Annotated in this window: 105 protein-coding genes, 1 tRNA gene, 1 rRNA gene and 1 riboswitch (1 of these 108 running past the window's edge); of the genes, 48 read left to right on the top strand and 59 right to left on the bottom strand. The window is 64.4% G+C overall.

Features of this window, described 5'->3' with window-relative positions; genetic code table 11:
• The 8 genes from ASH04_RS25830 to ASH04_RS25795 form a co-directional block, all read right to left on the bottom strand.
• On the bottom strand, positions 1-52 hold the start of the coding sequence (locus ASH04_RS25830; RefSeq protein WP_032366181.1) for an urease accessory protein UreD. Its footprint begins 608 nt before the window's first position; only the first 52 of its 660 coding nucleotides appear in the window; the start codon lies at positions 50-52; the stop codon falls past the left edge of the window.
• 3 nt (positions 53-55) lie between these two features.
• On the bottom strand, positions 56-760 hold the full coding sequence (ureG, locus tag ASH04_RS25825; protein WP_032370566.1) for an urease accessory protein UreG: 705 nt from the start codon (positions 758-760) through the stop codon (positions 56-58).
• Between the two features lie 61 nt (positions 761-821).
• The gene (locus ASH04_RS25820; RefSeq protein WP_052073775.1) at positions 822-1,511 is read right to left on the bottom strand and encodes an urease accessory protein UreF; all 690 of its coding nucleotides are present in this window, start codon (positions 1,509-1,511) and stop codon (positions 822-824) included.
• Complete coding sequence (locus ASH04_RS25815; RefSeq protein WP_027497140.1) at positions 1,511-3,232, bottom strand: urease subunit alpha; 1,722 nt, start codon at positions 3,230-3,232, stop codon at positions 1,511-1,513. Before ASH04_RS25815 ends, ASH04_RS25820 begins: the two co-directional genes overlap by 1 nt.
• Positions 3,232-3,864 (bottom strand): urease subunit gamma, encoded by a 633-nt coding sequence (locus tag ASH04_RS25810; RefSeq protein WP_048320343.1) that lies wholly within the window; start codon positions 3,862-3,864, stop codon positions 3,232-3,234. Before ASH04_RS25810 ends, ASH04_RS25815 begins: the two co-directional genes overlap by 1 nt.
• A 50-nt stretch (positions 3,865-3,914) precedes the next feature.
• On the bottom strand, positions 3,915-5,186 hold the full coding sequence (locus ASH04_RS25805; RefSeq protein ID WP_051365386.1) for a DUF6986 family protein: 1,272 nt from the start codon (positions 5,184-5,186) through the stop codon (positions 3,915-3,917).
• 5 nt (positions 5,187-5,191) lie between these two features.
• Positions 5,192-5,653 carry a PaaI family thioesterase gene (locus ASH04_RS25800; RefSeq protein WP_027497142.1) on the bottom strand — a complete coding sequence of 154 codons (462 nt, stop codon included), beginning with the start codon at positions 5,651-5,653 and terminating at the stop codon, positions 5,192-5,194.
• A 222-nt stretch (positions 5,654-5,875) separates the two neighbouring features.
• Positions 5,876-6,598 (bottom strand): hypothetical protein, encoded by a 723-nt coding sequence (locus ASH04_RS25795; RefSeq protein WP_228139410.1) that lies wholly within the window; start codon positions 6,596-6,598, stop codon positions 5,876-5,878.
• Positions 6,599-6,820: 222 nt separating this feature from the next.
• Between ASH04_RS25795 and ASH04_RS25790 the strand changes: the two genes are divergently transcribed.
• Genes ASH04_RS25790 through ASH04_RS25780 form a run of 3 tightly spaced genes read left to right on the top strand, consistent with a single transcriptional unit; the run spans position 6,821 to position 10,262 of the window.
• Positions 6,821-8,296, top strand: a complete 1,476-nt coding sequence (locus tag ASH04_RS25790) for an iron chelate uptake ABC transporter family permease subunit (protein WP_080732069.1) — start codon at positions 6,821-6,823, stop codon at positions 8,294-8,296.
• A 47-nt stretch (positions 8,297-8,343) separates the two neighbouring features.
• Positions 8,344-9,396 carry an iron chelate uptake ABC transporter family permease subunit gene (locus tag ASH04_RS25785; RefSeq protein ID WP_200937369.1) on the top strand — a complete coding sequence of 351 codons (1,053 nt, stop codon included), beginning with the start codon at positions 8,344-8,346 and terminating at the stop codon, positions 9,394-9,396.
• Positions 9,393-10,262, top strand: a complete 870-nt coding sequence (locus ASH04_RS25780; protein ID WP_027497146.1) for an ABC transporter ATP-binding protein — start codon at positions 9,393-9,395, stop codon at positions 10,260-10,262. The genes ASH04_RS25785 and ASH04_RS25780 overlap by 4 nt, the downstream gene beginning before the upstream one ends.
• A gap of 9 nt (positions 10,263-10,271) precedes the next feature.
• Here the strand turns inward: ASH04_RS25780 and ASH04_RS25775 are convergent, their stop codons facing one another.
• Both ASH04_RS25775 and ASH04_RS25770 read right to left on the bottom strand, forming a co-directional pair.
• Entirely contained in the window at positions 10,272-12,794 is a 2,523-nt protein-coding gene (locus ASH04_RS25775) for a bifunctional lysylphosphatidylglycerol flippase/synthetase MprF (RefSeq protein WP_094694608.1), read from the bottom strand.
• A gap of 101 nt (positions 12,795-12,895) precedes the next feature.
• A complete protein-coding gene (locus ASH04_RS25770) occupies positions 12,896-14,197 on the bottom strand; it encodes an alpha/beta hydrolase (protein ID WP_057474955.1) in 1,302 nt (433 codons plus the stop codon).
• A gap of 194 nt (positions 14,198-14,391) precedes the next feature.
• On the opposite strand from ASH04_RS25770, the gene ASH04_RS25765 reads away from it, so the two are divergent.
• The 4 genes from ASH04_RS25765 (at position 14,392) to gndA (ending at position 19,437) form a co-directional block, all read left to right on the top strand.
• Positions 14,392-14,808, top strand: a complete 417-nt coding sequence (locus tag ASH04_RS25765; RefSeq protein WP_032366177.1) for a BlaI/MecI/CopY family transcriptional regulator — start codon at positions 14,392-14,394, stop codon at positions 14,806-14,808.
• A gap of 23 nt (positions 14,809-14,831) precedes the next feature.
• Positions 14,832-15,788 (top strand): M56 family metallopeptidase, encoded by a 957-nt coding sequence (locus ASH04_RS25760; RefSeq protein ID WP_027497150.1) that lies wholly within the window; start codon positions 14,832-14,834, stop codon positions 15,786-15,788.
• Positions 15,789-16,068: 280 nt separating this feature from the next.
• Positions 16,069-17,832 carry a DEAD/DEAH box helicase gene (locus ASH04_RS25755; protein WP_032370571.1) on the top strand — a complete coding sequence of 588 codons (1,764 nt, stop codon included), beginning with the start codon at positions 16,069-16,071 and terminating at the stop codon, positions 17,830-17,832.
• Positions 17,833-17,985: 153 nt separating this feature from the next.
• Positions 17,986-19,437, top strand: coding sequence for an NADP-dependent phosphogluconate dehydrogenase (gene gndA, locus ASH04_RS25750; RefSeq protein WP_057474954.1), 1,452 nt, complete (start codon positions 17,986-17,988; stop codon positions 19,435-19,437).
• 71 nt (positions 19,438-19,508) lie between these two features.
• On the opposite strand, the gene ASH04_RS25745 is transcribed toward gndA, so the two are convergent.
• Positions 19,509-20,036, bottom strand: coding sequence for a DUF4262 domain-containing protein (locus ASH04_RS25745; RefSeq protein ID WP_057474953.1), 528 nt, complete (start codon positions 20,034-20,036; stop codon positions 19,509-19,511).
• An 87-nt stretch (positions 20,037-20,123) separates the two neighbouring features.
• Between ASH04_RS25745 and ASH04_RS25740 the strand changes: the two genes are divergently transcribed.
• The 9 genes from ASH04_RS25740 to ASH04_RS25695 all read left to right on the top strand — a co-directional run bounded on the left by ASH04_RS25740 (position 20,124) and on the right by ASH04_RS25695 (position 32,650).
• Positions 20,124-21,452, top strand: a complete 1,329-nt coding sequence (locus ASH04_RS25740) for a DEAD/DEAH box helicase (RefSeq protein WP_057474952.1) — start codon at positions 20,124-20,126, stop codon at positions 21,450-21,452.
• Positions 21,449-22,348, top strand: coding sequence for a DMT family transporter (locus tag ASH04_RS25735; RefSeq protein WP_032372395.1), 900 nt, complete (start codon positions 21,449-21,451; stop codon positions 22,346-22,348). Before ASH04_RS25740 ends, ASH04_RS25735 begins: the two co-directional genes overlap by 4 nt.
• 11 nt (positions 22,349-22,359) lie before the next feature.
• Positions 22,360-23,796, top strand: a complete 1,437-nt coding sequence (locus ASH04_RS25730) for a GuaB1 family IMP dehydrogenase-related protein (RefSeq protein ID WP_027497156.1) — start codon at positions 22,360-22,362, stop codon at positions 23,794-23,796.
• Positions 23,797-24,127: 331 nt separating this feature from the next.
• Positions 24,128-25,507: a hemolysin family protein gene (locus tag ASH04_RS25720; protein ID WP_032387405.1), complete on the top strand. Its 1,380-nt coding sequence runs from the start codon at positions 24,128-24,130 to the stop codon at positions 25,505-25,507.
• Positions 25,500-26,621: a hemolysin family protein gene (locus tag ASH04_RS25715; RefSeq protein ID WP_027497159.1), complete on the top strand. Its 1,122-nt coding sequence runs from the start codon at positions 25,500-25,502 to the stop codon at positions 26,619-26,621. The genes ASH04_RS25720 and ASH04_RS25715 overlap by 8 nt, the downstream gene beginning before the upstream one ends.
• Entirely contained in the window at positions 26,622-27,536 is a 915-nt protein-coding gene (locus ASH04_RS25710) for a hypothetical protein (RefSeq protein WP_057474950.1), read from the top strand. It abuts the gene before it with no gap.
• Between the two features lie 64 nt (positions 27,537-27,600).
• Entirely contained in the window at positions 27,601-29,775 is a 2,175-nt protein-coding gene (locus ASH04_RS25705) for a malate synthase G (protein WP_057474989.1), read from the top strand.
• A 67-nt stretch (positions 29,776-29,842) separates the two neighbouring features.
• On the top strand, positions 29,843-31,507 hold the full coding sequence (locus tag ASH04_RS25700; protein ID WP_235580101.1) for a substrate-binding and VWA domain-containing protein: 1,665 nt from the start codon (positions 29,843-29,845) through the stop codon (positions 31,505-31,507).
• Between the two features lie 3 nt (positions 31,508-31,510).
• Positions 31,511-32,650, top strand: a complete 1,140-nt coding sequence (locus ASH04_RS25695; protein ID WP_057474949.1) for a metallophosphoesterase — start codon at positions 31,511-31,513, stop codon at positions 32,648-32,650.
• A 31-nt stretch (positions 32,651-32,681) separates the two neighbouring features.
• Here the strand turns inward: ASH04_RS25695 and gcvP are convergent, their stop codons facing one another.
• From gcvP to idi, 12 genes are all read right to left on the bottom strand, one after another.
• Positions 32,682-35,522 carry an aminomethyl-transferring glycine dehydrogenase gene (gcvP, locus tag ASH04_RS25690; protein WP_032400830.1) on the bottom strand — a complete coding sequence of 947 codons (2,841 nt, stop codon included), beginning with the start codon at positions 35,520-35,522 and terminating at the stop codon, positions 32,682-32,684.
• A gap of 205 nt (positions 35,523-35,727) precedes the next feature.
• Positions 35,728-35,825, bottom strand: a riboswitch (glycine riboswitch).
• A 12-nt stretch (positions 35,826-35,837) separates the two neighbouring features.
• Positions 35,838-36,377 carry a MerR family transcriptional regulator gene (locus ASH04_RS25685; protein WP_157226114.1) on the bottom strand — a complete coding sequence of 180 codons (540 nt, stop codon included), beginning with the start codon at positions 36,375-36,377 and terminating at the stop codon, positions 35,838-35,840.
• 413 nt (positions 36,378-36,790) lie between these two features.
• Positions 36,791-37,264 carry a bifunctional nuclease family protein gene (locus ASH04_RS25680; RefSeq protein ID WP_027497166.1) on the bottom strand — a complete coding sequence of 158 codons (474 nt, stop codon included), beginning with the start codon at positions 37,262-37,264 and terminating at the stop codon, positions 36,791-36,793.
• Positions 37,265-37,361: 97 nt separating this feature from the next.
• A complete protein-coding gene (ftsR, locus tag ASH04_RS25675; protein ID WP_027497167.1) occupies positions 37,362-38,099 on the bottom strand; it encodes a transcriptional regulator FtsR in 738 nt (245 codons plus the stop codon).
• Entirely contained in the window at positions 38,096-38,593 is a 498-nt protein-coding gene (gene garA / locus ASH04_RS25670) for a glycogen accumulation regulator GarA (RefSeq protein WP_027497168.1), read from the bottom strand. Before garA ends, ftsR begins: the two co-directional genes overlap by 4 nt.
• Before the next feature lie 229 nt (positions 38,594-38,822).
• Entirely contained in the window at positions 38,823-39,227 is a 405-nt protein-coding gene (gene gcvH / locus ASH04_RS25665) for a glycine cleavage system protein GcvH (protein ID WP_027497169.1), read from the bottom strand.
• A 40-nt stretch (positions 39,228-39,267) separates the two neighbouring features.
• Positions 39,268-39,999, bottom strand: a complete 732-nt coding sequence (locus ASH04_RS25660; protein WP_027497170.1) for a DUF881 domain-containing protein — start codon at positions 39,997-39,999, stop codon at positions 39,268-39,270.
• A 3-nt stretch (positions 40,000-40,002) separates the two neighbouring features.
• The gene (locus ASH04_RS25655) at positions 40,003-40,326 is read right to left on the bottom strand and encodes a DUF1290 domain-containing protein (protein ID WP_442971289.1); all 324 of its coding nucleotides are present in this window, start codon (positions 40,324-40,326) and stop codon (positions 40,003-40,005) included.
• 113 nt (positions 40,327-40,439) lie between these two features.
• Positions 40,440-41,237: a DUF881 domain-containing protein gene (locus tag ASH04_RS25650; protein WP_235580100.1), complete on the bottom strand. Its 798-nt coding sequence runs from the start codon at positions 41,235-41,237 to the stop codon at positions 40,440-40,442.
• 59 nt (positions 41,238-41,296) lie between these two features.
• Positions 41,297-41,902, bottom strand: a complete 606-nt coding sequence (locus ASH04_RS25645) for a CDP-alcohol phosphatidyltransferase family protein (RefSeq protein ID WP_057474948.1) — start codon at positions 41,900-41,902, stop codon at positions 41,297-41,299.
• A gap of 67 nt (positions 41,903-41,969) precedes the next feature.
• Positions 41,970-42,596 (bottom strand): NUDIX hydrolase, encoded by a 627-nt coding sequence (locus ASH04_RS25640; protein ID WP_032370581.1) that lies wholly within the window; start codon positions 42,594-42,596, stop codon positions 41,970-41,972.
• Positions 42,597-42,620: 24 nt separating this feature from the next.
• Entirely contained in the window at positions 42,621-43,229 is a 609-nt protein-coding gene (idi, locus tag ASH04_RS25635) for an isopentenyl-diphosphate Delta-isomerase (RefSeq protein WP_032366164.1), read from the bottom strand.
• A 44-nt stretch (positions 43,230-43,273) separates the two neighbouring features.
• Here idi and ASH04_RS27055 point away from each other — a divergent pair, with 44 nt between their 5' ends.
• The 3 genes from ASH04_RS27055 (at position 43,274) to ASH04_RS25625 (ending at position 45,053) form a co-directional block, all read left to right on the top strand.
• Positions 43,274-43,435, top strand: a complete 162-nt coding sequence (locus ASH04_RS27055) for a hypothetical protein (RefSeq protein WP_167328012.1) — start codon at positions 43,274-43,276, stop codon at positions 43,433-43,435.
• A gap of 104 nt (positions 43,436-43,539) precedes the next feature.
• The gene (locus ASH04_RS25630) at positions 43,540-43,794 is read left to right on the top strand and encodes a hypothetical protein (protein ID WP_027497175.1); all 255 of its coding nucleotides are present in this window, start codon (positions 43,540-43,542) and stop codon (positions 43,792-43,794) included.
• The gene (locus ASH04_RS25625; RefSeq protein ID WP_057474947.1) at positions 43,791-45,053 is read left to right on the top strand and encodes a cupin domain-containing protein; all 1,263 of its coding nucleotides are present in this window, start codon (positions 43,791-43,793) and stop codon (positions 45,051-45,053) included. Before ASH04_RS25630 ends, ASH04_RS25625 begins: the two co-directional genes overlap by 4 nt.
• Positions 45,054-45,068: 15 nt before the next feature.
• On the opposite strand, the gene ASH04_RS25620 is transcribed toward ASH04_RS25625, so the two are convergent.
• Both ASH04_RS25620 and ASH04_RS25615 read right to left on the bottom strand, forming a co-directional pair.
• Entirely contained in the window at positions 45,069-45,830 is a 762-nt protein-coding gene (locus ASH04_RS25620) for an SDR family NAD(P)-dependent oxidoreductase (protein ID WP_027497177.1), read from the bottom strand.
• 34 nt (positions 45,831-45,864) lie between these two features.
• On the bottom strand, positions 45,865-47,661 hold the full coding sequence (locus ASH04_RS25615; RefSeq protein WP_057474946.1) for an acyl-CoA dehydrogenase: 1,797 nt from the start codon (positions 47,659-47,661) through the stop codon (positions 45,865-45,867).
• Positions 47,662-47,993: 332 nt separating this feature from the next.
• Between ASH04_RS25615 and car the strand changes: the two genes are divergently transcribed.
• Both car and ASH04_RS25605 read left to right on the top strand, forming a co-directional pair.
• On the top strand, positions 47,994-51,539 hold the full coding sequence (car, locus tag ASH04_RS25610; protein WP_082519433.1) for a carboxylic acid reductase: 3,546 nt from the start codon (positions 47,994-47,996) through the stop codon (positions 51,537-51,539).
• 72 nt (positions 51,540-51,611) lie between these two features.
• Entirely contained in the window at positions 51,612-51,908 is a 297-nt protein-coding gene (locus ASH04_RS25605; protein ID WP_032366161.1) for a DUF503 domain-containing protein, read from the top strand.
• Positions 51,909-51,949: 41 nt separating this feature from the next.
• Here ASH04_RS25605 and ASH04_RS25600 read toward each other — a convergent pair whose 3' ends face one another.
• Positions 51,950-52,513, bottom strand: coding sequence for a dihydrofolate reductase family protein (locus tag ASH04_RS25600; protein ID WP_057474985.1), 564 nt, complete (start codon positions 52,511-52,513; stop codon positions 51,950-51,952).
• Between the two features lie 102 nt (positions 52,514-52,615).
• On the opposite strand from ASH04_RS25600, the gene ASH04_RS25595 reads away from it, so the two are divergent.
• From ASH04_RS25595 to ASH04_RS25580, 4 genes are all read left to right on the top strand, one after another.
• On the top strand, positions 52,616-52,918 hold the full coding sequence (locus ASH04_RS25595) for a hypothetical protein (RefSeq protein ID WP_032370584.1): 303 nt from the start codon (positions 52,616-52,618) through the stop codon (positions 52,916-52,918).
• A gap of 48 nt (positions 52,919-52,966) precedes the next feature.
• Entirely contained in the window at positions 52,967-53,395 is a 429-nt protein-coding gene (locus ASH04_RS25590) for a hypothetical protein (protein ID WP_027497183.1), read from the top strand.
• On the top strand, positions 53,392-53,703 hold the full coding sequence (locus ASH04_RS25585) for a transcriptional regulator (RefSeq protein WP_032370585.1): 312 nt from the start codon (positions 53,392-53,394) through the stop codon (positions 53,701-53,703). The genes ASH04_RS25590 and ASH04_RS25585 overlap by 4 nt, the downstream gene beginning before the upstream one ends.
• Before the next feature lie 88 nt (positions 53,704-53,791).
• Complete coding sequence (locus ASH04_RS25580; protein WP_057474944.1) at positions 53,792-54,211, top strand: VOC family protein; 420 nt, start codon at positions 53,792-53,794, stop codon at positions 54,209-54,211.
• Positions 54,212-54,235: 24 nt separating this feature from the next.
• On the opposite strand, the gene ASH04_RS25575 is transcribed toward ASH04_RS25580, so the two are convergent.
• The 3 genes from ASH04_RS25575 to ASH04_RS25565 form a co-directional block, all read right to left on the bottom strand.
• Positions 54,236-55,507, bottom strand: coding sequence for an MFS transporter (locus ASH04_RS25575; RefSeq protein ID WP_057474984.1), 1,272 nt, complete (start codon positions 55,505-55,507; stop codon positions 54,236-54,238).
• Positions 55,508-55,520: 13 nt separating this feature from the next.
• Positions 55,521-56,153 (bottom strand): GyrI-like domain-containing protein, encoded by a 633-nt coding sequence (locus ASH04_RS25570; RefSeq protein ID WP_032391386.1) that lies wholly within the window; start codon positions 56,151-56,153, stop codon positions 55,521-55,523.
• Positions 56,154-56,272: 119 nt separating this feature from the next.
• Positions 56,273-57,490: an EAL domain-containing protein gene (locus tag ASH04_RS25565; protein WP_057474943.1), complete on the bottom strand. Its 1,218-nt coding sequence runs from the start codon at positions 57,488-57,490 to the stop codon at positions 56,273-56,275.
• Between the two features lie 169 nt (positions 57,491-57,659).
• Here ASH04_RS25565 and ASH04_RS27470 point away from each other — a divergent pair, with 169 nt between their 5' ends.
• The 4 genes from ASH04_RS27470 to ASH04_RS25545 all read left to right on the top strand — a co-directional run bounded on the left by ASH04_RS27470 (position 57,660) and on the right by ASH04_RS25545 (position 63,680).
• Positions 57,660-59,000, top strand: coding sequence for a serine/threonine-protein kinase (locus ASH04_RS27470; RefSeq protein WP_057474942.1), 1,341 nt, complete (start codon positions 57,660-57,662; stop codon positions 58,998-59,000).
• A gap of 31 nt (positions 59,001-59,031) precedes the next feature.
• Positions 59,032-60,375 (top strand): flavin monoamine oxidase family protein, encoded by a 1,344-nt coding sequence (locus ASH04_RS25555; protein WP_057474941.1) that lies wholly within the window; start codon positions 59,032-59,034, stop codon positions 60,373-60,375.
• A gap of 157 nt (positions 60,376-60,532) precedes the next feature.
• Positions 60,533-62,596 (top strand): AMP-binding protein, encoded by a 2,064-nt coding sequence (locus ASH04_RS25550; RefSeq protein WP_057474940.1) that lies wholly within the window; start codon positions 60,533-60,535, stop codon positions 62,594-62,596.
• A gap of 415 nt (positions 62,597-63,011) precedes the next feature.
• On the top strand, positions 63,012-63,680 hold the full coding sequence (locus ASH04_RS25545) for a response regulator (RefSeq protein ID WP_032366150.1): 669 nt from the start codon (positions 63,012-63,014) through the stop codon (positions 63,678-63,680).
• Positions 63,681-63,687: 7 nt separating this feature from the next.
• On the opposite strand, the gene ASH04_RS25540 is transcribed toward ASH04_RS25545, so the two are convergent.
• The gene (locus tag ASH04_RS25540) at positions 63,688-64,056 is read right to left on the bottom strand and encodes a LytR/AlgR family response regulator transcription factor (protein WP_230591966.1); all 369 of its coding nucleotides are present in this window, start codon (positions 64,054-64,056) and stop codon (positions 63,688-63,690) included.
• Between the two features lie 75 nt (positions 64,057-64,131).
• Here ASH04_RS25540 and ASH04_RS25535 point away from each other — a divergent pair, with 75 nt between their 5' ends.
• From ASH04_RS25535 to ASH04_RS25500, 8 genes are all read left to right on the top strand, one after another.
• Complete coding sequence (locus tag ASH04_RS25535; RefSeq protein WP_082519438.1) at positions 64,132-65,952, top strand: sensor histidine kinase; 1,821 nt, start codon at positions 64,132-64,134, stop codon at positions 65,950-65,952.
• Positions 65,953-66,069: 117 nt separating this feature from the next.
• Entirely contained in the window at positions 66,070-66,891 is an 822-nt protein-coding gene (locus tag ASH04_RS25530; protein ID WP_057474939.1) for an alpha/beta fold hydrolase, read from the top strand.
• A gap of 40 nt (positions 66,892-66,931) precedes the next feature.
• Complete coding sequence (locus ASH04_RS25525; protein WP_057474938.1) at positions 66,932-67,765, top strand: NmrA family NAD(P)-binding protein; 834 nt, start codon at positions 66,932-66,934, stop codon at positions 67,763-67,765.
• Positions 67,726-69,381 (top strand): MFS transporter, encoded by a 1,656-nt coding sequence (locus tag ASH04_RS25520; protein WP_082519432.1) that lies wholly within the window; start codon positions 67,726-67,728, stop codon positions 69,379-69,381. Before ASH04_RS25525 ends, ASH04_RS25520 begins: the two co-directional genes overlap by 40 nt.
• Positions 69,381-69,761, top strand: a complete 381-nt coding sequence (locus ASH04_RS25515) for a VOC family protein (protein ID WP_052060882.1) — start codon at positions 69,381-69,383, stop codon at positions 69,759-69,761. Before ASH04_RS25520 ends, ASH04_RS25515 begins: the two co-directional genes overlap by 1 nt.
• 47 nt (positions 69,762-69,808) lie before the next feature.
• The gene (locus ASH04_RS25510) at positions 69,809-70,627 is read left to right on the top strand and encodes an Fpg/Nei family DNA glycosylase (protein WP_057474936.1); all 819 of its coding nucleotides are present in this window, start codon (positions 69,809-69,811) and stop codon (positions 70,625-70,627) included.
• Between the two features lie 246 nt (positions 70,628-70,873).
• Entirely contained in the window at positions 70,874-72,637 is a 1,764-nt protein-coding gene (locus ASH04_RS25505; protein ID WP_052053292.1) for a DEAD/DEAH box helicase, read from the top strand.
• Positions 72,637-73,209, top strand: coding sequence for a hypothetical protein (locus ASH04_RS25500; protein WP_057474935.1), 573 nt, complete (start codon positions 72,637-72,639; stop codon positions 73,207-73,209). Before ASH04_RS25505 ends, ASH04_RS25500 begins: the two co-directional genes overlap by 1 nt.
• A 16-nt stretch (positions 73,210-73,225) precedes the next feature.
• Here ASH04_RS25500 and ASH04_RS25495 read toward each other — a convergent pair whose 3' ends face one another.
• A complete protein-coding gene (locus tag ASH04_RS25495) occupies positions 73,226-73,690 on the bottom strand; it encodes an SRPBCC family protein (protein WP_027497200.1) in 465 nt (154 codons plus the stop codon).
• Positions 73,691-73,821: 131 nt separating this feature from the next.
• Here ASH04_RS25495 and ASH04_RS25490 point away from each other — a divergent pair, with 131 nt between their 5' ends.
• The gene (locus ASH04_RS25490; protein WP_156394667.1) at positions 73,822-74,052 is read left to right on the top strand and encodes a hypothetical protein; all 231 of its coding nucleotides are present in this window, start codon (positions 73,822-73,824) and stop codon (positions 74,050-74,052) included.
• A gap of 284 nt (positions 74,053-74,336) precedes the next feature.
• Here ASH04_RS25490 and ASH04_RS25485 read toward each other — a convergent pair whose 3' ends face one another.
• Entirely contained in the window at positions 74,337-74,759 is a 423-nt protein-coding gene (locus ASH04_RS25485; protein ID WP_057474933.1) for a hypothetical protein, read from the bottom strand.
• A gap of 702 nt (positions 74,760-75,461) precedes the next feature.
• Between ASH04_RS25485 and ASH04_RS25480 the strand changes: the two genes are divergently transcribed.
• The 4 genes from ASH04_RS25480 to ASH04_RS27395 all read left to right on the top strand — a co-directional run bounded on the left by ASH04_RS25480 (position 75,462) and on the right by ASH04_RS27395 (position 78,518).
• Positions 75,462-76,346, top strand: a complete 885-nt coding sequence (locus ASH04_RS25480) for a PD40 domain-containing protein (protein WP_057474932.1) — start codon at positions 75,462-75,464, stop codon at positions 76,344-76,346.
• Between the two features lie 331 nt (positions 76,347-76,677).
• On the top strand, positions 76,678-77,079 hold the full coding sequence (locus ASH04_RS25475; RefSeq protein ID WP_057474982.1) for an ester cyclase: 402 nt from the start codon (positions 76,678-76,680) through the stop codon (positions 77,077-77,079).
• Between the two features lie 251 nt (positions 77,080-77,330).
• Positions 77,331-77,726, top strand: a complete 396-nt coding sequence (locus ASH04_RS25470; RefSeq protein ID WP_155290164.1) for a hypothetical protein — start codon at positions 77,331-77,333, stop codon at positions 77,724-77,726.
• Between the two features lie 159 nt (positions 77,727-77,885).
• Entirely contained in the window at positions 77,886-78,518 is a 633-nt protein-coding gene (locus ASH04_RS27395) for a hypothetical protein (RefSeq protein ID WP_143544810.1), read from the top strand.
• 43 nt (positions 78,519-78,561) lie between these two features.
• Here ASH04_RS27395 and ASH04_RS25460 read toward each other — a convergent pair whose 3' ends face one another.
• Positions 78,562-79,077 carry a hypothetical protein gene (locus tag ASH04_RS25460; RefSeq protein WP_032366131.1) on the bottom strand — a complete coding sequence of 172 codons (516 nt, stop codon included), beginning with the start codon at positions 79,075-79,077 and terminating at the stop codon, positions 78,562-78,564.
• A 636-nt stretch (positions 79,078-79,713) separates the two neighbouring features.
• Positions 79,714-79,908, bottom strand: coding sequence for a hypothetical protein (locus ASH04_RS27390; RefSeq protein ID WP_032366129.1), 195 nt, complete (start codon positions 79,906-79,908; stop codon positions 79,714-79,716).
• 159 nt (positions 79,909-80,067) lie between these two features.
• Here ASH04_RS27390 and ASH04_RS25445 point away from each other — a divergent pair, with 159 nt between their 5' ends.
• On the top strand, positions 80,068-80,472 hold the full coding sequence (locus ASH04_RS25445; protein ID WP_230591215.1) for a hypothetical protein: 405 nt from the start codon (positions 80,068-80,070) through the stop codon (positions 80,470-80,472).
• A 33-nt stretch (positions 80,473-80,505) separates the two neighbouring features.
• On the opposite strand, the gene ASH04_RS25440 is transcribed toward ASH04_RS25445, so the two are convergent.
• The 5 genes from ASH04_RS25440 to ASH04_RS25420 are packed head-to-tail and all read right to left on the bottom strand — an operon-like array spanning position 80,506 to position 90,236.
• Entirely contained in the window at positions 80,506-82,431 is a 1,926-nt protein-coding gene (locus tag ASH04_RS25440; RefSeq protein WP_057474931.1) for a hypothetical protein, read from the bottom strand.
• The gene (locus tag ASH04_RS25435) at positions 82,428-83,615 is read right to left on the bottom strand and encodes a VWA domain-containing protein (protein WP_057474930.1); all 1,188 of its coding nucleotides are present in this window, start codon (positions 83,613-83,615) and stop codon (positions 82,428-82,430) included. Before ASH04_RS25435 ends, ASH04_RS25440 begins: the two co-directional genes overlap by 4 nt.
• Positions 83,612-85,804 (bottom strand): DUF5682 family protein, encoded by a 2,193-nt coding sequence (locus ASH04_RS25430; protein WP_145916617.1) that lies wholly within the window; start codon positions 85,802-85,804, stop codon positions 83,612-83,614. The genes ASH04_RS25435 and ASH04_RS25430 overlap by 4 nt, the downstream gene beginning before the upstream one ends.
• Before the next feature lie 2 nt (positions 85,805-85,806).
• A complete protein-coding gene (locus ASH04_RS25425) occupies positions 85,807-86,889 on the bottom strand; it encodes an AAA family ATPase (RefSeq protein WP_032384291.1) in 1,083 nt (360 codons plus the stop codon).
• Entirely contained in the window at positions 86,886-90,236 is a 3,351-nt protein-coding gene (locus ASH04_RS25420) for a DUF4132 domain-containing protein (protein WP_057474929.1), read from the bottom strand. The genes ASH04_RS25425 and ASH04_RS25420 overlap by 4 nt, the downstream gene beginning before the upstream one ends.
• Before the next feature lie 636 nt (positions 90,237-90,872).
• Between ASH04_RS25420 and ASH04_RS26840 the strand changes: the two genes are divergently transcribed.
• The 4 genes from ASH04_RS26840 to ASH04_RS25395 all read left to right on the top strand — a co-directional run bounded on the left by ASH04_RS26840 (position 90,873) and on the right by ASH04_RS25395 (position 95,239).
• Entirely contained in the window at positions 90,873-91,097 is a 225-nt protein-coding gene (locus ASH04_RS26840) for a hypothetical protein (RefSeq protein ID WP_162247567.1), read from the top strand.
• Positions 91,098-91,601: 504 nt separating this feature from the next.
• Positions 91,602-92,912 carry a hypothetical protein gene (locus ASH04_RS25405; RefSeq protein ID WP_032384289.1) on the top strand — a complete coding sequence of 437 codons (1,311 nt, stop codon included), beginning with the start codon at positions 91,602-91,604 and terminating at the stop codon, positions 92,910-92,912.
• Positions 92,909-93,943, top strand: a complete 1,035-nt coding sequence (locus ASH04_RS25400; RefSeq protein ID WP_057474928.1) for a hypothetical protein — start codon at positions 92,909-92,911, stop codon at positions 93,941-93,943. The genes ASH04_RS25405 and ASH04_RS25400 overlap by 4 nt, the downstream gene beginning before the upstream one ends.
• 177 nt (positions 93,944-94,120) lie before the next feature.
• Positions 94,121-95,239: a hypothetical protein gene (locus ASH04_RS25395; RefSeq protein ID WP_057474927.1), complete on the top strand. Its 1,119-nt coding sequence runs from the start codon at positions 94,121-94,123 to the stop codon at positions 95,237-95,239.
• 48 nt (positions 95,240-95,287) lie between these two features.
• On the opposite strand, the gene ASH04_RS25390 is transcribed toward ASH04_RS25395, so the two are convergent.
• On the bottom strand, positions 95,288-95,998 hold the full coding sequence (locus tag ASH04_RS25390) for a MerR family transcriptional regulator (protein WP_048320286.1): 711 nt from the start codon (positions 95,996-95,998) through the stop codon (positions 95,288-95,290).
• A gap of 86 nt (positions 95,999-96,084) precedes the next feature.
• Between ASH04_RS25390 and ASH04_RS25385 the strand changes: the two genes are divergently transcribed.
• On the top strand, positions 96,085-97,248 hold the full coding sequence (locus tag ASH04_RS25385; RefSeq protein WP_057474981.1) for an erythromycin esterase family protein: 1,164 nt from the start codon (positions 96,085-96,087) through the stop codon (positions 97,246-97,248).
• Between the two features lie 394 nt (positions 97,249-97,642).
• Here ASH04_RS25385 and ASH04_RS25380 read toward each other — a convergent pair.
• From ASH04_RS25380 to rrf, 19 genes are all read right to left on the bottom strand, one after another.
• Positions 97,643-97,716, bottom strand: a tRNA-Pro gene (locus tag ASH04_RS25380).
• A gap of 85 nt (positions 97,717-97,801) precedes the next feature.
• The gene (gene der / locus ASH04_RS25375) at positions 97,802-99,250 is read right to left on the bottom strand and encodes a ribosome biogenesis GTPase Der (RefSeq protein ID WP_027497207.1); all 1,449 of its coding nucleotides are present in this window, start codon (positions 99,248-99,250) and stop codon (positions 97,802-97,804) included.
• On the bottom strand, positions 99,247-99,930 hold the full coding sequence (cmk, locus tag ASH04_RS25370) for a (d)CMP kinase (protein WP_032384284.1): 684 nt from the start codon (positions 99,928-99,930) through the stop codon (positions 99,247-99,249). The genes der and cmk overlap by 4 nt, the downstream gene beginning before the upstream one ends.
• Positions 99,930-101,126, bottom strand: a complete 1,197-nt coding sequence (locus ASH04_RS26345) for a pseudouridine synthase (RefSeq protein WP_082519430.1) — start codon at positions 101,124-101,126, stop codon at positions 99,930-99,932. The genes cmk and ASH04_RS26345 overlap by 1 nt, the downstream gene beginning before the upstream one ends.
• A 12-nt stretch (positions 101,127-101,138) precedes the next feature.
• The gene (gene scpB / locus ASH04_RS25360) at positions 101,139-101,822 is read right to left on the bottom strand and encodes an SMC-Scp complex subunit ScpB (protein WP_057474926.1); all 684 of its coding nucleotides are present in this window, start codon (positions 101,820-101,822) and stop codon (positions 101,139-101,141) included.
• Positions 101,819-102,649 (bottom strand): segregation and condensation protein A, encoded by an 831-nt coding sequence (locus ASH04_RS25355; RefSeq protein ID WP_162247570.1) that lies wholly within the window; start codon positions 102,647-102,649, stop codon positions 101,819-101,821. Before ASH04_RS25355 ends, scpB begins: the two co-directional genes overlap by 4 nt.
• Before the next feature lie 2 nt (positions 102,650-102,651).
• Positions 102,652-103,617, bottom strand: coding sequence for a ParA family protein (locus ASH04_RS25350; RefSeq protein WP_048320374.1), 966 nt, complete (start codon positions 103,615-103,617; stop codon positions 102,652-102,654).
• Positions 103,618-103,781: 164 nt separating this feature from the next.
• Positions 103,782-104,696, bottom strand: coding sequence for a site-specific tyrosine recombinase XerD (xerD, locus tag ASH04_RS25345; RefSeq protein ID WP_027497213.1), 915 nt, complete (start codon positions 104,694-104,696; stop codon positions 103,782-103,784).
• A gap of 5 nt (positions 104,697-104,701) precedes the next feature.
• Positions 104,702-105,337 carry an NUDIX domain-containing protein gene (locus ASH04_RS25340; protein WP_057474924.1) on the bottom strand — a complete coding sequence of 212 codons (636 nt, stop codon included), beginning with the start codon at positions 105,335-105,337 and terminating at the stop codon, positions 104,702-104,704.
• On the bottom strand, positions 105,334-107,067 hold the full coding sequence (locus tag ASH04_RS25335) for a CTP synthase (RefSeq protein WP_027497215.1): 1,734 nt from the start codon (positions 107,065-107,067) through the stop codon (positions 105,334-105,336). The genes ASH04_RS25340 and ASH04_RS25335 overlap by 4 nt, the downstream gene beginning before the upstream one ends.
• Before the next feature lie 155 nt (positions 107,068-107,222).
• Positions 107,223-108,170: a copper transporter gene (locus tag ASH04_RS25330; RefSeq protein ID WP_057474923.1), complete on the bottom strand. Its 948-nt coding sequence runs from the start codon at positions 108,168-108,170 to the stop codon at positions 107,223-107,225.
• Positions 108,167-109,351 carry a putative cytokinetic ring protein SteA gene (gene steA / locus ASH04_RS25325; protein ID WP_032366203.1) on the bottom strand — a complete coding sequence of 395 codons (1,185 nt, stop codon included), beginning with the start codon at positions 109,349-109,351 and terminating at the stop codon, positions 108,167-108,169. The genes ASH04_RS25330 and steA overlap by 4 nt, the downstream gene beginning before the upstream one ends.
• Positions 109,352-109,435: 84 nt before the next feature.
• A complete protein-coding gene (recN, locus tag ASH04_RS25320) occupies positions 109,436-111,205 on the bottom strand; it encodes a DNA repair protein RecN (protein ID WP_057474979.1) in 1,770 nt (589 codons plus the stop codon).
• 2 nt (positions 111,206-111,207) lie between these two features.
• Entirely contained in the window at positions 111,208-112,173 is a 966-nt protein-coding gene (locus tag ASH04_RS25315; RefSeq protein ID WP_027497219.1) for an NAD kinase, read from the bottom strand.
• The gene (locus ASH04_RS25310) at positions 112,170-112,997 is read right to left on the bottom strand and encodes a TlyA family RNA methyltransferase (RefSeq protein ID WP_032408218.1); all 828 of its coding nucleotides are present in this window, start codon (positions 112,995-112,997) and stop codon (positions 112,170-112,172) included. Before ASH04_RS25310 ends, ASH04_RS25315 begins: the two co-directional genes overlap by 4 nt.
• 1 nt (position 112,998) lies before the next feature.
• On the bottom strand, positions 112,999-113,241 hold the full coding sequence (locus tag ASH04_RS25305) for a hypothetical protein (protein WP_032408217.1): 243 nt from the start codon (positions 113,239-113,241) through the stop codon (positions 112,999-113,001).
• A gap of 64 nt (positions 113,242-113,305) precedes the next feature.
• Positions 113,306-114,295 (bottom strand): HAD-IIA family hydrolase, encoded by a 990-nt coding sequence (locus ASH04_RS25300; RefSeq protein ID WP_057474922.1) that lies wholly within the window; start codon positions 114,293-114,295, stop codon positions 113,306-113,308.
• Positions 114,292-115,173 carry a tetratricopeptide repeat protein gene (locus ASH04_RS26340; RefSeq protein WP_080729252.1) on the bottom strand — a complete coding sequence of 294 codons (882 nt, stop codon included), beginning with the start codon at positions 115,171-115,173 and terminating at the stop codon, positions 114,292-114,294. Before ASH04_RS26340 ends, ASH04_RS25300 begins: the two co-directional genes overlap by 4 nt.
• A gap of 74 nt (positions 115,174-115,247) precedes the next feature.
• Positions 115,248-115,343: ribosomal RNA gene (gene rrf, locus ASH04_RS25290) — 5S ribosomal RNA — on the bottom strand; the annotation flags it as partial.

Genomic DNA, 115,343 nt, shown 5'->3' with positions numbered 1-115,343 from the left:
TGATGCGGGGACTGCGTCGACGACTCGCGTCGATGCGGAGCTCGGTGTGCATCGTTCAGTGCGCGTGGTCGTGTGCGTCGGCGTCGGCGATGACCTTCAATTGCTCACGCACCCAGCCGAGCACCGTCGTTGCTGCGGGATCGTCCGTGAGAGAGATCAGGGCCGTGGGACGACCCTCGCGCACCTGCGCGGCGTCGCGCTCCATGACACCCAGATCCGCACCGACGTACGGCGCGAGATCGGTCTTGTTGACGACGAGCAGGTCGGAGAACGTCACGCCGGGACCACCCTTACGAGGCACCTTGTCTCCTCCCGCGACGTCGACGACAAAAATCTGGACGTCGATCAAACCGGACGAAAACGTGGCGGTGAGATTGTCGCCGCCGGACTCCACCAGAATCAGGTCGAGAGGGGGGTTGTTCTCGATCAGGTCGTCGATCGCGTCGAGATTGGCGGTGATGTCGTCGCGTATCGCGGTATGCGGACAGCCGCCTGTCTGCACGGCCGTGATGCGCTCGTCCGGCAACACTGCGTGCCGCCGCAAGAAGTCGGCATCCTCGGTGGTGTAGATGTCGTTGGTGAGCACGGCCAGAGACAGCTCGTCGCGGAGCTGGCGGCACAAGGCGGCCACCAAGGCGGTCTTGCCCGACCCGACGGGTCCGCCGATTCCCACACGCAAAGCATCGCCTGCGACCCGTGTGCGCTTGGGTCGGTCCAACCCGTGGTCGTGGGGCTCACCGTCGATCAGGTGCGGGGGCATGACATCTCCTTCGGTCGAGAAAACGGTACTGCGGTCGAGAACCGTGTCAGCGGTCGTGAATTCAGGATACGAACAATGGGCGATCGCGGACGGCGTGGGCTTCCGCGAACATGTCCAGCAGCGGATCGGACAGCTCCATCAGAACCGGAAGCGATGCGCACGCGGCGTCGGCCACTTCATCGCAGAAGTCCCCCAACCGAATGGTGCACGAGGCAACCTCGGCGGGGTCGAGCGCAAGCAGACGTTGCGCCGCGATCGCCGAGCCGGTCATGGTGATGTACACCTGCACAGCCGCGGTGTCGGCGACGGACAGCTCGGCTGCGAGTCCCACGTGCCCGGCCGCGACGGCCAGATGCGGCCGCCGGCCGATGGACTGCCAATCATGATGCGGCCATGCTGATTTGGCCAACCTGAGCAGCCCCCGACCCTGAGCTCGCGACGCAGCTCGCACTGCCGGCGACGGCGTCCGGGCATCGCACTCGGCGTCGGCCGCATCCGTATCCAACGAGCCGAGAACAACCGCACCCGCGATGGATGCCGCCGTGGCTCCCGACGTCCGAATTCGTCGACGCAGAAATGCTTCGAGGGTATCGATGTCGCGCACGAAACCTGATGCGATCGCTTCTTCGACTCCCCCGGAATGGACGTGCCCACCGGTGGGAAGTCGCGAATCTGCAAGCGAGAGAAGGGTTGTGACCTGTCGACGTGCAGCGTACGACGACGCAGTCGACGAGAGGGATCCTAGGGCCATCAGAAGAGGAAATACCGTTGCGCCATCGGCAATTCGGACGCCGGTTGTTCCTTCCATACCTCGCCGTCGATACGCACGGTGAAGGTGTCCGGATCGACTTCGATCTCCGGAAGCGAATCGTTGAGCGGCATATCGGCTTTCCTGATCCCGCGCACGTTCGCAACCGGAACGAGACGGCGATCGCACGCGAGGCGATCGGCCAGACCGTCCTCGATCGCTTGTGGCGCAACGAAATGCAGCGACGTCGCAGCGGCTGCCTTGGGTGACGCTCCGAACATCGGCCGCGGCAGCTCGGGTTGCGGCGTAGGAATGGATGCATTGGCGTCGCCCATCGCGGCCCACGCGATCATGCCGCCCTTGATGACCATGTGCGGACGCACACCGAAGAAGGCCGGATCCCACAACACCAGATCGGCGAGCTTGCCCGTTTCGATCGACCCGATCTCCGCATCGAGACCGTGGGCCACGGCCGGACAGATCGTGTACTTCGCGACGTATCGCCTGACCCGATTGTTGTCGGCACCGTTGTCCCCGGGCAGGTATCCGCGCCGCGCCTTCATGACGTGAGCTGTCTGCCAGGTTCGCAGCACCACCTCACCGATACGTCCCATGGCCTGGGCGTCGCTGCCGATCATCGAGATCGCTCCCATGTCGTGCAGCAAGTCCTCGGCCGCGATGGTCGACGGCCGAATGCGGCTCTCGGCGAACGCCAGATCCTCCGGAATGCTCGGACTGAGGTGATGGCACACCATCAACATGTCGAGATGCTCGTCCAACGTGTTCACGGTGTGCGGACGCGTCGGATTGGTCGAGCTGGGCAGCACGTGTGCTTGCGCGGCAACGGTGATGATGTCGGGAGCGTGTCCGCCGCCTGCACCTTCGGTGTGATAAGCGTGTATTCCACGGCCGTTGATCGCAGCGAGGGTGGTCTCGACGAATCCGGCCTCGTTGAGGGTGTCGGAGTGAAGAGCCGCTTGAACTCCCGCCTCGTCGCACACTCGCAGGCACGCGTCGATCGCGGCGGGAGTCGACCCCCAATCCTCGTGCAACTTGAATCCCGAAGCGCCGCCGCGCAACTGCTCCCACATCGAATCGGGATTGACCGTGTTGCCTTTGCCGAGCAGCACGATGTTCATCGGCCAGTCGTCGAGAGATTCGAGCATCCTGGACAGATGCCAGGCACCCGGGGTGACGGTGGTTGCCTTGCTCCCTTCGGCGGGCCCGGTACCACCCGCGATCACCGTGGTGATGCCGCCGCCCAGGGCTTCTTCCTTGATCTGCGGGCAGATGAGGTGCACATGGCAATCGATGCCGCCGGCCGTGACGATCTTTCCGTTGCCCGCGATGATCTCGGTCGATGGTCCGATCACGAGATCCGGATGAACGCCGGTCATGGTGTCGGGATTGCCGGCCTTTCCGAGCGCAACGATCCGACCGTCGCGAATACCGAGGTCTGCCTTGATGATTCCCCAGTAATCGACGACGACCACTCCGGTGATGACGGTATCCGGGGCACCGTCTGCCCGGGTGGCACGTGACTGGCCCATCGACTCACGGATCACTTTGCCGCCGCCGAACACCGCTTCCTCGCCGGCCTTGCCCGGACCACCACTTCTGTCCTCGGTGATCTCGATCAGAAGGTCGGTGTCGGCCAACCGAATCCGATCACCCGTCGTGGGGCCGAACAACTGGGCGTATCGACTGCGACTCATACGCGCCATCAGCTGTCCAACTTTCCTGGAGGTGTCATGCTCAAGCCGTATACCTCGCGGGTCCCACCGAGGGGCACGAGTTGCACCGTCTGCTCGATGCCCGGCTCGAAGCGCACGGCAGTGCCGGCCGGAATATCGAGCCGACACCCGTAGGCGCGATCGCGATCGAACTGCAGGGCGGCGTTCGCTTGAGGAAGATGCACGTGACTTCCCACCTGCACCGGTCGATCGCCGCCGTTCACCACCGTCAAGGTGATCGATTCGGCGCCATCGTTGATCTCGATATCTCCTGCGACGGTGAAGATCTCACCCGGAACCAGATGGCCGTCTCCGCGCTCGGGCGAGATCGGCTCGTGCACAGTGATCAGCTTCGTTCCGTCGGGAAACGTCGCTTCCACCATCACCTCGGGAAGCAGTTCGGGCACACCACTCAGTACGTCGTCGGCCGTGAGCACTTCCCGGCCCGACGCCATCAGCTCGGCCACGGACTTTCCGTCACGAGCACCCTCGAGGAGGTGATCGGTGATGACCGCGATCGCCTCGGGGTGATTGAGTTTCAGGCCGCGAGCACGGCGCCGCCGCGCGAGTTCGGCGGCGTAGCTGACGAGCAGTCGATCCTGCTCGTGCGGAGACAACCGCATGTAGGTTCTCCGTCCGATCGGTGATGATGCTCGGCAATTCTGACACGCAGTCAGCCCAAGGGCACGGTGACCGACCGATCGAGCAGACCCCGCAGGACATTTCGGTCGACAGAAGGGGCCACGTCCTGCAGTTCGGTGACCCCGAACGCGCCCGCGTCCAGGCCGCGTACCAATACGCCCGCGAGAGCCTGCGCCGTCGCCGGCTCGTCCATCACATCTCCGCCGCGACGATCGAGGTAGTTGCCCAGCCGAGCTGCGGCGACGGGCATCGCGTGACGAAAGAACTCGAACGTGGCCAACCACCGCGTCACCAGATGACCGGGGTGCATGTCCCACCCCTGGTAGAAGCCCCGCTCGAGGGATCTGGTCACCAGATCGAAGTGGCGCCGCGCCGACGCTGCCACTTGTTCGGAGCTACCGGTCGGAACCACCTGGGTGGACCCGTCGCACACCCACACGCCTGTCTGCGCTGCCGCAACCAACATGACGTTCTTGGCATGGTCTGCCACCGGATGAGCCAGAGATTGCTGCGCCGACGTGATTCCACACGCCGCGCTGTAGTCGTAGGTGCCGTAGTGGAGCGACGTGCAGCGACCATCCGCGCGGGCTATCGCACGCGCCAACGTCGTCGTACCGTCGGCACCGATCACGGCCTGTGGGCTTTCGATCTGCAACTCGAAACGGAGTGCCCGATCGGGAAGACCGTGAGCCCGCTCGAGTTCTTCGCACAACGCGACCACGGCCGAAACCTGCTCGACCGCGCGGAGTTTGGGCACTGTGAACACGAACCCGTCGGGCACTCCCCCGGCCCCGTCCAGGACGAGTTCCAGGGTTCGAATGCCACGCCGACGCTCATGAGCGGCAAGGCCTTTCGCACGGATGCCCAGCCACGACGGGCCCGCCGTGTCGCGTGCCAGCGCAGCCAACGCTGCACCTGCTGCCGCGGCGTGACGATCCTCGACGGCGTCGGAGCGCCACCCGTAGCCGTCCTCGAAATCGAACCTGAGGTCCTGGATCGGTGCTGCGTTCAGCCGGTCCCGTACCACCGGTAGAGCATCGGTGGTGCCGAGGCCGGCGAAGACCTCGGGATGCGCATCGAGCAGGCCGAGGGCTGCGGTTCCCCATGCGGCCGGGATGTTCTCGGACGCCTCGGAGGCCGGGACGTAGACAGTGTGGGAGGGCTGCCCGCCTATTCGGTCTCCCGGATAGTGCTGCGCCAGATCGGCATCGATGGGCTCGAAGAGTGCTTCGATGCGGGCGAACGCGTCGTCGTTCAGCGCACCGCCGGCGGAAGGGGGAACGACATCGTCGTGTCCGGTCATGGGCTTCACTGTCCCAGACGTGCTGTGTTTTCGATATTCGCCAGCCGCACTTTGCCCTGTGCCACCAGGCGGCCGCCCTCGTCGGAGATGTCGACCTGCCAGAGTTGTTGGGTGCGGCCTCGATGGATCGGATGTCCGTGCGCGGCAAGAGAGCCCGAGCGCGTTGCTCGCAGGAAGTCCGTGCTGTTGTTCACCCCGACGACATGACCGCGCGAACCGAACCAGGCCGATCCACCGATGCTGGCAACCGATTCCACCACGGCGCACAGAACACCACCGTGCATGATCCCGGCCGGCTGGTGCAGTTGCGGGGTGACATCCCACTCTGCGCGAACGACGTCGCCGGTCACTTCTCGGTAGGTCAGTCCGACCACGCCGTCGAATCCGCGTCCGCAGAGTTCGGTCAACTGTTCCGGGGTGAGGGTCTCGAAGGGGCTCGCTTCGGTGGTGCCGTTCGAATCGGTCATTGCTCCGCTTCCGGTCGCGTACTGAGAATGTTCGCCGACTGCAGTCGACCCATGACCAGAAATACACGACACTCCGCCCGAGAAAATCGGTGGGCCTCTCGTTCGAGTCGAACGAGAGGCCCACCGTGGCAAGGACCGGGAGACACTGCAGCCCTCAGGTCTCCGGCGCGGTCCGTTGGTATGAAATTAGCATAGGCATACCTCAGTTCCGACGCAAGACCTTCATGACGCGCGTAGCCGCTGCCGGCCCGGGACTCCGACTCGCGATCGCACGGGCGCGCCGGCAGCGACCATCGCGTCGAGCAGTAACTGGCCGCGCCGCGTTCCGGCGGAGGGGCCGGTCCCGGCCAAGATCGGGACGTACGTCGACGCACCGAGGATCGCGTCACCCACCAGCGCCCAGAAAACGCGAGCATCCAGAGGAGCCCGCTCACTGATCGCGCGATAGACAGACCCGAGAGACGTCAGGCACCGATGCGCGGTCCAGACGAGAAGAGCCTGTTCGCAGGGCAACGTCACGGTTCCGGGCTCGCCCGCAGCCGGATCCTCCGGCAGCACTCGCAAGATGGGCGACGCAACACCCGCCCAATCGATTCCCCCGTCGCTGTCCATATGGATCCACAAGTTCTCGATGCCCGGATCCCAGGCACGCGCTTCGAGCACGAGCAGTGCTGCAACCCGCCCGACCACCGCATGAATCAGCGCAGTCGCCACCTGCACCGCCGCAGCGTGCGGTACTTCGAGATCCTCGAGCGAACGGCGGTACATCTGCTCGACGCGACCGTCGTCGAGGCCGACCGACAGCTGCCACCAACGCCGCTTGCCCTCGTCGGCCATGGCGGCCACCGCGTACATCCTCGGATAGTCGGGATTGAGCGCGCGCAGAGTGGAACACGACTCGGCCAACAGCGCGTGCCCACCGGATCGGTCCGAGAATCGGTGCACATCGGCCCAGCCCGTGAATGCCGCAGTTGCAACTGACACCTGAACGCTCCTTCTGTTCGTGATCGGTGAACTCGCCCCACCGTCGACCAATGGATGTAGGTTAGCCTAACCAGATACGGCTGCCGAGTCAGGCACCGCTACCCTTACCTCGTGTCGCACGGCGAGCAAGGGTTCCGTAACCTAAACCGTGTCCCTTCGATCCAGCGAGGAGTCACGACCCCAGTGACCACAGCTCCGCTACTCGGCCCTCACGGCTCGCGTCGCTCGCCCGACGAGCGATACGGGACCGAGGACGTGCCCACCGGGCCCGCACCGTGGAGTACACGCATCGCAGCCGCGGGGATCGACGCGCTGATCGTGCTCGTGCCGTTGTTCATCGGGTGGTCGATCGTCGACGCCCTTCGCGACGACAACGGCGGTGGCCAGGCCGACCGTGTCGTGTTCGGAGCCATTTCTCTCTCGGTGGCCGTCGCCTTGTTCGTCTGGAACCGCGGCTACCGCGATGGCAACGAGGGGCAGAGCACAGGTAGACGGTGGATGAGTCTGACGCTCCGCGACACCGACACCACCGGCCCGGTCGGTGTCCGTCGAGCTCTCCGTCGCCAGTTCGGTCTCGGCCGGTCCACTTCGGAGGTCGTGCGCGAGAAGACAGCTGCAGCGGATGATTTCGAGCCCATTCCCAAGGATGGTTCGGTTGCCGCCATTCGCCGACGCAGATTGCTCGGCCTGGCAGTGCTGGTCGTCGCTCTGGCCGCCGGCATCTTTGCGAGCATCGCCATCGGTGCCCGACCACTGACGTTCGCCGAGATCGCCCATGCATTGATCGATTCGAACGGCACGGACACCGACATCATCGTGCGGACCTTGCGGGTCCCCCGAACGGTGCTGGCGTTGGTGGTCGGCATCGCGCTCGGTATCGCAGGTGCCCTCATCCAGGGACATACGCGCAACCCGCTGGCCGATGCCAGCTTGCTCGGCCTCAATTCCGGGGCTGCGTTCTTCGTCGTCATGGCCATCTACCTGTTCCGGTTCACCTCTCCGAGCCAGTACCTGTGGTTCGCGTTCGCGGGTTCGGCAGTGGCGAGCGTCGTGGTGTTCGGTCTGTCGTCCATCGGGTCGGGCAGATCGAGTCCGATCAACCTCGCCCTGGCGGGCGCGGGTGTCGCGTTCTTCCTCTCCGCGATGACGAATGCCGTCGTGTTGCTCGACCAAACGAGCCTCGACGGCTACCGCTTCTGGGTGGTGGGATCGGTCGCCGGTCGGGGGCTCGACGTGCTGTGGCAGGTTCTCCCCTTCCTGATTCTCGGTGTGCTGATCGCACTCGCCAGCACCCCGGGCCTGAACGTCATGAGCCTGGGCGAGGACGTAGCGCGATCCCTCGGAACCAACATCGCGGTCACCCGAACCGTCGGAATCCTGGCCATCACTCTGCTGACCGGAGCGGCAACGGCCGCGTGCGGGCCCATTGCCTTCGTCGGCCTCGTCGTTCCGCACATCGCCCGAGCGGTGACCGGACCCGACTACCGCTGGCTCGTGCCCTACGCGGGCCTCATGGGCGGCGTGATGCTGATGATCGCCGACGTCATCGGACGCGTCGTGGTGCGCCCGGGCGAGTTGCAGGTGGGCATCGTCCTCGCACTCTTCGGCGCGCCGTTCTTCATCGCACTGGTACGCCGTAGAAAGTTGGCGAGCCTGTGACCGCCGAGATCCGGTCCCCCGAACCCTCCACGGCCGGTCCCGGCACCGTGCCCGCACGGCCCGCCGTTCGCCTGGGGCGGGTGTCCCTTGTCCGCCGTCCACTGATGGTCGTCACCACCGTCCTCGTGGCTGCCGCCTTGATTCTGGTCATGTGTGTCAACATCGGCCGCGGCGACTTTCCGCTGTCGATCCCCCAGGTGCTCGACGTCCTGCTCGGCGGCGGAAGGCGGATCGAACGGTTCATCGTCATGGACCTGCGCCTGCCCCGGTCGTTGACGGGCTTGCTCGTCGGAGCGGCCCTGGGAATTTCCGGTGCGATCACGCAATCCATCTCTCGAAACGCACTCGCCAGTCCCGATATTCTCGGCATCACCGCCGGTGCCAGTGCTGCAGCCGTCGCGCTGATCGTCCTGGGCGGCGGCGGTACCTTCAGCGGTCTGCTCGCCACCCTCGGGCTGCCACTGGCAGCGCTGATCGGCGGAGTACTCACCGCAATAGCGATCTACTCACTCGCCTGGCGGAAAGGCGTCGACGGCTTTCGCTTCATTCTGGTGGGAATCGCCGTCAACGCCATGCTCACGGCCGTCATCGGGTGGTTGCTGATCAGCGCCGACATCAACGACGTGTCGCGCGCGCAGGTCTGGCTCAACGGTTCTCTCAACGGAGCCAACTGGTCGACGGTGTGGCCGGTCGCAGTCGCCGTCGTCATCGTCGGGGGCGCAACCATCGTGTCGACGTTCACGCTGGGAGCACTGCGTCTGGGTGACGACAATGCACGATCGCTCGGAGTGCGGTTGCAGCACAGCCAGGCCGTGATGTTGCTCGCCGCCGTCGCACTCGCTGCCGTTGCCACAGCTGCGGCCGGACCGATCGCGTTCGTCGCACTGGCAGCCCCGCAGATCGCGGTACGGCTCCTTCGAACCCCGGGACCGCCGATCATCGCCTCGGCATTGCTGGGCGGACTGCTGGTAGTGGCGAGTGATCTCATCGCGCGGACGATCCTGCCGGTGGAACTGCCGGTCGGCATCGTCACCTCGGCACTCGGTGGACCGTTCCTTCTGTACCTTCTCGTGCGCAGTAATCGAAAGGCTTCCGTATGACAATCAGCCACGCCTCGCGTTTGGTCGCAGACGATCTCAGCCTCGGTTACGGCGACCGGACCATCATCGAGCACCTCGACCTCGCGATTCACACCGGAGTGATCACCACCGTCATCGGCCCGAACGGCTGCGGCAAGTCGACCCTGTTGCGATCGCTCGGACGCCTGCTCAAGCCCAAGGCCGGAAGCGTGATGCTCGACGGCCGGGCGATCTCTTCGATGAAGACCAAAGAGGTTGCCCGGACCCTGGGCATGCTGCCGCAGGCACCTACTGCTCCGGAAGGACTGACCGTCGCCGATCTGGTCTCGCGCGGTCGTCACCCCCATCAGTCGTGGATCAGGCAGTGGAGCTCGGACGACGAGGCAGAAGTGGCCAACGCCCTCGAACTCACCGGCGTCGGCGACCTCGCCGACCGTCCCGTCGACGAGCTGTCCGGTGGTCAACGGCAACGCGCCTGGATTTCGATGGCACTGGCGCAGGGCACCGACATCCTGCTGTTGGACGAGCCGACCACCTACCTCGACCTCGCCCACTCCATCGAGGTACTCGACCTCGTCGATCGCCTGCACGAGGAGCTCGGCCGCACCATCGTCATGGTGTTGCACGATCTCAACCTCGCACTGCGATACAGCGACCAGTTGATCGTCATGAAGCAGGGAACCATCGTCACGTCCGGTCGCCCTCAGGACGTCATCTCGGAGGAACTACTGCTCGACGTGTTCGGTCTCGAGGCAGCCGTGATCGACGATCCCATGTCGGATCGCCCGCTCATCGTTCCGATCGGAACTCGCCACGTGTACGGGTCGGTCGGTGGTCCGGTGAAATCGGACAGGCGTTCCGGGACACCGGACTCGCGGGCTGTCTAGCGCAGACCGTCACCGCTCGATCATCGTTCGGACGAGCTTGAAGCCCTGACCGATGGACACGTCGGGCAGGTAGGCCCGGCCGATTGCGTTGCCGATACTGGGCAGGGCGGCCGGATCGGCGAACGTCATGTGCATCGGCTCGTAGCGCGGCTGGAATTTGGATTTGAATGCCAGCAGAGACCGGAACCCGTAGACAGGTTCGAGGGTGCGCCCGAGTACATCGAGCAACCGTTCGAGCAAGCCGGACAGCGTCGACTGCTCGGCGCTGGACACGTGCTCGGGCTGCTTCTCGTCGACTTTGGCCAGAGGTGCACCGGACAGGCTCAGGAACCTGGCCCCCTCCTGCTCGAGGAGCAGGGCGGCTGAGGCGATGAGAAACTCCATTGTCGGCCGAAAGCCTTCCGACCGTCTCCGCATGAAATCGAGCGTCCACCCGACGATGACGCCGTCCTCGTAGACGGGCATCCACGACGTGACCCCGTGCACGGTTCGATGTTCGTCGACGGCAATCAGGCATCGCACGTTCTCGTCGTCGACCTCCTCGAGACCGCCGAGGGTGAAGCCCATCTCCGGCATCCCCTTGTCTGCCACCCACTCTTCGGAGATCGCGGTGATCTGATCGGTGATGGCCAGTGGAGCGGTGGGGAACCGAATCCACTCCGCGACGACGCCTGCCTTCTTCGCTCGATTGAGCGCAGTACGAACATCCTGGAACCGCTTGCCGGTGAACGCTATTCCGTCCAGATCGAGCACGGTCTCCTCACCGACCTGGATACCGCCCCATCCCAGAGAATCGGTGATGCGCCGGACGGCCGGGGTGACAGAGTAGAAACACGGAATCCACCCGTTCTTCGACGCGAATTCGGCGAACTCGACCACGTTGTCTCGCAATGATTCTCGCGGCCCGACAGGGTCACCGGTGGTCAAAGCCACGCCGGAAATCACGCGATACGCCACGTAGCTGCGGCCGTCGGCGCTGAACCAGTACTTGTTCCCGCGCCAGGTCGTCATCCACGACAGCGCCGAGCCGCTGCTCGACATCAGCACGCTGCGAGCCCGTTCGGTGGCATCGGTCTCCGAGCCGTACACCGGTGTGAGGAAGGTGCTGATCGTGAGCACGCACACCACGACCCAGAACACGACGCCGGTCCACTCGAACAGCAAGGTGGTCGGGATGCTCTGGGGTAGAAGGGCGGGCTCGAGCCACTGCAGATAGACCGGCGGAACCAGCCTCTGCGGGAAATCGATCAGCAGTCCGCCGAAGGACGGCGAGTCGGCGAAACCGCCGCGACCGAGATAGCCGCCGATCGCGTAGATCAGGCCGAGTCCTACTACGGCGGCCACGACGGACGCGGCCCAGCGTCGGTACGTGCCAGCCGGTGCCGACACGTCGAAGAACTTCCGAGTGACGATCAGGACCAGCAGGACGATCAGGGGCAGAAGGAAGGGCACGGCAGTGCGGTAGGCAGTGGGAGATTCCAGCCCGTAGAACAACGATTCGTCGTCACCGGCTTCGAGGAATCGGATGGCGTAGTTCGCCACCGACAGCGCGAGCAGAACCACCTGCGAGATCACTGCCATCGCCCACGCGAACCGTCGACCGCGGCGCAAACCGTCACTGACCACCAACAGGAACAGCGACGGCATGATGCTCAGGATCGTCGGTCCGACTCCGCCCAGCCTGAGGTCGAGCAGCCCGCGGCGGCATTCCACCGGATCGGTCGTGGCATCGGCGCAGATCTCACGAACCTCGGCAGCTGTGTACGGCACACCGCGAACCACGTCGCGAAGCACCGCGAACGGCCCCACGGCATTGGGGCTCAAGGCTGCCAGCACCGGACCCAGGGCACTGGCGGCGACGATCAGCGCGACCAGGACACGTCCTTCACGCTGCGTTCCAGCCAATCTCGGACCGCGCGCCGACCGGCCGACGATCCACGGGCCCACGATCAGACCGATCACCGCTGCCGCCAACCGAACGACGTCCTGCAGATGACCGCCGAACAAGGCCAGGGTCACCAGAAGGGTCAGCAGTCCGACGCGAATCCGCCTGCGCCACAGCGTGTCCATCCGCGACGTGGCAACCAGCACAACGCCACAGACCCATGTCGTCGGGCCCACGGCCGTACCTACGTGGAGGCGGAAACCCCAATCCTCGTCGACGGTCTTCGCCAGCACGGCCAGGCCCAGCCCGAACAACGACCCCGCAACCTGCGTCACGAATGCGGCTACCGCGAACCGACGGGAACCGATACGACGTTCGATCGGGGCAGCAGCGAGGAGCACCGCAACGGTCGCCACCACGCAGCCCGCAATATTCGGCGCTGCCAGACCAGATGTCAGCGGCGTCCAGAGATGCCAGTGCTCGAACGGGACGATGCCTACCGCGAAGTACCTGTCGACCTGACCATGGCCGTCCGACACGACGGCATACATCCCCGAAAGCCAGACCACGGCGAGCAGGGTGAAGCTGACCGGGGCACCCACGGCACCGAACAGGATCAGCGACCACAATCGCCGCGACTGCCGCATCGTCGCCGAGGCGGCGGATCTCACGACGGCCACCTTCTCGGACATCCACGTCGGTGCCGCAGCATCGATCGCTTCCGTCGGACCCCCCGACTCGTCGGTGTTCACGCCGTCAGTCCTGTTCTCGTAGCCAGCCACGGCAGTTCTCGACGTAAGCCTTCGGACCACACCGCGAAGCTGTGTCCCCCTGGTACCTCCACGTACTGCACATCCATTCCAGCGGCCTTCGCCGCGTCGTACATCTCCTGCTGACCCGGTTGGTAATCCTTGTCCTCGGACCCCACGACGAAAATACCGGCAGAGTCCGGGTATCGACGCGATTTCAGCAGGTCGAGAGGGTTGATCGCGGTGAACGCTGCGGCGTTGCCGCCGAACGCCTGCTGCACGGTTCGATCTCGATCGCCGAGGGTCGGCTCTCGCTGACCCGACAGGTCGAGAAACGTGGGATAGACCTCGGGATGATTGGCGGCCATCTGTATCGAGCACGTTCCGCCGTAGGACAATCCGCCGATCGCCCAATGAGCACGGTTGCGATCCACCTGCAGGGAGTTGTCGATCCAATCGGGAACGTCACGTGCGAGGTACGTGGCCGCGTTGCCGAGTGTCGAATCCACGCAGAGCGGATTGGCGATCGACGAACCGGTGCCGTCGGCCACGACCACCACCGGTGCCAGACCGGCATGATCACGCGCGAAGTTGTCCATGGTCTCGGCGAGCTTGCCCCCGTTGAACCAGTCTTCGGGTGCGCCGGGCTGGCCGGCGAGCAGTACGAGGACAGGAAGGAGCGGACGGGGATCGGCGAAGTAGGCCGGCGGTAGGTAGATCTGGGCGTCTCGCGCCGTGAAGTTCGACGCGGTGGCAGGAATGGTGGCGGAGGTGACGCGGCCGGCGGAAGGCAGGTCGGCAGGTGCGGACCAGGCAGATTCCAGGGGCGTGCCGGTGACGGTGTCGGAGACCGAAGGCGGCACGTCCGAGAACGCTATGCGCTCGGCCGACTCGACACCGAGCGCATTACCCACGGTCGGATACGCATCGAATTCGAGGTTGACGTGCAGAGCAGACGTTGCCACCACGAGGACCGCCGCCAGCACCGACACCACTGTGCCAACCACGCCGCGGGCTGCGATCGACCGTGGTACGAGTGCGAACAGGGCAGCCACACCCACCCCGATCCACACGTAGATCGAGATGTCGATCGGATCGGGGAACGGACGCCATACTTTTTCGACCAGTACGTAACCGATAGCCGTGACGACGATCGCCGCGGTGGCAGCGATCGGCAGCGCACGCCTGGCGTACCGACGCGACCTCGAGACCAGCAACCACAGTCCGCCGGCGGCGCCGAGCACGGACACGATCACCGGCAGTGGCCCATCGAGCAACGACAGTGAATCGAACCACTTCACGCGAGGTCTCCACTCATCTTTCCGACTCGGCCCAGCGGCACCAACTCTCGACAGAGTATGCCCACGGACCCGCTCACGGTCACGACCCGCCGACGCCACTCGACCGCGGCTATGACCGAGACCACAGCACTCGGACGGTAGTTACTACTACGAGTAGTACGCATCCGCGTCGGACTGGCCGTAGACTCGGAGGAATGGCTGGCCTTGGTGAATTGGAACGCGCAGTAATGGACCATCTGTGGGAATCGACGGAGCCGCAGACCGTTCGTCAGGTCCACGAGGCCCTTGCGACTCATCGTGAACTCGCGTACACGACCGTGATGACGGTCCTGCAGCGTCTGGCGAAGAAAAGTTTGGTCGTCCAGCAGCGCGACGACCGAGCTCACCGCTACGCCCCGGTCCATGGTCGCGACGAGTTGGTCGCGAGCCTGATGGTCGACGCGTTGTCCCAGGCCCCCGCCTCCGGCGGTCGTGCAGCTGCCCTCGTGCACTTCGTCGGGCAGGTCGGAGCAGATGAGGCCGCCGCCCTCCGTGAAGCACTCGCGGCGCTGGAAGTGGCACAATCGACGACAGAGTCACCTTCTGCTGCAGAAGGCCGTCCGACGGACTGAGGCTCCTCGTAGTAAGTGAGGACATGAACTCCACCACTGCGCTGGTATTCGCGATACTCGCGCTGATCCTGGCTGGACCTGTGCCGGCGATGCTCGCCCGTGCGAGCTGGCCGTACCGGTCGCCTCGCGCTGCTCTGGTGCTGTGGCAGGCCATCGCCCTCGCGGCCGTGTTGTCGGCCTTCAGTTCCGGCCTGGCAATCGGCGGATTGCTGCTCGTGCCGGGCCCCGACGGCCGTCCGACCACGGCTCCGACCGACGAGATCGACGCCTTGGGCCTGCCTCTGTGGACCTTGTACGTGGTGGTGCTCGCGATCACTCTGGGCATCGGAGCGAAACTGATGTTCTCGGTGGCTCAGGTGGCGGTGCGTACCCGCCGTCGCCGCTCCCGTCATCGCATGTTGGTCGATCTACTCGACCGGACCGACAAGAGCGACAATCCGTTCAGGAGCCTGCGTGATGCAGACATCCGGGTTCTGGACGCGGCGGAACCGATTGCGTATTGCCTGCCCGGACTACGGCAGCGGGTGGTGCTGAGCCGCGGAACGCTTGCCAGCCTCTCCGAAGCGGAGGTGACCGCGATCCTCAGTCACGAGCGATCACACCTACGATCCCGTCACGACCTCGTGCTGGAAGCGTTCACCGCGGTCAACGAGGCGTTCCCCAGAATCGTTCGTAGCAAGTCCGCCCTGAGCAGCGTTCAGTTGTTGGTCGAGCTGCTGGCCGATGACACGGCGGTCAAGGTCACCGGACCCACCCCTCTCGCGCGCGCACTCGTGACGTGTGCCGGATCCACCGCACCGCGGGGTGCCATGGCAGCCGGCGGACCGCACACACTCATTCGCGTCCAGCGGTTGAGCGGGCCGGGCAGCGACGTCCGGATCGCCGCTGTGGCATATCTGGCCGCCGTCGTCATACTCGTGCTGCCGACCATCTACGTCGCGATGCCGTGGCTCGAAGAACTGAGCAAACTCCTCGGCTGATCGAGCGCCGCCACACCGAGGGGTCACGCAGGTCACACCCATCCGGGTGAACAAATGGCGGTACGTCCCGTACAGTAGAACTCGGTCGCCATCGCGACCAAGCAATCGAAATGGCACAAACAGCCCCACTTTATGCAGGTTCGACCTGCGTACCGATGGCCAGGTGACAGTGCCCTGGCTCGTATCAATGTGTTCTGGCTGTTTTTCGTGTTTCCCTTCTCGTCGGGTCTCTCAGCTTCGGGCTTATTGGCGTGCCCGCAATCCGGAGAGGCTTTACTGCGTGACCAACGCTGTTTCCAATACCACCGTTTCCCCCGAGTCCGACTCGACGGCCGTACCGACGCCCGCAGCGGCACCGGCGTTCACCTTCGCCGAGCTCGGTCTGCCCGAGGCAGTCGTCGCGGCTCTCGCTCGTAACTCGATCACCGTGCCGTCCCCCATCCAGGAAAAGGCGCTTCCCGACGCCATCGCCGGCAAGAACGTCCTCGGTCGCGCGCAGACAGGTTCGGGCAAGACCCTCGCCTTCGGCCTGCCGATTCTGCAGCGCCTGTCGCTGCACACCGATCGACCGGCCGCCAAGCGCCCGCGTTCGCTCGTACTGGTTCCCACCCGCGAACTCGCGTTCCAGGTAGTCGAGTCGCTCGCTCCCTACGCCAACGCACAGGGCCTCCGGGTCATGCCTGCCGTCGGCGGCACCCCGTTCAACAAGCAGGTCGAGCAGCTTCGCCGCGGAGTCGACGTACTGGTCGCCACTCCGGGACGACTGGCAGATCACCTGCGTCAGGGCACCTGCATCCTCGACTCCATCGAGATCACCGCGCTCGACGAGGCCGATCAGATGGCCGATATGGGCTTCCTGCCCGAGGTGCGCGCCGTACTCGCCGATACACCCGCAGACGGACAGCGGATGCTGTTCTCGGCCACCCTCGACCGCGAGGTCCAGTCACTGGTTCGCCAGTTCCTGCCCGACCACGTCGAGCACTCCACCCAGGACGGCAAGGCCAGCGTCCGAACCATGGACCACTACGTCCTCATGGTCGACCGCGGCCAGAAGGATCTGGTGCTCTCGGAGATCGGTGCCCGTGAAGGCGGCCGCACCATCATGTTCGCGCGCACCAAGCTGGGCTGCGACGGCATCACCGATCGCCTGCGCGCCCTCGGCATCGCTGCAGAGTCGCTGCACGGCGGCAAGGCACAGAACCAGCGCACCCGAGTGCTCGAGCGATTCAAGAACGGTCGCACCCCTGTGCTCGTGGCCACCGACGTCGCGGCCCGCGGAATTCACGTCGACGGAATCGACCTGGTCGTACACGTCGATCCGCCCGCCGACCACAAGGACTACCTGCACCGCGCCGGCCGCACGGCACGCGCTGGAGAAAAGGGCACCGTCGTCGCGATCGTGCTCCCCAATCAGCGTCGTCAGGTTCTGCGTTTGACCGGGATGGCCGGCGTCAAGGCCACCGCGGTCAACGTCTCCCCCGGTTCGGCCGAACTCAACAGCATCACCGGAGCCAAGAAGCCGACCGGTGAGCCGTTGCGTGCCGAATCCACCCCGCGTGATCGCAACAGCCGCCCGCGCACCGGTGGCTACCAGGGGTCCAACCCCCGCAGCGGTGGCTACCAGGGTTCCAACCCGCGCAGCGAAGGCGGCTACCAGGGTGACCGTCCCCGCACGGGATACCAGGGATCGAGCCCTCGCACCGGCGGCTACCAGGGATCCAACCCCCGCAGCGAAGGCGGCTACCAGGGTGACCGTCCCCGCACGGGATACCAGGGATCGAGCCCTCGCACCGGCGGCTACCAGGGATCCAACCCGCGCAGCGAAGGCGGCTACCAAGGTGACCGCCCGCGTCGCTCCGACTCGAGCTCGTACCGCGGCTCAGAGGGTCGCGGTTACGAAGGTCGCGGCTCGGACAACCGTGGCTCGGACAACCGTCGTCCCGCATCCGCCCCGCGCCAGGACGAGAACCGGTCGGGTGGGTTCCGTAGCCGCACCGAGCGTCGTTCGTACGACGGTTTCGACGGGCCTGCACGCAGCCACTGATCGATCGTTCGAGGCGAAGCCCTGATTCGACGGGCTTCGCCGCTCGAACCCCGAGGTGCCGCATTCTTCGCGAATGCGGCACCTTTTTCGTCGTGTCGGCCGGACCCAGGGGGTTGGCTCGCGCGAAATCGCGCGGCAAGGAAAGCTGTCTGTATGACCTCAGCAGCAAAAGAGACAGAACTGGCTCAGATCGGAGTCACCGGACTCGCCGTCATGGGCTCCAACATCGCGCGTAACTTCGCCCACCACGGGCACACTGTCGCGTTGCACAACCGCAGTATCGCGAAAACCGACGCGTTGATCGCCGAGCACGGTACCGAGGGCAACTTCATCCGTACCGAGACCATCGAGGAGTTCGTGGCCGCGCTGGCGAAGCCGCGGCGCGTGCTCATCATGGTGAAGGCAGGCGACCCGACAGATGCGGTGATCGAGGAACTCGCCGGTGTGATGGAGGAAGGCGACATCATCATCGACGGCGGCAACGCGCTCTACACCGATACGATCCGCCGCGAGGCGGCCATGAAGGACCGCGGTCTGCTCTTCGTCGGTGCCGGTATTTCCGGCGGCGAAGAGGGCGCGCTCAACGGCCCGTCGATCATGCCGGGTGGCCCGGCCGAGTCCTACAAGGCATTGGGACCGTTGCTCGAGTCCATCGCTGCGCAGGTGGACGGCACGCCATGCTGCACGCATATCGGCCCAGACGGCTCCGGCCACTTCGTCAAGATGGTGCACAACGGCATCGAATACGCCGATATGCAGCTCATCGGCGAGGCGTACAACCTCTTTCGCGACGCGCTCGGGTACTCGCCTGCGCAGGTTGCAGACGTCTTCACCGAGTGGAACAAGGGCGATCTGGAGAGCTACCTCGTCGAGATCACTGCGGAGGTCCTTCGCCAGGTCGACGCGAAGACCGGGCAGCCACTGGTCGATGTGATCGTCGATGCTGCCGAGCAGAAGGGCACCGGTCGATGGACCGTCAAGGCGGCACTCGATCTCGGAGTGCCCGTGACCGGCATCGCCGAGGCAGTGTTCGCACGGGCTCTGTCGGGATCGCGGGCCCAGCGCAAGGCCGCTGTCGGCCTCGCATCGGGAACATTGGCCGACAAGCCGTCCGATGCCGAGCAGTTCACCCACGACATCAGCCGGGCGCTGTACGCGTCGAAGATCGTCGCCTACGCACAGGGCTTCGATCAGATCGCGGCGGGTAGCGCCGAATACGATTGGAATCTGCATCCGGGCGATCTCGCCACGATCTGGCGTGGTGGCTGCATCATTCGGGCGCGATTCCTGAACCGCATCAAGGACGCGTACGACGACAACGCCGAACTACCGAGCCTCATCCTGGCGCCGTACTTCCGTGACGCCATCGAGAACGCGATCGACAGTTGGCGGCGCGTCGTCATCACGGCTGCGTCGCTCGGCATCCCGGTGCCTGCGTTCGCATCCTCGCTCTCGTACTACGACGCGCTGCGCGCCGAGCGTCTGCCTGCGGCCCTGACACAGGGACAGCGCGACTTCTTCGGTGCGCACACCTACGAGCGCACCGATTCCGAGGGCAAGTTCCACACTCTGTGGAGTGGAGATCGCTCCGAGATCGAAGCCTGACATCGGTCCCTCGCCGGTGGCACCGCGCGTACTTTCGTGCGGTGCCACCGGTGTGATCGGTCTTCGCTCGCTCAGAAGGGCACCGGCCCGAGTATCGGTTGCACCACCGTCGACGGAATTCCCTCCCACGGCAGTGCACCTTCGAGGTCCCTCCAGACGGCTTGTACGGCGCTGAAGCGTCCCGTGCCGTACACGTCGGAGGCGACGTACAGGATGTCCGCACAATCCGGTACGTCGATGGCCAGAAGATCGAACCCTGCTGCTGCACAACCGATTCCGGATTCGATCTCCAAAATCCCCGACGCCACCGAAGTCCCCAGCGCGTTCAGGATCATCGAGGATTCACGTGGCCCGCGTCCCGTCACGACGATTTCGGGACTGCCCAGGTCGGTGAGACCGACCGTGTAGCAGAACGCGGGATGAATGCCGTCTCGATCGACCTCCGATTCCACATACTGCAGCGCCCACCCGAATGTCTCGATCGTTGCCCTCACGTCATCGATGTAATTGTCGACACCGAACCCTCGGCACATCTTGCACATGACTCCCCCACCTTCGCCGTGCAACCGCCCCTGCGGAGATTGCGTCTCGAACGCCATTCGAACTCACGTTCTAGGACAAGTATTGCGTGCGGTACCGACAAGAACGGTCGAACGCGTCGTCGATGCGGCGGTAAGGTCAGCTCCATGCCGGGTCAATCCACTCGATCGTTCGCAGACCTCGGTCTCCCCGTCGTTCTGGTGCACTCCCTCAGGAATGCAGGTGCTCGCGACCCGTTTCCCATTCAGGTCGCGGCGATCCCCGATGCCCTTGCCGGACGGGACGTCCTCGGGCGCGCACCCACGGGCTCGGGTAAGACCCTGGCGTTCTCACTGCCGATTCTCGTCCACCTCGCCGGCAAGCGAAGCGCACCTGCGGCACCGCGCGGGTTGATTCTCGCCCCCACGCGGGAACTGGCACTGCAGATTCGTGAAGTACTCGACATCCACGGTGCCACCTTCGGACTTCGAACCGTCGGCGTCGTCGGAGGTGTTCCGCTCGAACGCAACGTCCGAGATATTCAGCGCGGAGTCGACATCGTGGTCGCGACTCCCGGCCGGCTCATCGATCTCCTCCAGCGACGCTCGATCACACTCGAGCAGGTCGAGGTCACCGTCATCGACGAAGCAGATCGCATGGTGGACATGGGTTTCCTGCCTCAGGTCGATTCACTGCTGGCCGCCACCCCGGCACACGGTCAGAGGATGCTGTTCTCCGCGACGCTGGACGGGGAGGTCGACGGGCTGGTCGAGAAGTTTCTGAAAGACCCCGCTGTGCACTCCACTGCGGCAGCCGTCAGCGAACCCGACATGACCCATTTCGTCTTCCGAATCGACGCGGCCCGAAAGACCGAAGTCGCTGCTGCACTTGCCAACCGCGACGGGAAGACACTTCTGTTCCTACGGACCACCCATGCCGTCGATCGACTCACCGACGAGTGCCTCGCGCTGGGTGTGCCGGTATCGTCGTTGCACGGCAACAAGACTCAGGCGCACCGCACCCGATCGCTCGCGGCCTTCGGCGAGGGCACGTCCGTGGCTCTCATCGCAACCGACGTGGCAGCCCGCGGTGTTCACGTCGACGACGTGACGCTCGTGGTTCACGTCGATCCCCCGGTCGATTTCAAGGATTACCTGCATCGCGCCGGACGTACTGCACGTGCCGGTGCCCGCGGAACCGTCGTGACGCTGGCAACGGACGACCAGTTGGATCGCGTCCGATCTATGGCCGACGAGGCCGGCGTTGCCGCCACGGTCATCGATACCGATCTGGACCAGTCCGCGTGGCGTCGACCGACGGGCGCACGCACCCCGATCGGTCGACCGCTACCTGCCTCGGTACCGACGACGAGCGGTGCTGCGGCCGACCCCCGAACTGCGCGCGGTGCGGGCCGGACGGGTACGCCGGGCAGGCGTGGGCGGAGCGATGGCACCGGGAGTCGGCGGGGTGGCGGTAGCAGAGGACGACGCGGGTGACCGCGTCCTGGCCGGCGGTCGTACTCGCGCTGATTTCGGCGTTCCTGTTCGCCTGCGCGTCGGTCGCGCAACAGAGCGCGGCCGCGTCCGTCCCCGAAGGTGAATCCCTCGTTTCGGCACTGGTGCGCAGCCCGCGGTGGTGGGTAGGGGTACTCGGAGACGGCGGTGGCTATGCGGTTCAGATCGCCGCGCTGTGGGTCGGCTCGGTACTGATCGTCCAACCTCTGCTGGTGACAGCACTGCTGTTCGCTCTCCCGATGTCGGCAAAGCTGGTCGGGAGAACACTGCCCGCCACCACCTGGGCGCTCGCCGTGGCGATGGCCGCGGCACTCGCCGTCTTCATCGTGGTGGGCGACCCGAGCGAGGGCAATACCGACGCCCCTTTCGTGCAATGGCTCGTTCCACTGATCGCGGTGGCCGTCGTGGTCGGCTGCGCCGCCGCGGGCGGATTGCTGCTCACCTCGCCGGGAGTTCGGGCACTACTGCTCGGCGCAGCGGGAGGATTGCTGTTCGGCCTGGCGGCTGCGCTGACCAAGAACGTCACCGACCTCGTCGACGGTAACCCGGTCGAGGCGCTGACGGCCTGGCAGACCTACACGCTGATCGGATCCGGCGTCGTCGGCTTCTACCTGCAGCAGCGTGCATTCCAGGTGGGTCCGCTGTCGGCGTCGATGCCGGCCGTGACGATCTGTGAACCACTCGGCGCGGCGTTCGTCGGAGTCACTGTCCTGAACGAGCGAATCAGAACCGAGGGCGCAGCCCTGACGGTCATCGTCGTGGCCGTGGCCGTCATGATCGTCACGACGGTCCTGCTGTCGCGTACGCAGGCTGCGAACGCGTCCGAACCGACCGCTCGGGACGGGGCGTCGAACCCAGGAAGTCCATCCGACCGGTAGTCTCGATCAACGTGCAGTTCCTCGATGGTCACCAGCCGCCCTACGATCTCACCTACGACGACGTCTTCCTCGTCCCGAACCGGACCGATGTCACTTCTCGTTTCGACGTGGACCTCAGCACGGTCGACGGGTCGGGAACGACCATTCCGATCGTGGTGTCGAACATGACCGCAGTATCGGGTCGGCGGATGGCCGAGACCGTCGCACGACGCGGTGCCATTGCCGTCATTCCGCAGGACCTGCCCACCGAGGCCGTGGCCGAAACGGTCGCATTCGTCAAGAGCAGAGATCTCGTTGCCGACACACCGGTCGTTCTCGGCCCCAACGCCTCGGTCTCCGATGCGCTCGCCCTGGTACACAAGCGCGCTCATGGATCCGTTGTGATCGTCGAGCACGGCAAGCCCGTCGGTGTCGTCACCGAGAGCGCCTGCGCGGACGTCGATCGCTTCGCTCGGCTCAGCTCGGTGGCCGCGACCGACTTCGTGCGGGTGGCCCGCAACGCCTCACCCAAAGAGGTCTTCGAGCTGATGGAGGCCGCCCACGCCCAGCTCGCGATCGTCGTCGAGGACGACGGTTCGTTGGCCGGTGTGGTGACGAACACCGGTGCCGTCCGCACCGGCATCTACGCCCCTGCCGTCGACGCGTCGGGACGGCTGCGGATCGCTGCCGCGGTCGGCATCAACGGCGACGTGGCGAAGAAGGCGACGGCACTGGTCGAGGCCGGTGCCGACGTCCTGGTGATGGATACCGCCCACGGGCACCAACAGAAGATGCTCGAAGCGTTGGCCGAGGTGCGTTCGCTCGATCTCGGCGTACCGCTCGCCGCCGGTAACGTCGTCTCCGCTCAGGGCACCCGTGACCTGGTGGCGGCGGGTGCGGACATCGTCAAGGTCGGTGTCGGCCCCGGGGCCATGTGCACCACTCGCATGATGACCGGCGTGGGTCGGCCGCAGTTCTCGGCCGTGGCCGACTGTTCGGCTGCCGCAGCCGAACTCGGTGCGTCGGTCTGGGCCGATGGCGGTGTTCGCCATCCTCGCGACGTCGCGCTCGCGCTCGCGGCCGGTGCCGCCAACGTCATGATCGGATCCTGGTTCGCGGGCACCTACGAATCTCCCGGAGACCTTCGCGTCGATGCGGCGGGCAACCGATACAAGGAAAGCTTCGGCATGGCGTCCAAGCGTGCCGTCGCGGCGCGCACTGCCACCGACGGGGCCTTCGACCGCGCCCGCAAGGCGTTGTTCGAGGAAGGGATCTCCAGTTCCCGGATGCGACTGGATCCGGATCGTCCCGGCGTCGAAGACCTCATCGATCACATCTGCGCAGGTGTGCGCAGCACATGCACCTATGCCGGGGCCCGTTCCCTGCCCGAATTGGCCGAACGAGCCGTCCTCGGGGTCCAGTCGGCCGCAGGATTTGCCGAGGGGCGCCCCCTGCCGTCCGGGTGGTAACGCACCGACACGGTTAGACTCACCCACTACGAGTTCGACGACGTTCGCTGTCGTTGCCCGCGCCGAGACGACAACGTCGACTCGGCGCGGTGCGACGACGCGTCGGCCACCACCGGTGTGCCGCAGCGCGAACCAGACAGAAGGGAATCAGGTGCCCGAGGCACCCACTATTTCGGTTGCCGGTTCGGCAACTGCGGAGCAGCACGACGACGGTTCCACATCGGAGGGATCCTCTATCGAGCCGGGAGAGAAACCCGGCGACACCGATTTCGACTGGTCCCCGCAGACGAGCGGAGCGGTACTGCTCTCTCAACTTCGGCGGCGTTGACCTGTGGCCACTCTCGTCACCATCGTCAGCCTGATCGGCTTCGTGGCGCTGACGGCAGGTACTGCCCTCTTCGTCGCGGCAGAGTTCTCCCTCACTGCTCTCGAACGCAGTGCGGTCGAGTCTCAGGCCGAGAACGGCGACCTACGCTCGCGCCAAGTTCTGCATGCTCACAAGACGCTGTCTTTTCAGTTGTCGGGCGCGCAGCTGGGCATCACGATCACCACCCTCATCACGGGTTATCTCGCGGAGCCGGTGCTGGCAGGATTCATCAGGCCGGTGACCACCGCGCTGGGTGCCTCGGACTCTCTCGCGTCGGGCATCTCCCTCGCGGTGGCTCTGATCTTGGCCACGTCGTTCTCGATGATTTTCGGTGAACTGGTCCCCAAGAACATTGCCATCGCGAAACCGATGTCGACCGCGCGGGTCACAGCCGGAGCGATGGCCGGGTTCTCCCTGATCTTCAAATGGGCGATCAACGGACTCAACGGCTCGGCCAACTGGCTCGTGCGACGGCTCGGCATCGAACCGGCCGAGGAACTGCGTTCGGCGAGATCACCGCAGGAGCTCGGTTCACTGGTCCGGACGTCGGCCCAGCAGGGCTCGATCGACGAGAACACCGCACGTCTGGTCGACCGGTCGTTGCAGTTCGGCGATCGCACCGCCGAGGAACTGATGACTCCGCGGGTCAAGATCGAGACTCTCGCCACCGACGCGACCGTCGCCGACCTGATCGAAACCGCTGCGCGAACGGGCTTCTCTCGGTTCCCGGTGGTCGACGGCGACCTGGACGACACCGTCGGCGTCGTACACATCAAGCATGCGTTCACGGTGGCCGGAGCGGACCGCCGGTCCACCACTGTCGAGTCCCTGGCGCGCGACGTTCCGGTCGTTCCGTCGAGCCTGGACGGCGACGCTGTGATGGAACGCGTACGAGCCGACGGAATGCAGGTAGCCCTCGTGGTGGACGAGTACGGCGGCACCGCAGGCATGGTGACGATGGAAGATCTGATCGAGGAGATCGTCGGCGACGTGCGCGACGAACACGACGAGCCGGAACTGGACGTCGCTCGTTCGGGCGACGGCTGGGACTGCGCAGGACTGCTTCGCATCGACGAGGTTGCGTCGGCGACGGGCTATTCGGCCCCGGAAGGGGAATACGAAACCATCGGGGGCCTGGTACTGATGCAACTCGGCCGAATTCCATCAGAGGGAGACGCGGTGCTTCTACCGTCCCCGGCGACGGAGGACGTCCCCGACGGCGACGGCGGGTGGATGGCGCGCGTGATCCGCATGGACGGCCGCCGTATCGATCGTGTGCTGATCCTGCCGATCGACGCCGAAGCAGTGGCGCGTCTGCGATCGGACGGTGAGGTCGATGGGTGACTTCCTCGGGGTAGGTCTGGCAGTTCTGCTGCTGGCCGGAAACGCCTTCTTCGTCGGTGCCGAGTTCGCACTGATCTCAGCTCGCCGTGATCGTCTCGAGGCATTGCTGGCGCAGGGCAAGAAGCGCGCGCAGAGCGTCATCGAGGCCGGTCAGAATCTGTCGCAGATGCTCGCCGCGGCACAACTCGGCATCACGATCTGCTCGATTCTGCTCGGCCGCGTCGCCGAGCCCGCGGTCGCGCACTTGATCGAGGTGCCCCTGGAGCTGGTCGGCATCCCCGGCTCGTTCCTGCACCCGATCGCCTTCGCCATCGCGCTGACGCTCGTCGTGGTTCTGCACATTCTCGTCGGCGAGATGGTCCCGAAGAACATCGCCATCGCCGGCCCGGAGAGCACCGCCATGGTGCTCGTGCCCATCCACCTGATGTTCATCAAGGTGGCGTTGCCCCTGATCTCGTTCTACAACCTGTGCGCCAACCTGACGCTGCGCATGCTTCGCATCGAGCCCAAGGACGAACTGAGTTCGTCCGTCTCGGCGGTGGAGCTGTCGCAGATGATCGGCGAATCGCGCTCGGAGGGACTGATCGACGCCGAGGAACACCGCAGATTGCGCCAGGCTCTCGAGACCTCGGGCCGAACCGTGGCCGAGGTTCTGATTCCCTCGCATCAGGTTCGGAGTATCGAGCTGTCCGGGCCGGACCACACTTTCGGTCCGACCCTCGGTTCGGTGGAACGCGCAGTCATCGAAACCGGGTTCTCCCGGTACCCGGTGCGTGATGCGAGCGGTTCCCTGGTGGGCTATCTGCACCTGAAGGACGTGCTCGACGACATGGCCGACGATTCCGCCGGCCCGGAGACCGTCATTCCCCGCAGCGACGTCAGGGCCCTGCCCGTGGTGTCCATAGACACCGTGCTCGACGACGCGCTGACGAAGCTGCGGCGCGCCAGCAGCCACCTCGGTGCCGTGCACGATGCGACCGGTGCCACGGTCGGCATCGTCGCGCTGGAGGATCTGGTGGAGGAGTTCGTGGGCACGGTTCGAGACGGGACTCACCGTGTCGCCGGTCCCCGACCGGGTCAGTCCGCACCTACCGGTACCCCGCGGAACGTCTGAATGGGCGATTCGGCAACGCTGACCGAGGCGGAGTGGACTGCCCGGCGAGACGCGCACTCGGCGCGTGTGGAGAGTCTCGTCGGCAGCTATCTGGTCGATCGCGGACACGGCAATGTGCATCCGGTGGTGGATTTCTTGTTCACCTACTACAGCCATCGCCCGGGTCAGTTGCGCCGATGGAATCCCGGCCACGGCACGGTTCTGACGGGCGATCGGGCGCGTGACTTCGCCGAGTTCGCCTCGTACGAGCAGGTCGAGACTGCGGACGGTCCAGGATTCCGGGTGCGGTCGGATCTGCTTGAACGACGCCGGCCCAGCATCGAGTTCGTTCTGGGTCTGCTGTCGGCGACGCGGGAGCGACCGCCCCTGCTCGGCTGCTTCGGTCTGCACGAATGGGCGATGGTCTACCGCGGCGGCGACTCGGCAGTCCGGCACAGCCAGGTCCCGTTGCGACTCGGTCACGAGGGAACCGACGCCGTGGTGGACTCGATGACGTTGCGGTGCACTCATTACGACGCCTTCCGCTTCTTCACCGAGGACGCGGTGCCGCGTAACGCCCTCGCGTTGTCCCCCGAGTCGCGCCTGGGGTCCGAGCAGCCTGGTTGCATCCACGCGTCGATGGATCTGTACAAGTGGTGCTACAAATTGGGTCCGTTGATCGACTCGGAGTTCGTGACCGACTGTTTCGAGTTGGCGTTGGAGGCTCGGACGATCGATATGCGCGCAAGTCCGTACGACCTGAGCGAGTACGATCTCGATCCCATCCGAATCGAAACTGCGGCTGGACGGGCAGAGTACGTTCGCGCGCAGGGAGAGCTGTCGGAAAAGGCCGCTCCCCTGCGCTCGGCACTGATGGATCGGTGTCGAAATCTGCTCACCGGCGGCGGGTTCGGCGTCGGACCTACCGCCGAGTAACATCGACAGCGTTGTCGTGGGGACACCGTCACCGGTGTCCGTGACCGGAAAGAGTGAGGAATTCATGACCGATCGTGTGCAGGCTGGTGGACTTCAGGTCGCCAAGGTCCTATTCGATTTCGTCGAGAAGGAGGCGCTGCCGGGTACCGACGTAGATTCGGAGGCCTTCTGGGCCGGTGCCGCGTCGGTGATCGCCGATCTCGCTCCCAAGAACAAAGCGTTGCTGGCCGTCCGCGACGAAATTCAGGGCAAGGTCGACGCGTGGCACGGCGAGCATGCCGGTGCCGATTACGACCGCGCAGCGTACAAGGCCTTCCTGAAAGAGATCGGCTACCTGCTCGACGAGCCCGCCGACTTCCAGATCACCACGTCCGGCGTGGACACCGAGATCACCACCACGGCCGGGCCGCAGCTCGTGGTTCCCGTGCTCAACGCACGCTTCGCGATCAATGCCTCCAACGCACGATGGGGCTCGCTCTACGACGCCCTCTACGGAACGGACGCAATACCCGAGACCGACGGAGCCGAGAAGGGCTCGAGCTACAACAAGGTCCGCGGAGACAAGGTCATCGCGTTCGCGCGTGACTTCCTCGACGAGGCATTGCCGCTGAGCTCCGGCTCGCACGTCGGGACCACCGGATACGTCGTCGACGCCGCCTCGCTGACGGTGACGTTGGCCGACGGCAGCACCGTCGGCCTGAAGGATCCGTCCCAGCTGTTGGGCTACCAGGGCACACCCGATGCGCCGACGGCCATCCTGTTCGTGCACAACGGTTTGCACTTCGAGATCCAGATCGACCCCGAGAGCCCGATCGGCAAGACCGACGGAGCGGGCGTCAAGGACGTGCTCCTCGAGTCGGCTGTCACCACGATCATGGACTTCGAGGATTCGGTCGCCGCAGTCGATGCCGACGACAAGGTTCTGGGCTACCGCAACTGGCTCGGTCTGATGAAGGGCGATCTCACCGAGGAGGTCTCCAAGGGCGGCAAGACGTTCACTCGCGCGATGAACAGGGACCGCACCTACACCTCGGTCGACGGTTCCGAGCTGACGCTGCACGGTCGTTCGCTGCTGTTCGTCCGCAACGTCGGCCACCTGATGACCTCCGACGCGATCCTCGACGCCGAGGGCAACGAGGTTCCCGAGGGCATTCTCGATGCGCTGTTCACCTCGCTCGCCGGTCTGCACTCGTTGACTCCGGACAACGTGCTCTCGAACTCGCGTACGGGCTCGCTGTACATCGTCAAGCCGAAGATGCACGGACCGGACGAGGTCGCCTTCACCGCCGAACTGTTCGGCCGCGTCGAGCAGGTCCTCGGCCTGCCCACCAACACGCTCAAGGTCGGCATCATGGACGAGGAGCGCCGCACGACGGTCAACCTCAAGGCCTGCATCCAGGCCGCGTCCGAGCGGGTCGTCTTCATCAACACCGGCTTCCTCGACCGCACCGGCGACGAGATTCACACCTCGATGGAGGCAGGGCCCGTCGTTCGTAAGGGAGCGATGAAGGGCGAGAAGTGGATTGCCGCCTACGAGGACTTCAATGTCGACACCGGCCTGGCGGCCGGCCTGCAGGGCAAGGCGCAGATCGGCAAGGGCATGTGGGCCATGCCCGATCTGATGCACGACATGCTCGAGCAGAAGATCGGCCACCCCAAGGCCGGCGCGAACACTGCGTGGGTTCCCTCCCCCACCGCAGCGACCCTGCACGCCTTGCACTATCACAAGGTCGACGTGTTCGCCCGTCAACACGAGATCGCGAAAGCCAAGCGCGCCACCGTCGACGAGATCCTCGAGATCCCTCTCGCGCCGTCCACCGATTGGACCGACGAGGAGAAGCAGAACGAACTCGACAACAATTCGCAGTCCATCCTCGGATACGTCGTGCGCTGGATCGACCACGGCGTCGGATGCTCCAAGGTGCCCGACATCAACGACATCGCTCTCATGGAAGACCGTGCGACGCTGCGCATTTCGAGCCAATTCATCGCGAACTGGTTGCGGCACGGCATCGTCACCGAGGAGCAGGTGCGCGAATCGCTGAAGCGAATGGCACCGGTGGTCGACCGGCAGAACGCGTCCGATCCGACGTACAAGCCGTTGGCACCCGATTTCGACACCAACATCGCCTTCCAGGCTGCGAGTGATCTGATCTTCCAGGGCACGAGCCAGCCCAACGGGTACACCGAGCCGATCCTGCATCGTCGCCGACGGGAGTACAAGGCCGTCAACGCCTGACGGACTTGTCGACCACGTGGGTGAACACCGGAACTCAGGGCGCGGACGTTCCATAGCCGCCGGGCCCGTGATCGTCGTACTGACGATCGCGGTCCTGGTGGCGGCCGTGTTCGGATGGTTTGCGCTGCGTGATCGAATTTCGGATCAGGGGATCGAGGCAGCCGACACCTGCGTGGAGGGACCGGCCGTCCTCACCGTGGCGGCCGACCCCGACATCTCCGCCGCGATCGAACAGCTGGCAACACGATTCGACGCGACCGCCCCGGTAATTCGCGATCACTGTGTGACAGTAGAGGTTCGAGCCATCGCGTCCGATGCGGTGCGGGCGGCACTGAACTCCGGCGCCGACAACTGGGATGTCGGTGCGCTCGGCGCTCGTCCGGGTCTGTGGATACCCCAGTCCTCGGCAGACGTCGAGGCCGTCGTAGACCGTGGAGCCATCGACGGTACGCCGCGGCCCGTCGCATCGAGTCCGATCGTCCTCGCTGCACCGAGCGCGGTGGCCGACGCCGTCGTCGCTGCAGGCTCTAGCTGGGCAGATCTGATACGACTGCAACGCAACCCGCAGGCTCTCGGACTCCCCGAGTGGGGTGGGCTTCGACTCGCCGTGCCGTCCGGCTCCGACACCGGCGCGAGCACTCTTGCGGTCACGGCCATCGCGGCAGGCGTACGCGGTGACCCGACCACCGCACTCACCGTCGATGAGGCCTCCTCGACGCCACTGGTGTCGGCGATGTCGGAGTTGGCGGTGACCGATACCGGCGCTGCCGCAACCTCGGCCTCCACCACGTACGACGCCCTCGCGGCGCTCGAGAATGCCGCAGGCCCCGACGCCGCCGTCCACGCGGTCCCGGTCACCGAACAGCAACTCGCGTCGACCGATTCCTCGACGCTGACCGCCGTTCGCCCACAGGGTGCAACGCCTGTCGCCGATCATCCGGCGGTCGTGCTCTCCGGTGACGAGACCTCCACCCGAGCAGCCGCGGCATTCGTCGATTTCGTTCGTCAGCCCGACGGTACGCAGACACTCCTGGACGCGGGATTCAGCGTGGACGAGCCCCAGGACGCGGGCATCGTCGCCCCACCATCGGGGCCGGTTGCCGACACTCTGCTCGCTGTGCTTCGCAATCCGGTTCTGCCCCGCCGTGCCACTGTTCTACTCGACGTGTCCGAGTCGATGCGCACCACCGAAGGCGGTGCGACGCGGCTGCAGAACACTGTTCGCGCACTGAGCGAGCAGTTCCGACGAGTCCCCGACGCCACCGAACTCGGTCTGTGGAGTTTCAGCGAAGACCTGAACAACTCGCTGCCCTTCCGGGTGGATGTCCCGACCGGACCGATGACAGTTCCCGTCGGGACCACTCCGAGGCGCTCCGCCCTCGATGCGACCGCTGCGGCGTTGACGCCGGCAACCGGCTCGTTCACGTACGCGTCCGTCCTCGTCGCGTATCTCGACGCCGTGGCCGGTTACGTCCCCGGCCGCGTCAATTCGGTCGTGCTGATCACGGACGGCCCGGACGACTCACCCTTGTCGGCGGACGAGCTACTCACCGAACTGACATCGGCGTCCGATCCGGCGCGGCCGGTCGCGGTGAACATCGTGCGCATCGGCGACGGCAGCCCTGCCCCCGTGTTCACCGACATCGCAGCTCGCACCGGCGGCACCGTGGACACGGTCCCGACATCGGATTCCCCAGACCTCCTCGATCGACTCGGAAAGTTGCTGTACTAGAACATGTCTCGTGTACTTTTTGTCAGCGTCTTCCTACTCCTCGTCACGCTCTTCCTGCACTGGCGGTTTCTCTCCGTAACGAGGGCACCGGCACGTGTCGGACGCCCTGCAGATCTGTTGCTGATACTTCTGTGGTTGTGCGCGGTGGTCGGCTTCGGCAGCGGCGTCGAGTTCGATCCGTCCTGGGCCCGTGGCCCGGCTTTCCTCGGCCTGACCTGGTTGGCGGTGGTGTTGTATCTGTTCCTCGGCACGGTCCTCGTTGCTCTTATCTGCACCGTCGTGCGGGTGATGTTCGCGCTGTCGCATCGTGATTCGACTGCTGTTCGGCTGCGCATATCGCGGGTCGGCTCCGTCGTCGTGGCTCTCGTCAGCGTCGTCGCAGTGGGGTACGGCCTCGTCGAAGCCGCCTCGCCTCGTGTCACACGCACCCAGGTTGCGCTCGACCGGTTGCCGGCCGAATTCGACGGTCTGCGAGTGGCATTGGTGTCCGATATTCACGCCGGACCGTCTCGCGGTGCGGGCTTCGTGCGCACGGTCGTGGATTCGGTCAACGCGCAGCAGCCTGATGTCGTGCTGCTCGACGGCGATCTCATCGACGGGACAGTGGAGTTGGTCGGAGAAGACCTCGAGCCGCTGCGCGACCTCGAAGCCCCTCTCGGGGTCTTCGCTGTCAGCGGCAACCACGAGTTCTACGCGGGCGACGGCGGAGAGTGGCTCGACTTCTGGTCGACCCTCGACATCGACGTGTTGCGCAACGAGCGCACGACGATCACCCGTGATGGCGTTGCCATCGATATCGCCGGCATCAACGACGCCACTGCCCCGGAACCGTACGAACCGAATCTCGGCGCTGCGCTCGACGGCATCGACCCGGATCGCTTCGTGCTGTTGATGGCTCATCAGCCCAAGCAGGCTGTGGAGGCCTCCGAGCTGGGCGTGGACATGCAGGTGTCCGGACACACTCACGGCGGGCAGATCTGGCCGATCCGCTATCTGGTGCCGCTCCAGCAGCCCAGTGTCGAGGGGCTGGACACGATCGGTGACACCACGCTCTACACCACCCGCGGTGCAGGCGCGTGGGGTCCGCCGGTGCGCGTGGCAGCCCCGCCCGAGATCGCGATGCTCGAACTCACGCGGGGCTGACCATCTGCCCGTCCATCGGGCGAACAGCAGGTCAGGCGAACGCCTCGATCGGCGGGCAGGAACACACCAGGTTGCGGTCGCCGTGCGCGCCGTCGATCCGCCGGACCGCGGGCCACACCTTCGGTCGGTCGTAGCCTGCGGGGTACGCCGCGAGTTCCCGCGAGTACGGGTGGTTCCAGTCGGCGACGAGGCATTGCGCCGTGTGCGGAGCGCCGCGCAACGGGTTGTCCTCTACGGTCCACTCGCCGGAGCCGACGCGGTCGATTTCCCTGCGGATGGAGATCATCGCGTCGCAGAATGCGTCGATCTCCTCCAGATTCTCGCTCTCGGTCGGCTCGACCATCAGGGTCCCCGGCACCGGGAAGCTCATCGTCGGCGCGTGGAAGCCGTAGTCCGCCAGTCTCTTCGCCACGTCGTCGACGGTGACGCCGGTGTCCTTCGTCAGACCTCGCAGATCGAGGATGCACTCGTGCGCCACCATGCCGTTGTCGCCGGTGTAGAGCACGGGGAAGTACTCGTCGAGGCGGCGCGCGATGTAGTTGGCCGACGCGATGGCGGTCAAGGTCGCCCGGCGCAGCCCCTCCGCGCCCATCATCGCGATGTATGCCCACGTGATCGTCAGGATCGACGCGCTTCCGTACGGTGCGCCCGCAACGGTCGGACCGTCGCCCAGTTGCGGTGCCAGCGGGTGGCCGGGCAGGTACGGCTGCAGATGCGAACGGACGCCGATGGGTCCGACGCCGGGACCGCCACCGCCGTGCGGGATGCAGAAGGTCTTGTGCAGGTTCAGGTGACTGACGTCTCCGCCGAAACGACCCGGCCGAGCCAACCCGACCAGAGCGTTGAGGTTGGCACCGTCGACGTACACCTGTCCACCCGCGTCGTGCACCGCGGCGCAGATATCGGATATCTCGTGCTCGTACACACCGTGGGTGGAGGGGTAGGTGATCATGATGGCGGCGAGGGTGTCGGCGTGCTCGGCGATCTTGGCCCGCAGGTCGTCGACGTCGACGTCTCCGTTCGGTCGGCACGCAACCACGACGACGCGCATCCCGACCATCACCGCGGAGGCGGCGTTGGTGCCGTGTGCGCTCGACGGGATCAAGCAGACCGTGCGACCGGTGTCGCCGTTGGCCTGGTGGTATCGGCGGATCGCAAGTAGTCCCGCGTACTCGCCCTGGCTTCCTGCATTGGGCTGCAGGCTGACCGCGTCGTAGCCGGTGATGTCGACGAGCCATTGTTCGAGGTCGGCGATCACCCGGAGTAGTCCGGGGACGTCGGTCGACGGCGCGAACGGGTGTTGGCGCGCGAACTGAGGCCAGGTGATCGACTCCATTTCAGCGGTCGCGTTCAACTTCATCGTGCACGATCCCAGCGGGATCATGCTGCGGTCGAGGGCGATGTCCTTGTCCGACAGCGCGCGAAGGTAGCGCAGCATGGCTGTCTCGGTGCGGTAGCGCGTGAAGGCGGGATGCGTCAGGTACTCGGACGTGCGGGCACAATCGGCCGGGACGGACTCGGCTCCCGGGCCGGCGGGCTCGGCACCGAATGCAGCGAGCACATCGACGATGTGAGCCTCCGTGGTTGCCTCGTCACAGGCGATCGCGACGTGATCGTCGTCGACCGGTCGGAGGTTGATACCGCGTTGTTTGGCGGCATCGACGACGGTGTGGGCCGCGCCGGGGACCGCGGCGAGCACGGTATCGAAGAACTCGGCATGCACCACGTCGATGCCCGCAGCCTGCAACCCTGCTGCGACGGTTCGAGCACGGGTGTTGACGCGACGTGCGATCGCGCGCAGCCCATCCGCGCCGTGGTAGCTGGCGTACATCGCGGCCACGATGGCCAACAGCACCTGGGCGGTGCAGATGTTGGAGGTCGCCTTCTCACGGCGAATGTGCTGCTCGCGCGTCTGCAGGGCCAAGCGGTAGGCCCGATGTCCGTCTGCATCGACGGACACTCCCACCAACCGCCCTGGCAGCTGGCGCGAGTGACCGGAGCGCACTGCGAGATAACCGGCATGCGGACCGCCGTACCCCATCGGAACCCCGAAGCGCTGGGTGGTTCCGAAGCAGACGTCGGCACCGATTTCGCCGGGCGCGGTCACCAGGGTGGCGGCCAGCAGATCGACCCCGACTGCAACCAGCGCACCGCGCTCGTGTGCTGCCTCGATCGTGGCGGTGTGGTCCACCAGACGGCCTGATGCTCCCGGCAGCTGCGCCAGCACTCCGAAGAAGTCGCCTTCGGGCAGGCCGTCGGCGAGGTCGGCGTACACCAGCTCGATCCCGAGCGGTTCGGCGCGCGTAGCGAGCACGGCTTTGGTCTGCGGGAAAATATCCGAATCGACGACGAGGCGGGGTGACTTCGAGCCTCGGTTGGCGCGACGCATGAGCGTCATGGATTCGGCTGCGGCAGTGGACTCGTCGAGCATGGAGGCATTCGCGACATCCATACCGGTCAGGTCCGACACCATCGTCTGGAAATTGAGCAGTGCCTCGAGTCGGCCTTGACTGATCTCGGGCTGATAAGGGGTGTAGGCGGTGTACCAGGCCGGATTCTCCAGGATGCCGCGCGTGAGCACCGGAGGCGTCAGGGTGTCGTAGTAGCCCAGGCCGATCATCGAGGTGGCCACCGTGTTGCGGCCGGCGAGATCGGCCAGCGCGGCCAGCGCATCGTGCTCGCTCAGAGCAGGCGGCAATGTCGCCAGGCCATCGGGAACCCCGTCGACGACGGTATCGAGAATGGACTCGGGAACAGCCTTGCGGGCCAGCTCGTCGAGGCTGTCGACACCGATTGCGTCGAGAATGCGGGCCAGTTCGGTGGTGTCGGGGCCGATGTGTCTGTCGACGAAAGCCGATGCGGTCGAAGTCATTCGGTCGGTCACGGTCTACTCCCAGGGGTCCCAAGACAGGGCGTCGGACGGCCGGGGCATACGCGCCGACCGCTCCTCCCCCTCTGTCGTGTGCTCGCTGACGCGTGCGCCTGAGAGATTCGGTAGAACACGGCGCGCTGACGTGCGCGCACCGGCACCTTTCCCCTTGGGCGGGTGGGTGCTCCCACCACTTTCCAGAGTTGTCGAAGCCCACACGGTCCGTGTGCCTGAGAGATTGACGGGGAGGTATTGCTCCTTCGGCGTCCGAGACTGGATGCCTCGGAACTCTCCCGCGCAGGCGCGACGGTGAGAAGTCTAGCCGGTCTTACGACTCGCGCGATTCTTGCGGCGGGACGCCAGTTCGTCTTCGGGGCTCGGCTGGCTCTCTCCGCCGTCTGCTCGCTCGGCCGGGAAGTCGGCGATGGTGCCGGTGAGCTCGCGCATCGCGCCGTTGACGGCGATACCGAAGACGCCCTGCCCGCCCTGCAGCAGGTCGACTACTTCCTCGGCCGACGTGCACTCGTAGACGGTAGTGCCGTCGGAGAACAGGGTGATGTTGGCGAGGTCGCCCACGCCACGCTGGCGCAGGTGATCCACCGCGACGCGGATGTTCTGCAACGAGATTCCGGTGTCGAGTAGGCGCTTGACGATCTTGAGGACCAGCATGTCCTTGAACGAGTACAGCCGCTGGCTGCCCGAACCTGCTGCGCCTCGGATGGACGGTACGACCAGGCCCGTACGAGCCCAGTAGTCGAGTTGCCGATAGGTGATGCCGGCAATCTGGCACGCGCTGGGTACGCGGTATCCGACGAGTTCGTCGGGCACCGAATCGTCGGGGAACAGGCCGGGTTGAATGTCCTGCGACTGTGCGACAGGGCGATTCGACGCCTCGTCGGGGGTCTCGACCCGAGCATCGGCTGCGGACGCGTCCTCTGTCCGGCTTGCGGCGTCGGATTCTCGACTGCCGTGATGCTGCTGCGGCTGATCTCCCACTGACTGCTCCCTCTCGGATGTCTCACTGCGTTCGGATCCAGTCAGTACTGGGATCCGTCCGAAGCGCGCCTGAACGCCTCGGTGTACTCGCGTGAAGTCATACCGTGTACCAGGGCCAGACTACGCCTCGGCGGCAACCGAAGAGGCGTGAACTGCGTCGGTCCGGACTGCGCCGGCGATGAACTTCACTGGCACGAACGTTATGGGGGCGATCGACCAGATTCAACGCAACGCGCCGTAAACCTGAACCTAAAGTTGAGGTTGAGACTATTCCGTTACCCGTCGGTGGCCTTGAAGTCGTCCGGCGACACCGATTCGAGGAATTCCTTGAACTTCTCCACCTCGTCCTCCCGCTCGTCCGGCATCAGCAGGCCGGCCTCGGCGAGCACAGGCTCCTCCGCATAGATCGGGACTCCGGCACGGAGCGCGATGGCAACCGAATCCGACGGCCTCGCCGACACGCGGATGTCCTTGTCGAATACGAGATCGGCGTAGAAGGTGCCTTCCTGGAGGTCCACGATGCGCACCTCCTTGAGCTCGTGCCCCAACGCAGAGATCAGGTTCTTCACCAGATCGTGCGTCAGCGGCCGAGCCGGCTGCACACCTTGCTGCTCCAAAGCTATTGCGGCAGCTTCGGTTTGGCCGATCCAAATCGGGAGGTACCTATCTCCGTCGGATTCACGCAGCAGCAACACGGGCTGGTTCTGCGGCTGTTCGACACGAATACCGACCACACGCATTTCACTCATCGTGTCCACCTCACACCTCGAGAAATCTTCGCTGGTCGTCGCTGGTCCAGCTCACCAGAACCGAGTCTATTGGAATCCGAACCGGCGCGAGCGAACCTCACCGGTCGAGCGCACCACGCACCGCTGCTTTGACCAGACACGTATGCAAGGTCAACGACAGAGCTGCCAATTCCCGGATCATCTCTTCGGCACGATCACGTGCACCGGCATCGCGCCCCTTGGCGACCGGCCCGGCGATCTGAGCGACGAGACCCGCTTCGCGGTCCGCCGCGAGCTTGAACGCACGGAGGTGACGAACCTCGAGCCCGAACTGCAACATCGCGTGCGCGGTACGAGCGAGCGTGACGGCACCGTCGTCGTAGAACCCGGCCTGCCCGGGAGTGATCAGACCGCTGCGCAGCAACTCGGTCAGGAAGGCGTCGTCGATGCCGGCCTGAGCCAGTAGATCTGCCTTGCTGATGCGGACCTCGCGATCGGGCAGGAACTCCTCCGGCGAGACTTCACCGGCCGCGATCGTCAACGACCGTGGGCGCTTGACCGAGGCGTCTGCTCTCTCGACGGTTGCAACGCCGTGGTCGATCGCTTCGAGTTGTTCCTTGATCACCTTCAGCGGCAGGTACTGATCACGCTGAGCGGTGAGCACGAACCGCAGCCGTTCGCAGTCCGCGATCGAGAAACGCCGATAGCCCGACGGAGTGCGCTCCGGAGAGATCAGACCCTCGGCTTCGAGGAATCTGATCTTCGAGATAGTCACGTCGGGAAAGTCGGGCCGGAGTCGATCGAGGACGGAGCCAATCGACATCCCCCCGCTGGACTGCTGCCCGACGGCGGTCACTGGCTTCCTGCACCCGCAGACGACTCGCCGACTGCAGATCCATTGCCGCCACGCGGCCCGGTGAGGAAGACCAGACGGAACTTGCCGATCTGCACCTCGTCACCGTTGGCGAGCACGGCGGAGTCGACCGGCTCACGGTTGACGTAGGTGCCGTTGAGGCTGCCCACGTCGACGACCTGGAAGTCGTCCTCGTCCTGGCGGAACTCTGCATGTCGACGGCTCACGGTGACGTCGTCGAGGAAGATGTCGCTGTCGGGGTGACGACCGGCCGACGTGGTCGGCTGGTCGAGCAGGAATCGGGATCCGGCGTTGGGACCACGCTTGACGACGAGCAGGGCAGCTCCGACAGGCAAGCCCTCGACACCCGATACCGGAGCTTCGGTGCTCTGGGCGGTAGCGGAGTTGTCCAGCTCCTGGAGGAAATCGGCGCGGAAGACCGAGGTGGTCTCGGCCGGCGACTCCCCGTAGTTGCTGTCGTTGTCGTTCTGGCTCACCGTTACTCCTTCTCAGTCCGTTGACCCGGGCAACGATCACCTCGGGTAACGCAGTACATGGTCTTCACTTCTGGTTCTGCTGGCGTTCGGTGGTGCGTTTCGGTTCCTCGGTGCGTGGCGGACCACTCACCATGCGCGACCTTCGCCCCGACAGGCTGTTCGCTCGGTGTCGACCGTACCCTGCGCGCCGAGGACCTGTGGTCGGTTGGCCGGTGTGTACGGCCCTTCGTCACTCAGCTGTGATGAGAGCATATCCGGCGGCATCGAGCATCGGTGCCAGCGCCGCGTCCAATGCCTCCGAGGATGCGACCTCGAGCTCGATCAGCCACCCGCCGGTGTACGGTCCGGAGTTCACCTTCTCGGGTTCGGAATCCAGATCTTCGTTCACGGCAACGACTTTGGCCGTGAGAGGACTGAACACGTCGGACACGCTCTTGGTCGATTCCACTTCACCGAGAGACTCGCCCGCGGTGACGCTGTCACCGATCGCCGGAAGCTGAACGAACACGACGTCGCCCAACTGAGTCTGGGCGTAGTCGGTGATACCGATTCGAACCGTCGCAGGCCCCGTCCGCTGCACCCACTCGTGCTCGGGGGTGTAAAGCAGATCAGCTGGTGTGTCGATGTCGCTCAACGCGGCATTCCCTTCCATCGTGCCCGGGGCGAGCGGGCGATCAGTTTCCGGGCTGAGCGTATTGACGTGGGCGCGGATCTCGCAAGGCGGAGACCGTGACCTGGTCCGATCGCTCGACTCGCGAGCTCGCCCCGTTGCGGGCGACCGTGTCGATCACCCCTCCCGGAATGTTCAGTGCAGCTTCCAGAGTCGCCGGATCTCCGATGGCAGTGAAGGTGTAGGGAGCGCGTAGTTCTCGGCCGTCCACCACGACTCGGCCGGCCGGTCCGGCCATCCACGAATCCACACCGATGCGGACGGCGACCCCACCACCGTCGATCTGCAACGCCTCGGCACCGGCGGCCCGCAGCTCCTGCAACGCGTCGAGCAGAACCTCTGCTCCGACGCCGGCGTCGGTGTCGTCGATCGTCAACGTGACGCCGGGTCCTCGGGCCGCCACGGTGCCGATCTGAATGGACAACGCGGACAATCTTTCCTGGGCTTCCGCCACCGCGGCGTCCGACCCGGAACCGGACTGCCGGAGGGTGGCGAGCGTGCCTTGAAGCGCGCTGATCTCGTCGCGGATCGACGCCTCGCGTCGCGTCAGGGAGTCCAACACCACCAACAGGTCCTCGGGCCGCGAATTCTCCAGATTGCCCGACGTGCTCGTTTCGCGCACCTGTGTCGCGATTCCAATTCCGAGGGCACACATCAACACGAGAGCGAGAATGCCGAACCACGTGCGCTGTCCACGTCGGGTGCGCCGACCGTGCCGTCCGGGGCCTGCGTTCATCGGTCAGGCACCGAAAATCCGTCGGCGCAACGCAGCGGCGTTGCCGAAGATACGTATTCCGAGCACGACGACGATGGCGGTGGACAGTTGCGTTCCGACTCCGAGCTGATCGCCGAGCCACACGATGAGCGCCGCGACGAGGACGTTGAAGACGAAGGACACGACGAACACCTTGGCGTCGAAAATGCCGTCGAGAAAGGCGCGCACGCCGCCGAACACTGCATCGATAGCGGCCACGACGGCGATCGGCAGGTATGGGGCGACGACTGCTGGAACTCGAGGCCCGGCGACGAGACCGATCACGACTCCGACGACGAGCGCGACCAATGCTGCGAGCGCGAATCCGGCGCGGCCGGTCGCGGCGGGCTCGGTGCCGCCGGGCACCTCGGGACCGGGGCTGCCGGAGTCGGATGGCTCGACGTCCGGGACGTCACTCGCCGTCATCGTGGGGCCACCTCCTTCGCCTCGAACGACTCCCTGGCGACGGCCGGCCCGAACTCGAGATCGGTGGCAGGCCGTACCGAGAAACCGACACCGTAGAGCTGAGCGACCGTGCTCATGCGCAGGTATGCATCGCTGACGGCGAACTGCACCTGAATGCGCTGCGGTGGACCGATCGCATCGATGTCGTAGGGCGAGGTGATCGGGCGATTGTCGAGCAGCATCGCGCCGCCTGCCTGTCTGATCGTCACGTTCGGCCCGACTCGATTGCCGTCGACGGATACCGCTTCGGCGCCGCTGGCCCACAAAGAGTTGACGACGGCAGCGATGTCGCGGTCGAGAACGGTTGCGCCGGAACCGGTACGGACCGATCTGTCGGATGCACCGCCTGCGGCAGGTTCTGTCACGACGACCGACAAGCCGGGACCGGTCACCGAGTCGATACCGGCCGCCGACTCGACCGCATCGAGACGGTCCAGAAGCTCGCTCCCGGCAGCATCGGACTGGAGCGCGCGATCACGCTCGGTCGATACATGCGCTGCGAGTTCGTCCCTCGTGACGTCCAGTTCGGCCTCACGCTCCTGGGCAGCACGCACTGCAGCAGAGGCGTCGGCGCTGGCCCGGTCGATCTCCGCCGCATCCGAGGCCAGCTGTGACATCGCGACCCCGAAGACCACTCCGACAGCGACGGCACCGGTGATCAGCCAGAGGACAGGCGGCACTCTCGGGGTACGCACGTGGTGCGCCGACCGTTCGACGGCAGCGGCTGCGTAACCCGGATCGAGGTGATCCGTCAACAGCGATGTGAGCAGTGACGGAGTCGGGTTCCTCTTCGGTCGTGCTGGTGGCTGCACCGTCACCTGCCCGGTGCGGAGGTGGGCGCGATCGCTTGCGCGACGGCCACTGCCTTGCCGAGGTACAACGCACCGGTCCACGTGTACAGCACCGTCCCCCAGATCAGGAGCGCGTAACCGAGGGGCCCAGCGGCGTCGGCCACGGAACCGGTGCCCACGGAGACCAACAGCACCGGCAGCGCGATCATGACCACGAACGTGGCGGCCTTCCCGAGATAGATCACGTCCGGAGGCGGGAGGGAACGACGTCGGTAGACGAACATGGTCAGGCCGAGAACCGCGTCTCGCCCGATCAGGATGGCAGCGACCCACCACGGGATGATGCCGCGCACCACGAATGCGACCAGCGTGCTGACGACGTACAAGCGATCGACGAGCGGGTCGAGAATCGCCCCCAGCCGCGACGACTGCCCGAGCAAACGTGCGAGTTTTCCGTCGAGCCAGTCGGTGCCGCCGCTGACGAGCAGAATGACCAGCGCCCAGCCGTCTGCCTGGGGGCCGAGAAGAAGAAACAAGAACAGCGGAACGCCGGCGAGTCGCACGGCACTGAGCAGGTTGGGAACAGTTGCGATCCGATCCGTTACCTCGAGTTCGCTCTTGTCCGTCACCGCTCACCTCCTGTCGCCTCGGGCGTCGTGGCAGCCGGCGCGAGCACACCGGCGGTTCGAGGCCACGTTAGCGCCACGCGAACACCGGCTGCTCGAAGTCCGCGACCCGGGTGTGTCGACCGCGAAGGACCACTTCACGAAACTGGTGCACGATGGCACCCGTGGGAGCATGGATGGCACCGGTTCGGAACGGCCACCGAATCACGGGTCGGGGCGACTCGGGGATCGTGACGAATTCCGCATCGACATCGAGTTCGGCCTCGGTCACCTCGAACACTTCGGCCACCTCGTCGGCACTGGGCTGCAGCGACGACGAATACTCGCCCACCCACACCACGAACGGTGTGATGACGTAACCCGAACGGGTGACGTAATCGTCGAGGCGCCCGAGTACCTCCCCCGGGTCGGTACGAATGCCCAACTCTTCCTGGAGTTCACGCAGGCAGGCCTGTGCCGGGGTTTCGCCCGGATCGACTCCGCCACCAGGTAGCGCGTACTGACCCGGGTGAGCGCGCAATCGGCTCGGCCGTCTGGTCAACAGCAGGCGATGGTCTCCGCGCTCCCCGCCGACCGCCAGAGCAACAGCTGCGTGGCGCAGACCGTCGGCATCTGCTGTCCGAAACTCGAAGTGGCCGAGTGCGCGCTCCATCGAGTCGCGGCCGAGGCAGTCGCTCGACTCGTCGCTACGCGCCATGAGTACCCACCGATTCGATTGCCGTCACGCGGAATCCGCGAGACGCGCGGCCGGAGGAAGGAGTTCGTCGGCGGACGCGGGCCAGGCCAGTGCGTGCTCGGCCAACCCGGCGAGTTGCTCCACTTGTGTTCGACACCAGGGCGATACATCGATTCGGTCTGCGAGCACGTCGGCCGAAAATTCGGACCAGGACACCCATCGCGTTTCGTCGACCTCGTCAGGATCCGGGTCGAGTGTTGCGTCGTCGCCGACCGTCACTCGGTAGACGGGGCAGATCTCGTTCTCGACTATCCCGTTGTCCATCACAGCGCGGTACCGAAAATGCGGCAGCACCAGTTCCGCGGACCGGGCCTGCAGACCCAGCTCCTCGCCGATGCGCCGGAGCACTGCCGACTCCAGGTCCTCGCCGGGTGCTGGATGTCCACAACAACTGTTCGTCAACACGCCGGGCCATGTCGTCTTGCTCGACGCCCGTCGCGTGAGCAACACGGCACCGTCCTCACGCACCACGTAGCTGGAGAACGCCAGGTGCAGCGGGGTCTGTTCGGTGTGCACCGTGGTCTTGTCCTGGGTGCCGACGGCGCGGCCTTCGTCGTCGAGCAGCACCACGTGCTGCGCAGGGGATCGATCCATCGTTCCATGCTCCCACGGACGGACGGCCGGTCTAGTGTCGAACCATGGGACAGGACGACAAGGACAAGACAGACGGCGGCACCTCGACCGAACACGACACGGCGGACTCCCCCAAGGGCGGCCGCCCCGGACCGGTGGACGGCGGAGGCGGCGGTGGGATGGCGACACGAGAGAACGCCCCGGAGATCGCCGACGATCAGGAGTGATATTTCCCGGTGCCGTCGCTGTTTGAATCACAGAGATTGCGTCAATACCCCCGATGTTCCCGCGCTGCGCGAGAGCACGAACCTCCATCAACGGAAGGACCTCGATGAGCATCAACGACGACGACATCACCACCTCAGGCGGATCTGCAGGCGAAGGACCCGCTGACGGCGGATCCAATCCCGGCGGACACGACGGCGGAGCAGACGGCCCGGCCGGAGCAGGCGAAGGACCCGCTGACGGCGGATCGAATCCTGACGGACACGACGGCGGAGCCGACGGCCCAGCGGGTGGAGAAGGCCCGGCCGACGGCGGATCCAACCCCGGCGGACACGACGGCGGTGCGGACGGTTCCGCTTGATCATCGAGTCGAACGACGAGCGCGGACCGGGCAACCGGTCCGCGCTTCGTCGTCTCACCGGAATCGACGCCGCCACTTTCGCGGAGCGTCACTGGGGCATAGCACCCAAGTTCACCCGATCTGCCGAACTGTCCGGATCGTTCGAGGATCTGATGACGGTCGACGCGGTCGACGAGTTGATCGCCGAGCGCGGCGTACGCACCCCGTTCGTGCGGATGGCCAAGGACGGCCGCCTGCTGGAGAAGAACAAGTTCACGGGGTCCGGAGGGTTCGGCGCCGAGATCACCGACCAGGTCGATTCCGCGGCGGTTCTGTCGGCCTTCGCGGCCGGCAACACTCTGGTGCTGCAGGGCCTGCATCGCCTGTGGCCGCCCTTGATTGCTTTCACCGGCGAGCTCGTTCGCGAACTCGGCCACCCGGTACAGGTCAATTCCTACGTCACTCCGGCTGCGTCCCAGGGCTTTTCGCCGCATTACGATGTTCACGACGTGTTCGTCGTGCAGATCGCCGGTAGTAAGCGGTGGACGATTCACTCGCCGGTGCATCGCCATCCACTGAACAATCAGCCGTGGTCGGACCGACGAGCAGCAGTGGAACGTCACGCCGACGACTCCCCGGAGTTGGACATCGTGCTCGAGCCCGGTGACGTTCTGTATCTCCCGCGCGGCTGGATCCATTCGGCGCAGGCCCTGGGCGAGACGACGGTGCATCTGACGATAGGCGTCGCGTCGTTCAACGATTACGACATCGCCCATCACACCCTCGGTGCTCTTCAGGACGTCGAGAGACTGCGCGCACCGTTGCCGGCCGGATGGGACCCGACCGACTCCGAGTCCGTTCTCCCCCACGTACGCCGCGTGCTCGGCGACATGCGCCGAGCACTCGACGAGTTGGATCGAGATCCCGAGGCGCTGCATCGGATCACCGAGCGTATTGCGAGTCGGTACGACGAGCTGGTTCGACCCAAACCGGTGCGCCCCGTTCGCAGTGTTGCCCAGATGGGCGCGCTGCGGGGTCAGGACTCGATTCGACTCAGGGCCGGGGTGATCGCGCGAGTGGTGCGAACCCCCGAGTCCGCGGCTGTCGTGCTGCGCGACAAAACCGTGTCGATGCCGCCTCAGTGCGCCGATGCCCTCGAATTGTTGCTCGAAGGAGCGCCGTGCCGGTTGGATTCTCTACCCGGCCTCGACACCGACGATGCTGTCGTGGTCGGTCGCAGGCTCGTGCGCGAAGGCATCGCAGTCACCGCCATCGAGTGATGGTGACCCCGACCATCAGGTGATGGTCACGCCGCCGTCCACTGCGATGGTCTGGCCCGTCACGTATCCCCCTGCGTCGGACGCGAGCCAGACCGCGGTGGCGGCCAGTTCTTCGGGGTCGCCCTTGCGTCCGAGGATCATTCGGGGAGCCAATGCCTCGAGGTATCCCGGCTGGTAGGAATCGGTCATCTCGCTCTCGAAGAAACCAGGCGCAATAGCGTTGACGCGGATGCCTTTTCGAGCGCCCCACTGTTGCGCGAGGTCACGAGTGAGACCGACGATGGCCGCCTTGCTGGCACTGTAGGCAGCCTGAGGCAGACCGGCGGTGGTGAGCCCCAGAATGCTGGATATGTTCACGATCGAGCTTCCGGGCTGCATCACCCGTCCACACGCCTGAGCGGCCCAGTAGGAGCCGTTCAGGTTGATGTCGATGACAGAGCGGAACTGCTCGGGAGTCTCACGGGTGGCGGGGTACGCCGTGCCGACGCCGGCGTTGTTGATCAGCACGTCCACCTTGCCGAACTCGGCGACGGCGGCCTCGACCATGGCCGTGCACTGGTCTGGATCGACCACATCGGTTGCCACGCTCAGCGAACGCCCACCGACGCTGTCGATCAGTGCGGCAGTCTGTGCCAACTTGTCGACGCGACGGGCGGCCAGTACCACGTCGGCTCCGGCCTCGGCCGCCGCTTTCGCGAAAGACACTCCCAAACCGGACGATGCGCCCGTGACGATGACGACGCGGCCGTCGAGGCGGAATTTGTCCAAGATCGACATGTTCTGAAATCTCCTTGTATCGGGTGTCTCGTGCTCAGAACCAGGCGGGTGACATATCGAGGGTCGTTCGATCGAGAAGCGCCAGCAGATCGAGCTGTGCATCGACCTTCGGTAGCTCGTAGACGAAGAAGTACCGTGCAGCAGAGCGCTTTCCGTCGTAGAAGTCTCCGATTCGGTCTCCCACGGCAAGCAGCTGCTCGAGCCACATCCACGCGATGACCGTGTGGCCCATTGCCTCGAGGTAGGCCGTGGAATTCGCCAACGCCACGGCGGCGTCACCGGTACCCCAGACTGCGGCGGTGACCTCGACGATCCTCGAGAACCTGTTGTTCAGCTCGGTGCCGTACTGCTCGGCCGCTCCCCCGTGAGTCGATGCTCGCGTCACGGTCTCGGCGATTCGCTCGGCGAGCAGCGCCAACCCGGCACCGTTCTGCATGACGACCTTGCGGCCGAGTAGGTCCAAGCCCTGAATGCCGTGTGTACCTTCGTGAATGGGGTTGAGCCGGTTGTCGCGGTAGTGCTGTTCCACGTCGTAGTCGCGGGTGTAGCCGTAACCCCCGTGCACCTGAATGGCAAGACTGTTGGCCTCGAGACACCACTGCGAGGGCCAACTCTTGGCGATCGGTGTCAGTACGTCGAGCAACAGTGTCGATCGAGCTGCGTCGGCGGCGTCCGATGCCGAATCCTGGTGGTCCACCAAACGCGAGCAGTAGAGCCCGAGGGCCAATGCCCCCTCGACATACGACTTCTGCGCCAACAACATTCGGCGCACGTCGGCGTGCTCGATCAATGCGACCGGAGGCGCGGCCGGATCCTTGGCTCCCAGTGGCCGTCCCTGGGTGCGCGTCTTCGCGTACTCGACGGACTTCAGGTAGCCGACGTAGCCGAGTGCGATCGCCAGGAATCCGACGCCGATCCGGGCCTCGTTCATCATATGGAACATGTACGACAGACCACGGTTCTCCTCCGCGACGAGATAGCCGACTGCCCCGGCTTTCCCACCGGGAGAATAGGTTCCGTCGCCGAACGCGAGCAGAGTGTTGGTGGTACCGCGGTTGCCCATCTTGTGATTGAGCCCGGTCAGCACGATGTCGTTACGTTCGGCGATGCCGCCCTCACCGTTCGGCAGGAACTTGGGAACGATGAACAGCGAGATCCCTTTGACGCCGGGAGGTCCACCCGGCGTCTTCGCCAGAACCAGGTGCACGATGTTCTCGGTCAGTTCGTGATCTCCACCGGAGATCCACATCTTGGTACCGGTGAGCCGGTAGCTGCCCTCGTCCTGCGGCACAGCCTTCGTGGTGATGTCCGCCAGCGACGACCCGGCCTGCGGTTCGGACAAGCACATGGTGCCGAACCAACGCCCGTCGATCATGGGCCGCACGTAGTCGCGCACCTGCTCCGGGGTGCCGTAGGTGGCGATCAGATTGGCGTTCGCCATCGTCAGGAACGGATACGAGGACGTCCCAGCATTTGCAGCCTGGAAGAACGCCATGGCAGCACGAGAGACGGTGGCGGGCAACTGCATACCGCCGATCGATTCGTCGAACTGCCCGGCGATCAACCCCGCGGCGCGGTACACGTCGAGAGCGGCCTTCACCTCGGGGATCAGCTCCACCGAGCCGTCCCTGTTCATGGTGGGCTCGTGTGCATCGGCCTTCTTGTTGTGCGGGGCGAAATGCTTGTGGGCGATGTCTGCGCTCAGGTCCAGTACCGCATCGAACGTTTCGCGCGAGTGTTCCGCAAAACGTGGCCGCTCCGTCAACGCAACCACATCGAGCCATTCGTACAACAGAAAATCCAGGTCGCGGCGTGAGAGAACGTCCGACATTTCGCTGCTCCGATCGAGAGGGGTGACGCGTGAGCCGACGGCGTGAGCTCTACGAGGGAGCGGCAACCGCGTCGCACGTGACGTGCAACTCACCATACAAGTCGAGTTCGGTCGTCCACATCGAGTACCTACGCCGCCCGGATACGCGACGGTTGCCCGGCGTAGCAGGACGCGAGAAAGGTTGAAACACAGACATTTCTGGCCAATTGGACTATGAGCAGCGTCACGATTACCTACTCGGCCACGGGCATATACTTACCTTTGATAACGATATTCGACGTACGAGCACGATGATCCGGCGTCGTCCGGTGCATCGTGGAGGGGAGCGAAGCATGACCCGAACAATTGCCATGAAAAGCACAGGGGCCGTCGACAGCGAACACGATCGAGACATCCGCCAACGAGACCGTTTCCAGCATCTGCACGACAGCGATCCGGAGTTCCGGGCTGCCGAGCCGGATCGGTCGGTTGCCGACGCGGCTCGTGAACTGGCACCCAACCTCGCTCGCGTGGTTGCCGAGATCATGACCAGGTACGCCGACCGCCCCGCCCTGGGACGCCGCGCGCGCACGATCGAGGACACCGACGGCAGCACTACCGCTCGCTTGCTCCCCCGATTCGACACGGTGACCTACGGGCAGGCCTGGGCCGACGCGGGAGCCTTGGCGTCCGCCCTCGGTCACGACGACGGCGGCATCGCTGCAGGCGACTTCGTGGCCACGCTCGGTTTCGCTGGCATCGACTACGTGATCACCGAACTGGCCACCATCCGTGTGGGCGCAGTCGCAGTTCCACTGCAGGCCGGAGCCACCGCGGGTCAACTGAGGGCCATCGTCGACGAGGTCGAGCCGGTGGTCCTGGCCTCCGACGTGGACAACCTCGCCGTCGCGATGGAGGTCGCCGGTCACTGCCGGTCGATCCGCACAGTGGTCGTACTCGACTACGACGACCGAATCGATGTCGACACCCGCGCGCTGACATCCGCGCGCGCGGGTGTCCACGGGTCCGGCATTGCTGTTCGACCGCTCACCGAACTGGTGGACGAGGGTTCCCGACTCCCCCAGGTGCCGTTGTTCGACGTCGAGGATCCCGAGCGCCTCGCCGCACTGATCTACACCTCCGGCAGCACCGGTACTCCCAAAGGGGCGATGCATACCGAGCAGATCGTGTCCGGTGCGTGGACCGGGGCCTGGCATCGGACGGGTGCCTCGTCCGAGGGTGTCGACGAGCCGGCTTTTCCCGTCATCACTCTCGACTACCTACCGATGAGCCACCTTGCGGGCCGCGGGCTCGTTTTCTCGACTCTGGCGGCGGGCGGCACGGTTCATTTCGCCGGCTCCAGCGACCTATCCACGTTGTTCGAGGACTTCGCTCTCGCGCGCCCTACGCTGGCGTTGTTGATTCCGCGGGTGTGCGAGATGATTCGCCACACCGTGCTCGCCGAAATCGATCGTGCGGTCGACGGTACCGATGCGGGCGAACACGAGCAGATTTCGCGAGGCGTGCTCGAGCGCGTGCGGTCCGAGCAGTTCGGTGGACGAATCCTGGCTGCAATGGTGGGCACCGCACCCATCGCCGCCGAGGTCAAGGATTTCGTGACCGACTTGCTCGACGTTCGGGTGCGCGACAATTACGGTTCGACCGAAGCCGGAATGGTACTACTCGACGGGATCGTCGCCCGGCCACCGGTTCTCGAATACAAGTTGGACGACGTGCCCGAACTCGGCTATTTCTCCACCGACACTCCCCATCCACGTGGTGAGCTCCTGCTCAAGACGACGTCGATCATCCCCGGCTACTACAAGCGGCCCGATGTGACCGCAGACGTCTTCGATTCGGACGGGTTCTACCGCACCGGCGATGTCGTGGCCGAGCTGGAACCGGACCGGCTCGCATACGTGGATCGTCGCAAGAACGTATTGAAGTTGGCCCAGGGCGAATTCGTCGCGTTGGCGCGCCTGGAAGCGGTGTTCGGTACGAGCGAGCTGGTGGACCAGATCTTCCTGTACGGCAACAGCCAGCGGTCGTATCTGTTGGCGATCGTCGTTCCTGCCCACGCGAATTCGACTGCGGGCGCGATCATGGAGTCGTTACAGCGGATCGCTCGCACGGAGTCGCTGAATTCGTACGAGATACCTCGCGAGGTCGTGCTCGAACGCGAGCCCTTCACTCAGGACAACGGTCTGCTGTCGGGTGCCGGAAAGCAGTTGCGTCCCAAACTCGTCGAGCGGTACGGCGACGAACTCGAGCGTCGCTACGCAGAACTCGAATCGGGGCAGACCGATCGACTGCGTGAGCTCCGGCGTTCCGGTGCCCAGGCACCCGTGCTCGCCACGGTCGGGGACGCCGCCCAGGCTCTGCTCGGCTGTTCGGGCGCGGACATCCGGCCCGATGCCCACTTCACCGATCTCGGTGGTGACTCGTTGTCGGCGTTGACGTTTTCCACATTGCTGCGCGACATCTACGACGTCGACGTCCCGGTCGGGGTGATCACCGGACCCGCAATGGACTTGGCGGCTCTTGCCGACTACATCACGTCCGCAATCGACAACGATTCTGACACAGCGACATTCGCGTCGGTTCACGGACGCGACGCTTCCGTCGCGCACGCATCGGATCTGACCCTGTCGGCATTTCTGGACGCCTCACTGCTCGATGCCGCTCATCGAATTCCAGGCCCTCGGACGGTAACGAACACCGTGCTGCTGACGGGAGCGAATGGCTACCTGGGCAGGTTTCTGTGCCTCGAATGGCTCGAGAAGATGGCAGCCGCCGGCGGAAGAGTCATCTGCCTGGTGCGCGGACGCTCCGATGCCGATGCCCGCGCTCGGCTCGACGCCGCCTTCGACAGCGGGGACGCGACGTTGTCCGATCGATACCGCGCCTTGGCCGACGCCGCACTCGACGTGATTGCAGGCGATCTGGGCACTCCCCGGTTCGGGTTGACCGACGATGTCTGGGAGGAACTTTCCCGCCGCGTGGACCGCGTCGTGCACCCGGCAGCACTGGTCAATCACGCGCTGCCGTACGAGCACCTCTTCGGACCGAACGTCGTCGGAACGGCCGAGGTGATCCGGTTGGCCTTGACCGACCACATCAAGCCGGTGACCTACCTGTCGACGGTCGCGGTTGCCGTCGGTGTCGACGACTTCCACGAGAACGGTGACATTCGGGTGGACAGTCCGCAACGAGCAGTCGACGAGTCGTACGCCAACGGTTACGGAAACTCCAAGTGGGCAGGCGAAGTGTTGTTGCGCAATGCTTTCGACGAGTACTCGCTTCCCGTTTCGGTCTTCCGGTCCGACATGATCCTCGCCCACAGCACCTGGTCCGGTCAGCTGAACGTGCCCGACGTATTCACGCGCCTGATCCTGTCGGTGGTCGCAACCGGGCTGGCACCGAGAAGCTTCTATGCCACCGACACCGGAGCGCCCACCGACGAGCAGGGCAGGCCACTGGCTCACTACGACGGATTGCCTGCGGACTTCAGTGCAGAGGCCATCACCTCGATCGCGGGCGACGACGTGGCAGGCTACCGAACCTTCGACATCCTGAACCCCCACGACGACGACATATCGCTGGATACGTTCGTCGATTGGCTACGTGACGCAGGCTGCACCATCGAGATCGTCGACGACTACGACGAATGGTTCGAGAGGTTCAGCGCGGCAGTTCAGGAACTACCGGAGAAACAACGGTCACACTCGTTGTTGCCGCTGATCCACTCTTACGCGCATCCCCAGCACCCGTCGTCGGGAGCAATCCTGCCGGCAGACGAATTCGCGTCGGCTGTCGGCGATATCCCACACCTCGGGCGAGAACTGATCGAGAAGTATCTGGCCGATCTGGTAGCACTCGGCCTGGTGGCCAAGAGCTGACCGTTACCTGGTGCGGGCCCTTCGGCTCGCACCAGGTAGCCCCGCCCACTACCGCGGTACAGTCGAAAGCCTATGTGGATCGGATGGATAGAACTGGATTTTTTGTTGGGCGACGTGCACTCCCTGAAGGAGAAGCGCTCGGTGATTCGGCCCGTGATCTCGGAGCTGCATCGAAAATTCGCGGTGTCGGTCGCCGAAACCGACCATCGCGACCTGCACAGACGGGCCGAAATCGGAGCGTCGGTGGTAGCCGGCGACCTCGAGCACGTGACCGACATCCTCGACCGGGTCGAGCGGATGGCGGCGTCCCGACCGGAGCTTCACCTCGTAGCCGTTCGGCGGCGCACCCTGAAGAGCGACGACATCTGAATCGCGCGCTGTCGACGAATCCGGGTCATCGACAGTTACGGTCATCGACGGACGTCGAACACCTGCTTCTGGATGCCGTTGCCGTACACCTCGTGCTCCACCAGATCCAGGTGAGTCGTGGCCTTGTCGCTGGAGCTGAACAGCCGCTTGCCCGCGCCGAGCAGCATCGGGAAGACCAACAGGTGGTAGCGGTCGACGAGACCGGCATCGGCGAGGCTGCGACCCAGAGTAGCGCTACCGTGTACCGAGATCGGCCGGCCTTCGGTCTCCCGGAGTTCGGCGACGTCGTCGATGCTGCGCAGAATGGTTGCCGGCCAACGGTCGTCGCTGCGCTCCAATGTCGTCGACACCACGTATCTGGGCATCGAGTTGTATCCGGCGAAATCGTCCATCGTGGGCCATACGGGAGCGAACGCCTCGTAGGAGGTACGCCCCAGCAGCATGGCCGTGGCCTCGTCCTGCTCGCGACCCTTGATCTCGTACGCCGCGGGATCGAACTCGATGTCCTTGAACGTCCACCCCGCGTTGCGGTAGCCGACTTCCCCACCCGGCCCCTCCATGACGCCGTCGAGCGAAACGAATGCGGTCACGATCACGGTGCGCATGGCAATCCTCGGTTCGGTCTGAGGCAGAAGCGGAACAGGTGCCGGAATCGTAAACCACGCGTCGAACCGACGACAGGCAGTGTCGGGTGGCAAGGTGGTCTCATGGCCGAGCAAGTGGAACGCACCGAAGACGGTCACTATGTCGTCATCAAAGGTCGACGGTGGCGCGCGACCGATCCCGACATTCCCGAGGATCGCAACGCCGAATTGCGCTCGATCCTCATGGCGTGGCGCAGAGACGTCAAACGCACCTCCGGTGCCACGGAGTCTCGCGCGGGCGTTCAGGCCGCCAAAGTCGCTCTGGGAGAACGAGGTACGCCGTGGTGGGAACAGTCCCCGGACGAGCGACGGGCCCGCTGGGAGGCCGAGGTGCCACGGCCGACCGATACCGATCTCGAGAACTGACCACACAATTCGTTGCCATATCGGAAACTATCCAATATGGTTTCCGATATGGAAAGCATCGATAAGCCCACCTCGTCCGAAGCTCGAACGACTCTCGACGACATCGACCGAGTGCAACGCGCCGTGCGCGACACTCCGTGGCCGGTCTGGTTGTACGCCGTCAACGCAGTGCTCATCGGGGCGTTGGCACTCACGCCGCTGCTCACCGACTCCCACCGCACTGTCGCCCTGCTGATTCTGGCCGCGGCCATTGTGGCAACGAACGTGATTACCGGGTACCGAATGGGCACACCGTGGGCGCTGCCTACCAGCCGTGGATTTCTGGCGTCGGTCGCACTGTCCGTTGCTTTCGTGGTGGTGGCACTGGCATTCGCGCAGCCATCCCTGCCGAGCTGGGCGCTGGTGCTCCTCGCTACAGCAGCGACGGCGACCTACTCGTTCGGTTCGATCGCTCACTACCGGAGCACACACCGATGACGGACGATCTGGATCCGATCATTCATCCGGCGAACCGGCTGCGGATCTGCGCGCTGCTGGCGGCAGGTACGACGCTCGAGCTCGCCGTCGTGAAGGAACACAGTGGATTGAGCGCATCGGCGCTGAGCAAGCAGGTGGCGGCCCTGGTCGACGCCGGCTACGTGGATCAGCAGAGATCACGCACCGACTCGCGGCGGATGTGGCTGTCGCTGACGAGGGAGGGTAAAACCGCCTACCGCCGCCATGTGGCTGCCCTCCGCGCCATTCTCGCCGAGGCCGACTCGAGCCCATCCGAGCCTGGGCGGTGAGTTCTCCCCCAGCTCCGTGTCTACTTTTTCGACGGATGTAGTCGGTGCAGCCGCCACCGGTCGTTCGATTCGAGAAGGAGTCCCCGCCATGCCCACACTCAGTCCGTACCTGTCGTTCCGTGACAATGCGCGCACCGCTATGGAGTTCTACAGCACGGTCTTCGGTGGCGAGCTCACGCTGACCACGTTCGGCGAGGGCCTGGCCACCGACGATCCATCCGAGAAGAACCTGATCATGCACGGCCAGTTGACAACTCCCAGCGGATTCACACTGATGGGGGCCGACACCCCGTCGTCGATGGAACACACACCCGGAAACACGATGAGCGTCTCGCTCTTCGGTACCGAGCACGAGGAATTGACGGGCTACTGGAACGCGCTGGCCGTCGACGCACAATTCACGATGGGTCTCGACGCAGCACCGTGGGGTGACACATTCGGCATGCTCACCGACAAGTTCGGTGTGCAGTGGATGGTGAACATCTCCGGCTCGGTCGCCGAAAGCTGAGCGACGGAGGAGCAGTGGGCGCCTTCAGTGGCTGCGCGATTCGACTGAGATGACCTCGTTCAGCCCGACGGGCCCCCAGCCCCTGTCGAGCGCCACGATCAGCACCGCGCAACCGACCGCGGACAGCACCAGTGCGGAACCGAACAACGCGGTGTAACCGAACACATCGCCGATCACGCCCGCCGTAAGTCCGGACGCACCCTGCGCAAAGACGATTGCGCAGGCCATCAGTGTGTAATCGCTTCCTGCATAACGTTTTTCCGATGCGTCCATCATCAGCGCGAAAACGGCAACGGTTGCCGCGCCGCCCAGCACGTGTTCGGTGACGTTGGCCGCGACCAGGAGCGGAAACCCGCCGATGCCGAACGATGCCACTACATACAACGCAAGACTGAGGGTTTGGGCGATTCCGCCGACCAGCAGAGCCTGACGACGTCCGAAGCGAAATGACAACCACGCGCCGAGCGCAGCACCTCCGAGTGCTGCCACCGACGACAGGCCGCCCTCGACCAGGGCGATCTGAGTCAAGGTCAGTCCGTTGTCCGAAAGGAACGGGCCGACCAGCGCCGAGCCCATCGAGTTTCCGAATTTGAAGCCGACGATGAGAAGGATGAACGCGACCATGCCAGGCCTGCGCAATCGGGACCACCAGGCCACAGCAAGTCGCGCCGGACCCTCGGACTCGGGCTGCCGGTCGGTGTCCACGTCTGCCGCGGCCAGTTGCTTGTTCATGAACCAGACCGGGGCCGTCGCCAACAGGATCAGCAATGCCATCGCAACGAAGAGCACTTGCCATCCGGCAAAGCTGAACAGCCACAACAGCACTCCCCCGCCGCACACCATACCTATCCGGTACGCGCCCACCTGCAGACCGTTGCCCAGGCCGCGTTGCGACACCGTCAACGTGCGGACCGCTATCCCATCCGTTGCGATGTCCTGGGTGGCCGACAGCGCGTTGATGACGAAAATCCCGACGAAGAGCCAGCGCAGCGTCGACGACAGATCGAGCAACGACAGTGCGAGCGCCACCAGCGCGGCGGACACCTGCAACGTCAGAAGCCACCGCCGTCTGGAACCGTAACGATCGACGTACGGTGCCCACAGAAATTTCAGCGCCCACGGCAGAAACAACACCCCGGTTGCACTGATTTTCACCAACGAGAAACCCGACTCTCGAAGCACGACGGGCAGGGCCTGCGTGAAGAAGCCGAACGGCAGACCCTGTGCGAAGTACAGGGCCCCGAGCAACGTGAGGGTGCCGACGGTGAACGACGCCGGACGCACCGCATTGGTCATGCCGGTCATCGTGTCAGAGCGAGGCCTCGTCCGCCGAGTACCGCACCGGTTGCCGGAGAATGGTGCGCAGCTTCGCCGGTTCGACCCGTCGTGGATCACCGAGGTAGATCTCGTGATGACGGCCGGTCATCGTCAGCCCGGCCTGCGGGATGTAGTGGTGGTGCATCTCGTCGAGCACAGCGGCCTCGTCGTCGTAGGAACCGATGTGCAGAGTTTGCACGCACAGGCCCTCGTCGAGGGTGTCGAGGCGCATTCCGGCACGTCGGTCCGAACGGTTCTCGGATGCGTCGACCCGTACGGCGTGCTCGAACATCGTGTGGTCGATCCAGTCGGGCGCCATGATCATCACAGTCCAGAGCCAGTTCGACTTGTCCCGGCGCGTGGTGAAGGCCGCCATGTCCGGCGCCCACCACAAGGCTTCGAGCGGTGGGACGACGTAGTCGCGCTCCAGGTCGTTCTTACTGAAGAATTTCAGCCGGTACGCAACGGGGAACAGCGTAGATACAGCATCGGCATATGCCGGCGCGGTGTTCGGATCCCCCTGGCCGTCGATCATCAAGTATTTCAGCGGTGGCACGGTCAGAACTCGAAACACGTTGCGCCGTGCCGAATACGAGTCGAGGGTCTTCTTGAAATCCGTCTTCATGCCCTCACCTCCTGCCGAGTGCGGATTAGTGTACCGACCAAACCGGGCTGGGGTGCCGTGGTGAACGCTGCCCGTTCGGAGGCAGATGGCTCAGCAGAGCCCGAGTACGACCGGCACACTCACTTAGAACTCCTGGCCGGAATGCGTCTCAACAGAAGCGTCGCCGCATCGAGGACCATGTGTCGGTCGTAGGTCAGGCAGTAGTCGTACAACACGCTTCCGTCGTGGGCAGTTCCGCTCTCCACCGCGATGAGAGCAACGCTGGACATCGGTGCCACGATGACAACCGAGCGCTCCGACGCCAGTGGTTCGTCCTCACCGACCGCAACGGTCCGAAACCGATGCTCACCCGGCATCGGCCGCGAGTCGAAGACGGCCAGGAGAGCCGTGCGCACAGCGAGGTCGTCGAACAACGCGACACGCTCGGCGGTCGACCCGGCCGACGCGTTCGTCGTCGCCAATACGACGGTCGACGCACCGGTGCCGTAGACACTGCGAAGCAGACCGTTCTCGATGTCGTCGAGAAGCCGTGCGTCAGCGCGTCGACGGGTTCCGAATCGATGGACCAGACCGTACGGCGTCACGGCAACAGGGGCCCGGACGGTTATTGCCGGCTCCAACTCGAGTGTGTCGGCCGTACCGCCGGTGGCTCCGAAGGTGGGTAGATGAGTCGGAGCGCCATACAAGTAGCCCTGGCCGAGAACCGCACCCATGTCGTGCGCAGTCGCTTCGTGCTGCTCCGTTTCGATTCCCTCGGCGAGCACCAGCGCACCGCTGCGTTCGGCCTCTGCGGCGACCGCGGACACCACGGACGCCGTGGCATAGCTCGAACGGCCCTGCACGAGAGACATATCCAGCTTGATGACGTCGGGCCGGAGCAGCGGAATAAGTGCCAGACTCGACGAGTCTGCACCCACATCGTCGAGCGCGACCCGCCATCCCAGGTCGCGGGCATGCTCTACCGCACGCAGCAGCCCGGCGGGGTCACCCATCAGATCTCGCTCGGTGATCTCGACGATGATCGACAACCGAGATGCCTCGGCCATCAATGGCAGGCACTCTCTCGGAGGTGGCGCGTCCAGGGCGGTGGGTTCCGCGTTGACGAACAACGCGAGTCCTTCGGGGAAACCGGCCTCGACAGCCCCGCTCAGGGCGCTGAGTCTGCACCGCCAGTCGAACTCGGCCGACTCGCCTCGATCGGCCGCCTCGCGCAGCAGCTGCGGCGGCGAGATCGCTTGCGCGTCGCCGCAGGTCCGCACCAGGGCTTCGTAACCCACGACAGCTCGGCCGTCCAACGCGACGATCGGCTGGTAGGTCGACGTGATATCGATCGTCATCGGCGAAAATTGCGCGTGCGAGGCGTCACGATGCACAGGCGGACCTCCCTCGGTACCCCTCGACGGTCCCCACCCGGGGAACCATCATGCCCGATGGTCGCCGGCCGCGCCCTCTTCCCTCGCCGACGGGCTATAGGGTGCTCGGAAGACTTCGGATCGGCGGTGAACAATGGTGGGTGCGAACTCCGACGATCACCTGTTCGCGGGCAGATATCGTCTGGGCAACGTCGTGGGGCGCGGCGGAATGGCAGATGTCGTTCGAGCCGACGACGACGTCCTCGGTAGGCCCGTTGCCGTGAAGATATTCCGTCAGGGTGAACCCGCACATACCGATGCACGGATCGATGCCGAGATCAGGACGCTCGCGTCGCTGTCGCATCCTGGCCTGGTGACGTTGTACGACGCCGGTACCGCCCCCTACACCGGCGGTATCCGAGTGCCGTTTCTGGTGATGGAGTTCGTCGACGGCCCCACTCTGAACGGCTACCGCGCAGGCCGCGCACTACCGGGCGATCTCGTCGCCCGGATGGGACACGAGATCGCTCGGGCCCTCTCCTATATCCACCACCGCGGCGTGATCCACCGCGACATCAAACCGGCCAACATCCTGGTCGCCCGAGAGCCGGCGTCGAGCACGGAACACTGCGTCAAGCTCACCGATTTCGGTATCGCTCGCATCGTCGACGCCGACCGCCTCACCGAGCACGGCACCACCGTCGGCACCGCTCACTATCTCAGCCCGGAACAGGCGACGGGCACCTCTGCGGGGCCTGCAACCGATATCTACAGCCTCGGATTGGTTCTCATCGAATGTCTTACCGGCGCAATGGTGTTCGACGGCAGCGCGGTGGCCGCAGCCGTGGCGCGCTTGCACCGCGACCCCGAGGTACCCGAGCAACTCGGGCCCCAGTGGCATTCGCTGCTGACGACGATGACGGCCAGACATCCCGAAAACAGGCCGACGGCGGACACCGTGGCCGACGCCTTACACAGTCTCTCCAGCGAACCGCCACCACCGCCGGCCACTGCGGTCCTGCCCGTCGCGAATTCGACAGCGGTTGTCGCCGAGCAGGATTCGGCCCGTCGACCAACGGAGGGTTCACGGCGTCGCGGTCTTGTCCCTGCGGCTGCGGCTGCACTGTTCGTCGCCGTCGCGTCGGCAATTGCCTGGATGGCAACCGGAACAGGCGACGAGCCGATCGAGACATCGCCGTCCACATCGGTCACCGCTCCGACCAGCCCGGCGCCCGTGACAACCGCATCCGAGTCCTCGATGCCGGTTGTCTCGAACCTCCCCCAGGACGTTCCCGCCCCCGCCGTCGAACAGGTGCCCGCCGAGCCGCCACAACCTGCGGCTCCACCGCGAAACGGGAACAACGGCAACGGTAATGCGGGCAATGGCAACTCCGGCAACGGGAGTCCAGGCAACAGCAACGGCAACGGCAATTCAGGCAACGGCAATTCAGGCAACGGGAACTCCGGCAACGGCAACCCCGGCCGTGGGAACTGAGCATGTCGGCAACCAAGGGAACGGACAGAGCATGACGCACGTCGACACCGTGGTGGTGGGAGCCGGCATTTCCGGTCTCACCGCAGCACGCATTCTGCACCGTGCGGGTCACCGTGTGGTCGTTCTCGAAGCCCGCGACCGCATCGGCGGACGAGTGGACACCCTGCGGACGGACGGACAGATTCTCGATGTCGGTGCGTCCTGGGTTCATGGAATCGACAACAATCCGCTGGCCGACGCAGTACAGGCTTTCGGCATTCCGACCAGTGAGTTCACGGTGGGGAGTTTTCAGCCGGACGGACGACCCATCGCGTACTACTCACCGAACGGACGGCGTCTGAGCGAGGACGAGGTTGCGAGCTTCGCGTCGGACGTACACGTCGTCGACGAGCTGTTGGCGGCGACCATAGCGACATCGACCCTGGGCACGTCGTACGGGGATGCCGTGAACAGCACCGTGAAACGGCTCGCATGGGATCCTGATCGAATCGAACGGGTCCGGGAGTTCCTGGGTCACCGGGCCGAGGAACAGCTGGGTGTCGACCAGGGGATGCTCGATGCGCACGGGTTGGACGACGACGCGATCGAGGGTGACGAGGTCGTGTTCCCCGAGGGGTACGACCGGCTCGCGGTCTGTCTGGCCGACGGGCTGGATGTACGACTCGGCCATGAAGTGACACGCATCGCGTGGGGATCGAACAGCTCCTCCGTCGAGACTCTCACCGAGACGTTCTCGGCCGACCACATCGTGGTGACGGTTCCGATCGGCGTCCTGAAGTCACCGACCTTGCTTATCGAACCGCCTCTTCCCCATCCGGTGTCGACTGCGTTGGACGGACTCGAGATGAACGCGTTCGAGAAGGTGTTCCTACAGTTCCCGCATGCATTCTGGGACGAGGACGTCTACGCGATTCGGCAGCAGGGGGAGGCCGGGCGTTGGTGGCACTCGTGGTACGACGTGACCGTGCCGCAGGGGTTGCCCACGCTGCTCACGTTTGCGGCGGGGCCGTGTGCGCAGACGATCCGGCAGTGGTCCGACGCACGCATTGCCGAATCGGTGCTCGACGCGCTTCGTGGCCTCTACGGCGAACGCGTGATCTCCCCGCAGCGGGTGCATGTCACGCGATGGCAGGACGACCCGTTCTCCCGCGGTGCTTACTCTTACCCGGCGGTCGGCTCGCGACCGAGCGACCACGACGATCTGTCGACCCCGGTCGGCGGAGTTCTACACCTGGCCGGCGAGGCAACGTGGACGGACGATCCGTCGACGGTGACCGCGGCATTCCTGTCGGGACACCGAGCGGCGGAGCGAATCCTGGCCCGCACGGTTCCGTTCGACGAGATCTGGGGCGGCGGCGAACTTCGTCCCAATTAGACGGAGATTCGCGTTTCCTTCCCGAAACCGCGCACCGGGATTACTATGACGACTTCATCCAGGCGGATGACCCGTTACCGATGTGCGCTGCCATTCTTCTGGTCGGTGCCGATGTGGCAGCGGCGCTGTTCGACACGGCAAGGCACAGGGGTGGACCATGGTTTCCGACGTCATCGATTGCAGCACGGTCTTCGCACACGACGTCGAGCAAGTGTGCGGGGTGCTCAGTGCGGTCGAACTGTACCCGCGATATTTCCCCGGACTCGGGTACTGCCTTCTCAGCGAGTCGGCGAACCGCTACACGTGCGACGTCGGTGGGGTCGAGCACGCACTCGAAGTCGTGGTGAACAGACGTAACCGGCCGATCATCACCGTCGAGCACGTCGAATCCGGCGGTTTCATCAGATTCACCCTCAGCGCGCGTTCACCGAGCGAGACCAAAATCGATGTGACGATCTTCCGAGCCGGCCTGGCCGGAACCTACTCGCCGCAACCCGAACACAATCGGGCAGTGGTCGACTGGGTCATGGGTGGCCTGAACAGGTTGGCCGAGTCCCTCTCCGGCGCAACGACATCGATCGTGTCCAACGCCGGCGATTCCCGGTCGCTACAGCTTGCGGTCCTCAAAACGATGATCGGTACCGGCGTCGTTCGTGCCGCGCGTCCTGATCGCGCATACCGGCAGCTGAACTCGCTGGCGAAATGGGGCTTCACCCTCGGCGGTGGCTTCGCGGCCGCCGCCGCCAAGTCACCGGACGAAATTGCCGTGATCGACGATCGCGGTACTCGCACGTTCGCAGAGATCCACCTGCGATCGCATCGGATAGCAGCAGGGTTCGCCGCATCCGGAATTCGCCCGGGAAGCACGGTAGGAGTTCTGGCCCGCAATCACACTGCCATGATCGAATGCGTCGTCGCCTGCGGCATGCTCGGTGTCGAGGTCGTACTTCTCAACACCGGCCTCGCGGCCCGCCAGATCGAGACCATCTCGAGTCGTCACCAGCTGCAAGCGCTGTTCGTCGACGACGAATTCGACAAGATGGTTCGCTACCTCCCCAACGACGTCCTCCGCGTCAGCTTGTCGGCTCATACCGTCGTCGCGGGCCGTCGCACTCTGGAGCATTTCGTCGCGGCTCCGTCCGCCACGTTCGACAGACCGCAACGGCCCGGATCCGTTGTCGTGCTGACCTCGGGCACCAGCGGGTCTCCCAAAGGTGCACTTCGCCCGACCCCACGCGGCTTCGGGACCGTCGCGGCCATGTTGTCCCGCATGCCACTTCGTATGAACGAGCGCATGCTGATCGCTGCGCCGATGTTCCACAGTTGGGGGCTGGCGGCGTTGCAGATCAGTACACCGCTGCGGGCAACAGTGGTTCTGCAGGATCGATTCGATCCGGAAGAGTGCTTGCGGACGATCCAGACTCATCGGTGCACGTCGCTGATCGCCGTCCCGATCATGTTGCAGCGCATACTCGATCTACCCGAGTCCGTGCGATCACGCTACGACACGTCCAGCTTGAAAGTCGTCGCGTGCAGCGGTTCGGCGTTGACGGGGTCGACCGTCTCGCGGTTCATGGACGCGTTCGGAGATGTTCTGTACAACTTCTACGGTTCCACCGAGGTCTCGTGGGCGACCATCGCCACACCGCAGGATCTGCGTGCAGCTCCCACTACCGCGGGTCGGCCGCCGCTCGGCACGACCATCGCCGTACTCGACGCCGACGGCGCAGTGGTTCCGACCGGCACTCTGGGCCGGATATTCGTAGGTAACGACATGCTCTTCGACGGCTACACCAACGCCGAGCCTCCGTCGACTGCTTCGGCTCGCGGTGCAGCACTCATGGATACCGGCGACCTCGGGTACATCGATTGCAACGGGCGGCTCTTCGTGTGCGGGCGGGACGACGAGATGATCATCTCCGGCGGCGAGAACGTGTTTCCCGGGCCAGTGGAGGACGCCATAGCCAACCTTCCTCAGGTCGGCGAGGTAGCGGTGGTCGGCGTACCCGACAACGAGTACGGTCAGCGCCTCGCGGCGTTCGTCGTCGGTCGTGGTGCTGCAGGCCTCGACGCAGATATGGTGCGGGCCTACATCCGAAATCGACTGAGCCGGTTCTCCGTGCCGCGAGACATCACGTTCCTCGAAGAACTCCCCCGAACCGCGACCGGCAAAGTGATCAAGAGGATGCTGATCGAACCTCCCACGGCCGCCGGTATGTAAGCCGGCACGTCGACTTCCTCACCACCCCGCCTTCCGACTCCACCCCGAGAACTCTCAGTTGTTTGACTGTTCAGAATCTGAGACTATTTTGGGAGGAAGCGACACCCGTTCTGCGGGTGAGGGACGGAAGGGACGGAATGGCGATGTCGAGGTCATCGGATGAACCCCGTCAGGCTCGCGCCGCCCAGCCCGGGGACGCGTCGTCGTCCTTCCTGCAGTTGTTTTTCGAGGCAACCCGTGAGAACGGCCTCTCCCCCGGGCCGAGTCCGAACCGTGGAATCCACGACGACCGATCGAGCGACTGAAGAATCGCGAAACCGAGTCGACACTCGAAGCGCGCAATAGAGTCGAATGACTGATGACAGCTCACGACGCCGCAGCCGATACTTCGAACCCGACGGGTTCGAGGAGCGTGATGTCCCAGATACGAGTAGTCATCGCCGATGACGACGTGTTGCTGCGAGAAGGCCTGGCCAGTCTGCTCACCCAGGCGGGCCTCGATGTCGTGGGCCGGGCCGGTGACGCCGAGGAGTTACTGGCGTTGCTCGAGAAAGATCCACCGGACCTGGCGATCATCGACATCAGGATGCCGCCGACCTACACCGCCGAGGGGCTCGACGCGGCCGTGAAGATCCGCGACCGTTTCCCCGACGTCTCTCTACTGCTCTTGTCTGCTCACGTCGAAGTCGATCACGCACTCGAACTGCTCGACAGCGCGAACAACACCGCCAAGGGTATGGGTTACCTGCTCAAGAGCCGTGTGACCGACATCGCCGACTTCGTCTCGACGATAGATCGGATCGCGGCAGGATCGTCGGTCATCGATCCTGCTCTTGTCTACGAACTGGTTGCGGCCAAGCGCCGAGGTGATCCCCTCGGCGCGTTGAGTTCTCGCGAACGGGACGTCTTGACCTTGATGGCCGAAGGGCTCTCCAACGCGGGCATAGGCAGACGCTTGTGGATCACCGAAGGAACCGTCGAGAAGCACGTCCGAAGCATCCTGACCAAGTTGGACCTGTCGGAGACGGCCGACGATCACCGTCGCGTGCGAGCGGTGATCCTGTATCTGGACACCGTCGGGTGACCCGCCGTCAGGTGCCCAGCAGGGCTTCGATCGCGCTCGCCGACAGCTCGAATTTCGACAGGAAACCCAGGGCAGAACTGTTGTTCACCAGGTCTGCGAAGTCCTCCTCGTCGTGTGTCGACACGAGAATGACGGCAGGCGGAGGCGTAAGATCCTGGGCGTCGATCGCTTCGACCACGTCGAATCCACTGTCGGCACCCAAGTCGATATCGACCAGCACGAGATCGGGGTGGGTGGACAGCACTGCATCGATCGCCGAGGTGAGTGAGGTCGCGGTGCCGACCACCGACATCCCTGCCGATTCCAACAGTCGGCGTGCAGCGACACAGAAAGCGTCGCTGTCGTCGACGATCAGGCACTGCAGGCGGGAGGGCATCACTCTGTCGAGAGTGTCAGAGACGGCTCGGGTCGGCATTACCGCTAGCGGTAATTCGAGCAGTCGGATATGCCGATGACGTCGGACGCCGCCCTCCGCGACCGGCTCGTCACTGTGATACTCCGGCCGAGTGCGCCGCCGGTCGCCTGCGGAATCGCAGTGGCCGCAGCCGCCATCGCCGTCGAGATACTCGTTGTGCTGACGCTCAAACGGGTGTCACCCGAGAATGCTTTCGGTGCGATATTCCTGTTCGGAGTGCTGATCGTGTCTGCGGGGTGGGGCTTTCGTCTGTCGATCGCGACATCGGTCGCCAGTGCCGGCGCGTACGCCTACATCCATGTACTCGAAAGCAGTGAGAGCCTCGTCCCTGCACTGATCGTGTTTCTGGCACTGGCGCTTCTGACCAATGTGCTGGTTGGCCAATCACGTTTGCGCGCAACCGAATCCGATCAACGTCGACGAGAAGCAGATATGTTGGCGGCGTTCGCCAAGACCATCTTGCGCTCGGACCACACCCCGACAATGCTCGATGTTGCCAGCACCCGGCTGGCTGCGGTCCTCGACCTGCCCTTCGCGGTGTTGAAGCAAGGGAATGCCGACGCGTCCGTGGGGCAGGAGAAAATCCTGCTTCGGGACGGGGAGGTCGTCACCGCGTCGCTGCTGGTTCCCGCCGATCTCGATAGCGTCGATGCCCGCCGTATCCGCCGTGTCGTGCCTTCGTTGGAGGCTCTTCTTGCCGCCGCCCGCGACCGTCAGGACATGCACCTCCGTACCGTCGCGCTGGCACGCCAGCAAGCGTCACTGCGGAAGGTCGCAACATTGGTGGCGCTGCGGGCCGATCCGGATGACGTGTACCTCGCAGTCGCACACGAACTCACCGTCGGGTTGGACAACGAACATGTTTCGGTGATCCGCTACAGCGACGGGTATTACACGATTCTGGCGATCCGCGACGACTCCGCCGGTGAGCGCGTGCAAGCCGGTGATCGACTGCCGATCGGTGGGCAGAACGTGGCCACGATCGTCGCCGACACCGGCCGCGCCGCTGCCGTCGACTTCACCGAAGCGACCGGCGGTATCGCTGAGCGACTGGAGGGCAGGGGTATTCGCTGGGTCGAAGGTGTACCGATCACTGTCGACGGCAGTACCTGGGGTGCCGTCATCATCGGCACGACAGCTACGCAGTATGCGGCCGGCGGTGAGACCCGAGATCGACTGGCCGACTTCGCCGACCTCGTTGCCACTGCGGTCTACAACCACGACACACGAGTTCAGCTGACGCGGTCCCGGTCCCGCGTGGTCGCCGCAGCCGACCAAGCCCGCCGAGGTATCGAGCGTGACCTGCACGACGGTGCCCAACAGCGAATCGTCTCTCTCGGAATGGAATTGCGCGGCGCCCAAGCCGCTGCCCCGGAGAATCTGACCGAGCTCCGCGCGATGTTGGACCGCAGCGTCGAGACGCTGTCGCAGGTGCACACCGACCTCCGCGAACTCAGTCGCGGCATCCATCCCGCAATCCTCTCGCGCGGAGGACTCGCACCGGCACTCAAGACGTTGGCCAGACGCAGTCCGATTCCCGTTGCCCTCACCGCCGACATTTCCTCCCGGATGGACGAATCGGTGGAAGTGGCGGCGTACTACGTGGTCGCCGAGGCGCTGACGAACACGGCCAAATATGCCGAGGCCACCGAAGTCGAGATCACCGCGCACCTGACCGAGGACAGCTTGGAACTGACCGTGACCGACAACGGCCGCGGAGGTGCCGATCCGAGCACAGGGTCGGGTTTGATCGGTTTGCAGGATCGGGTGGCCGCAGTCGGCGGCGAACTGACCATCGTCAGTCCACCCGGGGGTGGCACGACACTGTCGGTCCACATCGGGCTGTCTACCGGCTAGCAGGTAGCGGCGCCACCGGAATCTCCTCCCCCGCGTTGGATGGCAGCGGCGACGCGTTCGACCCGGGAACGGACGAATGTTGTCGGCACCCAATCGAACCGAACCAGGGAGCAGGCCATGCCGTACATCACCACCACCGACGGAACCGAGATCTACTACACCGAGCAGGGCACCGGAAAGCCAGTTCTGCTCAGTCACGGCTGGCCGCTGTCCTCGGACGCGTGGCAGCTCGAACTGAAGCTTCTCGCAGACGCCGGCTACCGCGCCATCGCACACGATCGCCGCGGCCACGGCCGGTCCTCGCAGACTGCCGTCGGCCACGACATGGACACCTACGCCAAGGATCTGGCCGAACTGGTCGAGGCCCTCGACTTGCAGGAACTCACCCTCATCGGACACTCGACCGGCGGCGGCGAGGTCGTGCGGTACGCCGCGCAGCACGGTGGCAGCCGCGTCGCTCGGGTGATCACTGCCGGTGCCGTTCCCCCGGTCATGCTGAAGTCCGAGGCCAACCCCGAGGGCACGCCGATCGAAGCACTCGACGACATCCGCAACGGCGTTCTCTACGATCGGTCGCAGTTCTACAAGGACTTGTCCGAGCCGTTCTTCGGTGCCAACCGTGAGGGCTCCACCATCTCCCAGGGCGCCAAGGACGACTTCTGGCGACAGGGGATGCTGGTCAATCTGACTGCTGCATACGACTGCGTGAAGGCCTTCTCCGAGACCGACTTCACCGAGGACCTCAAAGCGCTGACCGTCCCGATCTTCATCGCCCACGGCGACGACGACCAGATCGTGCCGATCGCCGCGGCGGCACTGAAAACCGCAGAACTCGTCCAGCACGGCACCCTCAAGGTCTACCCCGGTGCACCGCACGGAATCTACGGCGATTACCAGAAAGCCTTGGACGCAGACATTCTCGCCTTCATCGCCCAGTAGCAGCCCCGCTCTCGCCCTCCGGAACAAAGGTGACAACACGATGATCAGACCGTACGCAGTCGTCGGAGCAACCGGAGGGCAGGGCGGCGCGGTGGTGGATGCCCTGCTGGCGCAGGGGCTACCGGTGCGCGCAGTGGTGCGGCGTCATTCGGCCCGCGCGGATCGGCTACGTGAGCGAGGTGCCGAGATCGTCGTCGCGGACATCACCGATCGGGAATCGTCCGCGGCTGCATTGAGAGACAGTGCCGGTGCGTTCGTGATGACGACGCCGTTCGAGGACGGTCCCGCGGCCGAATTGGCTCAGGGCGCAGCCCTCGTCGATGCGGCGATCGCCGCGGAGGTTCCGCACGTGGTGTTCTCCTCGGTTGCGAGCGCTGACCGCCGCACCGGCATACCGCATTTCGAGACGAAGGCCGAAACCGAGGCACTGCTGCGTCGAGCTGGGCTGTCGTACACGATCGTCGGCCCCACCTACTTTTACGACAACCTTCTCGGCGGACTCGACGACGTCAGGGCCGGCCGCCTCGATCTGCCCTTGCCGCTCCACACTCCACTGCAGCAGCTGTCGCGGCGGGATCTGGGGCGGTTCGTCACCCTCGTGTTGACCGAACCCGCGCACTTTCGCGAGATGCGAATCGATCTCGCGTCGGACGATCCGAGCTTGGAGGCCATGGCGAACACTCTCGGCGACGTTCTCGGAACCTCGGTGCAGCCGTATTCGAGCCGGGCACGGGACATAGGTTCCGAGGACATGAGAGCGATGTTCCAATTCTTGACCGACGTCGGGTACGACGCGGACATCGACGGCTTGCGCACCCGTTATCCCGAGGTCGAATGGCAGACATTCGCGCAATGGTCGGCGGGACTGGCGTGAGCACCACCGCCACCACGCCGGCAGCACCGTCCGCGTGGTCGCCGCTCCGAAATACCGTCTACCGCAGCCTCTTCATCGCACAGCTGGTCTCGAACATCGGCGGCTGGATGCAGACCGTCGGTGCGCAGTGGTTCCTCGTCGAACGTGAGGCGTCGACCACCATCATCGCCGCCGTGCAGACAGCAAGTCTGTTACCCACCCTGTTGCTGGCCCTGCTGGCAGGCGCGCTCGCTGACGCGCTCGATCGCCGCGTTCTGCTCATCGCGGTCGGTGCCGGTTCGATGCTGACCGGAATTGTGTTGACCGCACTGGCATGGACCGACACCTTGTCTCCGTGGGGATTGCTCGCGTGCACATTCGTATTGGGTTGCTGGACATCACTGTCCGCTCCCGCCTGGCAGGCGATTCAGCCCGAGCTGGTGAGCCGTGAAGAAATCCCGGCCGCCTCGGCGCTGGGCAGCGTGACCGTCAACGGGGCGCGGGCCGTCGGACCGGCGCTTGCCGGTGTACTGGTGGCATTGGCCGGGCCGACCTTCGTGTTCGCCATCAACGCCGCCTCCTTTCTCGCAACGTTGAGCGTGCTGATCGCATGGAAGCGCCCGAAACATCCACAAACGGATCGAGAAGGCCTTGCCGAGTCGATCCTGTCCGGGGTCCGCTACATCCGGTCCGGCCCGATCGTTCGACGAATCATTCTGCGCTCGGCGTTGTTCGCCTTCCCCGCCTCTGCATTGTGGGCGCTACTGCCATCGGCTTCGTCGTCGGTACTGAAACTGGGCTCGGTGGGATACGGCGTGTTGTTGGGCGTACTCGGGGTCGGAGCCGTGATCGGCGTTGCCGCGACGCCGATGCTCCGAAAACATTGCAGCGCAAATACCTTGCTCGTCGGTTCTGCTGTCGGGTACGGCGTGGGAATGGCCGCGCTGGCGTGGCTTCCGCTGTGGGCGGTGGTCCCGGCGCTGTTGTTGTCCGGCATTGCCTGGATCACGACGTTGACCGCACTGAATGCGTCTATCCAGCTTTCGCTCGCCACCTGGGTTCGAGCGCGCGGGATGTCGGTCTACCTTCTGGTCTTCATGGGTGCTCAGGCCATCGGCTCGCTCGTGTGGGGATGGTTGGCGTCGAAGATCGGCATCGTCGACGCACTCGCGGTCGCGGTAGCCGCCTTGGCATTCGTCGCTGCGAGTGTCGCAGTCCTCCCCCTGCGACCCGAGACCGGCGTGCTCGACCGTGCGGTGTCCATGGCGTGGCCGACCCCGACCGTGATGTTCGAACCCGATCCGGACGACGGGCCGGTGCGGATCACCGTTACGTACCGAGTGGTCGACGACGCTCTGGAGCAGTTTCTGACGTCGATGGCTCCGGTCGGGATCGCGCGGAAGCGAACGGGGGCGTACGCCTGGAACCTGTACCGGAGTCTGGACGTCGAGGACACCGTGGTCGAGCAGTTCACTGTGCCGTCGTGGAGCCAGTACCGACGTCAGCGAGAAGAACGGTGGACCGGCTCCGACCACGACGTGGTGCAGAAAGCGCTGGCCCACACCGTCGACGGTGCTACGCACACCGAAACCCATGACATCGCACTGTCGGTGCGAGCGAACCCGAACGGACAATGATGGACAACGCACTCTCGGGCGTGGGGAACGTCTTCTACTTCGCAGACGACCTCGCCGCCGCCGTCGACTGGTACCGAACGCTCCTGGGCACCGACCCCGTCGACGTACACGAGCAACTCGCCGCGTTCGACGTCTCCGGTACGCGACTCACCGTCCACGTCACCGATTCGTACAACCGCCCCGCGGGGACTGCAGGATCGGTCTCGTACTGGAACGTCGACGACGTGGACGCAGTGGTCGCCAACTGCGTCGATCGCGGAGGCGTCGTGCATCGAGGGCCGAAATCGGTGTTCACCGGTGAACGTCTGTGCCAGGTTCTCGATCCGTTCGGCAACCTGATCGGCTTCAGACAGTTCGCCAACGGTAGGAAGCGCGCCTGACGACACAGGCTCGCGCATAGAGCCGGCGAATTGGGTACACCCGCTCCATGCCCGAACTACCCGAAGTCGAAAACGCTCGACAGGTCGTCGAAAAAGCCCTCGGACGCGTCATCGTCTCTATCGATGACACCGACTCGTTCGAGTGCCGTCCACACGTGCCGGGCGATATCGCCCACGCCCTGAAGGGCGGCAAGCTCACCGAGGCATGTCGACGTGGCAAGGCGATGTGGTGCGAAACCGTCACCGCCGACGGGTCCAGCGGTCCGACGCTGGGAATCCATCTCGGAATGGGCGGCCGCGTCATTGTCACCGCTCCTGACGGCGATCGCACGTCGCAGTACGGAGGCGGCGATCCGCACGTGGGCGAGCGCGACACCGACAAGCCCGAGTGGACACGCTTTGCCATGACGTTCGAAGACGGGGGTCAGCTCCGGCTCTTCGACAAGCGCCGGCTCGGCCGAGTGCGCCTCGAACCCGATATCGATGCGTTGGGGCCCGATGCTGCGGAGATCACGCGCGACGACTTCCGGCACCGAATCGGTTCCAGCGGAGCACCTCTGAAAGCACGTTTGCTGGACCAAGCAGCAATCGCAGGCGTCGGCAATCTGTTGGCCGACGAGGTGCTGTGGCAGAGCGAGCAATCTCCGTCCAGACGGGCAAAGACTCTCACCACCGAGGAACTCGACGAGCTCCGCGTTGTGCTGCGTCGCGCCATCAGGTCGGCGATCAAGAAGGGTGGCGTGCACACCGGTGAGATCATCCCGTTCCGCAAGGCGGATGCGGCGTGCCCACGCTGCGGTGCTCCGATGACTCGCGGAACGGTGGGCGGCCGCACCACGTGGTGGTGTTCGCGCGAGCAATCCTGATCGGTTCCACGCCGCTGCCTGCTGCTCGATAGCGCTGTAGGACACCAATTTTCGGAATTGTCAAGCACTGTTGAATGCGGCGAAATACCGTTCGGGCACGTACCGTGTGGGCAGCTTCGGGTCTACCGAAGCGTTCACTCGGCTGGAGGTTGCATGCTTTCGACGACCGATACGGGCCTCGCTCCGCAGGTCACCTACCTGCCCCGTCGGCACTGTTTCGCTGTCTGGCAACCTGATTCCACAAGGATGGCTACCACAGCGACGACGCCGATCGATCTTGCGCTACCCGATACGGGCGGCACCGTGACCGTACGGACCGTCGAAGCGCAGCTCGTCGAGCCGCGTCGCGTCGACCTCGAAGCGGCCCTGGCACCGTCGGCAGGCCTCCCGGAAAGCGCGTCGGCCCGGGGGTGGTTGGCGGTTCTGCACCATCTGGAGCAGCGGCCCCCCTGCGCCGAGATTCCTGCATCGCTGCTGGAATCACTCCCCCCGGCGGCGTACGCGGTACCCAACACGGGTGGGTCCAGCGTGTCGACCGCGCACGGTGCCGTCGACGCCCTACGCACCAGCCTGCACATGCAGGCCAATCTGGGCGACAGTGCGTCCAGCTTCACCCCGCGGCCGTATCAGGTGCACGGTGCGTCCTGGATTCCGACCGTCGGAGAAGCCGGGGGTGGAGGAATTCTGGCCGACGAGATGGGGTTGGGCAAGACTCTGCAAGCCATCTCGCACATGATTGTGGGAGCGTCGCGGGGTGAAGGCAATTTTCTGGTGGTGTGCCCGACATCCCTGATCAGCAATTGGCGACGCGAGATCGAGAAGTTCTCTGCCGGCGACCTGACGGTCAATGTCTACCGGGGACCGAACCGCTCGCTCGGTGGATGTGGAGAGGGCGGCTGCGTGACCGTGACCGGATATCCGACACTGCGCTCCGACACCGACCGCCTGGCCGAGATCAGCTGGAACACGGTCTTCTTCGACGAAGCGCACGTCATGAAGAACTCGCGCACCCAGGTTTCCCGTGCTGCGCGACGACTGAGCTCGACAACTCGCATCGCACTGACCGGCACCCCGGTCGAGAACCGTATGGACGAGCTCTGGGCCCTGATCGACCTGACCAACCCGGGTCTGCTCGGGACCAGAGCACGCTTCACTCGGCGATTTTCCGCACCCATCGAGAACGCGGGTTCGGCGGCTGCGCTTGCGCACTTGTCCCATTCCATAGCTCCGGTCGTCCTCCGACGGACGAAAGACGAAGTGGCGACCGACCTTCCACCCAAACAGCAGATAGACGTTCTGTGCCCGATCACGAACGAGCAAGCGATGCTGTACAACTCGACGGTCGAGGCTGCATTCGACACCGGTTTCGGTTCTACACAACGCCGAGGGACTGCGGTGCTCGCTTTGCTGACCTCTCTGAAACTGATCTGCAACCACCCGGGTCTCGTGAACGGCAACATGTCTTCGTCGCCCGACCGTTCCGGGAAACTCGACAGGCTCACCGACATCATCGAGGAGCTCGCCGAATCGTCGCAGACCGCATTGGTTTTCACCCAGTACCGCAAGACCGGTGAGTTTCTCGCCGACCATCTCGCGCGCGTCACTGGAGCCGCCATACCGTTCTTCCACGGCGGACTCGACGTGGACCAGCGCGAGAGAATGGTGGACGAGTTTCAGGGCGGTAGCTGTCCCGTGATGGTGCTGAGCCTGAAAGCGGCCGGCTATGGGTTGAACCTCACCCGGGCCAGCACCGTCATCCATTACGACCGGTGGTGGAATCCGGCGGTGGAATCGCAGGCAACCGACCGGGTACATCGAATCGGACAGACCTCGCCTGTGACAGTCATGGCGCTCACCACCGAAGGAACATTGGAGGAGTACATTGCGTCGCTGCACGCCCGGAAGAAAGCAATTGCAGGGTTGACCGAGGGGAACAACGAGACAGCGCTTGCCGCACTGGATGATTCGACACTCAGACAGACGTTGTCGCTCCGATCGGTGGCACGGTGATGGCATCCACTCCCCTGCCTCCTCCGTTCGGTGCGACTCCATGGGGCAAGGAATGGCTGCGTCGAGTCGAGCCGATCACCGCTACCCGACCCAATCCGATGCTTCCTCGAGCGCGGAGCCTGGCTCGTAGCGAGTCGGTCGTCGTGGATACCAACACGATCGGTTCTATTCGCTGCGTGGTCTCGGCAGGAAAGAAAATCGAGACCGCGACATTTGCGGTGCCGCGCTATTCGGCGGCTCACAAAAGGACGGCTCTGCGCATCGTCACCAGTCATCCGACTCACGGCAGAGGCAGCGGGGATCTGCCCGACGCGCTTCACGCGGAGCTGGTATCGCGGGGTCTGGCACCGGTTTCCACGGACGTCGACACGGCATGCACCTGTTCCAGCAGAACTGATCCTTGCGTTCACGTCACCGCAGCAACGTACGCGATCAGTCTGATCGTGGACCAGTCACCTACGACGGCGTTGGCCATACGTGGTCTGGACCTCGTCGAAGCCGCTGCGTCGACGGACTTTCCAGCTCGATGGATGCCCATCGAGAGCGTCGACGCAGCGGTGTTCTACGGCTGAACGTATGCCCGAAAGATCAGGACGTTGCCTCGACAGCGAGGCGTGCAAGTGTGTCGTTCAGCTGATCCTCGGTGACCAGGGGAAACCCGATCTGCTGGAGAAGCTTCTTGTCCGTGACCTTCGACCAGTCGTAGGTGTGCCGCACCAATGTCTCGTTTGGTCCCTGAGACTCCAGTTCCCACAACCATTCCCATCCGGGAGGCTCGTTGCCGGCCGGCGCGGTCTTCCATGCCAGTAGCTTGTCCTTGGCGTACCCGGTGACGACATTGTCGGTCTGGTATTCCCCACCCATGTGATCGCCCTGCATGTTCATCGTGAACTTCTCGCCGACCTTCTGAATTCGGTCTGCGTGGTCCACGCCGCGTACGAATCCCGAGCCGTCGAGTGCCTGATGCCGCTCGGGGTTGGACAGGACGTCGAAAATTGCGTCGACGGGCGCTTCGATGGTGCGTTCCACTGTCAGCTTTGCGTTCTCTGTCATATCTGCACGATGCCCAATACGCCGGATCCTCAATCATGGATACAGCCGAAAACAGGTGGACCGCGAAGGCTGCCTGGTGAGATGCTCGGCCGACACCGGGATTGCGGCACCCAGCGCAGCGGGACGGAGGCATGACCGTTATGTCAACCGATCTTGCTCATTCCACTGCCACCTGGGTTCTCGAACACCTCGAACCCGGCGAACGTGTGACGGCCGTGGACTCGATGACCGGAGGCATCACGGCCGAGGTGCGTCGGCTCACTGTGGCAGATGATCAGCACGCCGTTCGCGTGCTCGTGTTGAAGAGCTACACAGCCGTGTCCGTCTCGGCTAACTGTCGTTGCCGAAGAACCACCAAGTGAGGACAATCGCTACGACTGCGGCAACAGTAAAAAGGACGGCGTTGAGCCAATGTGGGTTGCCAGTATCGAGATCTGCCAGTGCCATGAGTACTCGCCCATCCGTCCGCCCTAGTGGACAAAACCGACTTCTGCAGTCGAGCCTATACACAATGGAACGGATAAGCCCTCATCGTTCGACATCTATCCGATTAGTCAATCGCGCGCCATCTTGGTCATTGGAATCGAGCAGATTTCGGGAATCCTTATTCCAAGGCTGGGCCGACTCGCCGTACCAATGCGTGGGTCTACTTTTCGGCGAGACCTGTTGCCTCTGCCAAGTATTCGCGTGAGTCCCGGAACGTCTGCGCTACACCGCGTCCAGCGATCGCGTGGTACCGACTGATTTGGTCGTCATCGAGAGCATCGAGAACAGTGCTGGAATCTGCGTGCATCCAACCACCGTCTTGGACCAGTTCGTGGGCGCGTTTGCCGTGCAGGGCAGAAATTCCCTCGACTCTGATCCCCTGGGGATCGGTCGACGCCGCAAGGTAGTAGGCCTTCTTGCCGGGGTAACCGGCCTTGACCTTCTCACGCAACCTGAAGACAGCGGCGGCTGCGTCGTCGATGGCCGACGCCTGCTCGTCGGACCCGGCTTCGGAGGCCGAAACTCGCGCGATCTCCGCGTCCAGCGCAGCGAGCAAAGTGGCGAGGTACTCGAGATCACTCATAGGCCCATGATGCCCTAGTGCAGTGCGCTCTCGAACCAGCACCTGACGGAAAGAAATCGACTATGCCTCCGCCTCTGGGTCCGCGACGCGACGTACCGATACCCTGACCGTCTACAACTCCGCGACCGCGCCGGGTTTGTCCCTCGCAGTTTGGGGGGTCTATTGGGTCCTGTCGGAAGTCCTGATACCCGCCGGTAGGGTCATGCGCCGCCGACGACGCGGAGCTGTCCGGACGGTTCGTTGCACCACCTGCAGCTCCCGTCGATGTAGTCGTGGCCGTCTTCACGTTCGCACTCATCCACCGCGCATCCGCTGCCGCAAGACAGCATCTGTCCACATCTGCACCGCTCGCCGTCGCACCCCGGGTGGTGAAGCGTTCGCGGCGGGGCACCGCAGTCGTGGCATTTGCTCCTGCCGTTGGGTATTCGACTGGGCCGCCACGTGCAACCCACTGAATCGAGCATTTCCAGATCACACGCCATGCAGATCGCCATGCCGTGCAGAGTCGCACAGAGCACCGACACGAAAATTCTTCGATCGAACTCCACGATGCAACATCCCTGTCCGCGGGCACCGCCGTGGATAGGCACAGCCCTGAGAATCGACAAGTGAGGCATGTCGAACGACAGTTTCACGACCTCGACAAGAGGCCACGCCTCGTAGAAGGGTTCTGCACGTTGGCAGTTCTGAGATGATTTCCCGATGCACCGGATCCGGCTGATCTTCGCACTCGTCGCGCTGACACTGCTCGCCACAGGATGCGCCGACGAGCCCGCACCCGAGCCGACACCGGTGGTCGTGGCATTCGACGACGGATGGGGCCAACTGTTCGTCATGAACCTCGACGGTTCCGGCTTGCGTCAGGTCACCCCGACCGTGGGCGAAGACAGCCGCGACCCGAACTACGCGAACGGCGCTGCCCTCTCCCCCGATGGCGAGCATCTCGCGTACGCCCGAGGCCGATTCATCGAGATCCTCGACCTCGAGTCGGGTGAATCGAAATCGGTATTCGAAGGTGGCTACCAACCGGCTTTCTCACCCGACGGATCCAAGATCGCGTTCACCGCGAACGGCGGCATCAACATCATGAACGTCGACGGGTCCGACGCACACGTCATCGCGCAAGAAGAGTCGGCGTTCGGAGCGACATTCTCGCCCGACAGCTCACGGGTTGTCTACGTCACCGGCGGCTACCTGAACGAAGTACCTGCCGACGGCGGTGAATCGACAGTGCTTCTGCGCGACCAGTTCTGGAACTCCGACCCGGCCTTTTCGCCTGACGGGTCGACGCTCGTCTTCTCCAGTAACCGAGGCGGCAACAACGGCTCGGAGATCTACGCAATGCCCTCCGCCGGAGGGGAGATCACGCCTCTCACCGATACCTACTCGGTACATCCGAAGTTCACGCCCGACGGCTCGCGCATCCTGTACGACCGAGCGGTCACACAGACGGGTGAACTGGTGACCGATGTCGCTACCGGCTCTCAGGCCGAGATTGCGTCGATGAACCCCGACGGGTCCGACCAGAAGCGGCTGACTCCACGCTCTCTGAGCGGTCAGATGCCGACCGTGAGCGGGGGACGTTGACCCGCAAGCTATTTGGCATGTTCGGGGTTCGCTCCGCCTCGCCCCGCGTTCAATCTGCAAGATCGACTACGCCCAAGGGCCGAGAACCGGGTCAGTCCATGCACCGAGTTTTCCGCTACTGGCTATGTAGACCGCCGCAGGCGACAATTGCTCGTCAGCACAGTCCGGTCAAGACGTAACCGATACAGGCATGGGGTGTCCGCCGTAACGGTGACTCGAACGGGCTCGTTGACAACAGCCCATTAGGCAGTGACGACGGTGAAATGCTGTTCGTGCAGCTGATCCGCTGTCGTCCTGGCCAGGACTACGCGGGGCCTTTACCGTGGATGGTATGGCGACTTTCGCAGACGATCCGCGCGGTACCTACGCTCGTTACATCACCGCCTGCAACGAACGGCGTTTCGGCGACCTCGACGAATTCATCACCACCGATGTCGAAGGTGTCCGCAGCGGCATCGACGGCTACCGCGACGGCCTTCGAGACATCACAGTCGCGTTCCCCGACTTCAGCTGGTGCATGGAGGACTTGGTCGTCGAGGGCCGGTTGATGACGGCTCGCCTGACGGATACCGGCACCCACCACGGCGAGTTCGATGGGATCGCGGCGACCGGCCGGTATGTGCAGATCCAAGAACTAGCGATGTACCGGCTCGATGACGACGGCAAGATCGCGCGCTGCTGGGGAGATCTCGAGGCTTCATTGCGCTGTGAACTGCTGGGCCGCGGAGAATAGCTGGCTGCGATCAGCGAAGAGACATACGAGGAGTTAGCGAGCGCGGTTCAGCGGCAGTAGCGCAAGTCGTCAGATCTACGCTTTTGCAGCGTCACGTCCGGCGTCAACGGGTCCACATGTAAACGTGAGCGGTCAGACAGCGGCTTCGAGACCGAAGCGCATTTCCGCCGTGTTCTAGTGGAACAGTGGACTGGGTCGAGAAAGAACTAAGGGTCGCTGGTCTTACCGGTACCTGCACAGCGGTGGGTGTCATGCTCCCCTGGGCCCTCGAAGGGACCTTGCTCCGGTTGGCGCTGCTGGTGTTTCCTGCGTTCTGCGGTGCCGTCGCCGGACTGTTGGTCGGTGTGATCGCAGTCGGTGGTGGACGCTTCGCCTTGTGGTCGAACCGAATGTGGGCCGCACGATCTCACCACACCTGGCGACACCGATTCGCCGCGTGCACCGCAGCAGCGGTCACGCTGGCGATCTCTCTCACATTGTGCTGGCTGGTCGTCGCTGGCAGTGAAATCCTCACTGACACAGATGTATTCCCGTCCTGGTGGATCTCACTGGCAGCGATAACGGCGGCGAGTTACCTATTCGCCTACCTTCTCGCTCCCACGACGGACTGCGCCGCCCGAACACAGGACGGCTTCGGAGAGGTCTAGGTTCCAGCCCCGGTCCTTGCTCGGCCTCATCCTGGCGTGTGTGAGCCGCTGAACACCGTCGATCTGTTGCGATCAGAAGAGATGAGGCGGGGTAATAGTGTCGGACAGTCCGTGCTCGACAACACTATTCCACTTTGCGGTATCGGCCATACTGGACACATGGCAAGTCGTGGAGTGGTCCGCACCTGGAATCTGCGCGAGATGCACGGTGTGATCGATTCGGACGACACTCCAGGGGGATGCTGGACATTTGGGGCGACGGTCGCGATTGCGGGATTCCCCAGCCTGGACGAAGGCCAAGTTGTCGAATTCGAGTGGCGACCAACCGGCGAGCTCGACCAGAGCTACAACTTCATCACACTTCGCGCGTGGCCGGCAGGTGTCGAGCCGGTGGATCGCCCGTCCGGCTCATCAGCGTGGAACATCGACGCCGATGGCAACGTCCTAGAAGAGACGGACTTGGATTTCCCCGAAGAGCCGCGGATCGGGACCGCGGCGAGTGGCATCGTGTCCGCCTGGCACGGCGACGAAGGCTGGGGCGTAATCGATTCCGCGGGTACCCCTGGCGGATGTTGGACTTACTGGAGTGCCCTGCACCCTGACGAGGTGATCGATTCGCAGGGCATGGGTCAGTTCAACATACGAGGAGGCATCCACGACCTCATCGTCGGCGAGAAGGTCGACTTCGAGTGGGAGTCCGTCACAGATCAGGATGGGTACAAGTTTCGCGCGATCAAAGTGCGACCGCGGAGGGAGATTCCGCCGTGGCAGATCGAGTGGATCCCGTCATAACAGGGACCTGGAGGTTTCCGTGCGTCCTACGACCGTGGCTGCGTCAGGTCACGGTGAAGCGGACAGTGTTGCCGGTCGGATCGAGCAAGGTCGTATTCAGCGGTGCGTCAGTTGTCACCGTCAAACCCGCTCTACCGGAACCGATATCGATCGCTATCTGCTTGCTCCATTCGCCGCCTTCCGGGGGCACGGATCCGATTGCGGCGGAGTTGAGGGGCACCATCCACGAGCCCCCGGTCGGTTTGGCATCGCTGTACGGGTCGGCCCAGGGTGCATCGAAGTTGTTCATGTTCACGAACACGGTGAGTGGACAGTCGCTGGTGAAGAATGTCCGCCAGGTCAGCGTGACAACCGCGATGCCCGGCCGATCGTGCGGTGTGTACACGTCGCCGCCCACCTCGCCTGCGCACGGTAAAGACATCTCTTTGCCGAGCGAAATGTTGTATGGGAATGGGGTGAACTCCTGATGGTGGGCTGACGCCACCCCCGGCATACCGAGCAGCGCAGCCCCGAGGGCAGCGCCGACAACTGTGGTTCGCACGGTCCAAGTTCGAGTCACGAAATGGACATTACGGTAAGGGCCTTTCGTTGGGGCCGGGGATCGGTCTCGTCCAGTTTTCTGACCGGCAACCCCTCATCTACGGGCAAGCAGGTTATGGGTTGACGGTGTCGGTATCCCAGGCGAGTTATGCGTGACAGCTACGGCCAGCGAATCGAGCTCGACGTTCGTGAGTATTGCGTCGATGCACGAGGTCGACGCACCGATGTAGGTCGTCATCAGGTCGATGTCTGTTGCCGTACACCACGCCTTATCATTCGGCCACCACAGGTGGGCGCTCATTCCAAAGGGAAACTGAGCGCTGGCACCGAACTTTGTGTCGGCGAGGCCGATACTGCCTGCGAAGAGCACCACATTTCGAGACGGCACCGGCAGTGAAGCTCATTCGACGGTAAGTCGACATACCCAGATCCTTCCCAGTGCCCGAACCGGCACTCCGCCAGTGCCTGTGTGAAGCGTCGGAGAGTGTCTGCCAAAGCCCGGGTGGTGTTTGTCGGCAACGAACCTTGGATTGGGGGTTCGTGCCAAATGCCCTCCTGTCCACCGGCGTGCCAGCTACCCACGATGGAACCCCACTCCATTGCCGGGTGCGCGAGCCGACCGTTGGCTCGGGAGACGGCCGACCAAGTGACCGGTTCATCGTCGATAGTCCTCGCCGGGTGAAAGATTCGCGCGTACGACGGGAAGATGATTTGGAACCAGTGCGGCCACACCACTGCCGAATTTTCCGATTTCTTCGAGGAGCCACGCCCTTGCGCCGACGTCGTCGGCCACCCGTAGTCCTCGTTCGTCCGAGTCCTGGGAATCGGTCGTCATCGGATCCCACGCCATGTGCCCACTAGATCACACGAAGCCGCATGTCCTGGCCTGCAGATACGTTGCACAACAGAAGCGACGCAGCGACACGGCTGACATAATCGGCCTGTGCAGCTGTCCGAGCATCGAGAGTCAGTGATGACTGCGAATTGGAGGCCCCGGCGGGGCGTCCAAGTGACGCACTCGGATCTTCCTGATGCGTGGCTCGATGCGCTCGATCGTCTGGTCCACGATCTACGCGTACGCCAGTACGGCGGCGATGTCGAATACATCGACTGGGTAGCCGAATACGAATCGGACAGCGGCATGGTATGGCTCTACAGCGCTGTCACGGTCGTCGGAGGCAGCCGAGGAAGACTTGCCTGCAGTGGGATCGGCGCTTCTGTCGACGATGACGTAGAGCTGGCGCTGCTGTCGATGGCTGACCTTGTTCAGAACGAAGTGGCCGAAGCGGGTACCGCGTGGCCGTGGGGAGACGACGGCGGATTCATGCATGCGGAACTCATCGATGGAGTCGCCATGTGGAAGGACAAGAACTTTCGCGCAACGCGTATAGGGGATCTATCCGAGAAGGACTGATAGAGAACACTATCGGACCGAGAGCATGGACCCTCAAGCAAATTCATCGGCGACCACCAAGCGTAGAACCGCACGCACCCATGCGTCTGCGGATGCCTCCAGGTCGTGGCCGGTGAGTGCATCGGCAAGGCGATCGAGCGACAGACCCGTCGACTTCATACCTACCGATCTCGAGAGGTCAGCACGCCCGCGAATCGCAACCACGTCAGCCTCCGACACGAACCGCAAGCCACGGTGCGAGAGATCCGCCAGGGTCGACAGACATCCTGCAACAGCATCGACGACGCGATCCTGACCTACCTCGCCCGCCGAGCGGATCAGACTCGACATACCCACACGAGGCGCGAGATCAGGCACGACCACACCGAGATCGCACGCAATCGAGTACGGCGTGATGCAGACCTGCCCTGACCGGGCACTCATTCGACCTGCCACCGCCCGCGGACCCGACGACATCGCGTGGAGAACCGCGTCGATAGCACCGGGAGCCTCCGCTCGATGCTCGACCACGATCTGTGCCTGACTTCCCTTACCGTCCGCGACCACCACCGTCAACGTCTGACCTGCCGGAGAGTAGTCGGTGTCGACCACAGCGTCGACGCTCACTATGCCGACCCCATCCGTCACCAGACGGTTCCGTGCGAACGACGGCCTGCGTTCGGTCAACTGTCGACGCACATCGTCGTAGTCCGAGGAGAGGGCAGCCGAATCAGCCCAAGCGTCGGCCCCGAGGGGAAGGATCGATGTCTTGCCGATACCTCTACGTCCCAATCGAATCGAACGGTTCGCGCGCCGAACAGCCGATTCGGTGACGATGGTCGACGAAGCCAACGCCCCGATAGTCGTCCCCGCAACTCTGCGCCCCGCCACCGCATGACCGGTAAGCAACTCCCCCGGCCACTGATGCCGCATCAGATAAACGGCATTCGTATCGATTTCGGAGAAGTAGACGTCGACACTTACGGCGTCACCATTGGCCGTTACGCGGGCACCCAAACCGACCAGACGTGAACGTCTGAGCGGAGTTTCGCCCGCAGTCTCGGTTCCCAATGCCATTCCGGCGAGCGCCGAGTCGGTCGCCCCTCCGAGCTGAACTCGCGCGTGGATCTCTGCGATCAGCGACGCCACCCGGATTCGGTCGTGACGGGCATTCCTTGCGGCATAGGCTTCGACCTGATCGGCCAGATCCCCACAGGCGTCGGCGAGCCACACCGTCGACGATGCCTCGGCCGAACGAGTAACCCTCACTGCCGATGCATGTTGCACACCCGACGCCCCGGCCAGTCCGTCGAAGAGGATAGTTCGGGCAACAACCTTGGCCAGAGCGGAATTAGCCGAATCCTGAATTAGACCAGCACTACTGACGAACACCTCGTCGCTACCCGATTCGTCAGCCGCTCGTACGGCCCACACCGCAAGGGCGATCGACTCCGGCGCTGCATGCTCGGATGCCGACGAATGAGTGTGACCCACATCGTGGGGTGTCAAGAATCGAACTGTGCAGTGCGGCAACTCGACACGCACAATCGAGTCGGTGCCCTCGGGGCGATGCACTGTCGCCTGATAACCCTCGCCACGGATGCGCCTGGCCCGCCGCATGGCGGCCGCACCGACGTGCGATTCGACAAGTGTGTCGTCGAATTCCCCTGGTGTCCATTCCGGTCCGCCGACATCGGTACCGAATCTCGCACGATAGGCGAGCACCAGACCGAGGCGATGCCTGCACGCCGAGCTCGCGCCGCAGGAGCATGACGCGTCGGTGAACGGCAACGAAGCCGGGAGCTCGGTCACGACGCCGTCGGCGAACCGGGCGACGATGCGTTCGATTGATGCCGACAAGTCCGGTGGATTCTCCTCGACCATCCGCACTGCTCTTTTGACCAGGCCACGATTGGTGACGAGCACCAGTGCCTCGTCGGTGAGCGCCGCCACGTCCGGTCGGATGGATTCGGCGTTCATCGGATGCACCCGGCGACGAACTCCGCGAGCCCGCCCGGTGTCATCGCCCCCACGTGCACCCCCAGCCGGACTAGACGCTGGGCGATCTCTCGGTCGTAGTCGGGTTCGCCGGACTCGTCGAGTGCTGCCAACGCCAACACTCGCACGCCCTCGTCGGTCAAGCGAGATACGCTGCGCACGAACCGATCCGCTTGACTCTCGTACAGATCGGAGATGATCACCACGATGGTTCGGCGGGGAGTCTCGACCAGCTGCCCCGCATAGTCCACAGCCTTGGCACCATCGTTGCCGCCACCGAGTTGCACTCCCATCAACAATTCCACCGGATCCAGAACCCCCGACGTGAGGTCGACAACGTTGGTGTCGTACGCGATGAGGTGCGTTCGCAGACCAGGGACGTTCCAGAAGCATGCCGCTGTGACGGCGGAATGGACGACAGAATCGATCATCGATCCTGACTGGTCGACCAGCAGTATGAGTGTCCAGGTGTCAGTGCGTCGCCGGGTGCGCGAAGTGAACAGTGGTTTCTCGATCGCGATGGATCGTGTCTCGAGGTTCCAGTGCTTGAGGTTCGCGAGAACCGTTGCAGGAAAATCGAAGTTGCGAGAGTTCCGGAAGGAGGTGCCCTGCCGGCTGCGCGTGCCGTGGAAGGTCTTGCGGACGTCGACGGACAGCTTCTCGATCAGCTCTTTCACAACCGTGTCGACAGCCTTCTTGGCCAGCGCGAGAACCCGCAGGTCCATCAGATGCTTCGTTCGCAATACCGCACGAAGGAGTGTCACACTCGGTTCGATTCGCTCGAGAGCCTCGGGATCGGTGACCACCTCGGTGATCTCGTATTTCTCGACTGCGTCTCTTTCGAGGCGGTGAACTGTCTCACGCGGAAACAAGCGGTGGATGTCGTCGAGCCAATCCACTGCGCTCACCACCGTTGTCCCGACTCCGCTCGGCCGTCCGCGACGGTCGCGGTGCAGTGCCCTACCCTCGCCTTTTTGCCCCTTCGCCAGAGCACCGCCTGCTCGAGCGCGTGAACCACCCGAGCGCACGCCCTGGGCGGCACGGGCCGCGTCGCGGCCATACAGCCATTCCAGCGCGGAATCCTGTTCTGCCGCAATACCTGTAGGGTCACCGAGTGCACCGGAGCTGGCGTCACCCAAGATCAATCGCCATCGCTCGGAGTTCATTGCAATCCAATGTTCGCGAGCGCACGATCGACTCGCTCGTCCAGTAGCTCGCCGGACAGTCCCGAGGCCGTAATGGACGGGCCGGCAGGCGCTGGTGCCACGCGTCGAGCGATGACCTCGCGTTCACGCGGAGGAAAGAACTCGAAGGACTGCCTCAGGGCAGGCAGTGCAGTCAGAAAATCATGCTCGGTCATCCGTCCTACGACGGCGTCGACGGCCGTCAACACTGCGTCACCGGAACCGGCATCGAGAAAACGTTCACGCGCGACGCCGAAGAGACCGGACAGCCAGTCGCCGAGCCGATCCGAGGGTATGGACCGCACGGCAGCCGCCGCATCTTCCGGCGTGGTTCGAGTCCACGACGCGCCCAGAGCCGATCCCCTCATATCCACTGCGGCACCGCTGTCACGCGCCAGCAGATCCAATTCTGTAGACGGGTCATCGCGCAAGAGGTGCCCTGCGTACTGCATGGCATCGGCGATGGCCGCGACAGCCGCGATTCGACGGAGATCTGCGCCCCCTGTTGCTCGGACTCGCCGGGCGAGCGTAAGCACCTTGGGCGACGCGGCTGCCACCACTTCTCCGAGCAGCGCCGAACCCCGACTCCCGAACAGCGAATCGTGTCGCCACAGATCGAGGGCAGTGCGCAGAAGTAGCCCGGTATCGGCGAGATCGACTGCGTTGTCCAGCGATTGGATCGCCGCCGATGCTGACGTATCAGATACGTCGTCGAGTCCGCTCAAGACTGCGTCGAACAGAATTCGCGCGACGGCAGCCATGTCTTTGCCCGCTGACCGCAACGCGGAGACGAGCGCTGCACCCGCCGCGTCCACTAGCGTGTGCCCGTACGCGGCGGCCTCGACGAGTGCCGGAACTCGGCCGCCGTGGTCGGTGATCACCCACTCGTCGATCGACCGCACCTCGGAGACACCGCTCGGTCCGGCAGAGCGCTCGAAGCCAGGAATGCCGAGTAGTCGTAGCTGATGCAGCACGCGACTTCTCGAACGCTCGCGTTCGTCAGTGAGATCCAGAGACAAAGTCCCGGTGGTCAATTCGAACTCTTCGAGCAGCATGCCGACGTGATGGACCAGCCCAGGTGCCGGGGCGTCAGGATGCAGTTCCCCTCGCCGCTCTCCCCTCAACGTTCGGATGCATACCTCGATCACCGGGTCAGCTTCGACACCGAGTGGTTCACCCGCACGCGTCCACGGCAGCGGTGAGGGAATGGCCTCGTCGACGAGTGTGCTCGCAGCACCGTCCAGTACGTCACGACGCGTGGGCACCGAGTGACCTCGCATCGCCGCCAGCGCATGGACCTGTGTTCGGAATCCGGCGAAGTCGGTGGTGGAAACCCGGTGCCCGCGGGCCCGCAGGTTCAGCACGACGGCCTCGATCGCGGTGTCCGACGCATGAGCCTGATTTTCCCAAAGCTGCTGGTACCACCACGGTCCCTCGAGTTCGAGGCGACGGTAGGAGTACGGGATCAGATAGCCTCCGACGTCGAGGGCGGACTCCGGACTCGGAACGGTCGGCCAGCTGTCATCGGCCGGTGGTCCCGTCTCGAGCTCCGACATGATCCCGGCACGGTGGAATCCGCCGCAGACGACGACGACCGAACCACCCTGCTCACGAGCTGCTTTCACCCAGGATGCCATGTACTTCTCGCGTTCGGAGACGTCGACACCATCACCGCGGATCAGGATGAAGTAGCTGTCGAGGATATCTCGCATCTCTTCGGTCGTCAGCGCGCCTGCCCGGGCTTCCACGACGTGGTCCCACATCGCATCGATGGTGTCGAGGCCCATCTGCTCGACTGCATCCACAGCGGCTGGGCTGTATTCGGTAGGCCCAGAATCGAAGTCGGGATGCCACGACGGAAGGTCGATGAACCGAACTGACGCACCCGTTCCAGTGGCCGCTTGCATCGCTACCCACTCCGGCGAGAACTCGGTGTAGGCATTCCAGGCCACCTGGGTGTGTGTACCCCTGCGGGCGTGTGAGAACAGCGCGATCGGAAGTCGATGTCCGAGCGTCAACTCGCCGAGGCGGTCTGTGTAATCGGCCGGACCTTCGATCAAGACGTGGGCCGGCCTCAATCGTTCGATGGTCTCGGCTACCACGCGCGCGCAGGCAGGACTGTGATGCCGCACGCCGATGACGGCCACCTCGTCGCCATCGTGACGTTCCACCACTAGCTCAGACGTGCGTGAGCTTCGCGCAGCTCGCGCCACGCCTCGCTCGATCGGTAGGACGATCGCTGCTCGATGTAGCGACGCAACCTCGCTGTGTCCTCGGCGTTGTCTTTCGCCGCGGTGCCGGCCAGGGACTCCGCGAGATCGGTGAACGTGCCTGCATCACCGCGCATGTACCAGCCGCGAATTCCGGTGGCATGCGCGAGCGAGACCGCCTCAGCCGTGCTCATCACAGACGACAACCGCTCGACGGGAGCACCGGCTTCGGTTAATCCCGATCTCAGGTCACGGAACAGCGTCACGAGAAGTTCCGCGACCGCCGGATCTTGATCGATCCCCACCCCGGACGCGCGCAACAGCGCCGCCGACTCCGCCCGCACCAGCGCGAGCTCGGTGTCGAAATCTGCAATCGGATGTACCGTCTCGAAATTGAAGCGACGTTTGAGCGCGGCGCTCATTTCGTTCACTCCTCGGTCGCGGGTATTTGCCGTCGCGATGACGTTGAATCCCTCACGCGCGTAGACCATCGCGTCCGTTCCGGTGAGTTCTGGCACCGCGAGAACACGTTCGGACAACAGCGACAGCAGGGTGTCCTGCACTTCGAGTGGGCATCGGGTGATCTCCTCGAAACGCACGATCCGACCCTCGGACATCCCACGCAGCATGGGTGCCGGAACCATCGATCGTGGGGAAGGGCCCTCGGCTACCAACAGCGCGTAGTTCCACGAGTACCTGATCTGGTCCTCGGTGGTTGCAGCGCCTCCTTGGATGGTGAGCGTGGAATCTCCACTGACCGCAGCCGCAATGAGTTCGGACAGCATCGATTTCGCAGTACCTGGTTCACCGACCAACATCAATCCGCGTGTGGTCGCCAAGGTGACGAGCGAGCGTTCGACGAGTGACGGGTTACCGACATACTTGGCGACGATTCCGCGGTGGGCGTCGCCCATCACGAAGCTGCGGGCCGCCTGCAGACTCAATTTCCACCCAGGTGGCCGCGGACCGCTGTCCTCGTCGGCGAGTCGCTCGAGCTCGTCTGCATACCGCTCCTCGGCAGGTGGCCGCTGTACTCCCGTCGTCACGACGCGAACCCATCCAGATCGGCGATGAGTTCCGAGACGGTCGCACGGTCGACGTCGTTCAAGGTCCCTCCTCGCAAGCTCACCTCGACGAGCTTCTGGTCCGGGTATCCGTTGTAGGGATCACCCGTCCCCATCCCCGGTTCGAGTCCCAGCAGCACCGAGACATCGTCGCTCAGTTGGTAGAGCAAGCCCTGACCCCAGGACACGGGGTTCTCCCACACCGGTTCCCATCCGCGGTAGGTCAACCGGAGGGCCTGGCTCGGGGTCGCAGTCACCCCCGTGAACCTGGCCAGGCCACTGCCGTCGATGTCGCCTGGCAGCGGGTCGTGGACCGGTCGGCCCAACTGTGGGAACGGCTGCAGTATTTCGTAATCGGCGAATATGTTCGACCACGTCCCGACCGTGTCGGGTATGTGTGCCGGATGAACCAGACCTATCCGGCCGTCGGGAAGCTCGAGGGCATCGTCGTCGACGTCTGCGAGGGTGCTGTCTTCCGCGACCCGGAACACCACTGCAGGTTTGTTGTTGTCGTCGAACGACGCCCACAGGAGACGACGAGCTACGTGGATCAAGAGCGGATGTCCCAGCACGTATTGGGTGAACTCGTCGGCGGTCCAACGGCGTCCGATCACCATCGACCGATTGAGGCGCTTGATCTGTTCGGTTGCAACAGCTTTGGCTTCGCGCTTGAGCGCGGCGAAGCGTGTCTTGGCTTCCTCCGCGAGGATGGCATCGTCTCGGGTGGTGGGCTTGGGCAGGCTCGTCGTCTTCTTGCCATTCTCGTCGAGCACGTATGGAACAAGTGCTTCGGTGAAGCCGACCGTGAAGGATCGCTCGCCGTAGTCGAACATCATGGTTCCCGACGACGACAAATCGAGAGTGGGGACGATGCGGTCCGCCAACTGCTCACGATCGAGACCGAGGCTTTCTGCGACCTCGGCGACCCGCTGCTGCGCGCCGACCTTGAGGGACTTGAATTTCATCTTCCGTGAGATGTGGTCCAATTCGGTGAGGGCCCGGGTCGAGCCGTGCGCAGCCAGAGCGTCCAGCCCCAGTTGCGCTCGGGCAGTCCCGTTCTCGCCTGGCCAACGCCGGATGAGCGGGGCCAGTTTTCCGATTGTCGAGTCGTCGCCCAGCCACCCGAGTGCGAGGATCACCCAATTGTCTTTCGAGGGCGCACCTGCTCCCCACCATCGCTGAAAGAGCTCCCACGCTGCGTCGGCGAGTGACCCGCGATCGCAGTACGAGGTCACCGTCTCGAGCCCTGCGTACGGTGCATCGATTGTGCTTACCGCGCACATCGTCAAGATATGCGCCGTGGCGGAATCAGGCAGAGCAGCGGACCTGTCCGCGGTCAGTATCGGCGGCAGCGACGGCGCGTCGGCCCAGGCCGGTGTTTTCGGAATGCGCTTCGGTAGTACTTCCAGCGGATCGAGATCGACGATGGTCGCAATCGCTGCCGATACGTCGTCTCCGTACCTGTTTGCTCCGGCCAGCACTGTGTCTCGTGAGGTGGCGCGCGCGAGTCCGCGTAATGCTGCTGCAGCGTGATCTTTCTGCGCCCCAGCTTTTCCCACCGCGTCGGGGATCAACAGCGTTGCTGCGTCCGCCGCATGCCGGACGAGCCATGCCAAAGCGGGCTTGCGCAAGTTCTTCCGGGTGGCGAACATCGTCGCGTGCACGCGCGCGACATCGAGGTCGACGTACGGCATCAGATAGGGTGCCGCTGCACCGGGGTGAGCTCGTGTGAAGCGGAGCATGAGCGGTAAGGCGTCGAGTTCGTAACGCGCAACGACACGCAGCGGATCCTTGAGAGTTGTTCCCTCCCAATCAGTCAGGAACGGTCGGGCAATCTCGTCCGGCGCGATGAGGAAAATGATCCAGGCGTACCGGCCCCCTGCACCTGTCGGTGACGGGTCTGGAATGTACTGCTTGTAACTGTCCCATGTCGTATAGGAGTAATCTCCCGGCCTGTTCTTGATGGCCTCGAGTTCGCCTGGCAGCCAGGCCATTTTGTGAAGATCAGGGACTTCGAGCCCTGTGATGGCGGTCGCGTCGGGCATCTTCTTGCGCGTCGACCACGGCGGACTGACGAGGATCGACGGAAGGTCGGTCGCCATCGGCAACAAGGTTGTCAGTTCTGCGATCCTGCGTTGCGCTCTCTCCGGCAACGTGGAGGCGATCTCGCGCGCCAAGTCCGGATCCCGCCGTACGTGGCGATCGAACAATCCCGAATCAGCCTCTACAAGAACACGGAACGCTCGACGCGGATAGTTCTGCATCGCCCGAAGGACGATTGGCTGCCCGTTCTTCATCCCTCCACGTCGGACCAGAGCCTCGAACGCATCGTCGGTGGGGATAGCCGAAAGGGCGTGCAGTATTCGCAGAAGCCAGGACTCGTCGTGCGCGTTTCCGTACGGATTCGGCGTGTCGAAAGCGTCCAGCAACACAGGCAGTATCGGCGGGCCGATACCATCCACCACCGCTGCTGTCATCGCATCGTCGAGCAGCCACCGCCGGTGCCCGTAGGCGTCATCGCTTCGATGAAGCTGTTCTGGCGTGTTCGCCGAGACCATCAGCTGCGTGCTCCAGTGGTAGGACTGAGGACGCACCACCATGATCAACTCCTCCGACCACTCCAGCTCGGTCGGGAAGATGAACGTAGCGGTCAGCTTTCGTACGGTGTTGCCTCGCAGCGTCGATGCCACGCTTCGGGCCGCCGCGTAGTCCTCGTCCGACGCCACCGCGATCAACCCGCGCATGCGCTCGAGCATGTACTCGCGCGGAGAATAGGTCAGTTGCTCGTCGTACCCATCCACCTGCGCGAAACGTTCTCGCGTCGTGTACTTCGGCATTTCGAACACCGCGTCCGGCGTGGCATGACCGTGAGAAACGACGCTGATTACGGCACCTTCCGGGAGGTCCGCAACCAGCACCCTTTCGCTCACGAAACGCATGTCGGACAACTCCAGAAGCGCCTCGACCGCGAAGACCAAGCCGTGCCTGGCCACCCAGCCGTCGATGATCGAGACAACTCGCAATTCGTCGCGACTTACGAATCGGTTCAGGAGAAAATACAGAGCGGCGGCACCAAGAGCCGAGACGTCGCCTGCCTGGTACTTCCTGGCGGCGATCGTCAATTCGTCGGGGTTGGTGTCGTTGACGAGGTACCAGGACGCGTACTGGAGGCTGAGTTCGTCGGTCTCGATCTTCGCTAGTTCGACGCCTGCGTCAGGATCGACCGGCGCGACGCTGGCGCGATAACCCCCGCGTCGGGGATATTTCATCGGTAGCCACGTCAGCGGCGGCACGGACTTCGACTCGGACTCGGACGTACTGTGGCTCACGCATCTCCTCGAGGTCCCGCACTGTTCGGCGACGTGCCGAGAATGATAGCGGGCAGAACGATCGCCCACCGGTGATCTCGTACCGCGTGGTCTGGCAGCGAAGTGTGGGCGGCGAAAGCAAAACCGACCGGACGGCATGCGGAACGAATTTCTGCCTTGCGCACCGCATCGGTCCGCGGGAGAGTGACGGTCGTGAACGACACACCCGCGTCCGGCCCCCCACCGCGTTTTCGCGGCGTGCCCATCAACGAAATCCCGGCCGTAGTGCCCCTGAGGTTGATTCTGGCCGAAACGGAGAGGATCGGTGCGTGGCTCAGCGGTGCACGGGTCTACAGCACATGCATGACCTTCTCGGTCGAAGCCTGTGTCCGAGAATCTGATCGCTTGCTGGGTATGTACGGGTTCGGTAGACCAGAGTCGAATCACACTCCGCCGATGCTCGTCGGTTTCGAGGATGTCGACGGAACCGTCTCCACAAACCTTCCCGGCAGGCGAACGGGGTTGAGCCCCAGCGGCGGTGGAGGAAACCGCCTGCACAGTCGAGCCGGCCTCATTCTGGAACCCGTCCCGCCCGCCGGTCCTTTGCATGTGTATTTCGCTTGGCCGCACTTCGGGATCGCCGAAACACGTCATAGTGTGGACGCGAGCGAATTCGTCTCGGCGACATCCGAAGTGAGAAAGCTGTGGGACGAGGCCGATCCGGATACGGGCACCCAGTTCGACCTCGACGACAGGACTACACCCGAGATCGAGATTCCACCTGGCGGATGGTTCGAGACGGCCCTCGAACGCCAGAAGCCACCTCCACGCGACCCCAATGCGCCGCGTCGTATCAATTACGCGATCGGGGGTGATGATTAGGCGGTGCATGGTCGCTCCGACCGGCTGCGAGCTGGCAGGATCAACAGCGTGATCGAATCCATTTTCGTCGAGCACCTGCGGTTCTGCTCCGAGTCGAGCGGGCGGTTCAACCGGCATCCGCACCGTGAATTGGCCTCCTTCGACGCACATCCCAGCAGTCCGATTGCGGTGCCGACATCGACGCGCGAATATCGACCAACGATGTGCTTATAGGTGGCGAACAGCGGAATGCATAAATCTATTGGTGTCCGCCGCCCTGCGTCCTGCGTTACCAGCCGACACAGAGGTGTTGCCGTCCTCGATAACTCCCCCGGCTTCAGTTCCAACCTTGGGAGCGAAACCACTGCGCAGGCTTTAGTAGCGCTGAGGGGCGAGGAGGGTGACCTGACGCATTCGGTGAACATCGGTGGGTACGAGCTCCCGATCTAGTTTCCCCGCCTGTGAATCGACCACGACCCGAACGGGGTGAGGTAGTGTCGCGATCATGACACTGCAGAAAGGCGCATGAGCGCCCCGTCGTCCGAGCGCAGACTCTTGCGCCCACGATATATTCGTTTCGCTGCCGGTCGGCTGTGGGTTATCGACGAAACCCAGCCTGTCGCAGCGCTTCTCGAACCGACATCCGGACACATCGATCGGATCGTGTCCTGGCCGGAGATACCCTCACCATCACCTGCACTGACGATTGCCTCCCACGCAGACCGTGTCTGGCTGCAGTACCGCGGAACCGATGTTCTGGCCTGCGTGACCGTGGACGGGGTACATCACGCCGAGTATCTCGAGGGCTCACATCTGCTGACAGCGGGATCGTCCGGAGCATGGTGTTTTCGACCCACACGCCCGCGTGACGACGTCGCTCGCACCGCGGACGAGCCGCCGCTCCCCCGCCCGCGATCGCGACCACCTCTGCTCCTGGCTCACCCGGGCGGAGGCACGTCTCCGATCGACGTCGACGGGGTTCTAGTCGCAGCCGACTTCGACGAACAGTCGGTCCACCTCGCCGTCGAGCACACCCCATGGTCGCGCACCTATCGCGGAACCCCCACTCCGGCAGGATATGTTCTCCAACAATCCAAGTCGTGGATCCATCTACCGCTGGACGCGAGCACGACCCGCATCGAACTCGACGACTACCCTCGATCGCGGGCCGACGGCGCGTGGCACACCAGCGAGTACGCGGACATTACCTACAACGAGCTGCACCGCCGCAAGCGCGCGATCGGCGACGGCGTCCGATGGCACTGGGGCGTGACAGGCAGGCACGGCGGTGTTCTTATCGCGAAGGCATTCCGTGCCGGTTCCTCGACGCCCGTGTGTGAGATCGAACTGCCGGAAGTCCGGGCCTACGAAGGCACCGCATACGGTGACCAACTCTGGCTCCTTGTCAGATCTGTGGACGGTGCGAGCCGCCACCTTGTTCGGCTCTCGATAGACACAGCAGAGTCCGAACTCGACACAGCCATAGACGATCTGGACATCACGGGCTACTGCCGCCCCGTCGCTCCCGAGCCGCCTGATCATGCGTCGTACGTCCGCTACTGCATTCGTCGACTCGACGGGCGGCGGTTCTCGAAGAGAATGCACGACGTCCGCGCCGAGTTCATCGGCGACTGGCCGCACGGCCGCTTGCACATCAGTTTCACCCACGATGACTACGAGGGGCTCACTGTGGTGACTCGACTCAACCTGTACGACGAACAGGGTCGACGTCTCGAAGATATAACTTGTTATGCCCCTACCGAATTGATGGAGCAGGCAGACACCCGCGCGTACCCGGATCGGTCGCGCGCCGTCGGAGGGGTGTTATACGTATGACGCATTGGGTCGAAGTGCTGCTGAAGATCGTCGACGGTCCGCAGCGGCCGGTCATGGGTATCGCCCGCGCAATTCACGCCGACATCGGTCCTAGAGACGTCTACGACGGGCACTACGGCATCGTTCCGTCGTACGTGGGTTTCGGGCTCGGCGAAGTCCGTCTCTTCCGTTTCGGTCGACAGACACGCATGGAGTCTCTGGAAGGGAAACCGCTGTTCATCGCCGACGGCCATAAGTGTTGGGTGTTCGAAGCCGGTCACGATGATCCGATCGAAACCAACGAGCTCAACACCCGGATACCCGACCCGGGCCGAGAACTGATCGTCTCCCGCCCGGTCGAACACTGGGCGCGACCGGGCCTCACCAGACCTACACGTCCTATCGAAGAGGTCGAATTCATCGGACGGCGTTGCTGGAAGGTGGAACTGCAAACCGGCAGCAAGGGCTCGCCGATGGTTCTGACGATCGACACCGAGACCGGGGCCGTGTTGAAGCAGGAGTCCGAGGAGGGCAGTGCGGAATACATCGATTGTGCCCTGCCGGACGAATTTTCGGACTCGACGTTCGTGTGGAGCGGCCCGGCCAGAATGGCTCGTAACGTGTTCGCCGAGGATCGGGCGCGTGAGGTGGAACGATCGAGAAACAACATGCAATGGTTCCACGACAACGTCAGCGCGCAGCGGATACGAGCACACGTCTTGGTCGACTTCACCCCGACCGAGGTGCGCCGAGATCCCGAACATCCTGACAGCTTCGAAGCCGATATCGAGAAAGGTGCCGGCCGACTGTGGCGACGCGCGCGATCCAGCGAGGACTGGCTCCTCCCCGTGAACTGGACGCGGCACTACCCGACACCTGTACGAGCATGGTCCACGGAGACGTTCGACTGGGCCTGCGCATTAAGCCTGGGCCCGGGCAGTTTGACCGATGCGACAGTGACGCAACTCCAACACGCGCTCCACCCAGGCCAAGACGTGGTTGGCATACCCCCACTGAATCCGCACCTAGCTGAGCAATACGACCAATCTTGATATGCCGGGCTACCGGTAGAGGTCTGCATATTGCGGCAGCACAACAGTTTTCGTGTTACTCGAGTCTCGACGCCGGATCATTCCGACGGGTCCTGACGCCGCGCAGATGCCGTTGGGGTGAGCGCGCGACGTTGTTATTCGATGGCTTGTTGATGGACTGTTTGAGAGGGTGCACGAATGAGTGCGGTCAACTGGTTACTGGCGGGCCCGCGTGGTCGTCGGTTGCTCCTCGAGTATGCGCTGCTCGCGGAAGAGGATTCGGCCGTCGATGTCGAGCATTCGTTCTGCTCTGCGGTGTTCCTGGCGTCCTACCGCCTTGACGTCGACCAAGGTGCCGGAGTGGTGATGTTCGGGCCCGGTGCTGAGGAAGCGCGGCAGACCGTGGTGACAGCGGAGGATGTGGCGGATCGCCTGTCTCGGGTGCCGCTCCCGGAATTGACAGCCGGCGTGCTGCGTTCGGTCCTTGCTGCAGCGGTAGATCACGCGATGTACTGGCAGCCACCGAACGGTGAGGACGTTCTCGCCGCCACCGCATCGGTGCGGGGTGAGCTGGAACGGATAGCCGAACACGTCGCCTCGACGCCGCACGCACAGTGGTGGTCGACGGGTCTCGCGACTGCTGATCAGTGGATCGTGTGGTGGGACAACGCATACGCGCAATTCCGGGATACCCCGGCGGCCACACTGACCACCGCAGAGACGTTGCACGACTACGGTGCTCGCACGGCGAAAGAAGAAGTGCGAGCGGCGACCGTGCGGCCGGCGGACCCGGCCACGGGCTTTTCCGGAGAGTGGTGGTCGGTTCCTCCGACACGGAGCTCGACTCGCTCGTTGTTCGATGGCACCCCGGCGGCGCTGTGGTTCGTCGAGGACGGCATGGGATGGAAGCGGGCGGTCTCGCGGCGCATGCGCGTTCCCAGCGGTGTTCGCGCGTACGAGATCGACGGCCCGCAGGCGTGGGCGCAGCTATGCAGAGAGTTCCCTGTCGAGGTCACCGCGCAGAAGCGGCACGACTGGTACCGCGCTACCGGGCGGGCCGGGCGATGGGTCGTTCCCGACTGGCCACGAGTGGCGGAACAGTACGACGGTATTCACCTCACCGTCCGCGGCTACCTCTCCTCAGCCGGGACGGCCATCACCGTGGACGACGCCACAGCGAGTGTCATCGCTGGATGGGCACCCGACGAAACCTATTGGCTCACCGACACCGCAGCAGCCGACGGCGACAAAGCCCAGGGGTGGGTGTGCGACACCGACGGGGAACACCCCGAGTGGACCGCACACAGAGCTCGCTGACGCGGTCTGCACACCGGTAAACGCCAATCCGGTAGTTGTCGCCGGCGTTCACCCAACACTCGAAGAATCCCGATCTCGAAGACGGAGATAAGCATCGAGCCGAGCCGCGCCGACAAGAAGATCACGGCCCCTCGCGCTCAGCCGCGCCTGCCACGCGTCGAGAAAGGAACGCAACTCGTCGACACCTCCGGCACCGCGCAACGATTCAAGGAAGTGCGCGACTTGACTCAGTCGGTAGCCGCCGCGCCGGAGTTGCCGCGCGATCTCGACGTCCCGGACGGCGTCAGCGGCGTATTCGCGGTAGCCGGTGGTCGGGGCGCGTGTGGGTTGTACGACTCCTTCCGCTTCCCAGGCCCGCAGCGTCGCCGGGTGCAGATCGAGGCGTCGTGCGAGTTCACCCACCGTCAGCGGGCGTCCGTCGATCGGCCGCGGTGCCATCGTCGACAGGCTCTTCAGGGCGGCGGCCGTTTCGCTGTAGACGCCACGTTCGGAGTGGAGAGCGGCATGGTTGGCGTCGATCGTTCGGTATGCGAAGTCGTCGTCACGGGCGTTGACTGCGCGCATGATGTCGACCGCCGGCCTGTACCCGTGTCCGCGGCGCAGTGCCACGAACGCGTCGAGCGCCGCAGCGTGCATGAGCGTGTAACACCGGTAGCCGGAGTCACTTCGGACCGCGAGAGGTAGGACGCCTACCTCTTCGTAGTTGCGTACCGCCTGTGTGGACAGTCCGTGTCGGCGGGCCAGATCGGTGGGTCTCACAATGCCTCGATTGAGGGTTAACGGGTTTTAAGCCGGTGGCATGATGCCGAAGTCTCAATGGAATGCTCAACGATACCGTCGAACATATGCCTGCAGAACTGCACAACATCGCCCGAGAACTCGGCGAAGACCTTGGCCGCGTGGTCGACGCTTTCCTGACCGGGCGTCCGGCCGTCCTCCTGGGCCTCGGTGAGCCGACACACGGAATCCCTGCCTTCACGAGCCTGCGCAACGAGCTGCTCGTCCATCTCGTCGCTCGCGGATTCCGGTCGGTGGCGCTCGAGACCGATATCTTCGCCGCGTCCATCGTCGACGATTACGTGGCCGGTGGAACAGCGGGCCTCGACGAGGTGTTGTCGGCCGGTTTCAGTCACGGGTTCGGCGCAGTTCCCGGTAACCGTGAACTGCTCGAATGGCTGCGTGGTCATAACGCAGCGTGCGCGCCGGAGGACCGGGTCCGATTTCATGGCTTCGACGCGCCCGTCGAGTACTCGGGAGCACCGAGCCCCGGACCGTCCCTGAAGTTCGTATTGGAAGCCCTGGCCCCCGAAGAGGTGTTGCCTCCCCACATAGGGGACCTCGACGAACTCCTCGGTGACGACGCCGACTGGACCGATCCGAACGCGATGTACGACGCCGCCGCGTCGATCGGCGGATCCAACAGAGCCCAGGTTCTCGGCTCGATCGCGGAAGGACTGGCCGCCGCTGCACCACTGGACGCGCCGTGGGAGGTGTCTGCGCACGCGCGCGCTGCGCAGGGTTTGCTTCGCTATCACGCGGCCATGGCGAGTACCGCCCCCGATCGCATCGGGCAACTACTCGGCATACGCGCCGAAATGATGGCCGACAATCTCCGCGACATCGTCACGCGTGAACGCGGTCGCGGGCCGACCCTGGTGTTCGCGCACAACTCGCACCTGCGCCGCGGCGACTCGGCGTTACCGGGCGAGGCGAGCTGGGCTGCAGCCGGTGCGCTCGTGGCCCACGACCTCGGCGATGAATACGTATTCATCGCAACCGACGCCAACCCGTCGGCACCCGTCGGCACACTGCAGGCCATGTTGGCCGATGCCACAGACCGACGCGCGTTGTTCCCGGCGGACGCACTACGCAGCGCACTGCCCGAGTCCGTTACCGCGGGTACGCCGATCGCTCCGGGCCACCTGCCACTTTCTCCCGCAGACCTATCCGGAACCGACGCGATCGTGTTCATCGCCGACACCGATGGGCACCGACACCAATACTGGTGACCCGTCCAAAACGTATATCGAACGTTCAACCACCGACATCATCCCGTGGTGAACGCAAACGCCAGCTGGCAAGAGAGCTTATCGACAGAGCGCTGCCAGCGGATCTGGACGAAACACAAACCGGAGCCAACGATCTAGTCCAAGTTTCAGCTCGACACGGACCCCTATCTACTCCGTAGCTAGTTGACAGCGAACCAGCTGAATCAAGTGGCTCCGTCCACGCAGGTCCATTTGCTCAACACACGCAGATCGCCGGACACCAGTGAATACACCTGGACACCGACTCAGCGCCCAGTTCGACCGTGTAAGAAACGAGTTGTGAACTCCCGCGGCACTCATACAGAAAAGACGGTTCCGGATCTCTCCGAAACCGCCTCTGAACTGCAACTATGTGTCGGGCTGACAGGATTTGAACCTGCGACCACTTGACCCCCAGTCAAGTGCGCTACCAAGCTGCGCCACAGCCCGCCGCACCTCGAAAGGCGCTTGCTGAGATTACCCCAGCCCTACCCCTGAGAGGAAATCGCCTGCTCAGGGGCCGGGTCGGACTAGGTCAGCGGTTGTTGCCCTTGCCTGGCCGTTCCCGCTTCTCGCGGATACGTACCGAGACGCGAACGGGGCTGCCGTCGAAGTTGAACTCTTCACGCAGACGCCGCTCAATGAATCGGCGGTAGCCGGCCTCGAGGAAGCCGGTGGTGAACAGCACGAACGTCGGCGGGCGTGTGCTGGCCTGCGTCGCGAACATGATGCGCGGCAGGCGTCCGCCACGCATCGGCGGCGGAGTGGCTGCCACGACCTCTTTGAGCCACGTGTTGAGGCGTCCGGTGGGGACACGCTTGTCCCACGACTCCAGAGCCGTCTCCAGTGCGGGAACCAGCTTCTGCACGGCGCGGCCGGTGTGCGCCGAAATGTTCACCCGCTGGGCCCACGGCACGCGCGCGAGATCGCGGTCGATTTCCTTCTCGAGCTGCTGACGACGATCGTCGTCCACCAGATCCCACTTGTTGAATGCCAACACCAGCGCACGGCCGGCATCGGAGACCATGCTCAGCACGCGCAGATCCTGCTCCGAGATCACCTGTGAGGCATCGAGAAGCAGAATCGCGACCTCGGCTGCCTCGATCGCGGACTTGGTGCGCAGCGACGCATAGAACTCGGCACCGCTGGCATGACTGACGCGCTTGCGCAGTCCTGCGGTATCGACGAATCGCCATGTCTTGCCGCCCAATTCGACCAACGAGTCGACCGGGTCGACGGTGGTGCCGGCAACATCGTGCACCACCGAACGCTCGTCACCCGAGAGCTTGTTGATCAGCGACGACTTGCCGACGTTCGGCTTACCGACCAGAGCGACACGCCTCGGTCCCCCACCGGGGATACCTTCGCGCGGAGTCTCCGGCAGGGCCTCGAGCACACGGTCGAGCAGATCACCGGTACCGCGGCCGTGGGTGGCGGACACCGACAACGGCTCCCCCAGACCCAGAGACCACAGTGCAGCGACCTCGGACTCGGTGCGACCGTCGTCGACCTTGTTGGCCACCAACAGAACCGGAGTCTTCGACCGACGCAACACTCGTGCCACTGCCTCGTCCGTCGTCGTCGAACCAACGCGGGCATCGACGACCAGCAGGATCGCGTCGGCGGTGTTCATAGCCAACTCGGCCTGGCGCGCAACGGACTGTTGCAGCCCCTTGGCGTCGGGCTCCCAACCGCCGGTGTCCTGCACCAGGAAGCGTCGACCACTCCAGTTCGCCTCGTACGACACACGATCGCGAGTGACGCCCGGGACGTCCTCGACCACTGCTTCGCGGCGGCCGATGATGCGGTTGACGAGCGTCGACTTGCCGACGTTCGGTCGGCCCACCACGGCGAGAGTAGGTACGGCAACGGCATCTTCACCGTCTTCACCCTCGTTGAGGTCGACGTACTCCCACTCGCCCTCGTCGCTCCACGTTCCGTCGCCCGCGGTTTCCGCTGCGCCGGAGAAGAATTCTTCACTCACTGGACTGCTCCACTTCTGTCGTTCACCACGAGCAGCAAACGCTCGATCACGCCGTCGAGATCCAGCTCGCTGGTATCGACGATCACCGAATCCTCAGCGGGACGAAGCGGTGACACTGCCCTCGTCGAATCTGCATGATCGCGGCGTTGTACATCCGCGAGCACGGATTCGTAGTCGTCGCCGCGACCTTGTTCGATGTTCTGTTTGTTGCGTCGTTCCGCACGCGCCTCCGGTGACGCCGTCAGGAACACCTTCACGTCGGCGTCGGGAAGCACGACGGTGCCGATGTCGCGACCCTCCACCACAATTCGCGTCGACGAGCTGGCGAGGTCGCGCTGCATCTGCACCAAGAGCTCACGCACCGCAGGCACCGCGGACACAGCCGAGACGGCTTTGGTCACTGCGTCGCCGCGGATTTCGCCGCTGACGTCCTCTCCGTCGAGCAAGACGGTCTCCGACAGTGGATCCTTCCCGATCTCGAGGGGAAGGGCTGCAACAACTTTCGCGACTGCGTCTGCATCGGTGGGCTCGACGCCCGAACGCAGCACCCATACCGTTGCGACGCGGTACATCGCACCGGTGTCGAGGTAGCTTGCTTCGAGTGCCGATGCGAGCCGACGCGATACCGACGACTTACCGGTGCCCGAAGGCCCGTCCATCGCCACGACGAGCGCACTCATCACAGGCCTACGGATTCGTAGAGCTTGCCGATCTCGCCGCGGCCGAGAACACGCAGTGTTCCGGGACGCTGATCGCCGAGCACGATGTTGCCGACGTCGGTACGCACGAGGCGTCCCACCGGGAATCCGACCTTGTCGAACAACCGACGCACGATGTGCTTGCGGCCCTCGTGCAACGTCACCTTGACGAGCGATTTGCCGTCCGAGATATCGAGCAGCTGGAAGCCGTCGACCTTCACCGGGCCGTCGTCGAGAGTGACGCCTTCGCGCAACTGCTTGCCGAGCGTGCGGGGAATCGTGCCGAACAGCGTCGCGAGATATGTCTTGGACACCTCGTACGACGGGTGCATCAGCCGGTGAGCAAGGTCACCGTCGTTGGTGAACAACAACAGTCCCTCGGTGTCGGCATCGAGCCGACCGACGTGGAACAGACGCTGGCCCGCCTGCACGCGCTCGGCGACGATGTCGCCGACGCACGGACGACCCAGATCGTCCGACATGGTGCACTGCCATCCGCGCGGCTTGTTCATCGCGAGATGAACCAGTTCTTCCTTCACGACGACACGAGTGCCGTCGACGCGAACGACGGCGATGTTCGGATCGATGCGGATGCCCTGCTCGGTGACGATGCGTCCGTCCACCTCGACGCGACCGTCGGCGATCAGCTCTTCCGCGGCCCGACGCGACGCGACACCGGCCTGCGCGAGCACCTTCTGCAACCGAACACCCTCACCGGCAGGCACGTGCTTGCGCGGGGACGAATCGGTGTACTGATGCTTCGCCGGCTTGGCGTTGCTGATGGTGGTTGCCGGAGCCTGCTTCTTCTGCGGCTTCGGCGGCTTGGGGCGCGACGGCTTCTTGCGGGGCACCGCGTCGTTGCTGCGATCGTTGATGCCCGTCTCGACGGGCTTGTTCTCGAACGATTCCCCCTGCTCGACGCCTCTGCGCGGGGCCGGTCGGCCACCGGTGCGAGGAGCTCCGGTACGGGGTGCGCCTGCGCGAGGTCCCCCGGTGCGCGGGGCCCCAGCGCGAGGTGCTCCGGTACGGGGAGCCCCGTCACGGGGTGCAGCGTCGCGGGTGCGATCTCCGCGGCGCGCGTCACGCGGAGTGTCCGACCTACCTGCGGTCGGCTTCCTGCGTGGGTCTTGTCTCTTGTTACGGTCCGGTGTGCCATCACGGCGAGCGGGCTTGTTCACTTGTGTTACCTATCAGTCGTCCGAGTCGAGCTCGGCTGCCGGATCGGGTTTCGATCCGCGGTTCTTGGTGGAGCGGGTCGTTCTCGGGTCGGTGTCCATGCTGTCACTGATCTCGTCGATCAGGTCCACACCCGGTAACAGCGGTGCCAGTTCGGGTAGATCACCGAGCGATGCGAGCCCGAGCCGTTCGAGGAACAGCTCGGTGGTGCAGTACATCGTGCCGTTGGTCTCCGGGTCCGTTCCTGCTTCGGAGATCAGTCCACGGGCGAGCAACGTACGCATCACTCCATCGACATTGACTCCACGTACGGCGCTGACTCGTGCGCGGGTCAACGGTTGACGATAGGCGATCACGGCCAGGGTTTCCAATGCTGCACGTGTGAGCTTGGACCGAGCGCCGTCGAGAAGCAGCCGTTCGACGTACGGCGCATAGGCGGTTCGGGTGTAGAAACGCCACCCGTCGCCGGCGTAGCGGAGGTCGATTCCGCTGCGGCGTTCTGTCAGTTCCGCGGCCATCCGGTTCAGTGCGGCACGTACGCGGGCCACCGAAGATCCGACGGCCGATGCCAGTTGTTCGTCGGAGGCGGGAGTATCGACGATGAGCAGAACCGCCTCGAGTGCCGACGCGAGCGTGTTGTCGTCGAGTTCGCCTGACTCGTCGACATCCTCGAGCTCGAGTTCCGGGTCGGCATTCATGCGTAGTCCTCTTCCGTGACCACGATGGGTCCTTCGTCCTTGCCGGTCCAGCTCACTCGAAGATCGCCGAGCGGTTCGGGTTGCTCGAAGGCGATCACTTGTTGCCGGAACAGTTCCAGCAACGCGAGGAAGCGCGCGATTATTTCGACCTGCACTTCGCAGTCCTGCACCAGCTCCGAGAACGATGCCCACTCGTTGAGTCCCCGGCCCTGCAGGTTCTCGAGCAACCACTCTGCCTGCTCGGGGATCGAGACCGCATGCTGATGAATGTGGTCGAGGCCCACTTGCGGGATCGGCTTGGGCCGAAACGCTGCGGCTGCGATGTCTGCGAACCTGGCTGGATCGACCCCCAGCAACACCTCGGGAATCAGATCGGCGAATCGATCTTCCACCGACACCGAGCGCGGATAACGCCGCAGCGCAGCGGCTTCCAGCTCACCGAACAGCAGCGCGACCTGCTTGTAGGCGCGGTACTGAAGCAACCGGGCGAACAGGAGATCGCGCACCTCGAGCAACGCGAGATCCTCGGCGTCCTCCACATCACCCGACGGCAGCAGACGAGCCGCCTTCAGATCGAGCAACGTCGCCGCGACGACGAGGAACTCCGTTGTCTGATCGAGTCCGACATCGGCACCGAGCGATTTGGTGAACGAGATGAAATCGTCGGTGACGGTGTGCAGCGCCACCTCGGTGACATCCATGCGGTGCTGACTGATCAGCGACAGCAGCAGATCGAACGGGCCCTCGAAGTTGAGCAACCGAACCCGAAATTTCGACGTGTCCGCGTCGGCGGGAACCTCGATCGGGGCCCCGTCGGCAGCGTCGATCGTCACGGACCCGACCGGTAGATCACCTCGCGCGCAAGAGCGCGGTACGCCTGCGCGCCGCCGGATTTGGGAGCCCATGTAGTGATCGGCTCACCGGCAACGCTGGTCTCGGGGAACCGGACCGTGCGAGTGATCACGGTGTCGTAGACGACGTCGCCGAACACCTCGACCACCCGCGTCATCACCTCGCGCGAGTGCAGCGTCCGGGCGTCGAACATCGTGACCACGATGCCCGCCAGCTTCAGTCGCGGGTTCAGCCGATCGCGCACCTTCTCGACGGTGTCGTTGAGGAGAGCCAGGCCGCGAAGACTGAAGTACTCGCACTCCATCGGAATGAGGACCTCGTCGGCACAGGTCAGCGCATTGACCGTCAACAGGCCGAGCGAGGGCTGGCAGTCGATGAGCACGTAGTCGTAGCGGTCGAGAATGGGGTGCAGTACCCGTCCGAGCGTTTGCTCACGCCCCACCTCGGTGACCAGCTGGATCTCGGCGGCAGAAAGATCGATGTTGCTCGGCATCAGATCGAGATTGTCGACGCGAGTCCGCATGATGATGTCGTCGGCCGACACCTTCGCCTCTACGAGGAGGTTGTAGACCGTCAGATCGAGTTCGTGATGTGCGACGCCCAAGCCCGCGGACAGTGCGCCCTGCGGGTCGAGGTCGACAAGCAGCACGCGACGGCCGTAACCGGCCAGCGAGGCACCGAGATTGATGGTCGACGTCGTCTTGCCGACGCCGCCCTTCTGGTTGCACATCGCGATGATCTTGGCCGGGCCGTGACTGGCCAGCGGCTGCGGATCGGGAACCGGCCTCGTCTTGCGACCGGTGGGTCCGAGCTCGTTCGGAGCAGGAATTATGTCGCGTGTCTCCCGACTGGATTCCGGTTGACGTGTATGGAAAAGAGCGCCATCGCTGTGCGGATGAGACGGATGCGTTTCGCCGGTATCGGGGGTGACGGCGGGCTGCACGCCCCACGACGGTTCCGAGGCTGACTCCGCCGCTGGCGGCTGCGGTGTCGACACGTTCCAGCGCTCCCCTGTCCCGTTCGTCTTCGAGTAGTTCACGCAAACGCTACCGCTTGACGCCACGGCATTGTCATCGGACACGCTGACACACGATTGCCGACCGCGTGCTAGCGCGCTCGCGGGTGCGCACCCGCCCACACTTCACGCAACGTCGTGACGGTGACGAGGGTGTAGATCTGTGTCGTGGTCACCGACGCATGGCCGAGCAATTCCTGCACGACACGGACGTCGGCACCGCCGTCGAGCAGGTGCGTCGCAAACGAGTGCCGGAGCACGTGCGGCGACACCCCGGCCGTGATTCCGGCCCGCTGCGCGGAGTCCTGCAGCACTTGCCAGGCGCTCTGCCGCGACAGTCGACCACCGCGCACATTGAGAAACAGCGCCGGATTCGAGCGGGCGACGAGCCCTGGCCGCCCGCGCACCAGGTACGCGTCGACCGCCTCGATGGCCGGCCGCCCCACCGGGACGACTCGGTGTTTCCCGCCCTTACCGCGCAGGAGCACCGAGCGAGCCTCGGTGTCGATGTCGTCCACATCCAGACCGACGGCCTCGGAGATGCGCGCACCGGTGGAGTACAGCAGTTCGAGCAGTGCGCGATCTCGCAGACCACGCGGTGCGTCGGGACCGGCAATGGAAGCCGATTCGAGCAGCGCCACGACCTGGTCGACGGGCAGCGACTTCGGTAGTCGTTTGGCCGGCTGCGGCGGCTTCACCTCGCTCGCGACGTTGCGCTCCACCATGCCCTCGGCCAGGGCGAAGCGGTGCAGACCACGCACGGCGATCAGCGTTCGAGCCGCCGAACTGGCTGCGAGAGCCGGGAATTCGTCGTCGCCGCGCCGGAGGTAGAGCACGAACTCGGTGATGTCGTTCTCGGTCACCTTGGCCAGATCGGAAATTCCGTACCCACTTAGAAACCGCTCGTACCGCACCAGATCGCGACGGTACGACGACACCGTGTTCGGTGCCGACCCGCGCTCGACCACCAGATGATCGAGATACGTCGCAATCTGATCGCCGATCACGGTGGCTACTTTCGTGAACTCTTCCGAGACTCGAATGCCGTGGGTCGATCCGCCCACGGGGCGTCGGCCGGACGCAACTCGGTGCCGGTGGCACGAGCTGCCGCCAACGCGAGCACTCCCGACACGGCCGAGGCGTTGACGATCTCCCCTGCCAACGCACGACGCACGGCCTCGTCCATCGGCACGAAGGACAGCTCGATGTCTGCCTCCTCGTCGTGTGCCTCCGGGCGATCGACCTCACTCAGATCCTCGGCGAGAAAGATGCGTACCGCTTCGTCGGTGAATCCGGGCGAGGCCAACACGTCCACCAACACCGACCACTTCCCGGCCGCGAGACCAGTCTCCTCGGCCAGTTCGCGCTGCGCCGCCAGCACGGGCTCCTCCCCCGGCTCGTCGAGCAGGCCCGCGGGCAGCTCCCAGAGACGACGCCCGATGGGGTGCCGGTACTGCTCGATCATCGCAACGCGGTCCTGATCATCGACGGCAAGAATGCCGACTGCGCCGTGATGCTCGATCACTTCTCGCTCGGCGCGACGCCCGTTCGGCATCGCCACCTGATCGAGCCGCAGCGCGAGGATTGCGCCGGAGTACGGAACCGTCGAACCGAGCGTCGTGAATTCGTGTCTGGAGTTCTCGCTCATCCGACGGTCTCGGCCTCGGCGTCCGACTTCTCAGCCGCAGCGGTGTCACCGTGAATGTCGACCGGCAGCCGCTCGGCAGCCTTGTACTTCAGTGCCGCGTTGATCAGCGATGCGAACAGCGGATGCGGACGGGTCGGCCGGCTCTTGAGCTCGGGATGCGCCTGGGTAGCAACGAAGAACGGGTGCACCGATGCCGGCAACTCCACGAACTCCACCAGATGACCGTCCGGGGACGTACCGCTGAAGACCAAGCCACTCTTCGCAATTCGATCACGGTAGACATTGTTGACCTCGTAACGGTGACGATGCCGCTCCGAGACGTTCTCGGTGCCGTACGACGCAGCGACGACCGAACCCTTCTGCAGTGTCGCGGGATAGGCACCGAGGCGCATCGTGCCCCCGAGGTCGGCGTCACCGGCGACGGCGTCTTCCTGATCGGCCATGGTGGAGATCACCGGATCCTTAGTGTCCGGATCGAACTCGGCGGAATTGGCATCGGTCAGGCCGACCGAACGAGCCGCCTCGATGACGACGCACTGCAAACCGAGGCACAACCCCAACAGTGGAATCTTGCGGGTACGAGCGAACTCGATGGCACCGAGCTTGCCCTCGATACCGCGAATGCCGAATCCGCCGGGAATGAGCACGGCATCGACATCACCCAACGCAGCCTGAGCCCCCGCAGGCGTCGAGCACTCGTCGGACGGAACCCACTTGATCTCGACCTTGGCGCGATGAGCGAATCCACCGGCACGCAACGCCTCGGTGACCGAGAGGTAGGCGTCGGGCAGGTCGACGTACTTGCCGACGAGGCCGACGCGCACGGTTTCGCGGGGCTGGTGGACGCGCTCGAGCAGTCCGCCCCAGATGGTCCAGTCGACGTCACGGAACGGCAGACCGAGCTGCCGGACGACGTAGGCGTCGAGGCCTTCCTTGTGCAGCACCTTGGGGATGTCGTAGATCGACGGGGCGTCGGGTGTGGAGATGCAGCCGTCGACGTCGACGTCGCACATCAGCGCAATCTTGTTCTTGAGCCCCGGCGGCACGTCGCGGTCGCACCGCAGGATCAACGCGTCGGGCTGAATGCCGATGCTGCGCAGTGCTGCGACGGAGTGCTGGGTGGGCTTGGTCTTGAGTTCACCGGACGGTGCCAGGAACGGGACCAGGGACACATGCAGGAAGAACACGTTGTTGCGGCCGACGTCGTGACGGACCTGCCGCGCCGCTTCGAGGAACGGCTGCGATTCGATATCGCCGACGGTGCCGCCGATTTCGGTGATGACGACGTCCGGCTGGTGGCCCTGCAGGTCGGGACCGTTCATGGCCAGGATGCGACGTTTGATCTCGTCGGTGATGTGCGGAATGACCTGAACGGTGTCGCCGAGGTATTCGCCGCGACGCTCCTTGGCGATGACCGTCGAATAGACCTGGCCGGTGGTCACATTGGCGAATCCGGACAGATCACGGTCGAGGAAGCGCTCGTAATGGCCGACGTCGAGGTCCGTCTCCGAGCCGTCCTCGGTGACGAAGACTTCACCGTGCTGGAACGGGTTCATCGTGCCGGGATCGACGTTGAGATACGGATCGAGCTTCTGCATGGTCACGCGCAAGCCGCGTGCGGTCAGTAGCTGGCCGAGGCTGGACGCCGTCAGACCTTTTCCGAGCGAAGACGCGACGCCTCCGCTGACGAAGATGTGCTTGGTGTCGGAACGCGACTGAAGGCGTGACAATGAGGCTCCCGTGACGAGTCTGCAGGGCTTGCTCCTATCAGGGGGCTGATAAGAGAGGTAAAGCGTGGAAATTGGGCCTGCTACCCACGGGACTTCACGGTAACACCAGTACGTACCTCACCGCCAACGACACGCGTATTCGACGCGAGCGCCGATCAACTCACCGGCGCTCCCACGGTGACGGCGTTCGCGTTCGCTCCGGTGCCGTAGCGGCCCGAAGCACCGTCCAGTTGCTCCGCCAGGGCGAGAACTGTGGTGATTCGGCCTGCTTCACGGTCGACGTTGTCCACCGTGCTGAGCGCAGACGACAAAGCCGAGTCGGCTCGCACTACCGCGATGGAGCCGTTGCCCTCGGCCGCACCGGAACGACCTGCCAGTACCGCACCTGCTCCGCGTGAATCGAGGGCTCCTGCGAAGCGAGCGACGATGGCACCGCGGTTGCCGTCCTCGACATCCGAGGCACCAGAACCGGTGACCACCACGGCCAGCTGCGCAGGTGCGACCGCACCGTTGTCGTAAGCGATGAACCCGCCGCTACGCAACGTCTCGAGAGCGAGAGACAGCTCCTCGGGGGTCGATTGCGGCTGCGCCGTCTGCGCATTGAGCAGCAACACCGAACCCAGCAGGTCGCCCGCCAGACTTCCCTGGTCGACCGCCCCGGTACGCAACTGCACACCGGCCGGAATGACGTTGGTCAGTCGGGTGCGCAGATCGTCGCCGTTCGCCGCGGACACGAACGAATCCGTCAGCGACACCCGGCCCGTGACCGTGGCACCGGACGCCCCGATCGAACGCGTGACGCCGTCGACATCGCCGGGATCTGCATCGGGCGTGGTGATGACCACAACGCTGCGATCGGCGAGGGAGTCTCGGAGTACTCGACCCGAGACCGCCGCATCGAAACCGTCGGCCGAGTTCAGCTGCTCGCCGAGCTGATTGTTGGTCGACTGCAGATCGTCGACCTGATTCTCGAGACCCGTCTTGTCGTCTCGCAGACCCGAGACCAGTCCGCTGGACAGCAGACCCGAGCCGAGGACGATGCCGATGGCCAACGCAACGAACACGGCAGCCAGCGAAATGGCATGTTGGCGAAGCGAAATCACGAAAGCAACCCCTGGAACCACAGTGCGAATCGGTTCCACAGATCGATCGCCCAATCCAAGGATTCGCCGCCGATGTTGGAGACGGCCAACGCCACGATCACCGCAACGAGCGCAGCGAGAATGAGCAGGGCAATTGCGCCGCCCGACACGCGGCTTCGGTACAGCGTGGCCACCGCCTTGGCGTCGACCAGCTTGGCACCGACCTTCAGACGCGTCATGAACGCGGCCGGGTTGGTGTTGCGTCGTCCGCGATCGAAGAATTCGTCCAGGCTGGCCGGGCTACCGACCGACACGATCAGCGACGCACCGTGGTGGTCGGCCAACAGCAGTGCGAGGTCCGCAGCAGCACCGGTCGCCGGGAAGGTCATGGCACCGATACCGAGATCCTGGATGCGTTCGAGACCTTGCGCGTGTCCGTCCGAATCGGCCGGAAGTACCACTTCTGCACCACATTTGAGTGTCTGCGCAGTGACGTCCTCAGGATCGCCGACGATCAGATCCGGGCGGTGTCCCGCTTTCATCGCTGTGTCCGCGCCCGCACCGACGCCGATGATGACGGGCGAGTACTCCTTGATGAACGGCTTCAGATTCTTCAGGTCCTCCGCGTGCCCCGGCCCGTCGGCAACGATCACGACGTGACGACCCTTGAGGTCGATGTCGATGTCCGGAACCCCGACGCCGTCGATCAGCAACGGACTCTCGGTCCGAATGAACTCGATCGTGTTGCCCGAGAACGCTTCCAGATGGTCGACCAGCCCGGTCTTGGCCTCGATCATCTTGTCCGAGATCTCGGCTTCGCTCTGCTCCTCACCCTTGGCGAGGCGGCGATCGCCGGTGTAGACGCCACCGTCGTTGAGCCGGATCTTGGTGCCGTCCTTGATCTTCTTGAAGATCTCGGTGCCGGCCGAGTCGATCAAGGTGATCCCGTTGGCGACGATGACCTCGGGGCCGAGGTTGGGATAGCGGCCGGAGATCGACGGCGACGCGTTGACGACCGCGAGCACCCCGGCCTCGACGAGCGCATCTGCGGTCAACCGGTCCAGATCGAGCTCGTCCAGAACGACGATGTCGCCGGGGCCGACCCGCTTGAGCAGCTTGGCCGTGTTGCGATCGACCCGCGCGATCCCGGTGATTCCGGGCAGCGAATCCTGACTACGTGACAGCAGTGCCGGCATCTTCATGCCCACCATGATGACCCGATCGACACGCCCGGCCATGGAGGCGCGCCGAAACAACTACCACACTGATCACATCAGCACCAAAAGTTACAGGGCAGCTCGATCCGCGTTTGCGGTGGCCAACAGCTCCTCTGCGTGTGCGCGACCGGTCTCGGTGTCGTCGAGCCCGGCGAGCATCCGGGCGAGTTCGACGACGCGTTCCGAGGACGACAGCGTCCGGACTCCGCTGTTCGCCGCCCCCTTCTTGGCGTCGGTCTTGTCCACCACCAGATGCGTGTCCGCGAACGCAGCCACCTGCGGCAGGTGGGTGACGACGATGACCTGATGAGTACGAGCCAGCCGACCGAGCCGACGACCGACCTCGACCGCCGCCCGACCACCGACTCCGGCGTCGACCTCGTCGAACACCATCGTCGCGCCCTTGTCGGAGCCCGCCAGCACCACCTCGAGCGCCAACATCACCCGCGAGAGCTCACCGCCCGACGCGCTCTTGCTGATCGGCAACGCCTGGGCGCCGTCGTGCGCGGACAACCGGAACTCGACCTCGTCGACGCCGGTACTACCCGCATGCAACTCGGTACCGTCGACGACGATCGGTGCCGTGTCCGACGGTCCGGCCGGCAGCGATCGAACATCTATCTGCAGCTTGGCTTTTCCCATCGCCAGTCCGGCCAGCTCGACGCTGACGGCTTTGGACAGCTTCGTCGCCGCTCTCGACCGGGCAGCGCTCAGCTTGGACGCGGCCGCCGCGACATCGACCGCAGCCGACTCGACACGCGCACTCAGCTCCGCGAGCGCGTCGGCAGAGGTATCGATCCGAGACAAACGTTCGCGAGCGTCCTCGGCCCACGCGATGACACCGTCGACGTCGGCGGCGTACTTGCGCGTCAGAGACTTCAGCTCGGCCTGCCGGTTCAGGATCGTGTCGAGAGCTCCTGGATCCGACGGGAGATCCGACAGATACGTGGTCAGGTCGGCACCGACGTCGCCGACGACGGCCATCGCGTCGTTCAACCGGGGCAGCAGTTCTGTGAGAGCAGCATCGTCGGCGTGTTCGAGACGCGATCGTGCCTCGCCCAACAGATACAGCGCAGACGTGGTGTCCGACGCCTCCTCGGTACTCCCGACGAGAGCCGCGGCGGCACCCTCGGCGGTTTCCCGCAGCGAATCGAGGTCGCCGAGCCTGCGCACATCCTCGGCCACGGAGCGATCCTCACCCGGCTCCGGTGCCAGGGAGTCGATCTCCTGCAGGCCGAACTGCAGCCGGTCCGCTTCCTGAGCCAATTCACGGCTGCGTTCGGTGCGGTCGATCAATTCGTTGCGTGCGTCGAGCCACGTCTTACGGGCGGCGCGATACTTCGCCACCAGAGAGGCAACCGAATCACCGGCGAATCTGTCGAGTGCACCGAGTTGCTGATCGGGGCGCAGCAGCCGCAACTGATCGTTCTGGCCGTGCACTGTCAGCAGCGAATCGGTGAAGTTCGACAGCACCGATGCGGGGACGCTTCGTCCACCCAGATGTGCACGTGAGCGGCCGTCCGAATTGACCGTTCGCACGGCGATGATCGAATTGTCTTCGTCGCGTTGACCTCCCGAGGATTCGAGCACCTTCTCGACGTCCTCGATCACCTGTTCCGAGGCGGTGTCGGTGCTGAATCGACCCTCGACCACGGCCCTTTGGGCACCGAGCCGCACCCGACCTGCATCGGCGCGTGCACCCGACAGCAGATGCAAGCTGGTGACCACCATCGTCTTGCCGGCCCCGGTCTCGCCGGTGAGAACCGTCAACCCCTCGTGAAATTGTGCGCTCGCACCGGAGATGACTCCGAGGCTGTCGATCCGAATCTCTTCGAGCATCCCTACCTCGCTCTCCCCCGCCACCCGGTCACGGGCAGTTCGAATTTCTTGACCATGCGATCGGCGAACGGTGCCGAATCCAGGCGAACCCACTTGATGGGCGATGCTCCCCGTACGACCTCGACGCGTGCTCCCGCCGGCAACCCCAATGTGCGGCGGCCGTCGCAGAACACGAAACCATCGTGTCCGCCGGCATCGATCTCGACGGCGATGATCGACTCGGGGCTGGTGACGAGCGGACGCGCGAAGAGGGCATGGGCGTTGCTCGGAATGACCAGTATGGCTTCGAGTTCCGGCCACACCACCGGCCCGCCTGCAGAGAACGCATACGCCGTCGACCCCGTGGGTGTCGACACGAGCACTCCGTCGCAGCCGAACGCGGAGACCGGACGCCCGTCCACTTCGAGAACGACCTCGAGGACCCCGAGCCTGGAACCGTTCTCGATGCTCGCCTCGTTCAGGGCCCACCCACGCTCGACGACCTGGTCGCCTACCCGGATGGCAATGTCCAACGTCATCCGCTGTTCGATGCGATAGTCGCCGGCCATGACCCGCGCCAGCGCGTCCTCGAGATGGTCGGCCTCGGCCTCGGCGAGAAACCCCACGTGGCCGAGGTTGATACCGAGAACCGGGATGTCGGCCGCCTGCGCGAGCTCGGCCGCTCGCAGGAACGTTCCGTCACCACCGAGAACCAGAACCATCTCGCACCCGGCGGCCGCATCGGGACCGAACTCGACGACGTTGAGCCTCATGTCCGCCACGAACACATGGTCGTGTTCCTCGGTGTCCGATGCCTCGATCTTGGACGGCTCCACTTCGTCGACGAGAACCCGCAGGCAGATGCCTGCTTCGTCGAACACTTTGCCCACTCGGCGCGCGGTCTCGGCGATGTCCGGCCGGCCGGGGTGTGCGACGAGAAGAATCTCCCGAACGGACTCCTGTGTCGGTGCTGCATGGGACGGAGTCACTGTGGTCCTTCCTCGATCGCGTGACGGACCAACTCGGCGACGTCCACGTCGGTACGCGGCGAACCGTCACCTGCGCCCGCCTTCAACCACAAAAAGTACTCGACGTTGCCCGAAGGTCCCGGCAGTGGGCTTGCGGCGACCGCCTCGACTCGCAGGTTCGACGCAAGCGCGGCATTCGCGACGTCCTCGACGGCCTCCGCCCGCAGCGCCGGGTCTCGCACGACGCCGCCGGAACCGACGCGGTCCTTGCCGACCTCGAATTGAGGCTTGACCATCAACACCATGTCCGTACCCGACGTGGAGCACGCGACGAAAGCGGGAAGAACGAGCTTCAGAGAGATGAACGACAGGTCTGCCACGATGACGTCGACCGGGCCCCCGATCGTGTCGGCATCTATCGAGCGCACATTGGTGCGATCGATGACGTGCACGCGTTCGTCGGATTGCAGTCGCCACACGAGCTGGCCGTAACCCACGTCGACCGCAACGACCTCATGCACACCGCGACTGAGCAGAACGTCGGTGAAACCTCCCGTGGAGGCACCGGCGTCGAGACACCGCGCGTTCTCGACGGTCAGACCCAGTGGCTCGAACGCGTCGAGGGCACCGAGCAGTTTGTGCGCGCCGCGAGACGCCCAGCTGATTTCGTTGTCTTCCTCGGCCACCAACAGCGGAGTGCCCGGCTCGACGGCGGTAGCGGGCTTCGAAGCCACGGTTCCGGCAATCTTGACCCGGCCTGCCTCGATGAGTTCGGAGGCGTGTTCACGAGATCTGGCCAATCCACGACGGACCAGTTCTGCGTCGACACGTGCGCGACGGGCCACGTCAGGTCTTGTCGACGGTGGTCAAGGCCCGAACCAGCACTTCATGGGCCCGGTCCAGCACACTCGCATCACGCGCCAGGGCGTCCGAATCGACGGCCTCCGAGTCGAGGTCTGCCTCCGACCCGATGGTGAGCTGCGCGAGCAGCGACGACACCTCGGCCCTGATGCTGTCCGGGTCTGCGGACGACTGTTCGCCGACCGCATTCGGCCGGTGTTGTCCTGGAAGTGGAATCGACGCGCTCATCACCTCTCACGCTATCGGATGGGTCCGACCAACGCCCGCTCGCGGCCGACTGCACGAACCCGTGTCAACAACCCAACAACGAGCGCAGATCGGCGAGTCCATCCCCGTCGAAGCGAACGTCCGAGAATTCCGAACCCGACCACGCAATATCGAGGACGGCGAGCAGACCCTCGAAGGCATCAATCTCGGCAGCACCCTCGAACCGCACGGACAGGACCTCGTCGTCGATGCCGACCGTCCAGCCATCCTTACCGGCTACCCTCGACGCCGACTCGTCCTTGTTCAGAACCCCGAGATCACTACCGATGTGAGTGGGACGCAGGTGCTTCGGAGCACGAAGCAACTCTGCAGCGGTACTGACACCCGTCAGGACCAACAGCGACGGGAGGGCAGCTTCGTTCGCGCCTGCTATATCGGTATCGAGCCGGTCCCCGACCACGAGCGCCGACTTGGCACCACTTCGCTCGACGGCGTCACGCATGATGGGAGCCGCGGGCTTGCCTGCAACGATGGGCTCGACGTCGGTGGCATTGCGCACTGCTGCCACCATCGAACCGTTGCCGAGAACGAGGCCCCGCTCGGTCGGAAGAGTCGCATCGACGTTGGTCGCGACCCACAGCGCGCCCGCACGCACAGCCAGTACCGCCTCGGCCAACATGGGCCACCCTGTATCGACCGAATGTCCCTGAACCACCGCAACCGGCTGGTCGTCAGCAGAGCGCACCGGCGTCAATCCCACCTTCTCGATCTCGGTCGCCAAGGCGTCGGTACCGACGACGAGGACGCGTGAGCCAGGATCGAGTCTGTCCGCGAGTACTCGGGCTGCTGCTTCGGAACTGGTGACGACAAATTCCGCTGTGGTGTCGAAACCGAGTTCGCGGAGGTGTTCGGCGACATCGCTCGGTGCGCGACTGGCATTGTTGGTGACGAAGAACTGCTTCTCGGAACCACCCGAAAGCGCCTCCACTGCACCCGGAATGGGTTCCTTGCCGGCGTAGACGGTGCCGTCGAGGTCGAGCAGCAGAACGTCGTGGGCGTCGCGCAGTAATGTCACCGACTGCCCCCGGACAACTCCTCGACCCGCTCTTCTGCGTCGGTTTCTCCATCGACATCCGCCGCGGCAGCGTTGAGGAACCACTTCACACCTTCGTCGACGCGACCGGCAGCAACGAGCGCATCGGCGTAGACGTAGAACAGACGAGCCGCAGCCGTACCCGACCGGGACGCGTCGAGATCGGGAGTCTGGAGGGTGACGACGGCCTGGTCGTACTGATTGAGATCCATACGAGCGCCGGCGACGACGATCCGGAGTTCCGACGCCTCTTCACCGGTCAGTTCCCGCGCTTCGTCGCTGCGACCGAGTTCGATGGCCCGCTCGGGGCGCCCGAGTCCGCGTTCGCAGTCGGCCATGACCGCGATGAGGCCGGGGCCGCCGGCCATTCGACGTGCCGCCCGCAGTTCCGACAGAGCCTCCGCCCATTCACCCGCGTGATATGCCGCGATACCGGCCGTCTCGCGTACGACGGCAATGCGGCCGGCCCGCTGACGAGCAGCGCGCGCGTGCAGCAGCGCCAACTGCGGGTCGTCGTCGAGCAGGCGGCTGGTCATCACGAGGTGACGCGCCACAGCAGTGGCATTGTTCTTGTCCAAGCTCAGCAGATCCCGGCGCACTGCCGGCTCGAGCTGGCCGGCTTCGACCTCGTCGGGCAGATCCGGCTCGTCTGGCCGCGGGGGTCGACGGTCGGACGATGCGCTGTTTCCGCGGCGATCGCCGGAGAACCCACCTTCCCCACCACGCCTGCGGGGAGGACCGTCCGAACGACGCGGGTCGGCGCGACGGTCCTGAGCGCGGGGGTTGCGATCTCGGGACTCGTTGGGGCGATTGCCACCGTCTGCTCGGGAGGGGCGACGATCGTTGTTGTCTTCCGACACGGGCGTCCTTTCGGATTTTCGGGTACAAACGCAAAAAGGGGACCCACCAAGTGGGTCCCCTTCTTACAACGGGTGTTCGGCGGTGTCCTACTCTCCCACACCCTGTCGAGTGCAGTACCATCGGCGCTGGAGGGCTTAGCTTCCGGGTTCGGAATGGGACCGGGCGTTTC

Origin of the sequence: Rhodococcus sp. Leaf233 (genome assembly GCF_001426165.1) — a bacterium.
Taxonomy (GTDB): domain Bacteria; phylum Actinomycetota; class Actinomycetes; order Mycobacteriales; family Mycobacteriaceae; genus Rhodococcoides; species Rhodococcoides fascians.
This window is presented reverse-complemented; position numbering and strand designations above follow the sequence as displayed.

What these genes read in the sequence shown, in the direction of transcription:
- ASH04_RS25520 (WP_082519432.1), top strand. Translation starts at nt 67,726, where the DNA reads ATGGCAGACATTCGCGCAATGGTCGGCGGGACTGGCGTGAGCACCACC.
- steA (WP_032366203.1), bottom strand. Translation starts at nt 109,351, where the DNA reads ATGAAGATGCCGGCACTGCTGTCACGTAGTCAGGATTCGCTGCCCGGA.
- ASH04_RS25545 (WP_032366150.1), top strand. Translation starts at nt 63,012, where the DNA reads ATGTCCCAGATACGAGTAGTCATCGCCGATGACGACGTGTTGCTGCGA.
- ASH04_RS25405 (WP_032384289.1), top strand. Translation starts at nt 91,602, where the DNA reads ATGAGCGCCCCGTCGTCCGAGCGCAGACTCTTGCGCCCACGATATATT.
- ASH04_RS25400 (WP_057474928.1), top strand. Translation starts at nt 92,909, where the DNA reads ATGACGCATTGGGTCGAAGTGCTGCTGAAGATCGTCGACGGTCCGCAG.
- car (WP_082519433.1), top strand. Translation starts at nt 47,994, where the DNA reads ATGACCCGAACAATTGCCATGAAAAGCACAGGGGCCGTCGACAGCGAA.
- ASH04_RS25535 (WP_082519438.1), top strand. Translation starts at nt 64,132, where the DNA reads ATGACGTCGGACGCCGCCCTCCGCGACCGGCTCGTCACTGTGATACTC.
- ASH04_RS25480 (WP_057474932.1), top strand. Translation starts at nt 75,462, where the DNA reads ATGCACCGGATCCGGCTGATCTTCGCACTCGTCGCGCTGACACTGCTC.
- ASH04_RS25500 (WP_057474935.1), top strand. Translation starts at nt 72,637, where the DNA reads ATGGCATCCACTCCCCTGCCTCCTCCGTTCGGTGCGACTCCATGGGGC.
- ASH04_RS25540 (WP_230591966.1), bottom strand. Translation starts at nt 64,056, where the DNA reads ATGCCCTCCCGCCTGCAGTGCCTGATCGTCGACGACAGCGACGCTTTC.
- ASH04_RS25305 (WP_032408217.1), bottom strand. Translation starts at nt 113,241, where the DNA reads ATGAGCGCGTCGATTCCACTTCCAGGACAACACCGGCCGAATGCGGTC.
- ASH04_RS25710 (WP_057474950.1), top strand. Translation starts at nt 26,622, where the DNA reads ATGGGCGATTCGGCAACGCTGACCGAGGCGGAGTGGACTGCCCGGCGA.
- ASH04_RS25550 (WP_057474940.1), top strand. Translation starts at nt 60,533, where the DNA reads ATGGTTTCCGACGTCATCGATTGCAGCACGGTCTTCGCACACGACGTC.
- ASH04_RS25760 (WP_027497150.1), top strand. Translation starts at nt 14,832, where the DNA reads ATGAACTCCACCACTGCGCTGGTATTCGCGATACTCGCGCTGATCCTG.
- ASH04_RS25485 (WP_057474933.1), bottom strand. Translation starts at nt 74,759, where the DNA reads ATGAGTGATCTCGAGTACCTCGCCACTTTGCTCGCTGCGCTGGACGCG.
- ASH04_RS27055 (WP_167328012.1), top strand. Translation starts at nt 43,274, where the DNA reads ATGGGACAGGACGACAAGGACAAGACAGACGGCGGCACCTCGACCGAA.
- ASH04_RS25580 (WP_057474944.1), top strand. Translation starts at nt 53,792, where the DNA reads ATGCCCACACTCAGTCCGTACCTGTCGTTCCGTGACAATGCGCGCACC.
- ASH04_RS25680 (WP_027497166.1), bottom strand. Translation starts at nt 37,264, where the DNA reads ATGAGTGAAATGCGTGTGGTCGGTATTCGTGTCGAACAGCCGCAGAAC.
- ASH04_RS25340 (WP_057474924.1), bottom strand. Translation starts at nt 105,337, where the DNA reads ATGAGCGAGAACTCCAGACACGAATTCACGACGCTCGGTTCGACGGTT.
- ASH04_RS25470 (WP_155290164.1), top strand. Translation starts at nt 77,331, where the DNA reads ATGCTCCCCTGGGCCCTCGAAGGGACCTTGCTCCGGTTGGCGCTGCTG.
- ASH04_RS25505 (WP_052053292.1), top strand. Translation starts at nt 70,874, where the DNA reads ATGGCTACCACAGCGACGACGCCGATCGATCTTGCGCTACCCGATACG.
- ASH04_RS25435 (WP_057474930.1), bottom strand. Translation starts at nt 83,615, where the DNA reads ATGAACTCCGAGCGATGGCGATTGATCTTGGGTGACGCCAGCTCCGGT.
- ASH04_RS25805 (WP_051365386.1), bottom strand. Translation starts at nt 5,186, where the DNA reads ATGACCGGACACGACGATGTCGTTCCCCCTTCCGCCGGCGGTGCGCTG.
- ASH04_RS25775 (WP_094694608.1), bottom strand. Translation starts at nt 12,794, where the DNA reads ATGCGGCAGTCGCGGCGATTGTGGTCGCTGATCCTGTTCGGTGCCGTG.
- ASH04_RS25695 (WP_057474949.1), top strand. Translation starts at nt 31,511, where the DNA reads ATGTCTCGTGTACTTTTTGTCAGCGTCTTCCTACTCCTCGTCACGCTC.
- scpB (WP_057474926.1), bottom strand. Translation starts at nt 101,822, where the DNA reads ATGAATGCCGACCCGGAACTCGAGCTCGAGGATGTCGACGAGTCAGGC.
- ASH04_RS25575 (WP_057474984.1), bottom strand. Translation starts at nt 55,507, where the DNA reads ATGACCAATGCGGTGCGTCCGGCGTCGTTCACCGTCGGCACCCTCACG.
- ASH04_RS25525 (WP_057474938.1), top strand. Translation starts at nt 66,932, where the DNA reads ATGATCAGACCGTACGCAGTCGTCGGAGCAACCGGAGGGCAGGGCGGC.
- ASH04_RS25615 (WP_057474946.1), bottom strand. Translation starts at nt 47,661, where the DNA reads ATGTCGGACGTTCTCTCACGCCGCGACCTGGATTTTCTGTTGTACGAA.
- ASH04_RS25490 (WP_156394667.1), top strand. Translation starts at nt 73,822, where the DNA reads ATGACCGTTATGTCAACCGATCTTGCTCATTCCACTGCCACCTGGGTT.
- ASH04_RS25630 (WP_027497175.1), top strand. Translation starts at nt 43,540, where the DNA reads ATGAGCATCAACGACGACGACATCACCACCTCAGGCGGATCTGCAGGC.
- ASH04_RS25590 (WP_027497183.1), top strand. Translation starts at nt 52,967, where the DNA reads ATGGAAAGCATCGATAAGCCCACCTCGTCCGAAGCTCGAACGACTCTC.
- ASH04_RS25495 (WP_027497200.1), bottom strand. Translation starts at nt 73,690, where the DNA reads ATGACAGAGAACGCAAAGCTGACAGTGGAACGCACCATCGAAGCGCCC.
- recN (WP_057474979.1), bottom strand. Translation starts at nt 111,205, where the DNA reads ATGCTCGAAGAGATTCGGATCGACAGCCTCGGAGTCATCTCCGGTGCG.
- ASH04_RS25780 (WP_027497146.1), top strand. Translation starts at nt 9,393, where the DNA reads ATGACAATCAGCCACGCCTCGCGTTTGGTCGCAGACGATCTCAGCCTC.
- ASH04_RS27470 (WP_057474942.1), top strand. Translation starts at nt 57,660, where the DNA reads ATGGTGGGTGCGAACTCCGACGATCACCTGTTCGCGGGCAGATATCGT.
- ASH04_RS25705 (WP_057474989.1), top strand. Translation starts at nt 27,601, where the DNA reads ATGACCGATCGTGTGCAGGCTGGTGGACTTCAGGTCGCCAAGGTCCTA.
- ASH04_RS27395 (WP_143544810.1), top strand. Translation starts at nt 77,886, where the DNA reads ATGGCAAGTCGTGGAGTGGTCCGCACCTGGAATCTGCGCGAGATGCAC.
- ASH04_RS25605 (WP_032366161.1), top strand. Translation starts at nt 51,612, where the DNA reads ATGTGGATCGGATGGATAGAACTGGATTTTTTGTTGGGCGACGTGCAC.
- ASH04_RS25570 (WP_032391386.1), bottom strand. Translation starts at nt 56,153, where the DNA reads ATGAAGACGGATTTCAAGAAGACCCTCGACTCGTATTCGGCACGGCGC.
- ASH04_RS25640 (WP_032370581.1), bottom strand. Translation starts at nt 42,596, where the DNA reads ATGGCGCGTAGCGACGAGTCGAGCGACTGCCTCGGCCGCGACTCGATG.
- ASH04_RS25810 (WP_048320343.1), bottom strand. Translation starts at nt 3,864, where the DNA reads ATGCGGTTGTCTCCGCACGAGCAGGATCGACTGCTCGTCAGCTACGCC.
- ASH04_RS25475 (WP_057474982.1), top strand. Translation starts at nt 76,678, where the DNA reads ATGGCGACTTTCGCAGACGATCCGCGCGGTACCTACGCTCGTTACATC.
- ASH04_RS25820 (WP_052073775.1), bottom strand. Translation starts at nt 1,511, where the DNA reads ATGGCCCTAGGATCCCTCTCGTCGACTGCGTCGTCGTACGCTGCACGT.
- ASH04_RS25395 (WP_057474927.1), top strand. Translation starts at nt 94,121, where the DNA reads ATGAGTGCGGTCAACTGGTTACTGGCGGGCCCGCGTGGTCGTCGGTTG.
- ASH04_RS25555 (WP_057474941.1), top strand. Translation starts at nt 59,032, where the DNA reads ATGACGCACGTCGACACCGTGGTGGTGGGAGCCGGCATTTCCGGTCTC.
- ASH04_RS25515 (WP_052060882.1), top strand. Translation starts at nt 69,381, where the DNA reads ATGGACAACGCACTCTCGGGCGTGGGGAACGTCTTCTACTTCGCAGAC.
- ASH04_RS25440 (WP_057474931.1), bottom strand. Translation starts at nt 82,431, where the DNA reads ATGAACGCCGAATCCATCCGACCGGACGTGGCGGCGCTCACCGACGAG.
- ASH04_RS25715 (WP_027497159.1), top strand. Translation starts at nt 25,500, where the DNA reads ATGGGTGACTTCCTCGGGGTAGGTCTGGCAGTTCTGCTGCTGGCCGGA.
- gcvP (WP_032400830.1), bottom strand. Translation starts at nt 35,522, where the DNA reads ATGACTTCGACCGCATCGGCTTTCGTCGACAGACACATCGGCCCCGAC.
- ASH04_RS25815 (WP_027497140.1), bottom strand. Translation starts at nt 3,232, where the DNA reads ATGGCGCGTATGAGTCGCAGTCGATACGCCCAGTTGTTCGGCCCCACG.
- gndA (WP_057474954.1), top strand. Translation starts at nt 17,986, where the DNA reads ATGACCTCAGCAGCAAAAGAGACAGAACTGGCTCAGATCGGAGTCACC.
- ASH04_RS25600 (WP_057474985.1), bottom strand. Translation starts at nt 52,513, where the DNA reads ATGCGCACCGTGATCGTGACCGCATTCGTTTCGCTCGACGGCGTCATG.
- ASH04_RS25565 (WP_057474943.1), bottom strand. Translation starts at nt 57,490, where the DNA reads ATGACGATCGATATCACGTCGACCTACCAGCCGATCGTCGCGTTGGAC.
- cmk (WP_032384284.1), bottom strand. Translation starts at nt 99,930, where the DNA reads ATGAGTGCGCTCGTCGTGGCGATGGACGGGCCTTCGGGCACCGGTAAG.
- ASH04_RS25620 (WP_027497177.1), bottom strand. Translation starts at nt 45,830, where the DNA reads ATGTCGATCTTGGACAAATTCCGCCTCGACGGCCGCGTCGTCATCGTC.
- ASH04_RS25385 (WP_057474981.1), top strand. Translation starts at nt 96,085, where the DNA reads ATGCCTGCAGAACTGCACAACATCGCCCGAGAACTCGGCGAAGACCTT.
- ureG (WP_032370566.1), bottom strand. Translation starts at nt 760, where the DNA reads ATGCCCCCGCACCTGATCGACGGTGAGCCCCACGACCACGGGTTGGAC.
- ASH04_RS25660 (WP_027497170.1), bottom strand. Translation starts at nt 39,999, where the DNA reads ATGAACGCAGGCCCCGGACGGCACGGTCGGCGCACCCGACGTGGACAG.
- ASH04_RS25765 (WP_032366177.1), top strand. Translation starts at nt 14,392, where the DNA reads ATGGCTGGCCTTGGTGAATTGGAACGCGCAGTAATGGACCATCTGTGG.
- ASH04_RS27390 (WP_032366129.1), bottom strand. Translation starts at nt 79,908, where the DNA reads ATGGCGTGGGATCCGATGACGACCGATTCCCAGGACTCGGACGAACGA.
- ASH04_RS25800 (WP_027497142.1), bottom strand. Translation starts at nt 5,653, where the DNA reads ATGACCGATTCGAACGGCACCACCGAAGCGAGCCCCTTCGAGACCCTC.
- ASH04_RS25595 (WP_032370584.1), top strand. Translation starts at nt 52,616, where the DNA reads ATGGCCGAGCAAGTGGAACGCACCGAAGACGGTCACTATGTCGTCATC.
- ASH04_RS25530 (WP_057474939.1), top strand. Translation starts at nt 66,070, where the DNA reads ATGCCGTACATCACCACCACCGACGGAACCGAGATCTACTACACCGAG.
- idi (WP_032366164.1), bottom strand. Translation starts at nt 43,229, where the DNA reads ATGGATCGATCCCCTGCGCAGCACGTGGTGCTGCTCGACGACGAAGGC.
- ASH04_RS25745 (WP_057474953.1), bottom strand. Translation starts at nt 20,036, where the DNA reads ATGGCGTTCGAGACGCAATCTCCGCAGGGGCGGTTGCACGGCGAAGGT.
- ASH04_RS25510 (WP_057474936.1), top strand. Translation starts at nt 69,809, where the DNA reads ATGCCCGAACTACCCGAAGTCGAAAACGCTCGACAGGTCGTCGAAAAA.
- ASH04_RS25585 (WP_032370585.1), top strand. Translation starts at nt 53,392, where the DNA reads ATGACGGACGATCTGGATCCGATCATTCATCCGGCGAACCGGCTGCGG.
- ASH04_RS25740 (WP_057474952.1), top strand. Translation starts at nt 20,124, where the DNA reads ATGCCGGGTCAATCCACTCGATCGTTCGCAGACCTCGGTCTCCCCGTC.